This is a genomic window from Actinomadura rupiterrae (assembly GCF_024172125.1).
In the GTDB taxonomy this organism is placed as follows: Bacteria; Actinomycetota; Actinomycetes; order Streptosporangiales; family Streptosporangiaceae; genus Spirillospora; species Spirillospora rupiterrae.
Genome location: NZ_JAMZEA010000004.1, coordinates 741,502 through 856,844, shown reverse-complemented (window position 1 = coordinate 856,844; position 115,343 = coordinate 741,502). Strand labels below are relative to the sequence as shown.

Annotated in this window: 94 protein-coding genes, 1 tRNA gene and 1 riboswitch (2 of these 96 only partly in view); of the genes, 46 read left to right on the top strand and 49 right to left on the bottom strand. The window is 72.3% G+C overall.

Features of this window, described 5'->3' with window-relative positions; genetic code table 11:
- Positions 1 to 751, bottom strand: the 5' portion of a protein-coding gene (locus FHU30_RS16880; protein WP_253876786.1) for a phosphatase PAP2 family protein. The gene continues 311 nt to the left of window position 1, outside the view; 751 of the gene's 1,062 nt are visible here — the first part of the coding sequence; it begins with the start codon at positions 749 to 751; its stop codon lies off the left edge, out of view.
- Between the two features lie 113 nt (positions 752 to 864).
- On the opposite strand from FHU30_RS16880, the gene FHU30_RS16875 reads away from it, so the two are divergent.
- Positions 865 to 1,896, top strand: a complete 1,032-nt coding sequence (locus FHU30_RS16875; protein ID WP_253876785.1) for a right-handed parallel beta-helix repeat-containing protein — start codon at positions 865 to 867, stop codon at positions 1,894 to 1,896.
- A 22-nt stretch (positions 1,897 to 1,918) separates the two neighbouring features.
- Here the strand turns inward: FHU30_RS16875 and FHU30_RS16870 are convergent, their stop codons facing one another.
- The 14 genes from FHU30_RS16870 to FHU30_RS16800 form a co-directional block, all read right to left on the bottom strand.
- A complete protein-coding gene (locus FHU30_RS16870; RefSeq protein ID WP_253876865.1) occupies positions 1,919 to 3,250 on the bottom strand; it encodes an O-antigen ligase family protein in 1,332 nt (443 codons plus the stop codon).
- Between the two features lie 1,142 nt (positions 3,251 to 4,392).
- Positions 4,393 to 5,121 carry a hypothetical protein gene (locus FHU30_RS16860; RefSeq protein ID WP_253876784.1) on the bottom strand — a complete coding sequence of 243 codons (729 nt, stop codon included), beginning with the start codon at positions 5,119 to 5,121 and terminating at the stop codon, positions 4,393 to 4,395.
- Positions 5,122 to 5,131: 10 nt separating this feature from the next.
- The gene (locus FHU30_RS16855) at positions 5,132 to 6,595 is read right to left on the bottom strand and encodes a collagen-like domain-containing protein (RefSeq protein ID WP_253876783.1); all 1,464 of its coding nucleotides are present in this window, start codon (positions 6,593 to 6,595) and stop codon (positions 5,132 to 5,134) included.
- Positions 6,596 to 6,755: 160 nt separating this feature from the next.
- Positions 6,756 to 7,643 (bottom strand): glycosyltransferase family 2 protein, encoded by an 888-nt coding sequence (locus tag FHU30_RS16850; protein WP_253876782.1) that lies wholly within the window; start codon positions 7,641 to 7,643, stop codon positions 6,756 to 6,758.
- A gap of 5 nt (positions 7,644 to 7,648) precedes the next feature.
- Complete coding sequence (locus tag FHU30_RS16845; protein ID WP_253876781.1) at positions 7,649 to 9,160, bottom strand: oligosaccharide flippase family protein; 1,512 nt, start codon at positions 9,158 to 9,160, stop codon at positions 7,649 to 7,651.
- Positions 9,157 to 10,137, bottom strand: coding sequence for a hypothetical protein (locus FHU30_RS16840; protein WP_253876780.1), 981 nt, complete (start codon positions 10,135 to 10,137; stop codon positions 9,157 to 9,159). Before FHU30_RS16840 ends, FHU30_RS16845 begins: the two co-directional genes overlap by 4 nt.
- Entirely contained in the window at positions 10,134 to 11,405 is a 1,272-nt protein-coding gene (locus tag FHU30_RS16835; protein WP_253876778.1) for a DUF4910 domain-containing protein, read from the bottom strand. The genes FHU30_RS16840 and FHU30_RS16835 overlap by 4 nt, the downstream gene beginning before the upstream one ends.
- A 38-nt stretch (positions 11,406 to 11,443) precedes the next feature.
- A complete protein-coding gene (locus tag FHU30_RS16830) occupies positions 11,444 to 12,460 on the bottom strand; it encodes an NAD-dependent epimerase/dehydratase family protein (RefSeq protein WP_253876777.1) in 1,017 nt (338 codons plus the stop codon).
- A gap of 9 nt (positions 12,461 to 12,469) precedes the next feature.
- Entirely contained in the window at positions 12,470 to 13,111 is a 642-nt protein-coding gene (locus tag FHU30_RS16825; protein ID WP_253876775.1) for a PIG-L deacetylase family protein, read from the bottom strand.
- Between the two features lie 213 nt (positions 13,112 to 13,324).
- On the bottom strand, positions 13,325 to 14,098 hold the full coding sequence (locus tag FHU30_RS16820; RefSeq protein ID WP_253876773.1) for a glycosyltransferase family protein: 774 nt from the start codon (positions 14,096 to 14,098) through the stop codon (positions 13,325 to 13,327).
- The gene (locus FHU30_RS16815; RefSeq protein WP_253876771.1) at positions 14,095 to 15,441 is read right to left on the bottom strand and encodes a class I SAM-dependent methyltransferase; all 1,347 of its coding nucleotides are present in this window, start codon (positions 15,439 to 15,441) and stop codon (positions 14,095 to 14,097) included. The genes FHU30_RS16820 and FHU30_RS16815 overlap by 4 nt, the downstream gene beginning before the upstream one ends.
- Positions 15,442 to 15,703: 262 nt before the next feature.
- Positions 15,704 to 17,965: a heavy metal translocating P-type ATPase gene (locus FHU30_RS16810; RefSeq protein ID WP_253876769.1), complete on the bottom strand. Its 2,262-nt coding sequence runs from the start codon at positions 17,963 to 17,965 to the stop codon at positions 15,704 to 15,706.
- A gap of 63 nt (positions 17,966 to 18,028) precedes the next feature.
- Positions 18,029 to 19,036: a DUF8832 domain-containing protein gene (locus FHU30_RS16805; RefSeq protein WP_253876767.1), complete on the bottom strand. Its 1,008-nt coding sequence runs from the start codon at positions 19,034 to 19,036 to the stop codon at positions 18,029 to 18,031.
- A gap of 119 nt (positions 19,037 to 19,155) precedes the next feature.
- Entirely contained in the window at positions 19,156 to 19,359 is a 204-nt protein-coding gene (locus FHU30_RS16800) for a heavy-metal-associated domain-containing protein (RefSeq protein ID WP_253876766.1), read from the bottom strand.
- Between the two features lie 392 nt (positions 19,360 to 19,751).
- On the opposite strand from FHU30_RS16800, the gene FHU30_RS16795 reads away from it, so the two are divergent.
- Positions 19,752 to 20,615 (top strand): Fpg/Nei family DNA glycosylase, encoded by an 864-nt coding sequence (locus FHU30_RS16795; RefSeq protein WP_253876764.1) that lies wholly within the window; start codon positions 19,752 to 19,754, stop codon positions 20,613 to 20,615.
- Positions 20,616 to 20,935: 320 nt separating this feature from the next.
- Here the strand turns inward: FHU30_RS16795 and FHU30_RS16790 are convergent, their stop codons facing one another.
- Entirely contained in the window at positions 20,936 to 21,382 is a 447-nt protein-coding gene (locus FHU30_RS16790) for an SSI family serine proteinase inhibitor (RefSeq protein ID WP_253876762.1), read from the bottom strand.
- A 184-nt stretch (positions 21,383 to 21,566) separates the two neighbouring features.
- On the opposite strand from FHU30_RS16790, the gene FHU30_RS16785 reads away from it, so the two are divergent.
- The 4 genes from FHU30_RS16785 to FHU30_RS16770 all read left to right on the top strand — a co-directional run bounded on the left by FHU30_RS16785 (position 21,567) and on the right by FHU30_RS16770 (position 28,166).
- The gene (locus FHU30_RS16785) at positions 21,567 to 21,902 is read left to right on the top strand and encodes a rhodanese-like domain-containing protein (protein WP_253876760.1); all 336 of its coding nucleotides are present in this window, start codon (positions 21,567 to 21,569) and stop codon (positions 21,900 to 21,902) included.
- Positions 21,903 to 21,963: 61 nt separating this feature from the next.
- A riboswitch (TPP riboswitch) is annotated at positions 21,964 to 22,079 on the top strand.
- A complete protein-coding gene (locus FHU30_RS16780; RefSeq protein ID WP_253876759.1) occupies positions 22,069 to 23,430 on the top strand; it encodes a purine-cytosine permease family protein in 1,362 nt (453 codons plus the stop codon). (Overlaps the previous riboswitch by 11 nt.)
- A 569-nt stretch (positions 23,431 to 23,999) precedes the next feature.
- Positions 24,000 to 25,898, top strand: a complete 1,899-nt coding sequence (locus tag FHU30_RS16775) for a sensor histidine kinase (RefSeq protein ID WP_253876757.1) — start codon at positions 24,000 to 24,002, stop codon at positions 25,896 to 25,898.
- 1,743 nt (positions 25,899 to 27,641) lie between these two features.
- Entirely contained in the window at positions 27,642 to 28,166 is a 525-nt protein-coding gene (locus FHU30_RS16770; RefSeq protein WP_253876755.1) for an ATP-binding protein, read from the top strand.
- A 178-nt stretch (positions 28,167 to 28,344) separates the two neighbouring features.
- On the opposite strand, the gene FHU30_RS16765 is transcribed toward FHU30_RS16770, so the two are convergent.
- A complete protein-coding gene (locus tag FHU30_RS16765; protein ID WP_253876753.1) occupies positions 28,345 to 29,556 on the bottom strand; it encodes an arginine deiminase in 1,212 nt (403 codons plus the stop codon).
- A 362-nt stretch (positions 29,557 to 29,918) separates the two neighbouring features.
- Here FHU30_RS16765 and tuf point away from each other — a divergent pair, with 362 nt between their 5' ends.
- Positions 29,919 to 31,103, top strand: coding sequence for an elongation factor Tu (gene tuf / locus FHU30_RS16760; protein ID WP_253876751.1), 1,185 nt, complete (start codon positions 29,919 to 29,921; stop codon positions 31,101 to 31,103).
- A gap of 128 nt (positions 31,104 to 31,231) precedes the next feature.
- Here the strand turns inward: tuf and FHU30_RS16755 are convergent, their stop codons facing one another.
- Together FHU30_RS16755 and FHU30_RS16750 are read right to left on the bottom strand one after the other, a co-directional pair.
- Positions 31,232 to 32,077 carry a hypothetical protein gene (locus FHU30_RS16755; RefSeq protein WP_253876749.1) on the bottom strand — a complete coding sequence of 282 codons (846 nt, stop codon included), beginning with the start codon at positions 32,075 to 32,077 and terminating at the stop codon, positions 31,232 to 31,234.
- A 397-nt stretch (positions 32,078 to 32,474) separates the two neighbouring features.
- A complete protein-coding gene (locus FHU30_RS16750) occupies positions 32,475 to 33,134 on the bottom strand; it encodes an RNA polymerase sigma factor (protein ID WP_301323143.1) in 660 nt (219 codons plus the stop codon).
- Positions 33,135 to 33,302: 168 nt separating this feature from the next.
- On the opposite strand from FHU30_RS16750, the gene FHU30_RS16745 reads away from it, so the two are divergent.
- From FHU30_RS16745 to FHU30_RS16735, 3 genes are all read left to right on the top strand, one after another.
- The gene (locus tag FHU30_RS16745) at positions 33,303 to 34,124 is read left to right on the top strand and encodes a hypothetical protein (protein ID WP_253876745.1); all 822 of its coding nucleotides are present in this window, start codon (positions 33,303 to 33,305) and stop codon (positions 34,122 to 34,124) included.
- 236 nt (positions 34,125 to 34,360) lie between these two features.
- Positions 34,361 to 36,544, top strand: a complete 2,184-nt coding sequence (locus FHU30_RS16740; protein WP_253876743.1) for a bifunctional polysaccharide deacetylase/glycosyltransferase family 2 protein — start codon at positions 34,361 to 34,363, stop codon at positions 36,542 to 36,544.
- Positions 36,545 to 36,831: 287 nt separating this feature from the next.
- Positions 36,832 to 37,746: an endonuclease/exonuclease/phosphatase family protein gene (locus tag FHU30_RS16735; protein WP_253876741.1), complete on the top strand. Its 915-nt coding sequence runs from the start codon at positions 36,832 to 36,834 to the stop codon at positions 37,744 to 37,746.
- A gap of 58 nt (positions 37,747 to 37,804) precedes the next feature.
- Here FHU30_RS16735 and FHU30_RS16730 read toward each other — a convergent pair whose 3' ends face one another.
- The 3 genes from FHU30_RS16730 to FHU30_RS16720 all read right to left on the bottom strand — a co-directional run bounded on the left by FHU30_RS16730 (position 37,805) and on the right by FHU30_RS16720 (position 40,889).
- Complete coding sequence (locus FHU30_RS16730; protein WP_253876739.1) at positions 37,805 to 39,346, bottom strand: long-chain-fatty-acid--CoA ligase; 1,542 nt, start codon at positions 39,344 to 39,346, stop codon at positions 37,805 to 37,807.
- 143 nt (positions 39,347 to 39,489) lie between these two features.
- Entirely contained in the window at positions 39,490 to 39,660 is a 171-nt protein-coding gene (locus FHU30_RS16725) for a hypothetical protein (RefSeq protein ID WP_253876738.1), read from the bottom strand.
- Positions 39,661 to 39,827: 167 nt separating this feature from the next.
- Complete coding sequence (locus FHU30_RS16720) at positions 39,828 to 40,889, bottom strand: hypothetical protein (RefSeq protein WP_253876737.1); 1,062 nt, start codon at positions 40,887 to 40,889, stop codon at positions 39,828 to 39,830.
- Between the two features lie 175 nt (positions 40,890 to 41,064).
- Between FHU30_RS16720 and FHU30_RS16715 the strand changes: the two genes are divergently transcribed.
- The 3 genes from FHU30_RS16715 to FHU30_RS16705 all read left to right on the top strand — a co-directional run bounded on the left by FHU30_RS16715 (position 41,065) and on the right by FHU30_RS16705 (position 44,700).
- Positions 41,065 to 41,907: a response regulator transcription factor gene (locus FHU30_RS16715; protein ID WP_443612889.1), complete on the top strand. Its 843-nt coding sequence runs from the start codon at positions 41,065 to 41,067 to the stop codon at positions 41,905 to 41,907.
- On the top strand, positions 41,907 to 43,043 hold the full coding sequence (locus FHU30_RS16710) for a sensor histidine kinase (RefSeq protein ID WP_253876736.1): 1,137 nt from the start codon (positions 41,907 to 41,909) through the stop codon (positions 43,041 to 43,043). The genes FHU30_RS16715 and FHU30_RS16710 overlap by 1 nt, the downstream gene beginning before the upstream one ends.
- Before the next feature lie 193 nt (positions 43,044 to 43,236).
- Positions 43,237 to 44,700 carry an FG-GAP-like repeat-containing protein gene (locus tag FHU30_RS16705; protein ID WP_253876735.1) on the top strand — a complete coding sequence of 488 codons (1,464 nt, stop codon included), beginning with the start codon at positions 43,237 to 43,239 and terminating at the stop codon, positions 44,698 to 44,700.
- A 235-nt stretch (positions 44,701 to 44,935) separates the two neighbouring features.
- Here FHU30_RS16705 and FHU30_RS16700 read toward each other — a convergent pair whose 3' ends face one another.
- Both FHU30_RS16700 and FHU30_RS16695 read right to left on the bottom strand, forming a co-directional pair.
- Positions 44,936 to 45,574: an FMN-binding negative transcriptional regulator gene (locus FHU30_RS16700; RefSeq protein ID WP_253876734.1), complete on the bottom strand. Its 639-nt coding sequence runs from the start codon at positions 45,572 to 45,574 to the stop codon at positions 44,936 to 44,938.
- Positions 45,575 to 45,648: 74 nt separating this feature from the next.
- Positions 45,649 to 46,020: a hypothetical protein gene (locus FHU30_RS16695; protein WP_253876733.1), complete on the bottom strand. Its 372-nt coding sequence runs from the start codon at positions 46,018 to 46,020 to the stop codon at positions 45,649 to 45,651.
- Between the two features lie 268 nt (positions 46,021 to 46,288).
- Between FHU30_RS16695 and FHU30_RS16690 the strand changes: the two genes are divergently transcribed.
- The 3 genes from FHU30_RS16690 to mptB all read left to right on the top strand — a co-directional run bounded on the left by FHU30_RS16690 (position 46,289) and on the right by mptB (position 49,074).
- Positions 46,289 to 46,624, top strand: coding sequence for an STAS domain-containing protein (locus FHU30_RS16690; RefSeq protein WP_253876732.1), 336 nt, complete (start codon positions 46,289 to 46,291; stop codon positions 46,622 to 46,624).
- A gap of 120 nt (positions 46,625 to 46,744) precedes the next feature.
- The gene (locus FHU30_RS16685; RefSeq protein WP_253876731.1) at positions 46,745 to 47,479 is read left to right on the top strand and encodes a glycosyltransferase family 2 protein; all 735 of its coding nucleotides are present in this window, start codon (positions 46,745 to 46,747) and stop codon (positions 47,477 to 47,479) included.
- Positions 47,476 to 49,074 carry a polyprenol phosphomannose-dependent alpha 1,6 mannosyltransferase MptB gene (gene mptB, locus FHU30_RS16680; protein WP_253876730.1) on the top strand — a complete coding sequence of 533 codons (1,599 nt, stop codon included), beginning with the start codon at positions 47,476 to 47,478 and terminating at the stop codon, positions 49,072 to 49,074. Before FHU30_RS16685 ends, mptB begins: the two co-directional genes overlap by 4 nt.
- Here mptB and FHU30_RS16675 read toward each other — a convergent pair.
- A complete protein-coding gene (locus FHU30_RS16675; RefSeq protein WP_253876728.1) occupies positions 48,962 to 51,421 on the bottom strand; it encodes a DUF2339 domain-containing protein in 2,460 nt (819 codons plus the stop codon). The two genes, mptB and FHU30_RS16675, sit on opposite strands and share 113 nt — an antisense overlap.
- A gap of 40 nt (positions 51,422 to 51,461) precedes the next feature.
- On the opposite strand from FHU30_RS16675, the gene FHU30_RS16670 reads away from it, so the two are divergent.
- The 5 genes from FHU30_RS16670 to FHU30_RS16650 all read left to right on the top strand — a co-directional run bounded on the left by FHU30_RS16670 (position 51,462) and on the right by FHU30_RS16650 (position 58,451).
- Entirely contained in the window at positions 51,462 to 53,030 is a 1,569-nt protein-coding gene (locus FHU30_RS16670; protein ID WP_253876726.1) for a glycosyltransferase 87 family protein, read from the top strand.
- Positions 53,030 to 53,515, top strand: coding sequence for a DUF4446 family protein (locus FHU30_RS16665; RefSeq protein ID WP_253876863.1), 486 nt, complete (start codon positions 53,030 to 53,032; stop codon positions 53,513 to 53,515). Before FHU30_RS16670 ends, FHU30_RS16665 begins: the two co-directional genes overlap by 1 nt.
- A 100-nt stretch (positions 53,516 to 53,615) precedes the next feature.
- Complete coding sequence (gene pheA / locus FHU30_RS16660; RefSeq protein WP_253876725.1) at positions 53,616 to 54,551, top strand: prephenate dehydratase; 936 nt, start codon at positions 53,616 to 53,618, stop codon at positions 54,549 to 54,551.
- A gap of 134 nt (positions 54,552 to 54,685) precedes the next feature.
- Positions 54,686 to 56,347 (top strand): hypothetical protein, encoded by a 1,662-nt coding sequence (locus FHU30_RS16655; protein ID WP_253876724.1) that lies wholly within the window; start codon positions 54,686 to 54,688, stop codon positions 56,345 to 56,347.
- A gap of 163 nt (positions 56,348 to 56,510) precedes the next feature.
- Entirely contained in the window at positions 56,511 to 58,451 is a 1,941-nt protein-coding gene (locus FHU30_RS16650; protein ID WP_253876723.1) for a carboxypeptidase-like regulatory domain-containing protein, read from the top strand.
- Here the strand turns inward: FHU30_RS16650 and FHU30_RS16645 are convergent.
- Positions 58,433 to 59,695: an FUSC family protein gene (locus tag FHU30_RS16645; RefSeq protein ID WP_253876721.1), complete on the bottom strand. Its 1,263-nt coding sequence runs from the start codon at positions 59,693 to 59,695 to the stop codon at positions 58,433 to 58,435. The genes FHU30_RS16650 and FHU30_RS16645 overlap by 19 nt on opposite strands.
- 148 nt (positions 59,696 to 59,843) lie before the next feature.
- Between FHU30_RS16645 and FHU30_RS16640 the strand changes: the two genes are divergently transcribed.
- From FHU30_RS16640 to serS, 6 genes are all read left to right on the top strand, one after another.
- Positions 59,844 to 61,421 (top strand): carboxypeptidase-like regulatory domain-containing protein, encoded by a 1,578-nt coding sequence (locus FHU30_RS16640; RefSeq protein WP_253876719.1) that lies wholly within the window; start codon positions 59,844 to 59,846, stop codon positions 61,419 to 61,421.
- A gap of 72 nt (positions 61,422 to 61,493) precedes the next feature.
- Positions 61,494 to 62,393 (top strand): RNA polymerase subunit sigma-70, encoded by a 900-nt coding sequence (locus tag FHU30_RS16635; protein WP_253876717.1) that lies wholly within the window; start codon positions 61,494 to 61,496, stop codon positions 62,391 to 62,393.
- A gap of 63 nt (positions 62,394 to 62,456) precedes the next feature.
- A complete protein-coding gene (locus FHU30_RS16630; protein ID WP_253876715.1) occupies positions 62,457 to 63,011 on the top strand; it encodes a dihydrofolate reductase family protein in 555 nt (184 codons plus the stop codon).
- Positions 63,012 to 63,052: 41 nt separating this feature from the next.
- Positions 63,053 to 63,853, top strand: a complete 801-nt coding sequence (locus FHU30_RS16625; protein ID WP_253876714.1) for a class I SAM-dependent methyltransferase — start codon at positions 63,053 to 63,055, stop codon at positions 63,851 to 63,853.
- An 81-nt stretch (positions 63,854 to 63,934) separates the two neighbouring features.
- On the top strand, positions 63,935 to 65,884 hold the full coding sequence (locus tag FHU30_RS16620; protein WP_253876713.1) for a carboxypeptidase-like regulatory domain-containing protein: 1,950 nt from the start codon (positions 63,935 to 63,937) through the stop codon (positions 65,882 to 65,884).
- A 117-nt stretch (positions 65,885 to 66,001) separates the two neighbouring features.
- Positions 66,002 to 67,261, top strand: a complete 1,260-nt coding sequence (gene serS, locus FHU30_RS16615) for a serine--tRNA ligase (RefSeq protein ID WP_253876712.1) — start codon at positions 66,002 to 66,004, stop codon at positions 67,259 to 67,261.
- Positions 67,262 to 67,309: 48 nt separating this feature from the next.
- On the opposite strand, the gene FHU30_RS16610 is transcribed toward serS, so the two are convergent.
- A complete protein-coding gene (locus tag FHU30_RS16610) occupies positions 67,310 to 68,221 on the bottom strand; it encodes a tyrosine-protein phosphatase (protein ID WP_253876711.1) in 912 nt (303 codons plus the stop codon).
- A gap of 206 nt (positions 68,222 to 68,427) precedes the next feature.
- On the opposite strand from FHU30_RS16610, the gene FHU30_RS16605 reads away from it, so the two are divergent.
- Positions 68,428 to 69,237, top strand: a complete 810-nt coding sequence (locus tag FHU30_RS16605; protein WP_253876710.1) for a Cof-type HAD-IIB family hydrolase — start codon at positions 68,428 to 68,430, stop codon at positions 69,235 to 69,237.
- A gap of 89 nt (positions 69,238 to 69,326) precedes the next feature.
- Here FHU30_RS16605 and FHU30_RS16600 read toward each other — a convergent pair whose 3' ends face one another.
- The gene (locus tag FHU30_RS16600; protein ID WP_253876709.1) at positions 69,327 to 69,857 is read right to left on the bottom strand and encodes a bacterial proteasome activator family protein; all 531 of its coding nucleotides are present in this window, start codon (positions 69,855 to 69,857) and stop codon (positions 69,327 to 69,329) included.
- Position 69,858: 1 nt separating this feature from the next.
- A complete protein-coding gene (locus FHU30_RS16595; RefSeq protein ID WP_253876708.1) occupies positions 69,859 to 70,830 on the bottom strand; it encodes an NAD(P)H-quinone oxidoreductase in 972 nt (323 codons plus the stop codon).
- Between the two features lie 170 nt (positions 70,831 to 71,000).
- Between FHU30_RS16595 and FHU30_RS47090 the strand changes: the two genes are divergently transcribed.
- Together FHU30_RS47090 and FHU30_RS16585 are read left to right on the top strand one after the other, a co-directional pair.
- Positions 71,001 to 73,364, top strand: a complete 2,364-nt coding sequence (locus FHU30_RS47090) for a MinD/ParA family ATP-binding protein (RefSeq protein WP_308211312.1) — start codon at positions 71,001 to 71,003, stop codon at positions 73,362 to 73,364.
- 64 nt (positions 73,365 to 73,428) lie between these two features.
- Complete coding sequence (locus FHU30_RS16585; RefSeq protein ID WP_253876707.1) at positions 73,429 to 73,803, top strand: signal peptidase I; 375 nt, start codon at positions 73,429 to 73,431, stop codon at positions 73,801 to 73,803.
- Between the two features lie 82 nt (positions 73,804 to 73,885).
- On the opposite strand, the gene FHU30_RS16580 is transcribed toward FHU30_RS16585, so the two are convergent.
- Positions 73,886 to 74,536 carry a hypothetical protein gene (locus tag FHU30_RS16580; protein ID WP_253876706.1) on the bottom strand — a complete coding sequence of 217 codons (651 nt, stop codon included), beginning with the start codon at positions 74,534 to 74,536 and terminating at the stop codon, positions 73,886 to 73,888.
- Positions 74,537 to 74,647: 111 nt separating this feature from the next.
- A tRNA-Ser gene (locus tag FHU30_RS16575) sits at positions 74,648 to 74,737 on the bottom strand.
- A 75-nt stretch (positions 74,738 to 74,812) separates the two neighbouring features.
- Between FHU30_RS16575 and FHU30_RS16570 the strand changes: the two genes are divergently transcribed.
- Positions 74,813 to 75,682, top strand: coding sequence for an alanyl-tRNA editing protein (locus tag FHU30_RS16570; RefSeq protein ID WP_253876705.1), 870 nt, complete (start codon positions 74,813 to 74,815; stop codon positions 75,680 to 75,682).
- A gap of 33 nt (positions 75,683 to 75,715) precedes the next feature.
- Positions 75,716 to 75,898: a hypothetical protein gene (locus FHU30_RS16565; protein WP_253876704.1), complete on the top strand. Its 183-nt coding sequence runs from the start codon at positions 75,716 to 75,718 to the stop codon at positions 75,896 to 75,898.
- Positions 75,899 to 75,906: 8 nt separating this feature from the next.
- Here FHU30_RS16565 and FHU30_RS16560 read toward each other — a convergent pair whose 3' ends face one another.
- Complete coding sequence (locus tag FHU30_RS16560) at positions 75,907 to 76,752, bottom strand: M15 family metallopeptidase (protein ID WP_253876703.1); 846 nt, start codon at positions 76,750 to 76,752, stop codon at positions 75,907 to 75,909.
- Positions 76,753 to 76,904: 152 nt separating this feature from the next.
- Here FHU30_RS16560 and FHU30_RS16555 point away from each other — a divergent pair, with 152 nt between their 5' ends.
- Entirely contained in the window at positions 76,905 to 77,297 is a 393-nt protein-coding gene (locus FHU30_RS16555; protein WP_253876702.1) for a hypothetical protein, read from the top strand.
- Positions 77,298 to 77,337: 40 nt separating this feature from the next.
- Here FHU30_RS16555 and FHU30_RS16550 read toward each other — a convergent pair whose 3' ends face one another.
- Entirely contained in the window at positions 77,338 to 77,796 is a 459-nt protein-coding gene (locus tag FHU30_RS16550; protein ID WP_253876701.1) for a MarR family winged helix-turn-helix transcriptional regulator, read from the bottom strand.
- A gap of 137 nt (positions 77,797 to 77,933) precedes the next feature.
- Between FHU30_RS16550 and FHU30_RS16545 the strand changes: the two genes are divergently transcribed.
- Positions 77,934 to 78,944 carry a pirin family protein gene (locus FHU30_RS16545; RefSeq protein WP_253876700.1) on the top strand — a complete coding sequence of 337 codons (1,011 nt, stop codon included), beginning with the start codon at positions 77,934 to 77,936 and terminating at the stop codon, positions 78,942 to 78,944.
- A gap of 326 nt (positions 78,945 to 79,270) precedes the next feature.
- On the top strand, positions 79,271 to 80,455 hold the full coding sequence (locus tag FHU30_RS16540; protein WP_443612891.1) for a DUF8462 domain-containing protein: 1,185 nt from the start codon (positions 79,271 to 79,273) through the stop codon (positions 80,453 to 80,455).
- Between the two features lie 209 nt (positions 80,456 to 80,664).
- Here the strand turns inward: FHU30_RS16540 and FHU30_RS16535 are convergent, their stop codons facing one another.
- Entirely contained in the window at positions 80,665 to 81,579 is a 915-nt protein-coding gene (locus FHU30_RS16535) for a MauE/DoxX family redox-associated membrane protein (RefSeq protein ID WP_253876698.1), read from the bottom strand.
- Complete coding sequence (locus FHU30_RS16530; protein ID WP_253876696.1) at positions 81,573 to 83,030, bottom strand: hypothetical protein; 1,458 nt, start codon at positions 83,028 to 83,030, stop codon at positions 81,573 to 81,575. The genes FHU30_RS16535 and FHU30_RS16530 overlap by 7 nt, the downstream gene beginning before the upstream one ends.
- Positions 83,031 to 83,326: 296 nt before the next feature.
- On the opposite strand from FHU30_RS16530, the gene FHU30_RS16525 reads away from it, so the two are divergent.
- Positions 83,327 to 83,878 (top strand): SigE family RNA polymerase sigma factor, encoded by a 552-nt coding sequence (locus tag FHU30_RS16525; RefSeq protein ID WP_253876694.1) that lies wholly within the window; start codon positions 83,327 to 83,329, stop codon positions 83,876 to 83,878.
- Positions 83,879 to 84,057: 179 nt separating this feature from the next.
- Positions 84,058 to 85,680: a long-chain fatty acid--CoA ligase gene (locus FHU30_RS16520; protein ID WP_253876692.1), complete on the top strand. Its 1,623-nt coding sequence runs from the start codon at positions 84,058 to 84,060 to the stop codon at positions 85,678 to 85,680.
- 222 nt (positions 85,681 to 85,902) lie between these two features.
- Here FHU30_RS16520 and FHU30_RS16515 read toward each other — a convergent pair whose 3' ends face one another.
- Complete coding sequence (locus FHU30_RS16515) at positions 85,903 to 86,253, bottom strand: DUF4234 domain-containing protein (RefSeq protein WP_253876690.1); 351 nt, start codon at positions 86,251 to 86,253, stop codon at positions 85,903 to 85,905.
- 343 nt (positions 86,254 to 86,596) lie between these two features.
- On the opposite strand from FHU30_RS16515, the gene FHU30_RS46120 reads away from it, so the two are divergent.
- A complete protein-coding gene (locus tag FHU30_RS46120; protein ID WP_301323142.1) occupies positions 86,597 to 86,719 on the top strand; it encodes a hypothetical protein in 123 nt (40 codons plus the stop codon).
- Between the two features lie 121 nt (positions 86,720 to 86,840).
- Here FHU30_RS46120 and FHU30_RS16510 read toward each other — a convergent pair whose 3' ends face one another.
- Positions 86,841 to 87,767, bottom strand: coding sequence for a DUF1906 domain-containing protein (locus FHU30_RS16510; RefSeq protein ID WP_253876688.1), 927 nt, complete (start codon positions 87,765 to 87,767; stop codon positions 86,841 to 86,843).
- A 262-nt stretch (positions 87,768 to 88,029) separates the two neighbouring features.
- Here FHU30_RS16510 and FHU30_RS16505 point away from each other — a divergent pair, with 262 nt between their 5' ends.
- Positions 88,030 to 90,465 (top strand): sigma-70 family RNA polymerase sigma factor, encoded by a 2,436-nt coding sequence (locus FHU30_RS16505; RefSeq protein WP_253876686.1) that lies wholly within the window; start codon positions 88,030 to 88,032, stop codon positions 90,463 to 90,465.
- 175 nt (positions 90,466 to 90,640) lie between these two features.
- Here FHU30_RS16505 and FHU30_RS16500 read toward each other — a convergent pair whose 3' ends face one another.
- Positions 90,641 to 91,414: a MerR family transcriptional regulator gene (locus FHU30_RS16500; protein ID WP_253876684.1), complete on the bottom strand. Its 774-nt coding sequence runs from the start codon at positions 91,412 to 91,414 to the stop codon at positions 90,641 to 90,643.
- A gap of 85 nt (positions 91,415 to 91,499) precedes the next feature.
- On the opposite strand from FHU30_RS16500, the gene FHU30_RS16495 reads away from it, so the two are divergent.
- Positions 91,500 to 92,492, top strand: a complete 993-nt coding sequence (locus FHU30_RS16495) for an adenylate/guanylate cyclase domain-containing protein (protein ID WP_253876682.1) — start codon at positions 91,500 to 91,502, stop codon at positions 92,490 to 92,492.
- Positions 92,493 to 93,695: 1,203 nt separating this feature from the next.
- On the opposite strand, the gene FHU30_RS16490 is transcribed toward FHU30_RS16495, so the two are convergent.
- On the bottom strand, positions 93,696 to 94,220 hold the full coding sequence (locus FHU30_RS16490; RefSeq protein ID WP_253876680.1) for an Lrp/AsnC family transcriptional regulator: 525 nt from the start codon (positions 94,218 to 94,220) through the stop codon (positions 93,696 to 93,698).
- A gap of 149 nt (positions 94,221 to 94,369) precedes the next feature.
- Between FHU30_RS16490 and FHU30_RS16485 the strand changes: the two genes are divergently transcribed.
- Positions 94,370 to 98,149 (top strand): indolepyruvate ferredoxin oxidoreductase family protein, encoded by a 3,780-nt coding sequence (locus FHU30_RS16485; protein WP_253876678.1) that lies wholly within the window; start codon positions 94,370 to 94,372, stop codon positions 98,147 to 98,149.
- Positions 98,150 to 98,818: 669 nt separating this feature from the next.
- Positions 98,819 to 99,949 (top strand): acyl-CoA dehydrogenase family protein, encoded by a 1,131-nt coding sequence (locus tag FHU30_RS16480; RefSeq protein ID WP_253876676.1) that lies wholly within the window; start codon positions 98,819 to 98,821, stop codon positions 99,947 to 99,949.
- Positions 99,950 to 100,427: 478 nt separating this feature from the next.
- Here FHU30_RS16480 and FHU30_RS16475 read toward each other — a convergent pair whose 3' ends face one another.
- From FHU30_RS16475 to FHU30_RS16455, 5 genes are all read right to left on the bottom strand, one after another.
- Entirely contained in the window at positions 100,428 to 101,000 is a 573-nt protein-coding gene (locus tag FHU30_RS16475) for an isochorismatase family protein (RefSeq protein WP_253876673.1), read from the bottom strand.
- Positions 100,997 to 101,950, bottom strand: a complete 954-nt coding sequence (locus FHU30_RS16470) for a DMT family transporter (protein ID WP_253876671.1) — start codon at positions 101,948 to 101,950, stop codon at positions 100,997 to 100,999. Before FHU30_RS16470 ends, FHU30_RS16475 begins: the two co-directional genes overlap by 4 nt.
- Positions 101,919 to 102,812: an AraC family transcriptional regulator gene (locus tag FHU30_RS16465; protein WP_253876669.1), complete on the bottom strand. Its 894-nt coding sequence runs from the start codon at positions 102,810 to 102,812 to the stop codon at positions 101,919 to 101,921. The genes FHU30_RS16470 and FHU30_RS16465 overlap by 32 nt, the downstream gene beginning before the upstream one ends.
- A gap of 155 nt (positions 102,813 to 102,967) precedes the next feature.
- Positions 102,968 to 103,450, bottom strand: coding sequence for a DUF2076 domain-containing protein (locus FHU30_RS16460; RefSeq protein ID WP_253876667.1), 483 nt, complete (start codon positions 103,448 to 103,450; stop codon positions 102,968 to 102,970).
- A gap of 264 nt (positions 103,451 to 103,714) precedes the next feature.
- Positions 103,715 to 104,512: a helix-turn-helix domain-containing protein gene (locus tag FHU30_RS16455; RefSeq protein WP_253876665.1), complete on the bottom strand. Its 798-nt coding sequence runs from the start codon at positions 104,510 to 104,512 to the stop codon at positions 103,715 to 103,717.
- 149 nt (positions 104,513 to 104,661) lie between these two features.
- On the opposite strand from FHU30_RS16455, the gene FHU30_RS16450 reads away from it, so the two are divergent.
- Entirely contained in the window at positions 104,662 to 105,675 is a 1,014-nt protein-coding gene (locus FHU30_RS16450; protein WP_253876664.1) for a zinc-dependent alcohol dehydrogenase family protein, read from the top strand.
- Positions 105,676 to 105,702: 27 nt separating this feature from the next.
- Here FHU30_RS16450 and FHU30_RS16445 read toward each other — a convergent pair whose 3' ends face one another.
- Together FHU30_RS16445 and FHU30_RS16440 are read right to left on the bottom strand one after the other, a co-directional pair.
- Positions 105,703 to 107,643, bottom strand: a complete 1,941-nt coding sequence (locus tag FHU30_RS16445) for an FtsX-like permease family protein (protein ID WP_253876662.1) — start codon at positions 107,641 to 107,643, stop codon at positions 105,703 to 105,705.
- A gap of 368 nt (positions 107,644 to 108,011) precedes the next feature.
- A complete protein-coding gene (locus FHU30_RS16440) occupies positions 108,012 to 109,121 on the bottom strand; it encodes an ABC transporter ATP-binding protein (RefSeq protein WP_253876660.1) in 1,110 nt (369 codons plus the stop codon).
- 133 nt (positions 109,122 to 109,254) lie between these two features.
- Here FHU30_RS16440 and FHU30_RS16435 point away from each other — a divergent pair, with 133 nt between their 5' ends.
- The 3 genes from FHU30_RS16435 (at position 109,255) to FHU30_RS47085 (ending at position 112,796) form a co-directional block, all read left to right on the top strand.
- The gene (locus FHU30_RS16435) at positions 109,255 to 110,550 is read left to right on the top strand and encodes a sensor histidine kinase (RefSeq protein ID WP_253876658.1); all 1,296 of its coding nucleotides are present in this window, start codon (positions 109,255 to 109,257) and stop codon (positions 110,548 to 110,550) included.
- A complete protein-coding gene (locus tag FHU30_RS16430) occupies positions 110,550 to 111,158 on the top strand; it encodes a LuxR C-terminal-related transcriptional regulator (RefSeq protein WP_253876861.1) in 609 nt (202 codons plus the stop codon). The genes FHU30_RS16435 and FHU30_RS16430 overlap by 1 nt, the downstream gene beginning before the upstream one ends.
- A gap of 321 nt (positions 111,159 to 111,479) precedes the next feature.
- On the top strand, positions 111,480 to 112,796 hold the full coding sequence (locus FHU30_RS47085) for an NBR1-Ig-like domain-containing protein (RefSeq protein WP_253876656.1): 1,317 nt from the start codon (positions 111,480 to 111,482) through the stop codon (positions 112,794 to 112,796).
- Between the two features lie 193 nt (positions 112,797 to 112,989).
- On the opposite strand, the gene FHU30_RS16420 is transcribed toward FHU30_RS47085, so the two are convergent.
- From FHU30_RS16420 to FHU30_RS16410, 3 genes are all read right to left on the bottom strand, one after another.
- On the bottom strand, positions 112,990 to 113,937 hold the full coding sequence (locus tag FHU30_RS16420; protein ID WP_253876654.1) for a SpoIID/LytB domain-containing protein: 948 nt from the start codon (positions 113,935 to 113,937) through the stop codon (positions 112,990 to 112,992).
- Between the two features lie 34 nt (positions 113,938 to 113,971).
- Positions 113,972 to 114,859, bottom strand: coding sequence for a peptidase inhibitor family I36 protein (locus tag FHU30_RS16415; RefSeq protein ID WP_253876652.1), 888 nt, complete (start codon positions 114,857 to 114,859; stop codon positions 113,972 to 113,974).
- 66 nt (positions 114,860 to 114,925) lie between these two features.
- Positions 114,926 to 115,343 carry the 3' portion of a peptidoglycan-binding protein gene (locus tag FHU30_RS16410; RefSeq protein ID WP_253876650.1) on the bottom strand. 455 nt of this gene lie beyond the right edge of the window, so the window shows 418 of its 873 coding nt (coding positions 456-873); its start codon lies off the right edge, out of view; the stop codon is at positions 114,926 to 114,928.

Below are 115,343 nucleotides of genomic sequence, written 5' to 3'. Positions count from 1 at the left end.
GGTCGGGATCATCGGTCAAATTGAGCGCCGTGGTGGCCCTGTGACCTGCGAAAACGGCGACAGCGACGGCGGCCGTGACGAAAACTCCGAGAACGGCCCCAACGATCCGGCCCCCTTCGGCCGTTTGGGTGTGTGGGACGAGGAAGCCGCGGCGACGGAGGACGGCGATCGTGAGACAGACACCGATCATGACGATGAGGGCACTGCCGATGGTGTCGCTCGGGCGGTGCCAGCTCGCCGTCACCGTCGCCGCGCCGATGCCCGCCGAGCCGAGCAGCACCGGCAGCACCGTCCACGAGCGCAGCCGCACCGGCACGGCCAGCAGCAGCCCGCAGAGCACCGCCGTCGCGACCGCCGTGTGCCCGCTCGGGAACGACCGGTCCTCGCGCCGGAAGCCGTGGGCCAGCAGGATCGGCCGCGGCAGCACCGCCTGGAGCAGCTCGGTCGTGGTCACCGTCGCAAAGATCATCAGGACGGTCGCGACGGCGATCGCGCGGCCGCCCGCGCGGTGGCCGATCCATCCGACCAGGCCCGCCGCCAGGGCCAGCGACCAGATCGAGATGGTGTCCAGCGCCGTCACCAGGGGCGACGCGCGGCCCGGCCAGGCCGCCCGCAGCACCGCGTCCTCGAACCGCTGGCCCGGCACCGTCCACACCGCGAGCGCGTACACCGCGACGAGCAGCACACCGCACCCGGCCGCCACACCGACGGGCACCGCCCCCGCACGGCCTTCGCACCCCCGAGACGCCATGCACCCCAACGTAGCCAGGCCCGATGGGCACCTGTCCGCACCACCTGGCCACAATCAGCCGTCCCCGGGGGAACGGCCCCCTGCGGCCGCCACGTGTGCTCACAATGCGACCTATGACCGAGTCGTTCGGCAGGAGCCGGGCCCTGACGGTCGCGTCGGCGGGGCTGCTCGTCCTGAGCCTCGCCGCCTGCCAGGGCAAGGACAAGGCCGCGCCGCACCGCACGGGCGCGCCGTCCAGCACCGCACCCGGGACGCCTTCCGGGGCCACGCCGCCGAGCCCGACGGCGCTGCCCTCGAACGCCCCCACAGCCGACGCCACGGCCAAGCCCGCCGGGAACGGCCGCTGCCCGGCCTACCCGACCCCGGCCTGCACGGGAGCCCCGCACGCGCTGTCCGCGATGCGCGCGGTCAGGCTGAACGTCGACAACGACGCCCTGCTGGTCACCAAGCCCGGCACGGTCCTGGACGGCGTGCACGTCCCGGGCAACGTGGTGATCGCCGCCGACCGCGTGACCATCCGCAACAGCGTGATCGACGGCCGCGTCACCAACGACTACCAGGACGCGAACCACCCCTTCACGATCACCGACTCGACCGTCGGACGACCCGACCGCTGCGTCAGCGAGGATGCGGTCGGCACCGCCCGCTTCCGCGCGTCCGGCCTGCTTGTCCGCGGCTTCAGCCACGGCTTCAAGGTCTCCGGCGACACCGCGAGGGGCGGCGACGTCGAGATCACCGACTCCTACGTCAAGAACTGCTCCAACGGCGCCGACCACGCCGACGGCATCCAGGTCTGGGGCGTCCACGACGCGCGCCACCTGGTCGTCCGGCACAGCACCTTCGACCAGCGCGGCGTCTCCGACTTCACCGCCCCGCTGTTCCTCGCCGACAGCGCGGGCGGCACCATCAGCGACGTCACGGTCGAGGACAACCTCGTCGCCGGCGGCACCTACAGCATCCAGCTGAAGCACGTCGCGGGCCGCCTGGTCGTCCGCGACAACCGCATGGTCGACAGGACCTGGTCCTACGCCCCGGTCGAGTCCTGGTGCCACGCCATCCAGACCTGGACCGGCAACACCATCGTCACCATCGACCCCGCCTACAAGGTCACCAAGACCGTCCGCCCCCTCCCCTGCACCGAGTAGCGCGGGGGGGCGCGCCCACGGGTCAGTGGGGGCGGGCGGGGGTGACCTTGCCGCGGAGGACGCGGGCGGCTCGGCTGCGTCCGGCGCGGACGCGCCACGGGACGGCGGTCGGCGGCTCCTGCTCGCGGGTGATGCGGAGCAGCGCGCCCGCCGCGCCCACCATGAGGAAGGTGAGGCCGGTGATCGTGGCGAAGGAGAGCAGGTCGAAGGTGACCGCGCCGACCAGCGGCGCCGCGAGCGACGCGGTGACCGACAGCGCCAGGTCGCGGGTGTCCGGATCGGAGAACGCCTTGCCGCGGGCGCGCAGCGAGGAGTAGATCCCGCCGAGGAACAGCAGGACGAGCGCGGTCGTGCCGAGCACGCCGGTCTCGACCATCGACATGATGTACTGGTTGTCGAAGGCGTTGTAGACCGGGAAGTGCCAGGTCCCGTCGCCGCGCCCGAAGATCGGGTGCTTGGAGATCTCCATCGCGGCCTGCCCGTAGCGGTGCTGCCGCGCGGTGATGCTCGTGTCCGCCTGCGCGTTCGCGAACAGGTTGTAGATCGCCCGGACCAGCCCGCCCGCGATCATCAGCACGGCGAGCGAGCACGCCGCGACCACCACCAGCGCGCGCGTGCGCATCCGCGGCGGCCAGCCCGCGAGCAGCACCAGCCCGATCGCGAGCAGCGTCAGCACGCCCGACCGCGACACCGAGAACAGCATCCCCGAGAGGAGAAGCAGCGCCGACCCCCACCACGGCCACGACCGCGTCCCCGCCCGCCGAGCCCGCAGCGCATAGTGGATGGCCAGCGGCAGCACCATCGTGCAGACGATGCCGAACTCGATCGGATGGCCCGTCGTCGCAGCCACCCGCAGCTGCCCGCCGCGCGGGATGATCGTCGGGTTGTCGCCGCTGGTGTACCGCAGCACCGGCACGACCATGTACTTGGTCAGGTCGAACATGAACAGGTACTGCAACGCGCCCACGAACGCCGCGCCCGTCCCGCCCACGACGACCCACTTGAGCAGCATGTTCAGCCGGTCGAGCGTCCGCACCCCGTCGCACACCGCGAGCGTCGCCCCGGCGAACGCGACCGACAGCACGAGCGAGTGGTCGAGCAGGTTCCGCTCGTCCGCCGGCAGGTACCCGCTGTTCGCGCCGCCGTAGCAGGCGAACATCGCCGCCACGTAGAACGACGCGACCGTCCGCGCCGCCGTCCGCCCCTTGGCGACCCCCGAGTTGGTGACGAATTGCGCCGCCAGCCACGTCAGCCCCATGCCCAACGCCACCAGATCGGCAGGCGTGAGCGAGATCCCCGTCCCCTTGACCACGAGCCGCGCCGGAACGATCAAGGTCGCGAGCGCGAACAACACCCCCAACGTCGCCCCATCGGCCCCCGCCACAACAACCCCACGCCGCTGCCCAGCCCCCGTCCCCACCCCCTCCGAAGGCCCGACCTGCACCCCGCGCGCGCCGCCCCCACCAAGCCGGCCACTCCCTACCCCGCCCCCACGCCGTCCCGCCTGCGCCCCGCCAACCACCTGCCGCCCAGCCCCCACTCGCCCTGCACCAACCCGCCCTTCAGGCTCCTTCCGCCGCCCCGCCCCCATCTGCTGAGCAGCATCCCCACGCACCCGCCGCACAACGTCCGAGCGCCGCCCCACACCCTTCCGCTCCACCACCCCGCCAGGCCGCCCCGCACCCGAACCCTCCGCAGCGCCGCCACGCTGCCGTCCGCTACCACGCCCCGCAGCACCATCACGCAGCCCCGCATCAACCCGCCCGGCAACACCCCCACCCCGACCCGAGCCACTCGCGACACCGCCGCGCATCTCGGCACTCATGCGCCCCGCGATGCCGTTGCGCTGCTCCCCACTCGTCGTCCTTGCGGCATCGTCGCGCTGTCCCGCATCAACTCGCCTCACACCCCCACCCGGACCCGCGCCCGCGCCACTCGCGACACCGCCACGCATCTCCGCGCCCGTGCGCCCCGGAGCGCCCTCGCGCTGCTCCGCGCCCGTCGTCCCCGTGGCATCGTCGCGTTGTTCCGCATCAACCCGCCGCGCACCGCCTCCACCCCGACTCGCGTCCGCGCCACGCGCGACGCCACGACGCAGCTCGGCACTCGTGCGCCCCGGAGTGCCGTCGCGCTGCTCCGCGCCCGTCGTCACTGCGGCAGGGTCGCGTTGTTCCGCGTCACCCCGCCTCGCACCGCCCCCGCCCGGACCCGCCTCCGCGCCATTCGCGCCGCCGCGACGCAGCTCGGCACTCGTGCGCCCCGGAGTGCCCTCGCGCGGCTCCGCGCCCGTGCGCCTCGGAGTGCCGTCGCGCTGCTCTGCGCCTGTCGTCCTCGTGGCATCGGCGCGCTGCTCTGCGCCTGTCGTCCCTGTGGCATTGGCGCGCTGTTCCGCGCCTGGGGGTTCTGTTGGCTTGGGGGCTGAGGGGTGCTCAGGGGGGAGGGGGACGGGTCCTTTGGGGGGAGTGTCCGGGGTGGGGGTGGGGTCGGTGGGCACGGTCAGTGCCCTCCGGCCGGCTCGGGTTCGGGGGCGGGACGGCGGCGTGGGGTGGGCGGCTCGTCCTCGATGGCCTCGCGGCGGCGACGGCGGTGCTGGGCGTAGCTCTCGCCGCCGTAGGCGAGGGTGAGGGTGACGATGACGGAGAAGGCCATGAAGGCCACGGCCGCGCGCTTCTTGCCCTTGCGCTGGACGACCGGGGTCGTCGGCGGGACGGCGGTGCTGAGCGTGATGAAGGTGGCCGGCGGAGCGCCCAGGGCGTGCTGCCGCTCGTCCAGGACGCGCTTGGCCTCCTGGACGAGCCTGGCGTTGGTGGAGAACGCGATGGACTGCGACGTGCTGTCCACCTGGATGTAGATGAACGGACGGCCGTTGTCGAGCAGCTCGGGATTGGTGCTGCCGTTGCCGACCTGGACCTGCGTGGACCCGCCCGGCGACGCGCCGATGCGCTGCCCGATCTCCGGCGAGCCCAGGATCTGGATGAGGATCGCGGCGGTCTCGCTCAGCCCCCGGTCGTAGATCAGCAGCGGGTTCCGGTTGGGTTGCTTGCGCTGGTCGACGGTGATGTCGCCGCCGTTCTTCGGGCTGGACAGGACGAGCACCGACGTCGAGACCCAGTGGGACGGCGTCAGCTCGAACACCGCGCCCGCCATCGCGAGCGACAGGACGAACGCGGGGACGGTCAGGTACCAGCGCCGGAACAGCACCAGCAGCGTGCTCCAGAAATCCATCGGGCCGCGCTCACCTCACCCGGGGAGCGGGCGCGTCCTCGGTCTCCTCGCCCGCCTCGCGCTCGCGTGCCGCCGCGGCGTCCACCCCGATGATCTCGAACGCCGCCGTCCCCTGCCGCCCGCTCTCGCCCCGCGCCCCCTGCTGCCCAGCGCCCGCACCCACCTCGCCCGGCGCGCCGTACTCGCCGTGCAGGCCGTTCTCACCTCGCGCGCCGCGCTCGCCCCGCGCCTCCTTCTCGCCGCGTGCGCCGGACTCGCCCCGCGCACCCTTGTCGCTGCGGGCACCGTTTTCGCCCCGCGCACCGTGCTCGCCCCGTGCCCCCTTCTCGCCTCGCGCGTCGCGCTCGCCGCGTGCGCTGTGCTCGTCGCGGGGGGTGTGGGTTCCGTGTAGGCCGTTCTCGTGCTGCGGGGTGTGGTCTCTGCGCGGGCCGAGATCGTCGCGTTCGGCGTGCTCGGCTCGGGGGGCGTGATTGCTGCGTGAGTTGGTCTCGCCGCGTGCGGGGTGGGCTTCGCGTGGGTTGTGGTCGCTGCCGGGGGTGGGGTTGGTGCGCGGGTTGCGGTCGGGTTCGGAAGTTGTGGGGGTTGGGTGGTCGTGGACGGTTTCGGTGGGGTCGGCGTCCAGGGGGAGGCCGTAGTCCTTGGGTTTGTGGCCGTTCTGGGGTGGGGTGCCGTTGCGGGGCGCGGCTTCTGGTTCGTTCTCCCAGATGGACGCGTCGTACGGGCGGGGTGACGGGGCGGGGCGGGCCGGCAGGAGGACGGCGGGACGCAAGGGCGCCGCGTCCCGGACCGAGCCGTAGTAGAAGTCGTACGGGGTTTCGGCGGCGGCTTCGCGGAGGGTGCGGCGGCGGGCGCCGAGGTAGGCGACGCCGAAACCGGCGCAGACGATGAAGCCGAAGGCGGCGCCGGAGAACTCCCACTTCTTGGTCATCTGGGCGGTGGGGGCGGAGGCGGGGACGACCTCGGTGAGCATCAGGTAGGTCTGCTTGGGCGCGCCCAGGGTGCGCTGCCGGTTGACGAGGTCGTCGCGCAGGTACTGCTCGGCGTTGCGGACGATGCCCTCGACCGAGCCCTCGCGCGTGCTGGTGACCTGGACGAAGATGAACGGGCCGGTCTGGCTCGCGGTCATCACCTTGCCGTTGCTGGTGCCGTCGTTGATCACGACCTTGGCCGGGCTCCCCTTGCCCGCGCCCATCCTGCCGAGGGCCTGGTCGGTCCCGGCGGCCTGGATGAGGATGGCGGCGGTCGTCTTCAGGCCGTCGTTGAACTGGAGCAGCGGGTTGGTGGTCCAGCCGGGGCGGTTCGGGTCCTCCAGGCCGCCCGCGGACGGCGTGGTGAGCACGAGCAGGCTGGACGAGACGTAGGTGACCGGCGTCAGCACGAACACCAGCGCGGCGACGCCGAGTCCGAGCACGACGACGGGCGGCCCGATGAGCCTGTTCCGGGCGATGCCCAGGATCGTCTTCCAGAAACCCATGTGTGCCCCCGGTGAGGCCCTCGCGCGGACGAGGGCGTTCAACGTCGTCGCGTTGCCGCGTCCCGGTAATTGATGCCGCTGTCATCGTGCATCCGGGTAGTACTGTTTTCATCGGTCCAAGGTCCCCCATGGCCACTATCGGCCGGTGGAAAACCCCAGATCATCGCGTATCGCGTCCGGTCGCGAGGCGGGCCAGCTTCCGGGCCCGGTGCTCGGCGACCCGGCGCTCCCGCCGCGCCCAGGTCGCGCGGACGGCGGCGCGGGCGCGGCGGCGCTGCTCGTCGGTGAGTTCGGGAGTGTTCGCGGGGTCGTCCACCCACCGGTAGATCTCCAGGCATTCGAGCGTCGTCGCGCAGTGCGCCTGCCAGGAGGGGACGCCCAGCCGCCGCGCGAGGACACCGGGTTTCTCGGTCTTCCAGTTCCGGTGCGCGAGGACCTCGTCGACGTGTCCCCAGGGTCCGGCGAGGGCGAGTTTCGTGGCCATCACCTCGTCCTCGCGCAGCATGTTCCGGCGCGGGAGCGACACCAGCACGTCCCGCCGGAACAGGCCGTAGAGCGGGTCGATGAGCAGGTGGCTGGAGTTCAGCAGGCGCAGCATCGCCTTGAACCGGACGAGCGGGTCGTCCGAGCCGAGGCCCTGGTCGGTGAACGGCGCGGTGCTGATGACGCCGTCGTCGCCCGTGTAGGACGTCTGGGACGTGACGAGCACGAGCCGCCCGTCCTTCCCGAACACCTCCAGCGACCGGGACACCAGCCGCGGCTCCAGCATGTCGTCGTCGCTGACCCAGCGGAAGTACTCCCCCGACGCCAGGCGGCTCGCGCTCATGAAGTTCGGCAGGATGCCGATGTTGTCCGGATGCCGGTGGTAGCGGACGCGGGAGTCGCGTTCGGCGAGCGCCCGGCACCGCTCGCCGGTGTCGTCGTCTGACGCGTTGTCGCAGATCAGGAACTCCAGGTCCGGATGGTCCTGGCCGAGCACCGACCGGGCGACCCGGTCGATCCGCTCCCCGGCGTTCCGCACGGGCAGCGCGATGGTCACCAGCGGCATGACGATCAGCCCTCCTTGGTTGTGGCGGGGATCGGGAGGCGGTGCGCGACCCGCAGGAACGCGTCCTTCGGGACGACCAGGAGCAGGTACACCAGGATGCCGACGCCGCCCGCGACCACGAGCCGCGCCAAGGCGACCGGCCCGACGGCGGCCGTGACCGCGTGGTCGAGGCCGAGCACGACGGCGGCGGTGAGCGCGGCGGCCCCGGCCGGGCGGGCGAGCGCGGGCAGCGCCGGGGCCAGCCGGACGCCCGCGCGGTGCAGCGCGAGCAGCGCGAGCGGCAGCGCGACGGCCGCGCCGACCAGCGCGTGCGCGATGCCGACGCCGCGGATCCCGTCCGCCCGGACGCCCGCGAGCAGCGCCGGGACGAGCACGACGACCCACGCGAGGTTCAGCCACATCGTCGCGCGGGTGCGTCCGGCGGCGGTCAGCACGTCGAAGGTCAGCGACGTGATCATCCGGACCGCCATCAGGATCGCCAGGTAGCCCAGCACGACCGCGCCGGGCGTCCAGCGCGCGCCGTACAGCAGCTCCAGCAGCGGCGTGGCGAGCGTCGCGAGCAGCACCGCGGCCGGGAACACGAACGCCAGCAGCAGCGGCAGGCTGCGGCGGACGCCGTCGGAGAGCGAGTCGGGGTCGTCCCGCTCGGCCAGCCGCGAGAACGCGGCCGTGGACACGTACCGGATCGCCTGCCCGATCAGCGTCGGCACCCAGCTCGACACGTTGAAGGCGATCATGTAGTAGCCGATCGCGACCGTCCCGAGGACGTGCCCGACGATCACGTAGTCCGCGTTGAGCAGCACCGACTCGATGCCGAGGGACGCGGCGAGCGGCAGCCCGAAGCGCAGCAGCCGGCGCGCGACCGCCCGGTCGAACCCGAACTCGACCGGGACGTCCGCCCACACCAGGATGAGCGCCCCCGCGACGACGGACGCGACGACCTGTCCCCACACGAAGCTGTAAGGGCCGAAGTCCGCCAGCGCCAGCGCTATGGCGACGGGTGCCTGGCACACCAGTCCCACGACGTTGGCCTTGACGATCGTGTCCTGCCTGAACGCACGCATGAGCGAACCGCTGCGAACGGCCGTGATGCCGTCCACGACCACCACGACGCACAGCAACCGGATCGGCCCTGTAGCGGCATCGCTGTGCGCGAGGTGCGCGTAGTACGGAGCCGCGAACCAGCACGCCACATAGACGAGCGCACTGGAAACGAACGCCAGCACCGCCGCCGTAGGCGCCATCTCTTCGAGCTTCCCGCGCCATTGCACGACGGCCGCGATGATGCCCGCGTCGTTCACATGGATCAGGAACGCCCATGCGGCTAGGGCGATGGCGAAAACCCCGAAGTCCTGGGGGGCCAGCAACCGCGCGAGCACGAGGTTGAGGGCGAACGAACCGGCTTTGGTGCCGACCGTCCCGAGCAGGCTCCAGCTGAGCCCCCGCCGAGTCTTCGCTCCCAGCGACGGACCCTCTGCCTCCGCGCTTGCCGCGACTGGGCTGGTGTCGTCGGTCAAGGGGCGTCCTGGACGCGCTCTAGCCAGATCTCCCGCCAGAAGGGGACGAACTCGCGCGGGCAGTTGAAGTTGTAGGCGCCCTCGCAGACCAGCCCCTCCAGGATGATGCAGGGGGTCTTCATGGTGAGGAGGCGTCCGGTGCGCTCGTCCAGGACCTTCTCCACCCGCGCGCGCACGCGAGCGGTCTTGCCGCAGTGCCGGGCCATCTCGTTCTCGAAGCCCATGCCCCGGTTCAGCAGGTCTTTGTTGAGCGTCTTGATGATTTCGGCACGCGGCTTGATGCGGACGAGTTCGCCCGGTTTCAAATCAAGCGTCTCTACAGGAGTGCGGCCGTCGAGCGCGCCTTCGAACAGTGCCCAGCGGAGACCCTTGTTGATGAGCAGTGGCTTGGGAAGGCGCTCGCGCGTGACGTCCTGGTAGCGGTTGTAGCCGCCGATGAGGAACGCCCTAACGGACTCGCCGACACTGTTGTTGCCGGTACGGACGTCGTCCACGAACTGGCCGACGTTCTTCACGCCTACACGCTCAGGGGCGGCGCGCAGCAGTTCGGTGGCCTGGCACGAGTAGCGGACCTCGCCGTCCGCCTCGGGCTCCTTGCGCGTGTTGACCTCCAGCAGAGGCAGCAGCTTCCGGACGCCCTCGTCGTCCTCCGCGGCGGCTTCGGTCCCAGCGGAGGCCGGTTTGAGCCAGGCGTCCTTCCAGTACAGCGAGCAGGCCGTCTGGCAGCCGCCGTGGGACGACCCGTCGCAGCGCGCGCCCGTGAGGTGGACGGCGCGCTCCATCCGCCGCATGCCCGAGCGGCTGATGGTGTCGCAGAGCTTGTGCGCGACCTTGTGGACGGTCATCCGGCGCCCGCAGTACGCCAGCATCTCCGGCATGAACGGCAGGCCGTCCAGCTCGCCCCGCTCGTCGAGGGTCGCGAGGATCTCCTCCGCGCTCCGCACCTCGACGAGGTCGCCGGCCTTCAGCTCGGTCATGGTTGCAACTCCTTGAGGAGTCCGGCGTCGCGCAGGGCGTCGGCGGCGTCGGCGACGGTGGCGAACGGCAGGTCGGATCGGCCGGCGATGTCGAGGAGGCCGTGCTGCCCGTCGGACAGGTTCAGCACCCACAGCATCGCCATCTGGGTCTGCTTGGTGTCGCTGCGCCCGCCAAGGGACGCATACAGCCCGCGGCGTCCCAGCTGGGGTTCGCCATAGGGGCTGAGGTTCACGTACGTCCGGTCCCGTTCGAGCACCTGGACGGTCTGCCAGAGCGTTTCGAGCGTGTCGCTCATGGCGGTGGGGGAGACGAACGAGGGATTGTCCCCGGACGTGTGGTACTCGGGATACCCGGCGTAGGGCGTCCGCGTAAGCGAACCGACCGGAAGGTTGAATCCGGGGGAGCAGTACTGGCGCTCGTCGTACCCGTAGGGGGAGAAGTCGAGAATCGTATGCGGACGGTCTCGGAGCACATGCTCGAAGGCCCGGTCTATAGGTGCGTCTCCGCGACGGCTCCGCTTGTAGTGGATCTGGCCTTCGTCTCCTGCGCACGCGAGGGTCAGCCCATGAGCGACGGAATCCACGCGTGAACGGTTACGCGCCAGCCAGGTAATAGTGCCGATCGTCCCCGGCGCGAAGATGAACCGGAAGGTGTGACGCGGCTCCCGCAACCGCTGCGCCAAGGCAACAGCCACCGCGATCCCGGCCAGGTTGTCGTTCGCCAGGGACGGGTGGCAGACGTGGCAGGAAACCAGCACTTCCCTATCGCTGGCACCCGGAATCACAGCCTCGCCATACGTGAGGTGACCGTCCGCCAAGGTGGAGTCGATGAAGACCTCGAACGGCCCGTCGCCCATGGACAAGCGAGTGTTCTCGCTCAGGCAGAAGCCCCACGTCTCGGCGTAGTAGCTCGTCCTGTAGGGAACCAAGGACGGCTGGTCGGGCAGCGTATGCAGATGCGGAGCGAGTTCGTCCATCGTCATCGTCGCGTGCACAGGGGTGCTGTATCCGACGACGTGCAGGTTCAGCGCCTGGAAATCGACGACGCGCTCCCCGGTCGCGACGTCCTTGATGTAGGCGTCGCGGATGTTCCATTCCCGGGGGATCTCCCAGTCGAGCACGGCCGTCCCGGTCGGGACCTCGTGCGCGCGCAGGGACGGCAGGTACTCCCCCACGACGTCCAGCGTTTGCCGGACGCCGTCCCCCGTGATGCTCCGGCAGAGCGGATACAGCCGCTCCACCAGAGCATGCATCTCGTCCGCGGTCATAGGCGGACCGTCCGGTGTCATAGGCGGACTGTCCGGTGTCATGGGCGGAAGTTCTCGTCCAGGGTTCCCGCCTCACGGCGGTCGGCGAGCCGGGCCAGGCGCGTGAAGCGGCGGTCGAACGCCTCCTGCGTCAGCCCGTACTTCCGGTAGGCGTCGGCCAGTTCCGTAGCGCCGTCCGCGATGGACCACTCGCAGTCGAAGCCGGGAAGCGCCTCTCGTATGCGCGCGAAGTCCACACGGTAGGAACGCGGATCGCCGCCGGTCTCCCCTGTGATGACGAGTTCAGCGTCCGGTACCGCTTCTTTCACGCGCTCCGCGATCTGCGCGACCTGGAGGTTGTTCCGCTCGGTGCCCACGTTGAAGGCCTTCGCGTGGACGGCCTCGCGCGGCGCGTCCAGTACAGCGGCGAACGCGGCCGCGATATCGCGCGCGTGCACGAGGGGACGCCAAGGAGTGCCGTCCGACAGCACCTTCACCACACCGGACAGCAACGCGTGCCCAACGAGGTTGTTCAGCACGATGTCGGCGCGCAGCCGCGGCGAGAACCCGAACGCCGTCGCGTTGCGAAGCGAGACGGGGGAGAAGTCGTCGTCGGCGAGCGCGAAGATGTCGTCCTCGACCCGCACCTTGGACTCGGCATAGGGCGTGACGGGACGCAGCGGCGCGTCTTCGTCCACCAGCTCCTCGCCGCTCGCCCCGTACACCGAGCACGTCGAGGCGTAGAGGAACCGCCGCACCCCGGCCTCCCGGGCGAGCCGGGCCAGCCGGGACGCGGCGTGGTGGTTGATGTCGTAGGTGATCTCGGGGCGCAGCGAACCGAGCGGGTCGTTCGACAGCGCCGCCAGGTGCACCACCGCGTCGAACCCGGCGAGCGCGGCGGCGTCGACGTCCCGCAGGTCGACGGCCAGGGTGTCCGGATCGTCCGGGGACGGCCCGAGCACGCAGTCGGCGAACAGCCCGGAGTCGAGGCCGGTGACCTCGTGTCCGGCCGCGCTCAGCACGGGCGCCATGACCGTGCCGAGATACCCCTGGTGGCCGGTGAGCAGGACGCGCACGGCTTCTCCTCAGAATCGGATGGTGAGTTTGCTGGTGTGGAAGCCCTCGGCGTAGCGGTCGCCCGCCTGCACCCCGCGCACGCGCGCGAGGCCGCGGAACGTCTCCTCGTCGAACCACGTGCGGTCGTGCTGGGACGGGTAGCAGCGGTGCAGCAGCTCGATCTTCTCGGTGAGCACGGGCTCGCCCAGCGGCACGAACACCTCGGGCTGCGTCAGGTCCGACTCCCACTTGAGGATCTCGTAGCCGAGCGTCATGTGGTCGCGGAAGACGGTCGGGACGAGCTTGGCGAGGCCGCGGTGGTCCTGGTGCGCGTCGGTGGCGTTCGGGGCGAGGATCAGGTCCGGCTCGCAGCCGCGCCGCACCTCCTCCAGCGCCTCCTTCGTGCGCTCCCAGTAGGCGGGCAGCCGCCCGTCCGGCATGTCCAGGACGGCCACCTCCAGCCGCGCCTTCGGGCAGAAGGCGTCGAGGGCCTCCCGCTCCTCGGCCTCGCGGACCGTCCCGGCGCCCGACAGGATCAGCGCCCGCACACGCAGCCCGGGGTTGGCCCGGCAGAGCTGCAGCAGCGTGCCGCCGGCGCCGATGGGCACGTCGTCGCAGTGCGCGCCGAGCAGCAGGATCTCCGAGCAGTGCCCTGGCGTCAGTCGAATCATCGTCTCCTCGTCCTGGTCACCGCCGCCGCCCCCCGGCCGCGGCCGCGTCGATCCGGCCGCGCCCCGCCCCGGGCCCGTCCGGCACCTGCGGCTCCCCGCGCCTCGGCCGAGGCGCGGGGACCGCTGTCACTCCGGAGTTCTCCGGAGACGCTCCGCATTCTGCCGTCAACGCAAGCATCAATGGGGAAGAGCGGGCGATCCGGGCATGTCCGATCACCGCTCCCAGACCGCCCAGGGCCGGTCGCCGCGCAGGTACGCCTCGTCCAGCGCGATGCGCTCCTTCACGGTGTCGGTCGGACGCCAGTAGCCGCGGTACGGGTAGGTGAGCAGCCCGCCGGTCTTCGCCAGGGCCGCGCAGCCGTCCGCGACCAGGTCGCCGCCCTCGGGGATGTGGTCGAAGATCTCCTGGCGCAGCACGAAGTAGCCGCCGTTGATCCACACCGGCATCTCGGTGACCGGGGTGATCCCGGACGCGCGGCCGTCCGCGCCGAGCTCGATGCAGTGGAACGAGTCGGTCGGCGGCACCACCATCATCGACGCGGCGGCGTCCGACCCGGCGAACCGGTCGATCATGTCCGGCAGCGGCGCGTCGGTGAGCACGTCCGCGTAGTTGGCGAGGAACATCTCGTCCCCGTCCAGGTACTTGCGGACGCGCCGGAGCCGCTCGCCGATCGGCGACTCGGCCCCGGTGTCCACGAACGTGATCTGCCAGTCGGAGATGTCGGTGGACAGCATCTCGACCCGCCCGGCGCGCAGCCGGAAGTCGTTGGAGTGCGTCTCGGTGTACTGGACGAAGAAGTCCTTGATGTGGTGCGGCGCATGGCCGAGGCACAGGATGAACTCGGTGTGCCCGAAGTGCGCGTAGTAGCGCATCACGTGCCACAGCAGCGGACGCGGCCCGACGAGCTGCATCGGCTTCGGGACGTCGCCGGGCGTGCCCATGCGCATCCGCATCCCGAGCCCGCCGCAGAACAGCACCACCTTCATGACCGGCCCTCCACCGACGAGCTGCCAACCACGGACGAGCTGCCGACCACCGACGAGCTGCCGACCACCGACGTGCTGCCGACCACCGACGTGCTGCCGTCCACCGATGAGCTGCCTTCCACTACGTCCAGTTCGGGGATCGGGAAGACGAGCCGTCCACCCCAGTCGTGCACGTAGGCGAGCTGCTCGGACAGCTCGTCCCGCAGGTTCCACGGCAGGACGAGCACGTAGTCGGGACGGTCCTCAGCGATCCGCTCCGGCGGGAGGATCGGAATCCGCGTTCCCGGCGTGAACCGACCGTGCTTGTAGGGATTCCGGTCGACCGTGTAGGCGAGCAGGTCGGAACGGATGCCGCAGTGGTTCAGCAGCGTGTTTCCCTTGCCGGGAGCGCCGTATCCGACGACGGTCTTACCGTCCTCGGCCGCGGCTATAAGGAACTTGAGCAGATCGCGGCGGACCTTGGCGACGCGCTGGGCGAAGGCCGTGTAGCCCTCGTCGCTGTGTAGCCCCTGTTCGCGTTCCTTCTGCAGCAGCTCGTGCACGCGCGGTCCAGGCTCTCCCTGCGGACGGGCCCACAGGCGGATCGAGCCACCGTGCGTAGGCAGCAGCTCGACGTCCACCAGCGTCAGGCCGCCGCTAGCCAGCGCGCGCTGCGCGGACGCGACCGTGTAGTACTGGAAGTGCTCGTGGTAAATCGTGTCGTACTGGCCCAGCTCCATGAGCGTCGCGAGGTACTGGATCTCGATCGACACCCAGCCGTCGTCCGCGACGAGCGCGCGCAGGCCCCTGGTGAAACCGACGATGTCCGGGATGTGGGCGTAAACGTTGTTCGCCGCGACGAGATCGGCGGGCCCGTGCTCGTCCCTGACCTGTTGCCCGGTCTCCGGAGTCAGGAACCGGGTCAGCGTCGGGACGCCCTTCTCCCGCGCCGCCTCGCTCACATTCGCGGACGGTTCGATTCCCAGGCAGCGGATGCCCTTTTCCACCACGTGCCGGAGCAGGTACCCGTCGTTGCTCGCGACCTCCACCACGAACTCCGGCGCGACGCGCTCGACCGCCGCGTCCACGTACGCCTTCGCGTGCCGCACCCACGAGTCGGAGTAGGACGAGAAGTAGGCGTACTCGGTGAACGTCTCCTCCGGCGTGATCAGCGGCGGGAGCTGCGCCAGCCGGCACTCCCGGCACACCCGCAGGTGAAGGGGATAGGTCATCTCCGGCGCGTCCAGCCGGTCCGCGGTCAGGAACAGCTCGCACGGCGGGGTGGCCCCGAGGTCGACGACGCTCGCCAGGTCCTTGGCGCCGCAGAGGCGGCACTCGGCCACACCGATGCTCGGATCGTTCAAAGCCACCCCCGCTGCGCCGCGTCCCCCCTCGGAACCGGCGCCTCGTCCCCGCTGAACGCCCCCAGCATGACCAGCGATCTTTCGTTCTCCACGGGTATGACCACAAGCGGCCACAGATAGTGACCACTGCCAAAAAAGGGCGTCTACGCGCAGTTCGAGTGACTATCCGGAATTGCTCTGAACGGCGGAAAGGAGGCCCGGCCCCGAAGGGCCGGACCTCCTCGTGCGCGCCCGATGCGGAACGCTCCCGGAGTGCTCGGCGTCAGGCGTCGCCGTTGAGCGGGCGGAACCGGCGGAGCCGGAGGCTGTTGCTCACCACGAAGACCGACGAGAAGGCCATCGCGCCGCCCGCGATCATCGGGTTGAGCAGGCCGGTCGCCGCGAGCGGCAGCGCCGCCACGTTGTAGGCGAAGGCCCAGAACAGGTTCCCCTTGATCGTCCCGAGCGTCCGGCGGGACAGCCGGATCGCGTCGGCCGCCGACCGCAGGTCGCCGCGGACCAGGGTCAGGTCGGACGCCTCGATCGCCGCGTCCGTCCCGGTGCCCATCGCCAGGCCCAGGTCGGCCTGGGCGAGCGCGGCGGCGTCGTTCACGCCGTCCCCGACCATCGCGACCGTCCGGCCCTCGGCCTGCAGCCGCTTCACCACGTCCACCTTGTCGGCCGGCAGCACCTCGGCGATCACCTCGTCGATGCCGACCTGGTCCGCGACGGTCCGGGCGACGGCCTCGCTGTCGCCGGTCAGCAGCACCGGACGCAGGCCCAGCGCGCGCAGCTGGGAGATCGCCTCGGCGGACGTCGGCTTGATCTGGTCCGCGACGGTCAGCACCGCGCGGGCCCTGCCGTCCCAGCCGACCGCCACGGCCGTCTCGCCGCGCTCGGCCGCCTCGGCCATCGCCTGCTCCAGCACCGGGGTGAGGTGCTGCTCCCACTCGGCGAGCAGCTTCGGCCGGCCGACGAGCACGCCGTGCCCGTCCACCACGCCCTGGACGCCCAGCCCCTCGATGTTGCCGAAGTCGTGCACCTGCGGCAGCTCGCCGACCCGGTCGGCCGCGCCCTTGGCGATCGCCTGGGCGATCGGGTGCTCGGAGGCGTGCTCCAGCGCGCCGGCGAGGCGCAGCACCTCGTCCTCGTCCGCGCCGTCCGCGCCGTCCGCGACGACCTTGACGAGCGCCATCCGCCCGCTGGTCACGGTGCCCGTCTTGTCCAGGACGACCGTGTCGACCCGGCGGGTGGACTCCAGCACTTCCGGACCCTTGATCAGGATGCCGAGCTGGGCGCCCCGGCCCGTCCCGACCAGCAGCGCGGTCGGGGTCGCGAGGCCCAGCGCGCAGGGGCAGGCGATGATCAGGACGGCCACCGCGGCGGTGAACGCGGCCGCGACCCCGTCGCCGGTGCCGAGCCAGAACCCGAGCGTCGCCACGGCCAGCGCGATCACGATCGGCACGAACACCCCGGAGATCCGGTCCGCGAGGCGCTGCACCTTGGCCTTGCCGGTCTGCGCGTCCTCGACCAGCTTCGCCATCTGCGCGAGCTGGGTGTCGGAGCCGACCCGCGTCGCCCGGACGAGCAGCCGCCCGCCCGCGTTCACCGTCGCGCCGACCACCGCGTCGCCCGGACCGACCTCCACCGGCACCGACTCGCCGGTCAGCAGCGACGCGTCCACGGCGGAGGTGCCCTCGTCGACCACGCCGTCCGTCGCGATCTTCTCACTCGGCCGGACGACGAACACGTCGCCCACGCTCAGCTGGTCGATCGGGATGCGCTGCTCGGCGCCGTTGCGGACGACCGCGACGTCCTTGGCGCCCAGTTCCAGCAGGGTGCGCAGGGCGGCCCCGGCGCGCCGCTTGGACCGCGCCTCGAAGTACCGTCCGGCCAGGATGAAGGCGACGACGCCGGCCGCGGCCTCCAGGTAGATGTTGGACGACCCGTCCGACCGGGTCATCGAGAACTCGAAGCCGTGCTTCATGCCCGGTTCGCCAGCGTTCCCGAGGAACAGCGCCCACAGCGACCAGCCGAACGCGGCGAGCGTGCCCAGGCTGACCAGCGTGTCCATGGTCGCCGCGCCGTGCCGCAGGTTCGTCCAGGCGGCGCGGTGGAACGGCCAGCCCGCATAGACGACGACGGGCGCGGCCAGCATCAGCGACATCCACTGCCAGTTCGTGAACTGGAACGCCGGGACCATCGCGAGAGCGATCACCGGGACCGACAGCACCAGAGCCGTGATCAACCGCTGCCGGAGCGGCTTCAGCTCGTCTTGGGGCTCCGGCTCCGCACCGTTCTCCGCGCTCTTCGGCGGCGCCGGGAGTTCGGCGGTATAGCCGGTCTTCACCACGGTGGCGATCAGGTCATCAGGGGTCACCCCCTCGGGGAACTGAACCGTCGCCTTCTCGGTCGCGTAGTTGACCGTGGCGGTGACGCCTTCCATCCGGTTCAGCTTCTTCTCGATGCGGGCGGCGCAGGAAGCGCAGGTCATCCCGCCGATCGCCAGCTCGATGTGGCCTGTGGGAGGTGCTTGCGCGGCCATCGCTGCTCCTTTCGCGGTTCCGGCGCGCCTGCTGCGCGTCTTCGAGTTCGTGGGTGGTGGGGGCTACTTGGCGACGGCGGTGAACTCGGCCGTGTGGACGGTCCCCGCGTGCTGGAAGTCGAGGTAGAGGCGGTAGGTGCCCGCGCTGGGGACGTCCGCGTCGAAGGTGATGTCCGGGCCGGGCTTGGTCTTGCCGTCGCCGGGCTCGCCCTCCGGGTGGACGTGCAGGTAGGCGAGGTCCCCGGCGCGCAGCGCGACCAGGTGGCCGTACGCCTCAAGGTACGGGTCCAGGTCGACGACCTGCTGGCCGCCCTTGCTGACCGTCAGGGTGAGGGGGCTGGGCTTGCCGGGCTTGAGCTCGCCCTTGAGGGTGACCTCGTAGCCGTCCACCTTCGCGACCTGCTCCGGCTGCGGGACGGCCTTGGGCTGGAAGTTCCCCGGGGCGAAGACGTCCGTGCCGAGCGTGAGGCCGTTCGCCGCACCCTCGGGCTTGATGTCGGTGAAGACCCGGTACGTCCCTGCCTCGGCCAGCGTGATCGGGACGGACCAGACGCCGCCGCCGACCGCGGTCGGGTGCACGTGCTGGAAGCCCGACAGGTCGCGTCGCGCCAGGATCAGGTGCACCTCCTTGCCGTGCTGCGGCGTGTATCGGGTGACGGGCTTGCCGTCCGGGCCGGTCACGCTGAACCGGAAGTCGGTCTTCGTGCCCGGGGTGATCGTGGTGGTCTGCGGGACGAGCGTGTAGCCGTCCGCGGAGACCTGGAGCCCCCCGGGGGTACCGCCGGGAGCGGCGCCGTGCCCCGCGTGCGCTCCGCCCTCACCTGCGCCGTGTCCGCCGGTGCTGCCGTGTCCGCCGGTGGTGCCGTGTCCGCCGGTGGTGCCGTGTCCGCCGTGTCCGCCGTGTCCGCCGTGTCCGCCGTTCATGTCCATTCCTCCGTCCGAGCCGTTCATGTGGTGTGCGCTGTCCGCCTTGGCGCCCACGGATCCGGTCGCCGTGCCGATCCCCAGCGCGCCGCCGAACACGGCCGCCAGGCCCAGCACGTACGCGCCGACTCTCGTCGTGGTCCTCATCGCCGTCCGTCCTTCCGGCCCGTCCCGGCGGGTGTCCGGTGCCGCGGCGCGCCGCCTTCGCGACCGCTGCTTGCGGCGCGGCCTTCGCGGGCGCGCCGCGGCACCGTTCCCGCCGGGGTTCAGGCGACCTCGTATCCGGCCTCGTCGATGGCGGCGCGGAAGGCGGCGTCGTCCAGCGCCGTGTCGCTGGTGACGGTCACCTTGCCGCTGGCCAGCTCCACCTGGACGTCGGTGACGCCGTCGATCGAGCCGACCTCCTGCTTGACCGAGCCGACGCAGTGGCCGCAGGTCATTCCGGTGACGGTGTAGGTGGCGGTGCTCATGTCCCTGACTCCTCGGTGCTCGGTCCTGGCTGGTACCCCTGGGGGGTATCTCGTGGCCCTCATGCTGCCACAGCGTCTCGTGGGCTGCAACCCCTACCCCCTAGGGGTTATTGCGAGACTCGGGTCACATTGCGAAGAACGGGATGGTTCGCTCCCCGTCCCGCAGGCCCGGCGCGGGCGCCCATGACCGAACTTTGGACGGTCCGTGGCGGAGGGTTATCCACATGCCCTCTCCCGGCGCGGCGGCGCGGAGGCCCGACGGGTTGGGGGTATTTGCCAAGGTATATCCGGCGCGGAGGTCCCGTGGCCGTGCCGTGCCCCCGTCGTGCACAGGGTTTTCCACAGGTTTCCACAGCGCTGTGGAAAGGTGCCGGGCTCGGATAATCTGAAGCATGCCCGAGCTTCCCGAGGTCGAGTCGCTCGCCGCGTTCCTCCGGGAGCACGCGGTGGGCCGTGTCGTCGCCCGCGTCGATGTTCTCGCCATCTCCGCGCTCAAGACCTACGACCCGCCGGTCACGTCCCTCGGCGGCCTCACGGTCACCGGCGTCGCGCGGTACGGCAAGTTCCTCGACATCGACGTCGACGGCCTGCACCTGGTCGTCCACCTGGCCCGCGCCGGGTGGCTGCGCTGGCGCGACGAGGTGCCGGTCAGGCCCGTCCGCCCGGGTGGCAAGAACCCGCTGGCCCTGCGCGTCCACCTGGACGACGGGTCCGGCTTCGACCTCACCGAGGTCGGCACCAAGAAGGGCCTGGCCGTCTACGTCGTGCGCGATCCGTCCGACGTCGAGGGCGTCGCCGCGCTCGGCCCCGACCCGCTGTCCCCGTCCTTCACCGCGGAGACGCTCGCCGGCATCGTCCGCGGCAAGCGCACCCAGATCAAGGGCCTGCTGCGCGACCAGAAGATCGTCGCGGGCATCGGCAACGCCTACTCCGACGAGGTGCTGCACGCGGCGAAGATGTCCCCGTTCAAGATCGCGAGCAGCCTGACCGACGAGGAGGTCCAGACCCTCTACGACGCCATGGTCACCACGCTCCGCGACGCGATGGCCCGCTCCGAGGGCCTCGCCGCGCAGGACCTCAAGGCCGAGAAGAAGACCGGCCTCCGCGTGCACGGCCGCACCGGCGAGAAATGCCCCGTCTGCGGCGACACCATTCGCGAGGTCTCCTTCGCCGACTCCTCGCTCCAGTACTGCCCCACCTGCCAGACCAACGGCAAACCCCTCGCCGACCGCCGCCTCTCCCGCCTGCTCAAGTAGGTCCGAGGCCCGCTTTGTGTGGCGGACTCATCATTGGAGGAGTCCGCCACACCAAGCGGGCGGCTGTGGGGGCTGGTGTCATGGCGCCCAGTGCGTGCTGGGCGGCATACGGGCGCGGCGGTGGGGAGGCGCGCCCCCGGGCTAGGCGGGCAGGGGTTCGGTCGGGTGCGCTGGGCAGGGCGGCCTGGCCGGTCGGGTCACCGGCGCGGGCGGACGGTCTGGTCAGGCGGGCCCGCGGCTGGACGGGGCCCGTCCGTTAGCGGGCGGCCAGGCGAATCCGGCCGTCCGTCATATGTGCGACGGGGGAGCGGAGGGTCTGGTCAGCGGGCGGGCGGGACGTTGCCGAAGAGCGGCGCGATCTTGTTCCAGCGGGCGAGCTGGCAGCCGTCCACCCGGGTGAACCTGGTGTCGATGGCCTGGCCGTGCCAGGTGCCCTTGACCGTGGCGACCTCCGGGCCGCCGTAGATCTTGGTGCACATCATGTCCGCCGGGACGGGCTTGAAGGCGTCCGGGGCCTTGGCCAGGGCCGCGCAGGCCTGGGCCGCCTTCGGGTGGTCGCCGCCGGCCGGGTCGCAGGTCAGCGTCCAGCTCTTCGCCGGCGACTGGGCCGACGCCTGGACGCTGACGGTGAGGTGGTTCGCGGGGGGCGTGCTGGGCACGACCGAGTCCTTCGGCGGGGTTCCCGACGACCCCGACTTGGCGTGCTCGGAGCCGCAGGCGGCGGCCGAGAACGCCAGGGCCAGGGCGGCCGGCGTGGAAAGGAGCATCCGATACCGCATAGAGGATTCGACGTGGCGGCGGCCCGGACGGTTCCATCCCGTCCGCGCGGCGTTGTGTGAGACTGCTGCGGTGGGCGGTTTGCGGAAGGCCTGGAGCATGATGGGATTCGTGTCCGATCTGTAGGGCTTCAAGCGACCTCGCCGGAAGGCGGGGCTTTTCTGGGAGGTTCGGATGTACTTCGGGGACGACGTCCCTGCCGTTGACGCCGCCGACGTGCCGGAGGGCGCGTACCTGCTGGACGTCCGCGAGCAGTACGAGTGGGACGCCGGGCACGCGCCGGACGCGGTGCACATCCCGATGGGCGAGCTGAGCGACCGCGCCGCCGAGGTCCCCCGCGACCGGGAGATCCTCGTCATCTGCCGGTCCGGGATGAGGTCCGCGCAGGTCACGGTAGCGCTCAACCAGGCGGGCTGGACCGCGAAGAACGTGGACGGCGGGATGAAGCGCTGGGCGGAGGCGGGTCGTCCCATGGACGGCCACACCGACACGCCGCCGCACGTCGCCTGACGCGGGCACTTCTGGGGCGTTCCGCACCCTGGAACGTTCGATGTACGATTTGCCGGTCTTAATGGAACACCGCGGGAGCTCGGGCGCACCGGGCTGAGAGGGCGGCAACCTCCGCGCCGCCGACCGCATGAACCTGTCCGGGTAATGCCGGCGTAGGGAGCGTGCAGTGTCCGCTGTGCAGCAGGAGTCCGTCGGCGCCCCGCGCGACGAGGCCCCGTACACCCTCGACCAGCCCGCGCCGAAGGTCCTCGGCTTCTGGGACCAGTCGGCCTTCTGGGCCAACCTCGGCGTCAGCCTCCTCGCGTTCTCCGGCGCGTACACCGTCCTCGCCCCCACCGCGGACGGCAAGCCGACCATCTCGATCACCGCCGGCATCACCGCGATGATCGTCGGAACGCTGATCGGCGGCCTGATGCTGGGCCTGGCCGCCGTCCCCGGCGCGCGCACCGGCCAGCCCGCGATGGTCCTGCTCCGCGGCCTGTTCGGGGCGCGCCCGTCCTACCTGCCGACCGTGCTGAACGTCGCGCAGCTGATCGGCTGGGGCACCTTCGAGCTGATCACCATCGCGGGCGCGGCCCGCGCGCTGTACGACGGCGTCCCGCGCTGGGCCTACGTCGTCGCCGCCGGCGTGATCACGACCGTCCTGACGATCTGGCCGCTCGGCTCCGTCCGGATGCTGCGCCGCTACGTGACGATCGCGGTCTGCCTCGCGCTCGTCTACTTCTACGTCCAGCTCCTGCGCGAGCCCCTGCCCGACCTGAACAAGGGGTCCTGGGACGGCTTCTGGCTCGGCGCGGACGCCGCGCTCGCCGTGTCGATCTCCTGGGTCCCGGTCGCCGCCGACTACACCCGGCATTCCCGGACGCAGCGCGCCGCCTTCGGGGCCGCCGCCGTCGGCTACTCGATCACGCAGATCATCGCCTACGTCCTCGGCCTGTTCGCGCTGGCCCTCGTCGCGGGCGACTCGTCCCGGATCTACGACCCGTTCCTGCACGTCACCCTGGGCGCGCTGATCTTCGCGATCTTCGTCCTGCGGGAGGCCGACCAGTCGTTCGCGAACGTCTACTCCACGGCCGTGTCGATCCAGAACCTCGTCCCGCGCGTCGACCGCCGCATCCTGTCGGTCTCCCTGGGCGTCCTCATCACCGTCCTGGCCCTGGCGCTGGACATCAACGACTACGCGAGCTTCCTGTCACTGATCGGCTCCGTTTTCGTCCCCATGCTGGGCGTCCTCGCCGCCGACTTCTTCCTCGGCAGCGGCCGCCGCGGCTGGAACACCACCCGCACCGCCCCCGCCCGCTGGAACATGATCGTCGCCTGGCTGCTCGGCATCGCCGTCTACCAGCTCATCAACCCCGGCACGGTCGCCCACTGGACCGACCTCTGGCAGCACCTCCAGAAGACCCTCCACTTCACCCCCGCCACCTGGATGAGCGCCTCCCTCTTCTCCTTCCTGGCCGCCGCGGCCGCCACCCTCCTCCTCAACCCCCTCACCCGCCGCCGCCCCACCCCCACCGACAGCAACTAGCACCTACCGGCCCCAGCCGCCCCCGCCCCGCCTCTTCGAGGCACCCCACTCCCGGCTCCCGAGCCGCTGTCAGAGCACGCAACTACTCCACGCCAACCAGCGCCGGCGCATTTCAGTGCGAGCGCGTATCAGCGCAGGCGCGTACTAGCGCGGGCACGTCTCAGCGCGGCCACGTCTCAGCGCGAGCGCGTCTCAGCGCGGGCGCGTCTCAGCGCGGGCGCGTCTCAGCGCGGGCGCGTCTCAGCGCAGGCACGTACCAGCGCAGGCACGTACCAGCGCAGGCACGTACCAGCGAGGGCACGTACAGCGAGGGCACGTACCAGTGCGGGCGCGTACTGGCCCGGGCGCGCGCATGTGCCGCTTGACCTGGGGATTTGGAGAGTTATCCACAGGTTGGAGGATGGCTTTGATTGGCGAGCGGGGTGGCGGAGACTTGGGGTGTGCGCGGGGCTTGGGAGTGGTTCGTGAGAGGTGGGGCGAAGAGTTTTCGGTGGGACGGGGTGGTGCGGTGAGACCTTTCAGGGGCGGTTGCCCGGCAGGAGGAGGTGATGCGATGGCAGCATGAGGGCGTGCGACTCCACGTTCACGATCCGATCGCGCGCGCCGTCATCGAGAGCGCCGCCGATGCGATCGTCGCCGTGGACCACCGGCACCGGGTGACGGTGTGGAATCCGGCGGCCGAGCGGATGTTCGGCTGGACGGCGGCCGAGATGATGGGACGGGTGCCGCCGATCGTGCCGGACGAGCTGACCGCCGAGCACAACGCGGTGCAGGAGCGGCTGCTCACGCGCCGGGCCGGCGAGGGCGACGGCGGCCGGATCTCGATCGCCACGCGGCGGTTCTGCCGGAACGGCAGGCTGATCGACGTCCGGATCGACACGAGCCTGCTCCGGGACGCGGCGGGCGCGCCCCTGGGCTGGGTCGGGGTCTACCACCCGGTCGAGGAGGACGAGGTCGCGCAGCACCACATGGCCGAGCGGGCCCGGCTCGTCCGGCGCCTGAACGACATCGTCGCCGACCTGAACGCTGAGCTCGACCTCGCCGTGGTGCTCGACCGGATCACCGCGGCGCTGATCGAGCTGACCGGGGCGGACGCCGCCGGGTTCGTCCGGATCGAGGGCGAGCGGCTGCGGCTGGTCAGCCTGACCGGGCTGCCCGAACGGATGCGCGGCGCGACCGCCGACCTGCGTTCCAGCCTGGTCGGGGAGCTGCTGCGGACGGGCAAGACGGTCAAGCTGGCCGGGGGCGAGCGGCGGCTCGGCGACCTGATCTGGTCCGAGCTGCCCGGTCTGCACACGATCACGCTGGGCCTGTCGTTCCTGCAGAACCGGCCGTACGGGGCGCTGTACGCGCTGTTCTCGGGACGGCGTCCCGGACATACCGAGCTGGAGCTGCTGGAGCTCCTCGCCGGGCACGCCGGGGTCGCGGTCGGCAACGCCGTCGCGTTCGCCGAGGCCGTCCGGCAGCGCGCGCACGAGCGCGCCGTGATCGACGCCAGCGCGGACGGCATCGCCGTGCTCGACCGGGACGGCCTGGTCTGCCAGTGGAATCCGGCCGCGACGCGGCTCACCGGCGTCCCGACCGAGCTGGTCCTCGGCGGCCCGCTGCCGTTCGACGCGCCCGCGCCGGGCAGCATCCGCACGCTGCGCCTGCCGTCCGGGGTGTGGCTGGAGGTACTCGCCGCTGAGGTCGCCGAGACCGGCGAGCTGGTCGTCGACTTCCGCGACGTGTCCGAGGCGAAGGCGCTGGAGGAGGCGAAGGACCTGTTCCTCGCCACCACCAGCCACGAGCTGCGCACCCCGATCACGGTCGTGCGCGGCTTCGCCAGCACGCTCGTCAACCGGTGGGACGAGCTCCCCGACGCCGACCGCCGCGCCGCCGTCGCCACCATCGCCGACCGCGCCGAATCCCTGGCCAAGCTGGTCGAGCACCTGCTCCTCGGCTCCCGCGCGGGCGCGGACGAGCTGGCCGTCACCATCGACGCGTTCGACCTGTCCCACGTGATCTCGGGCGTCGTCGCCGGCTTCCGCTCCCTGTCCCCGCTGCACCGCGTGGAGCTGGAGATCGACCCGAACCTGCCGTCCTGCCAGGGGGACGCCATGGCCACCGACATCGTCATGGGCCAGCTCCTGGAGAACGCCTTCAAGTACTCCCCGGACGGCGGTGTCGTCCGCGTCCGCTGCTATGCCGAAGGTTCCGACCTCGTCGTGACCATCACGGACGAGGGCATCGGCATCGCCCCCGGCGACCACGAGCGCATCTTCGAGCGCTTCGTCCAGGGTGAGGCCGGCGACCGCCGCCGCTTCGGAGGCATCGGCCTCGGCCTCTACATCGTCAAACGCCTCACCGAAGCCCAGTCCGGCACCATCACCGCCCTCCCCGCCGCCCAGGGCCCCGGCACCTGCATGCGCCTGACCCTCCACCAGGCCCCCGACCAGCCCCACCCCTCCCCCCACCGCCAAGATTGACCCAGTCGATCGAGACTGCCCCCCGTCCGGCCGCCCGAGACTGCGCCACGCCACGCCCAGCCGACCGAGCCCGTCCCGCCTCCCGTCGGCCGAGCGTGATCCACGTCCACCCTGCCAAGCCCACCCCGCGCCCGGCCGTCCGAGCCCACCCCGCGTCCGGCCGTCCGAGCCCGCCCCACGTCCGGTCGGCTGAGGCCGCCCCGCGCCCGGTCGTCCGAGCCCGCCCCACGTCCGGTCGGCTGAGGCCGCCCCGCGCCCGGTCGTCCGAGCCCACCCCGCGTCCGGGTGGCCGCGACCGTCGCGCGCCCGGTCGGCTGAGGCCGCCCCGCGCCCGGCCGTCCGAGCCCGCCCCGCGTCCGGCTGGCCGCGACCATCCCGCGTCCGGGTGGCCGATACCGTCGCGCGTCCGGCCGTCCGAGCCCGCCCGGCGTCCGGGTGGCCGATACCGTCGCGCGTCCGGCCGTCCGAGCCCGCCCCGCGCCCGGGTGGCCGAGGCCATCCCGCCTCCGGTCGGCCGATACCGTCGCGCGTCTGGCCGGCCGAGACTGACCCGCGTCCGGCCGCCCGAGACCGTCGCGCCTCCGGTCGGCCGAGACCATCTCACCTCCGGCCGTCCGAGACTGCGCCACGCCACGCCCAGCCGACCGAGCCCGTCCCACCTCCGGTCGGCCGAGGCCGACTCGCGTCCACCCTGCCGAGCCCGCCCCGCGCCCGGCCGTCCGAGCCCGCCCCGCGCCCGGGCGGCTGAGGCCGACTCGCGCCCGGTCGTCCGAGCCCGACCCGCGTCCGCCCGCCCGAGGCCATTCCGCCTCCGGTCGGCCGATACCGTCGCGCGCCCGGCCGTCCGATACCGTCGCGCGCCCGGCCGTCCGAGACCGTCGCGCGCCCGGTCGGCTGACACCGACCCGCGTCCGGCCGTCCTACGCCGTCGCGCGTTCGGTTGGCTGAGGCCGGGCCGGGTTCGGCCCGCCGAGGCTGGCGGACGGGCGGCTGAGACTGACGGCCGGCGGGACTGACCTCGTTCAGTCGGCTTCCACGGTTTCGGCGAGGCTCGCCATTTGACTCCGAAGGCGCCAGCGCTCACCTCGTGGGCGCGAACGTCCATCCCAGGGGTGCAAACGTTCGCTCCGGAGGTGCGGACGTTGGGGGAAGCGTTCAGGGCGATGTGCTCTTGCGGTGATCGGTTGGGGAGGGAGCGCCGGGTCGGGTGGTGGGTGAGGGCAGCACGTGCCTGGATGCCCGGGTTGTCCCCGAGTGGTGGTGTCCGGTTTGGGGGCTGGTGGGGGGCGGCGCACTTGGGGTCGGGGTTGGGGGGTGTGTCGGGGTTGGGGTGGTGTGGGGCGCGGCGGGGAATCGGGGGTGGGTGGCACGGGGCGGGGGGTTGGGGCGTCGGAGTGGTGGTGGGACTTGGGAGTCGTGGTGTCGGGTTGGTGGTGATCTTGGGGTTTGTGACCGGATCGGGACATGGACTTGACTGGAGGGCGAGGGGGTGGGGGCGGAAAAGTGTGTGTTGGCGTGGTGTGACGGACGAAACGTGCGCGTGAGGAGTAAAGCCGCCGGGGGCTGGATAGATCCATGATGGCGATTCATGAGCGGGGGGTGAGGATGCGTGAAGCCGGTGAGGGGTTGCACGCGGGTTTTCGGCCCCGGTTTCGGGGAGCGTCATATTGGGCATTTCGGTCGTAACGGAATGACGGGGGTCATCCGAGCACGGGGAACCCGGGGGAGGTGAGGGCGTCGAGCGTGGTACTGCTGCCACACGCGCCGTCCAGCGTCGCGGTCGCGCGCAGGCGCCTTGGCTCGGAGTTGACGGCTTCGGGGGTCGACTCATCGGTCATCGACGACGCGAGCGTCATCGTCAGCGAGCTGATCAGCAACGCGCTGCGGCACGCGCGCCCGCTGCCCTCGGGGCAGGTCCGGGTCACCTGGACGCGCCGCGGCGACCTCATCGAGATCTCGGTGAGCGACGGCGGCGCCACCACCGAGCCCCGGCGCGGGCCGGGCACGCTGTCCTCCCTGGGGGGACGCGGCCTCGGGATCGTCGAGACGCTCGCCGAGGGCTGGGGCGTCCGCCGCGAGGACGGGGCGACCACGGTGTGGGCCCGCCTCTACGCGCCGCGTTTCAGCATCGAGCCGCGGATGGCGGCGGGCGCGCTGCCCGATCTCAAGGAGATCGCCGACCTGCCCGACCCCTTCGCCGCGCCCGACGCGGACGGCCCCGGCGGCGTCCGCCACGAGACGTCGACAAGTCGGGCATACCCCGGCTAGTCGGACGGGCACCGCACCTTGTAGGGTCCTCTTCAAGCTCGGGCGCTGTCGTGCCCCCGTCGACACCGCCCGAGCTGTCCACGTCCGGCCCCCGGGTTCTCCCGGGGGCCGTTCTGCTGCCCGCCCGTGCCGCGTTCTGCCTGGTCAACGCCTCAAGGGTGGGTGGCGGAAAGCGGGGTCAGGCCATCGGCGGCGGGACCCGGAGGATGGGGCAGGACATGCAGCGCGGCCCGCCGCGGCCGGTGCCCAGCTCGCTTCCTGTGATGCGGATCACCTCGATGCCCGCCGCCTCAAGCTGGGCGTTGGTCTCGACGTTGCGCTCGTAGGCGACGCAGACGCGCGGGGCCAGGGCGAGCGTGTTGTTGCCGTCGTCCCACTGCTCGCGCTCGGCGGTCACCGGGTCGAGGCCGGTGTCGATCACCTTGAGCCGGTCCAGGCCCATGGCCTCGGCGGCGGCGTCCAGGAAGAGGCGCGGGCCGGAGACGCGCAGGTCGCCGTTCGAGGCGGTGACCGTGAACGCCTCCAGCGAGTAGGCGACCGGCGGGAACATGACCACGGTGTCGACGTCCACCATCGTGCAGACGGTGTCCAGGTGCATCGTGGCACGTTCCTGGGCGATCGGGACGGCCAGGACGGTGTGCGCCAGACCGGCGTCGAAGACCTGGCGGGCCAGCCGCTCGACACCCGCCGGGGTCGTCCGCTCGCCGGTGCCCACGGCGACGACACCGGGGCTGAGCAGCATGATGTCGCCGCCCTCGACGTGCTCCACGGACGGGTCGTACACCGGCTCGACGCCCGCGAAGCGCGGGTGGTGCCGGTAGATCAGGCTGGTGAGCGCGGACTCGTTGCGGCGGGCGGGCATCGCGAAGCTCGTCAGCGCCACCCGGTCGCCGATCCACGCGCTGGAGTCGCGGGTGAACAGCAGGCCCGGGAGCGGGTCGATGATGAAGTCCAGCTCGTCCATGAGCCGGTAGACCAGGCCGTGCGCGGACTTCAGCTCCTCGTGCGCGAGGCCCGCCACGAGGGTATGGGCCAGGTCCTCCGGGTGGAGGTCGCGCAGGTGGCTCTCGACGACGCGGCGGAGCTGGTCGCCCCAGCGCTTGTCGTCGATCACCCGCGCGATCGCCTCGTCCCGCGCCTCCTCGAACTCCAGGGCGTCCTGGAGCAGCTCGGAGAGGTACAGCACCTCGACGCCGCGGTCCCGCAGGGCCTGGGCGAACGCGTCGTGCTCGTCCTGCGCCCGGCCCACCCACGGGATCGCGTCGAACAGCAGCTTGGCGCTGTTGCGCGGCGTCAGCCTCTTGAGCTCGGCCCCCGGACGGTGCAGCAGGACGGTCTGCAGCCGTCCGACCTCGCTGGTGACCCGGTGCCTGTTCGTCGTCTGCGTCACCTTTCGCAGTCTATGCGTGCTTGATCGAACGTCCCGGCCGCGGTCCTCCCAGAGCCCCGAACCCCGCCCGGAACGGGCTTTCGCGGCGCCCCGGAGGGACCGGAAAAAGCAATCGATATCCGGCGGGCGGGTGCGTACGCTCGGGGGCATGATCCTGGCGGCCGACACCTCGAAGCTCGCGGACCTCGGTCCGCTGAGCTCGGTGTCGGCCGTCCTCCCCCTCGACGGCGGCGTCCGAGGCTGACCCCTCTCCGTGCCACCCCGGAGAACCAGCGGAGAGGGGTGGTCACCACGAACGCGCACGCGCCGAGGCGCGCGTGGCGCGCGGTTCTCACCACGACGAGTGAGAACGGAAGAAGATCATGGCCAAGGAGCTCTACGAGCGCGCCAAGCCGCACCTCAACATCGGCACGATGGGGCACGTCGACCACGGGAAGACGACCCTCACCGCGGCGATCACCAAGGTGCTCGCGCAGCGCGGGCTGGCGTCCGCCGTCCCCTTCGAGGGCATCGACCGAGCCCCCGAGGAGCGGGACCGCGGGATCACCATCAACATCGCGCACGTCCAGTACGAGACCGCGACCAGGCACTACGCCCACGTCGACATGCCCGGCCACGCCGACTACGTGAGGAACATGATCACCGGCGCGGCGCAGATCGACGGGGCCGTGCTGGTGGTGTCGGCGCTGGACGGGGCGATGCCGCAGACGCGCGAGCACATCGTGCTGGCGCGGCAGGTGGGCGTGCGGTACATCGTGGTCGCGCTGAACAAGGCGGACGCGGTGGAGGACGCCGAGCTGCTCGACCTGGTGGAGCTGGAGATCCGCGACCTGCTGTCGGAGTACGGGTTCCCCGGCGACGAGGTTCCGGTCGTCCGGGTGTCGGGGTTGCGGGCGCTGGACGGCGACCCGTACTGGACGGCCAGAATCGGCGACCTGCTCGACGCGGTCGACGCGTACGTGCCGGTGCCCGAGCGGGTGCTCGACCGGCCGTTCCTGCTGCCGGTGGAGAACGTGCTGACGATCACCGGGCGCGGCACGGTCGTCACCGGCGTGGTCGCGCAGGGCGCGCTGCGGCTCGGGGACGCGGTGGAGGTCGTCGGCTTCGGCGACACCTTCGGGACGGTCGCGACCGGCCTGGAGACCTTCGGCCGCACGATGGACCGGGCCGAGGCCGGGGACAACGCGGCGGTGCTGCTGCGCGGCGTCCGCCGGGACCAGATCCGGCGCGGGCAGGTCGTCGCCGCGCCCGGCTCGATCCGGCCGCACGGCCGGTTCCGGGCGCAGGTGCGGGTGCTGACGGCCGCCGAGGGCGGACGGAGCGGACCGTTCTTCCACGGCTACCGGCCGCAGTTCCACTTCCGCACCACCGACGTGGTCGGCGGCGTGGACCTCGGCGCCGAGGGCGCGATGGCCCTGCCGGGCGACTCGGTCGAGATGACCGTGGAGCTGGGCCGTCCGGTCGCGATGGCCGAGGGGCTCGGCTTCGCGATCCGCGAGGGCGGCCGGACGGTCGGCGCGGGCATCGTCACGGGCCTGCTCGACTGAACGCCGCGGGCCCGCCGTCCTTCAGGGACGGCGGGCCTCCGCCGGCGCCTCGTCCAAGGGCGGCAGGGCGCGGTTACGGGGTTCTTGCTGGGACGAATCCCCGGGCGCGGCGCAGTGGCGCGTTGTGTTCAGCGGGTTTTGGCGGGGGTGTTGCCCTTGGTGTTATCGGTGCCGGGGCTGGGCTGCTGGTCCTTCCCGCCACCGCCACCGCCATTGCCGCCGCCGCCTTTCTTGCCGCCGCCCTTTCCGTTGCCGCCGCCGTTTCCATTGCCCTCGCCTCCGCCGTTTCCGGGTGGCGTGGAATGACCGCCCTTGGGTGGCTGGCCGTGCGGGTTGCCCCCGTTTCCGTTGCCATTCCCCTCGCCATCCTTCCCCTTTTCGGACTTTCCAGGGGAGGGTGAAACGGAACCGGGAACGGTGGGCCGGTGGCTTCCGGACGGGTTGGACGGGCTGCTACCGGACGACTCCTCCGTCCCGCCGTGGTGCCGCGAGAGCGTCGGACGCGGCGACGGGTTCGGGTGGCTCGGGGCCTGGCCGGGCAGGTTCCCGGTACTCGCGGCGAGCGCGACGCCGCCGAGCGACGCGGCGGCGAGCGCGATGAGGGCGGCCTTGACCGTGAGCAGCCGCTTCAGGCCGCGTCCGCCGGTACGGCGGTGCCGGTGCGCGGGCAGGACCTGCGTCGGCAGCGGCTCGGGCGCGGTGGCGCGGACGGGCGCGGTGGCGCGGACGGGCGCGGTGGCGCGGACGGGCGCGGTCGCCCCGGCCGGAGCGGCCGCGGCCGAGCGGAACGCCGCGAGAGCCGCGTCCTCGCCGGTCAGCTCGTCCGGACGTCCCGGAGCGGCGGCCGCCGCGAGAAGCCCGGCCAGCGGGTCCGCGGCGTCCCGTCCGGTGGGCGCGGCGCCGGCGGACAGGGCGTCGAGGAGGCGTTCCGCCGCTTCCGGGGTGAGGTCTTCGTCGGGGTGCCGCTCGTTCATCGGCTCTCCTCGGACATGGAGGAGGGGGCGTCCGGTCCGGAACGGAACGCGGCCTCCATGCACATGCTTCTGTTGTACCCGACGATCACCGTCATGCGACGCTTGTAGACGTGCGGTACAGCGTGAATTCGTGGCTGCGCTGGAAATCCTCCGCACGGCCCGGAAATGCCGTGCGAGCGAGGGCGCGGGGCGCTTTCGGAAAGGCCGGGCGCGGCAACGGGACCGCGGGCAGCCTGCCGGAGCGCCGGACGGCCGTCCAGGGGCCGCCCGGCCCGGAGGACGCGCCGCACGCGACCGCGGTGCGGGTCGGTGGGACCGTGTGTCAGGTTCCTCAGCCTGGACACCCCCTTTCGGTGAGCGGGTCGCGGATCCCCGTCCGTGCTGGTCGGGGACGGGTTCAACTATCTCTTTCAGCGCCGCGCGGGGCGGCGCTGTCACGCGGAGCGCCATGGCCGGGACCGTCCGGCAGGGTGGCGGAGCCGTTCTCGCGGGGCCGCGCGAGCTGGTCGGCCAGCTTGCGGAGCCCCCGGTAGGCCGCGGTGCGGACCGCGCCGGGCTTCTTGCCGAGCACCTTCGCGGCGGCGGGCGCCGACAGCCCGAGGACGACCCGGAGCATCACCGCCTCACCCTGGTCCGCCGGGAGCCCGGAGATCATCGCGAGCGCCCGCCCGGTGGCGAGGCCGTCCATCGCCTGGACGGCGGTGTCCCCCTCGGCGGGCATGGTGATCAGCTCGTCCACCGGAAGGTCGGCCACCGGACGCCGGGACCGGGCGCGCAGGTGGTCGAGGGCCCGGTGCCGGGCGACGGTCGCGGCCCAGCCGCGGAACCCGTCGATCCCGCCCTCGAACCCGTGCAGATCCCGGGCGATCTGGAGCCACGCCTCGGACGTCACGTCCTCGGCGTCCTCGTTCACCAGGACCCGGACGTACCGCAGCAGCCGGGGCTGCACATCCCGGTAGAGCAGGCGAAACGCGGCCTCGTCGCCCGCCCTGGCCGCCGCCACGGCGCGGTCGAGCGGGCCGTCGTCGGTCTCCGCCGCTTCGTTCACGCCCGCCATTCTGCAATCAGTTGGGCGGTGGGTGTGACACATGCGAACCGTTCGGCGCTGAACCCCTTGAGACCGCGACGCCCCCGGCGCCGCCCCCGTCACGCCGGACGCGGTCCTTGCGGGGTCACCGGTTCCCCGGCCGGTGACCCCGCCACATCTGAAAACACGACGGAGCCCATGGACAGCGAGACGACCTTCCGCGCCGACCCGGCCGCGCCGCACCACCGCGCGCCCACGGGTCCCCCGGCCGCGCCCGGCGAGGCCTCGCACCGGGGCCGCTCCCCGCGCGCCGCCGGCGACACGCTGGTGCACTCGTCCCCCGCCGGCGCGCCGCTCGGCCGCGAGAACGCGCCGCTCGGCGAGTTCGCCTCCACCGCCACGTCCGTACTCGCGGACGGCTCGGGCGCGACGTCGGTGATCCCGGACGGCTCGGGCGCCGGGTCCTTCGGGCGGACCGAGATCCTCACCTCGGACGCACCCGGAAACGCCTCGCCCGCCCTGGACGCGCCCGCCATGCCGGAAATCGCGGAACCCGCGCCGGTGTTCGTCGACCTCTCCGGGCGGCGCCGCCGTCTCGGCCGCCGCATCGGGATGGTGTGCGGCGGGTTCCTCATCGCGTTCCTCGTGGCCATGGTCATCGGCGTGGCGACCGGCGCCAGCGTCCCCGGGACGCCTTGGACGGTCGTCCCGGGCGCGCAGCACCACCACAAGAAGACCAAGGCCCCCAGCCCCCTTCCCAAGCAGGCCCCGCATGGCCAGAACCGGCCGGACGGCCGGACCCCGGGCTCGGTGCCGTCCGGATCGTCCCCCGCAGGACGGTCCGGCGGCGGTGGCCGCGGGGGCGGCGGCCACGGCACCTCGCCGTCCACCACCCCGAAGCCCTCGGCTTCCGCGCCGACCTCGTCCGCGTCGCCCAGCCCGACGGCGACCCGGACCCGCCCCGGCAATGGCAAGCCGACGCCCCCCGGACAGACCCGCCGCCCGAAGGCGACGGGCTGACCGTGGAGCCTCCCGAACCCCCGCCGTCGCCCGCCGACGCGCAAGGTCGCACCGACGACAGGGCAGGTCGTCGGCGCACCTCCGCCAGCGCGCGCGGGCGACGGCGGGCCTATCCCGCCGACAACCCCCACCCCACTGGACGGCCCGACAACGCCTCTCTCGATGCCCGGAAGAAGCGCGGGCGCGGGGGGTCGGCTGCGGACAAGGCGCGGGAGCCGCGCGGCCACTGGGTGCTGATGGCGCTGGGCAGCCTCGCGCTGATCACGCTGCTGCTGCTGGACGGGTTCGCGAACGGCGCGGTCGGCGAGTCGCCCAAGCACGAACCGAAGCACGAGCCCGCGCCCGCGCCGTCCCAAGTGATGGACGGCGGGCCGGTGCTGAACCTGGCCGGCGGCACCCCGCACAGCCTGCGGACGCCACCGAAGACGATCGCGCTGACCTTCGACGACGGACCGGACCCCAAGTGGACGCCGCGCCTGCTGGACGTCCTGAAGCGGCACGACGCGCACGCGACGTTCTTCTCGATCGGGGCGCACATCGCGCAGCACCCGGAGATCGCCAAGCGGATGATCGCCGAGGGCAACGAGATCGGTTCGCACACCTACACGCACGTGGACATGGCGTCCGCGCCCGCGTGGCGCAACCGGCTCGAACTGGACCTGACGCAGCGCGCGCTCGCCGGCGCGGCCGGGGTGCACACGCGGCTGATCCGCATGCCCTACTCGTCCGTCCCGGACGGGCTGACCGCGCCGGAGTGGCGCGCCGCCCAGCAGGCCGGGCGCGAGGGCTACCTGGTCGTCCTCACTGACCGGGACACCGAGGACTGGCAGAAGCCGGGCGTCGACAAGATCGTCCAGGCCGCGACGGCGTCGGAGAAGGACGGCCACGGCGCGATCGTGATGCTGCACGACGCGGGCGGCGACCGCACCGAGACGGTCGCGGCCGTCGAGCAGGTGATCGTCAGGCTCCAGGCGCGCGGGTACCGGTTCACCACGGTCTCCGCGGCGATGGGCCTGCCGAAAGCGGACGTGCCCGCGACCGGGACCGAGAAGGCGATCGGCTGGACGCTGGTCTCCGCGCAGCGCTCGGCCGCCGCGCTCACCGGCTGGATGCAGCTGCTGTTCGTGATCGCCGGAGTGGCGGCCGCGGTGCGGCTGGCCGTCCTGCTGGTGTTCGCGCACGTGCACCGGCAGCGGGCGCGCCGGTTCCGCCCGCCGCGGTCCCTCCAGCCGGCGTCCGGACCGCCGGATCCCGCCGCCGCGCTGTCGGCGCTCGGCGCGCCGTCCGGGGCGGACGCCCCGCCGTCGGTGTCGGTGATCGTCCCCGCCTACAACGAGGAGGCCGGGATCGCGGCGACCGTCCGGTCCCTGCTGAACACCGACTACCCGGGCCCGCTCGAAGTGATCGTCGTGGACGACGGGTCCACCGACGCGACCGCGGAGATCGTCGCGCGGCTCGCGCTGCCCGGCGTCCGGCTGATGCGCAAGCCCAACGGCGGCAAGCCGGGCGCGCTCAACGTCGGGATCGCGGCCTCGGTCGGCGAGATCCTGGTGCTGGTGGACGGCGACACCGTGTTCCAGCGGGACACGATCCGGCACATCGTCGCGCCGCTCGCCGCCGATCCCGAGGTCGGCGCGGTCAGCGGCAACACCAAGGTGGCCAACCGGGGCGGGCTGCTCGGCCGGTGGCAGCACCTGGAGTACGTGATCGGGTTCAACCTCGACCGCCGGATGTTCGACGTCGCGCGCTGCATGCCGACCATCCCCGGCGCGATCGGCGCGTTCCGCCGACGGACGCTGGTGTCGGTCGGCGGCGTCCCCACCGACACGCTCGCCGAGGACACCGACCTCACGATGGCGATCTGCCGCGCCGGCTGGCGCGTAGTGTACGCCGAGCACGCGCTCGCCTGGACGGAGGTCCCGGACTCGCTGCGGCAGCTCTGGCGGCAGCGCTACCGCTGGTGCTACGGGACGCTCCAGGCGATGTGGAAGCACCGGCGCTCCCTGGTCGAGCGCGGGACGTTCGGCCGCCGCTGCCTGCTCTACCTGACCGCCTTCCAGGTCGTCCTGCCGCTGTTCGCGCCCGCCGTGGACCTGTTCGCGGTGTTCGGCCTGTTCTTCATGGACCCGGTCGCGCCGATCACCATGTGGGCGCTGTTCGCGGGCGCGCAGGTCGCGGCCGGCGGCTACGCGCTCTGGCTGGACGGCGAGAGGCTGCGCCCGCTGTGGACGATGCCGCTCCAGCAGGTCGTCTACCGCCAGCTCCTCTACCTGGTCGTCGTCCAGTCGGTGGTGACGGCGGTGCTCGGGACCCGGCTGCGCTGGCACACCATCCGCCGCACGGGGACCTTCGCGGACGGCGGCCCCGGCCACGACTCCGACCTCGGTCCCGGCTCCCCGGCCGGGATCGCGGCTCCCTGATGCCGGCCCGGAGGAGAGCGGGGCCACCGGCCGGCGGCGCCCGCGAGCGGCCCAGCGCCGCCGCGGACCCAGGGGAGGGCGGGGGGACGCCGTCCGGAGCTGCGGCGTCCCCCCGCCACCGCACCCCCGCGTGACGGCTCGCGCGCGGCCGGAGATTTGCGAGAAGTGCGGTAAAGCGTCGTAAAGGACGTAGGTTGTCGGAGATGGTCGGCCCGTTCCGCTGGCGAGGTCGATCTTGATGTGGTGGGATTCCCCCAAGCCCCCGCTGAACCCCCTGATGGAGTACTGTGCGAGCCCCCCGCGCCCTGATTCCCCTGGTCGCCGTCTGCGGCGCCGGTGTCGTGGTCGCCCTGGCAGGTGCCGGAGCGGCGATCGAGAAGAGCCCGGCCCTAGGGTCGACCGACGCCGGCAAGACGCAGCCCCTCACCGCCGCGGGCCCCCTCGCGGTCAACGTCGTGACCTGGGACGTCTGCGGTGACGCCGAGCCCGGCTGCCCCCTCGGCTCCGACTCCGCCGGCCTCGTCCGCCGGATCGACCGCCAGCTCGGTACCACGACCGTCGCCGGCAAGGCCGTCCAGGCGGATGCGCTGCTGCTGCAGCGGGTCTGCTCCGAGCAGGTCAGGTCGCTGAAGGGCCTCGGCCGGCTGAAGTCGTGGAGCTGGATCTTCACCCCGCAGCCCGCCGCCGACGACCGCTCGCCCCGCGCCTGCGTGAACGGCCAGGGCAAGCTCGGCCTCGCCGTCGCCACCCGCAAGCCGATCACCGACGTCCGGCACGCGAACCTGCCGTCCCAGCCCGGTCACGGCCGCGTCGCCGTCTGCGGAACGGTCCAGGCCTGGTCGGCGCGCGTCTGCACCGCGCAGCTCAGCTCGTCCGACCCCGGCGACGACCCCGACGGCGCCTGGCGCGCCAAGCAGGCCCAGACCCTCCTCGGCCTCGCCGACGCCGACCGCGTGATCATCGGCGGCGACTTCACCGACAAGCCCCGCGCCAAGTCCCTGGACGCCTTCTACAGCGTCTATACCGAGTGCGGCGGCGACCGCACCGGCGCCCCCACCAGCCAGGACGCCTCCGGCAAGGCCACCGACAAGACCGACTACCTCTTCGCCTCCCACTCCGCCACCCTCACCTGCACCGTCCCCCCCACCCCCGTCCGCTCCTCGAACCACCGCCCCATAACCGCCACCATCCACTTCACGTAGAGCCCTCTGCGCGGACGAGTCCGTTCGGGCTCGTGCGCGCGTGTGGGCTGCGGTTGGGTTAGTGGACGGAGCGGGATTGGCCTTCCCAGTAGGGGGCTCGGAGGTCGCGTTTGAGGATTTTGCCGGTGGGGTTGCGGGGGATGGCGTCGCGGAACTCGACCGAGGTGGGGCACTTGAAGTGCGCCAGGCGGGCGCGGCAGAAGTCGACCAGGTCGGACGGGGAGACCTCGCCGGACGCGACGACCAGGGCCTTCGGGGTCTCGCCCCACTTGGGGTCGGGGACGCCGATGACCGCGCAGTCGGTCACCTTCGGGTGGTGCATCAGGACGTTCTCGACCTCGGCGGGGTAGATGTTCTCCCCGCCCGAGATGATCATGTCCTTCACCCGGTCGTGGATGTAGAGGTAGCCGTCCTCGTCCAGGTAGCCCGCGTCGCCGGTGCGGAAGAAGCCGTCCGGGAGGAGCGCGGCGGACGTGGCGTCCGGCAGGTCCCAGTAGCCGAGCATGTTCTGCGGGGTCCGGCAGAGGATCTCGCCGACCTGCCCGGGGGGCAGCTCCTCCAGCGTCGCGGGGTCGGCGATGCGCAGCTCGCAGGCCGGGTAGGGGATGCCCGCGCTGCGCAGCCGCCCGCTGCCCGGTTCGTGGTCGGCGGACGGCAGGTAGGTGATCGCGCCGGTCGTCTCGGTCAGGCCGTACACCTGCATGAACTCGGTGCCGGGCAGCATCTCCATCGCGCCGCGCAGGACGTCCTCGCTGATCGGGGACGCGCCGTACAGCAGCAACCGCAGGCTGCTCATGTCGCATTCGGCGACCTCCGGGACGAGCCGGAAGAACCGCAGCAGCGCCGGGACGAGGAAGATGTGCGTGACCTTGTGCCGCTCTATCGCGCGCGCGATGAGGAGCGGGTCCGGTTCGCGCCCGATGACCCCGGTCAGGCCGTCGTAGACGGTGCAGACCGTGAGGACGGTGCCCGCCACGTGGTACTGCGGCATCGCGACCATCAGGACGGTCGAGTCGTCCAGGCCCCAGAGCTCCTGGGTGAGCGGTAGCGCGGTGATGAAGTTCTCGTGGGTGAGCAGCACGCCCTTGGGGAGACCCGTCGTACCGGACGAGTAGAGCTGCACGAACACGTCCGATGGGCGCGCCTCGTGCGCGGGCGATGCATCCGGCGCGGACGCGAGCCATTCCTCGTAGTCGGGCCCGATCACCAGGGTTTTGGAGGTGTGCTCTAGTCGGCCCTCCAGCGCGTCCAGCATGGAGACGAACTCGGGACCGACGAGGAAGACTCGTGCGCGCGCGTTACCGACGATGAAGGCGACCTCGTCCGGCGCGAGACGGTAGTTCACCGGGACGAGGACGGCCCCGATCCGTGCCGCGCCGAACATCAGCTCGGCGAACTCGACCGAGTTCTTGTCGAGGACCGCGATCCGGTCGCCCGGTCCGACACCGGACGCCGCGAGCGCCGCCGCCGCCCGGTCGGCGCGCTGGTCGAACTCCCGGTAGGTGACCGCGCGCCCGTCCGCCGGATCGCCCGCGTGGAAGGCGACCTTGTCCGGATGTTCGTGCGCTCGTTCGCGGAGTATCCCGGTCAACACCGGCATGGACGCGCTCCTCTCGCCGACGGCCCGCCCGCGCTCGCCCACCGCGCGGTGGTGAGGGCATCATCGGGCCATCGGCGTGGCGGGGACAAGCGGTCCGGCGAAGCGTCCGGTAAGGGAAGAGCGTCCGGTAAGGGGAAGAGGACTCAGCGGCGTCGCGAGCTCTTGGAGACGAGCGTCACCACGAGCGCGATGACCACCGCGAAGAAGCCGATGATGAAGAAGAACTTCAGCATCGACAGGACCCAGCCGACCACGGAGAAGGCCAGCCACAGCGCGAGAATGACACCAACGATTGTCAGGATTGTCCGACCCATGCCCACAATCTAGGCCGGGACGCGTGCGCCGTCATCACTCTGGAGGACGACCCGGACCCCTACCGGTCCCCGAGCCCGACCCTGAGACTTCAGGGTGATCCTCCCTGAGCACGCACGAGGCGGGCCCGCACGCACGGTGCGGGCCCGCCTCGTCCTTGCTCTGCCGGCTACTCCTTGGTGCCCTGGTCCATGGACGAGTCGGGGAGCTGGAGCGGCTGGTCGAGCTGCGTCTTCGGCGAGGCCGCCGGGTCGGGCTTCGCGTCCGCGTTCGCGTTGCCTCCGAGGGCGGAGCGGTCCGCGTCCAGCATCGTGTGCTGGGCGGGCGCGTCCTGCGACGAACCAGGCCCGGCCTGCGGCGCGCCCGGAGCCGCCGGAGGCGCGGCAGGCGCCGACTGAGGAGGAGCGGCGGGAGGCGCGGGCTGCGCGTACGGGCCGGACGGGGACTGCTGCTGAGGCGGGTAACCGGGAGCCGCGCCGAACGGCTGACCGCCAGGCTGCCCGCCGTACTGCGCCCCAGGCTGACCGCCGGGCTGTCCTCCAGGCTGGCCCGCGCCGAGAACGCCAGGCTGACCGGGAGCGCCGGGCTGGCCAGGGGCGGGGGGATAGGGCTGCTGGCCGCCGTAGACAGGCGGGCCGCTGGGAGGCGGCGGCTGCGGCGCGCCCCACTGAGGGCCGCCAGGGCCAGGGACAGGGCCACCGGCGGGCGCGGGCCCGGCGGTCTTGGCGCGCGACATCCCCAGCAGGGTGCCGCCCCCGGCCACCAGCAGCGCCAGCACCGGAGTGATCAGCTCCTTGGCGTCCATGTGCTCGAACGCGCCGGAGATGATGTCGGAGACGTGGTCGCCCGCGTAGTAGACGAGGCTGCCCAGCAGCCATCCCACGCGCAGCGCGATGAACGCGGCGACGGCCGAGACGACCGGGATCGCCGGGTTCGGGGAGCGGACGGCCAGCAGCGGCAGCGCGACGATCAGCGCCACCACCACGAGCTGGAGGTAGAGGAAGTTCTCCGACAGCAGGAAGCCGGGATGGCCGTCCCCGCCGATGACCTGCCGCAGCGAGCGGCTGGCCAGGTAGCCGGTGATCGTGGTGAAGACGGTCGCCACCGCGCCGCCCACCATGATCAGCAGGATCGCGGGCAGCACCCGGGACGACCCGGCGGGACGGCCCGGACGCGGCGGCTGCGGCGGGAACGGGGACGCTGGGGGTACGGCGGAGGGCGGCTGGTGCATTTGACCATTAAATCCACCATCGCTCCCTGGTGCAGCCCGTCCGCCCCGATTTCGTGCCCGAAAGCGGTCCGCGATCGCCCGGTTCCGCCGCATTTTCCGGCGTTCTCTGACGCGAAGTTCTTACGGAGTGATGACGTGGCGGTGCGGTGTCCCGCCCGGGACATACCGTGGTCGTGTGAGTTCACCGACGCGCCCCTCCCCGTCCGGCGGACGTCCGGCCCCCGCCGCGCCGGAGGTCACCGGACGCGTTCTCGTCGTGGACGACGACCCCACCGTCGCGGAGGTCGTCGCCCGCTACCTGGTCCGCGACGGCCACGACGTCGAGTGCGTGGCCGACGGCGTCCAGGCGTTGAAGCGCGCCCGCGAGAACCCGCCCGACCTGGTCGTCCTCGACCTGATGCTGCCCGGCATGGACGGTCTGGAGGTCTGCCGCAGGCTCCGCGAGACGACCGCCGTCCCGGTCGTGATGCTCACCGCGCTCGGCGCGGAGGCCGACCGCCTCGTGGGCCTGTCGATGGGCGCGGACGACTACGTCACCAAGCCGTTCAGCCCGCGCGAGCTGGCCTTGCGCGTCCGGTCCGTCCTGCGGCGGGCGCGCGGCGCGGTCGTGCCCACCGCGCAGGGCACTCCGCTGCGCGACGGCGACCTCGAACTCGACCCGCACGCCCACACCGCCACCCTCGCCGGGGCGCCGCTCACCCTCACCGCCCGCGAGTTCGACCTGCTCGCCTTCCTGCTGCGCAACCCCGGCCGCGCCTTCACCCGCGAGCAGCTGCTCGAACGCGTCTGGGGCTGGTCGTTCGGCGACTCGGCGACGGTGACCGTCCACGTGCGGCGGCTCCGCGAGAAGCTCGAACCCGACCCGGCCGCGCCCCGCCGCCTGGTCACCGTCTGGGGCATCGGCTACCGCTACGACCCCAGAACCGCCGACGCAGGCACCGGCGGCGACCTCCGATCCGCCGGTCGCGCAGGCGATCCGGTGGTGGGCTCCGGGGCGGACGAGGCGGGACGGCGTTGATGATCCCCCTTGCAGATCTCGTCTGGGTCGCCTGGTACTCGGCGCTCGCGGCGGTGGTGGTCGCCGGGGCCGGGCTGCTGGCGCTGCATCTGCTGCGCGGACGGTCGGTGGCGACGCAGCTGGTCGTGGTCGGGGTGGCGACCGTCCTGGCGACGGTGTCCGGGATCGTGGTGATCTCGCTGATGATGCTGCTCAACGAGCATGACCTGACCGTCGTGATGTGGGTGGTGACGGCGGCCGGGCTGGTCGCGCTGGCGGTGTCGGTGCTGCTCGGCAGGCGGCTCGTCGCGGCGAACCGGGTGCTCGTGGAGGCCGTCCGCGCCGACTCGTTCGAGCCGCCGCCGGTGCGGCTGCCGGCGGAGCTGGCCGAGCTGTCCCGCGAGCTGGAGGCGGCGCGCGCCCGGCTCGCGGCGGCGCACGAGCGGGAGCAGGCGCTGGAGGCGAGCCGCCGCGAGCTGGTCGCCTGGGTCAGCCACGACCTGCGCACCCCGCTCGCCGGGCTGCGCGCGATGGCCGAGGCGCTGGAGGACGAGGTCGTCGACGACCCCGAGACCGTCCACCGCTACCACGGCCGCATGCGCGTCGAGGTGGAGCGGCTGTCGGAGATGGTGGACGACCTGTTCGAGCTGTCCCGCATCCACGCGGGCGCGCTGCGGCTTTCGCGCGAGCGGGTGGGGCTCGCCGACCTGGTGGCCGAGGCCGTCGCGGGCGCGGAACCGCTCGCGAGCGCCAAGGGCGTCCGCCTGCACGGCGAGGTCTACCTCGGTGGACCGATCCAGGTGGACGCCTCGGAGCTGGGCCGCGCGCTGCGCAACCTCGTCGTGAACGCGATCCGGCACACTCCGGGCGACGGCACGATCGAGATCTCCGCCGAGCTGGTCGAGGGCGAGGCGAAGGTCACCGTCGCCGACGCCTGCGGCGGCATCCCCGCCGAAGACCTCCCGCGCGTCTTCGACGTGGCGTTCCGCGGCGAGACCGCGCGCACTCCGGGCGGCGGCGCGGGGCTCGGCCTGGCCATCGCGCGCGGCATCGTCGAGGCGCATTCCGGACGGATCGGCGTCACCAACGCGGGCCCCGGCTGCCGCTTCGAGGTGAGCCTCCCCGCCGGCATGCCCGCGCTCGGGACGGGGGTGTGACCAGCGACTCACGGTGATCTGGATCATCGACTCGGCGGCGCCCTCGCTCCGGTCGACGCGCTGACCAGGGCATTCACGCCCTTCTGTGGACTGCGTCACGCTCCATAAGGCTTCACTTACCAGGAGTAGTGTCCCTTCCCGTCGTTATTGGACGCGACGTTGGATAGTCGTCGCGGGACGGGGAGGTCTCGGCGTGCGCACTCGCGGCTCGGCACTGCTGGCGGTGGCGATGGTCGGAGCGTCCGGACTGGCGGCCGTGGCGCTGGCGGGCCCCGCCGAGGCGCAGGCCAGGCGGGCGCAGCCCTTCGACTTCAACGGGGACGGACGCTGCGACGTCGCCCTCGGCAGCCCGGACGGGACGGTCGGCGGCAAGCGGTCCGCCGGATTCGTCACGATCGTGAGCGGTGCGAAGGGCGGCCCGAACGCGTCCCGGCGCGTCGTCCTCAGCCAGGACGCCAAGGGCGTCCCCGGCGCGGCCCGGCCGGGTGACCGGTTCGGCGCGTCCCTCGCGTCCGCCGACTTCGACCGGGACGGGTACGCCGATCTCGCCGTCGGCGCGCCCGGAGACGACGCCCGCGCCGGCAGCGTCACGATCTTCTGGGGCTCCCGCTCGGGCCTGACCGGACGCGCGACCCTGCGCACCGAGGCGCGCCGCGCCCCCGGCCACCGCTTCGGCGAGTCCCTCGCCACCGGCGACATCGAGGGCGACGGCAACCCGGAGCTCTTCGTGACCGTCCCCGGCACGAGCACGTTCACCTGGCTCTACTTCACCCCGCGAACCCGCACCACCACCGCGACCGCAGCCCCGAGCACGTCCGCACAAGGCGCGAGCGCGGTCGGGAGCACCTCCGCGCAAGGCGCGGCGGACGTGGACCGCTCCTGGGTGGCGTCCGGCGACATCAACGGGGACGGGCGCGGCGATGTCGTCTATGCCTGGTTCGACGGCGATGACCCCACGGTCGAGCACCGGCGCGGCTTCACGGTCTTCAACGGCACCGCGCGCGGCGGCTTCACCCGCGGGACGACCGTCTACACGACCGTCCACGCGCTGGCCGTGGCCGACTTCAACGGCGACCGCCGGGCCGACATCGCCGTGGGCGACATGGACGACCGGCCGTCCGCAGGCGGCCGCGTCAGCGTCTTCACCAGCGGTTTCCTCGGCCTCGACCGGCCGTACTCCATCGCGCGCCCCGGCGGTGGGACGGCCGAGGACGACTTCGGCGCGTCCCTCGCGTCCGGGGACGTGAACGGCGACGGCCGCGCCGACCTCGCCGTGGGCGCACCCAAAACCGACATCGGCCGCACCTTCGACGCGGGCACGGCATACGTCCTGTTCGGCACGCCGTCCGGACTCAGCGCGCGCGGCGCGCGCCACGTCACCCTCGACTCGCCCGGCGTCCCCGGCACCGCCCGCGGCTACGACTACCTCGGCGCGGAGGTCGCGCTCCTCGACGCCAACGGCGACGGACGCGCCGACCTCATCGCCGGAGCCCCCGGCTTCGACCGCGACAACGGCGCCGCCCTCTACATCCCGGCCGCCGCGGCTCGCGCCTCCGGCACGTCCGGCCTGGCGACCAGCGGCGCGATCGGCCTCACCGCCCGCCCCCTGGGCGTCCAGGGCCGCGGCGCCGAACTGGGCACCACGCTAGGCCACTGACCAGCACATCCATCCCCGCCGACCGAGCAGCGTGCGAGCCCCGGAGCCGAGGCGGTGGGCTAGGGCCTGTTCGAAGTGGCCTCGGCCACGCGCGCGAACGCGTGACCAACCCGGCGGAGCGAAGCCGAAGGCGAGCGAAGCCGGGTTGATCGCGAAGCGATGCCGCGTTCGCCCAGGCACGGTCACGGAGCGAGCCGCTAGGCGAGCGCAGTGGGCCGTGACTTTGAGGCACAGGTTAGTCGTCGAGGTGGCGGCGGCGCAGGTGGTCGAGGGCGCGGGCGTCGGCCGGGGTGCCGCGCTCGGTCAGGCGGTCGGCGATGCGGTGCAGGATCTCCGGCTTCTTGTTCCCGGCGTACTTGAACTTGGCGCGGACGTCGGTGACGGTCAGCTCCAGGCCGCGGATGCCGGGGAGCTGGCGCCGGTCGAAGGGGTCGTCCGCCGCCACGGGCTCCCGCACCGAGCCGGACGGCTCGAAGCGGGCGAGCTGCGCGGTCAGGATCGCGGCCTTCTCCTCCGGGTCGTCCACGATGCGGACGTCGCAGGTGAGCTGCACGGTCGCGTAGTAGGACGTCGGGATGGCGCGTTCCGGCGCGACGTCCTCGGGGCGGCCCCACTCGGCGGGCGCGTAGACGTAGTCGTCGATCACCGTGAGGACGGCGCGCGGGTGCTCCTCCAGCGGCTCCCACACGGGGTTCGGGCGGGCCAGATGCAGCCGGACGGTCTTGTCGCCGTCCCACAGGAAGTGCGTCGGGACGACCACCGGCACGTCCCGGTCGCGGCCGCCCGCGATCAGCTGGCCGAAGTCGCGGCCGCCCGCGAGGAAGGCCCGCCACTCGTCGTCGCCGGTCGGCGCGTCCCAAGGATGAACCAGCATCCGCCCATTTTACGGTTCGGCACTTCCGCGACCGTGCGGTGCCGAACGCTGCGAACCCCGTGACCGCGCGGGCTTTACGGTTCGACGGTCTCCTCGATCGCGCGGAAGGTGGGGCAGGGCCAGCGCCACATGCAGGCGCGGCAGCGCTGGATCGGGCTGGTCGGGTCGCTGGTGATGCCGCCCGCGTCCTGCGGGCGGTGCAGGTCGACCAGGCGCAGCGACAGCTCGGTGAACATCATCACCTCGTCGCGCGCGCCCGCCAGGAAGGTCAGGTCCTCGCGGGCCAGCCGGGTGCGGATCGGCACGAAGCCGGAGCGGTTCACCAGCCGGCCGAGGTACTGGGTGGACGACCGCCAGGAGTTGGACTTCTCCGACCGCGTCCGGATCGCCTCGATGCGCTCGCGCAGCCTGAGCTCGCGGGGATCAGCGCCCTGCTCGGACCTCATCGGTGGCACACCCCCTCCGCACGGCCACCGTCCTACGGTCCCCCATGCGGGGCCGCCGCGCAGGGTGAACGGCGCAGATCCACGGTCCGGACACGGCCAAGAGAGGCAAGATCAACGGTTTCCGGGACGACCAGCCGGACATAACACCCCGCTGTCGGCCCGCGACGCGCCGCGACGCGCCGGTGCGGCGCGCCTGACACGCCCACGCGACACGGGGAGATGGCGGACTCGCTGGATAGCGGGCCGTCCGCCGGGTAATGTGCCCGACGTGGAGCTCAATGTCTCGACCGCATCTCAGGGAGGTCACGCCGTCGTCACGGCGACCGGCGAACTGGACCTGTACACCGCGCCCCGGTTGCAGGCCGCGCTCGCGGGCCTGCTGCGCGACCAGGCCGACCGCATCTCCGTCGACCTGAGCGGCGTGGAATTCTGCGACTCGACCGGCATGAACGTCCTGCTCTCCGCGATGAAGCGGCTCAAGGAGCAGGGCGGCGCGCTGGAACTGGCCGCACCACGCCCCGCCGTGAGGCGCATCCTGCAGGTCACCGGGCTCGACACGGTGTTCACCGTGGTGGACGCCGTGCCCGCCCTCGACACTCTCTGACGGTCACCGCGACCTGTCCGACCCGGCCGGGCGGTGCTCACAGCGCCGTCCGGCCCCGCGCTGGCGCGCACCCGGCCGAGGTCCGGCGCGGGGCGGGCGGCGGCCACTACGATCGGGCGCATGCAGGACGTAGCGGTGATCATCCCCGCGAAGGACGAGGCCGACCGGATCGGTGACACGGTCAGGGCCGCGCTCGGGCTGCCCGGCGCGGACCTGGTGGTCGTCGTGGACGACGGGTCGTCCGACGGCACCGGGCGGGTCGCCGAGCAGGCGGGCGCGCGGGTCGTCCGGCACAGCCGCAACCGGGGCAAGGGCGCGGCGATGGAGTCCGGCGCGGAGGCCGTCCGGCTGCTGGACGAGGGCCGCGACCGCCCCCGCCACCTGCTGTTCCTGGACGCCGACCTCGCCGCGACGGCCGCCGAGGCCGCGCCGCTGGTCGAGCCCGTCCGCGCGGGCGAGGCGGACATGACGATCGCGGTGTTCTCGACCACGGTGAAGCTCGGCGGGCACGGTTTCGTCGTCCGGCTGTCGCGGGACGGCATCCGCCGCGCGACCGGGTGGACGGCGACGCAGCCGCTGAACGGCCAGCGCTGCCTGACCCGCGCCGCGTTCGAGGCGGCGCGCCCGCTCGCCGCCGGGTTCGGCGTGGAGACCGCGCTCACCATCGACCTGCTGCGCAAGGGCTTCCGGGTGACCGAGGTGGAGGTGCCGCTCGCGCACCGCGCCACCGGCACCGACTGGCACGCGCAGGTGCACCGCGCCCGGCAGTTCCGCGACGTGGCCCGGGCGCTCGCCGTGCGGGAGCCCGCCGTCGCGTCCCGGCTGGACCGGCTGCGCGCCTTCCGCCGCCCGTGACCCCGGCCGACCAGCACTCCCCGCCCCGCCGCATCGCCCCGCCCGCGCCCAGCGAGGACGCCGGACGCGCCGCCGGGGCCTGGGGGCTGGTCGGGATCGGGACCTCGCTGGCGTGCTTCCTGCTCGTCGCGCTGCTCGGGCCGTCGGTCTTCTCCCCGGCGCTGGCCGGACGCCCAGGTCAGCCGCCGTTCTCGCTGACCGCGCACCCGTCGCCGTACCTGGTGATCGCGCTCGTCGCGGCGGGCACGCTGGCCGGCGCCGGAGGGCTCCTCGGCTGCCTCACCGCCGCGCGCCGCGGCTGGCGCGTCCGGGCGTTGCCGCTGGTGGCGGCGGGGATGCTCGTCGCGGCGGCGTTCGCGTTCATGCCGCCCGCCGGCTCGGCCGACCACCTGAACTACGCGTCCTACGGGCGGATGGCGGCGACCGGCCACGATCCGTACACGACGACCGCAGCGGACGTTCCGCACGACCCGGTCATCGGCGCGGCCGAGGAGTGGCGGACCACGCCGTCCGTCTACGGGCCGGTCGCGACGGCCGGCCAGGCCCTCGCGTCCTGGATCGGCGGGGATTCGGTGCGCCTCACCGTCTTCGTCCTGTCCCTAGAGAACCTGGCGGCGTTCGGCCTGACCGGCCTGATCCTCTACCGGACGGCCCGCACCGACGCCGGACGCCTGAGATCCGCGCTCATGTGGACGTGCAACCCGCTGACGCTCTTCCACCTGGTCGGCGGCGGGCACAACGACGTCCTCGCGGTCGCGCCGATGATCGCCGGACTCGTCCTGTGCACCGGCGGCACCAGGCGGCGGCTCGGAGACGCGGCGCGGATGCTGCTCGGCGGCGTGCTGATCGGCATCGGGACGGCGATCAAGCTGCCCGCCGCGCTCGTCGCCGGCGGACCGGCCTGGACGCTGCTCCGCCGCGTCCGCACCGACAGCGACGCCCGCCGGAGCCTCCTCGCGCTGGTCGGCGGCGCGGCGGTGACCGTCGCGGCCGCGTACGCCCTCGGCGGCCCGCACGCGCTGGACCAGGTCAACCGCGCCAGCCGCATGATCTCGCTGGCCACGCCCTGGCACCTGGTCGCCCTGCTGCACCTGCCCGGCCTCCGGACGATCGTGAAGATCGGCTGGGTGCTGCTCGGCGCCGTCCTGGTCTGGGGCTTCGCCCGCGCCCTACCCCTCCCGGACGACACCCCGGAACCTCACCCGGACGACACCCCGGAACCCCGCCGTGACGACACCCCGGAGGCGCGGGTGGTCGCGGCGGCGCTCGTGCTCGGGTGGCTGCTCGCCGCGCCCTACGAGCTGCCCTGGTACGACGCGTTCGGATGGGCCGTCCTCGCGCTGCTGCCCTGGTCGCGGTTCGACTACCTGCTGCTCGCGCACACCACGGCGCTCTCGCTCGCCTACCTGCCCGCGCGCGGCCCGGAGCCCGCCGGGCTGCCGGACGATCTGCACTGGCTGATCAGCGTCGTCCGGTCCGGGGCTATCCCTGCGCTTTTGACGGCTTTGCTGGCGTGGGCTCTGTGGACGGCTCGCCGGCGGCGTCCGGGCGGTCCTGGTCGTCCAGCGCGAGGGAGCGCGCCGCCGCCGCGATGAACAGCGGGACGGTCAGCACGAGCACCACCATCAGGATGATCACGCCCGAGTCGTTCGCCAGCGTGCCGATCACCCCGACGGTCAGCGCGCAGACCAGCGCGGGCCGCATGGTCTCCGCCCGCGCGTAGGTCGAGGTCAGCGCCGTCGTCCACCGGAACCGCGAGGGCCGGGCGAGGACGAGGTACAGCAGCACGATTCCGGCCGCGACCAGCAGCGTGACCGGCCAGAACGCCAGGCTTCCGAGCATCGAGTCGAGCTTGCGGGAGACGACCGACCAGGCGTGGCCGCCGACCAGGTCGTTCCAGAACTTGCCCATATGCGTCGGATGCGAGCTGCGCGAGTTCAGGAAGGACAGCAGCAGCACCGCCGCCGCGCCCGCCACGCAGAACAGGCCGAGCTTCACCAGCGACACGCGCCGTCCGGACACCATCAGGCCGAGCAGCGCGAACGTCGGGACGAACGCGAGCACGCCGCCGAAGTCGGCGCCCCACATCGGCCCGCCGTCCAGCGCGATCGCGGCGAGCCCGACGACGGCCACGACCGCGACGGCCCACCAGCGGTGCCCGCGCCGCAGCGGGAACCCGGCGAGCCAGGCCGCCGACAGCACCATGGCCGCCGCGAACAGCGCGAACGCCTGGTTGCCGAACCCGTAGAAACGGCCCGCGACGACGGCGGTGTAGCCGAGGAACGAGTTCATCTGGAGGTGCGAGCCGGTCATCACGTCCAGGCCCAGCGTCGCCGCCGTGATGCCCGCGACGATCAGGACGGGCAGGACGACCGTCCGCCGCCAGGGCCCGGCGAGCACCACCGCCGCCATCGCCACGCTGATCGCCAGCACGGTCGCGACCAGGACCGGCGTCGTGTGCGGCGCCTTCCACCACGGGAACACCCCGGCCAGGAACGACGCCCCGGGCACGGACGCGCCGACCAGCGCGACCGCGCGCGTCCCGGCGAGGATGCGCCGCCGCGTGGACGGCCCGCGCCAGCGCCGCCGCAGCGCCAGCCCCGCGATCACGTAAACGACGAGCTGCACGCCCGCGAGCGTGGACAGGAACCCGCCCTGGACGCGCCGGATCGCCTGCCCGGCGACCTCCTCGTCCGTCAGGATCTCGACCTTCCGGGCGGTCTTGTCACCGGTCGGGCGCGTCCGGAACGGGGAGCCGACCGCGTCCGACGGCTCGGTCAGCCGCACGGCCTGCATCATCGTGGACGTGACGTCGGTCAGCGTGACCAGCGCCTTCTGCCGCGTCGCGTCCGAGTACAGGTAGGACGAGCCGGAGAAGCCGGGCCCGGTGGCGAGCGCCACGCGCAGGTGCGGCTTCGGCCCGTTGTCGGACATTCCGGCCAGCAGGACGGTCGTGCCCGCCGGGACGCCCGCGAGGACCTGCGCCACCCGCCGGTCGGCCGCGGACGCGGCGCGCGCCCGGTCGGCGGGCTTCACCGGGACCTGCACGCCCTTCGCGTCCACCCCCGCGGTGAGGTAGGCGCGGAACACGTCGTCGATCTCCACGGCCGTCAGCGGGCAGCGCGACCAGTCGGCCTGCGTCGCGCGGTCGGTTCCGGCCACGTAGTGGTCGACGCGTCCGGACCGGTCGGCGAGGCCGTAGACCGCGCCGGGGCCGATCGCCGTCGTGCAGAGCCCGTTCCGGTGCGCGGTCTCGCCGAGCAGCCCCGGCTTGGCGTGGTAGGACGAGTCGGAATTGTCCTTGACTATCCTGGGCCAGCCGGGAGCCAGCGCGCCGCCCTGCGCCGGGGCGGGCGACCCGGCCGGGACCGGGGCGCCCGGCAGCACCGGGTTGGACGGCAGGACGCAGTCCGCGTCCTTCAGCCGCGACCGCTGGCCGGCGGAGACCGTCAGCCATCCGTCGGTGGGGCAGGTGTACGGCTGGGTCGTCCGGACCGTCATCGCCCCGGCGCCGCCCTGACCCGCGAGTTTCCACAGCGTGGGGGTGCGGGAGGCGGTGATGTCGGTCCACATCAGGCCGTCCACGCCGACGAGCACGACGCGTCCGGTCGGCGCGTCGTGCCCGGGAACGGACGGAACGTCCCGCCCAGGGGCGGCCTGTCCGGAGGCGGCCTGTCCGGGGGCGGTCTGTTCAGAGGTGGTCTGTGCAGGGGCGTCGTGTCCGGGAGCGGACGGGGCGCGCAGGGCGAGGGCGCCGCGGCCGGCGGTGTCCGAACCGGCGTTCGAGCCCGCGTTCGAGGCCGCGCTCGGGCCCTGGCCCGGCGCGGCGGCCTGCGCGGACGGCGCCGGGAGGCCGAGCAGGAGGCCGGTGGCGGCGAGAACCAGCAGGACAGCGGCCAAGGCCGGACGCGGTGTGGGGAGTCTCGCCCCCGGTAGCCCCATGTCGTCCAGGGTAGTGGCACCGTTAGGACAGGATGTGAACATGCGAGGAGCCACAGGGACGGGCGACGTCGCGCCGGAGCGGCGCGCGTCCGGCTCGAACGGGGGTGCGGCGGTGGGGGCGACTGCCGTGAACGAGGCCGCCGCGTCCGGCGATGACCGCGCGCGCCGCCGGGACCGCGCCGGGACGACTCCGCGTGCCGGAACCGCGGGGACCGAGCCACGTGGCGGAGGCCACGGCGGCACGTCCGTCCCGTCCACCGGGTGGCGGCCCCGCGACGGCGCGGACTGGCTGATCCTCGCCGCCGGCATCCTGGTCGCCGTGGCGGCGATCACACCGATCGTCGTCCGCTGGCTCGGCAACCCGCCCGACCAGCGCCTGGTCGACCTGGAGGTCTACCGGGAGGGCGGCCGCGCCGTGCTGCGGCAGGCCAAGCTTTACGACGTCCTCACCCAGCCGCCGCAGCTGCTGCCGTTCACCTACCCGCCGTTCCCGGCGCTGCTCGCCGTCCCGTTCACGCTGATGTCCTGGACCGCCGCGCAGTGGACCTGGACGGCCCTGGAGTACCTCGCGCTGATCGTGATCGTCCGGTACGCGTTCCGCGACCTGATCGCGCGGACGGGCCGCTGGGCGCCGCTGACCTTCGGCGTCCTGTTCGGGGCCTGCGCCTGGCTGACCCCGGCGTTCGACCAGATCCGGTTCGGGCAGGTCGGGTTCTTCCTGATGGCGCTCTGCCTCGCCGACACGATGGCCCGCACCGCCTACTGGCCGCGCGGCGTGCTGGTCGGCATCGCGATCGCGGTGAAGCTCGTCCCGGGCGTCTTCCTGATCTACTTCCTGCTCACCGGACGCCGCCAGGCCGCCGCGAACTCCCTGCTCACCGCGGCCGCCGCGTCGCTGTTCACGTTCGCCTGGCTGCCCTCGGACTCGGTCGACTACTGGTTCGGCGCGCTGCTCCAGGGCGGCGACCGCACCGGCGCGGTGAACGGCACGACCAACCAGGCACTGAACGGCTGGGTGTCCCGGATCACACCGGAGGGCCCGCTCCGGACGGCGCTGTGGGGCGTGCTGGTGATCGTCGTCGCGTACGCGGGCTTCCGGCTGGCCCGCCGCGCCACGCTCGCCGCCGACCGGCGCGCGCTGCCCGCCCTGCCGCCCGACCCGTCCCGGCGCTGGGGCACCGACCGGATGCTCGCGGCCGACCCCGCCGCCGGGGACGCCGCCCGCAGCCTGCTGCTCGCCGGCGTCGCCGTCACCGGCCTGCTCTCGGTGCTGCTGTCGCCGGTCGGCTGGATCCACCACCTGGTCTGGATCATCGCCGTCGTGGGCGCCTTGGTGGGAGATGGGCGGAACACGCGAAGGTGTCTGGTCGCGGCCGGCGTCTGGCTCTACTACCTGTTCCCCGTGCCCTGGTGGGGGACCCACCTGACCGGCCCGCAACATCCGCTCATTTCCCAGTTCTTCGGGCAGCTCATCCGCGATCTGTTCGGGTTCGGGGCCGTCGCGCTGATGTTCGTCCTCGGGATCTGGCTGGTGAACCGGCTGACCGCGGTTCCCGATCATGAGGATCCCTCTCGTCCCCTGGACGGTGTCGGTACGCTCACTCCGTGATGCTTGTCGCCCTGGCCATAGCCGGACTCGTCGCCGGCGTGGCCGGACTGTCGGTCGCCGTGGTGGCCCACAACCGGGTCAACCAGGTGGTCGAGGAGTGCGCCGAGGTGCTGCGCCGCCGGCTCCAGGTGGCCGGCCCGGGCTCGGTCGACGCCCAGGCGCTGCGCGACCTGGCGATCGTGCACTACGACGCGCTCAAGGAGATGTCCGGCCACCGCTCCTTCTCGCTCGCCCTGATCAACGCCGTCGGGGACGGGGTGGTGATCAGCTCCATCATCGGCCGCACCGAGACCCGCACCTACGCCAAGGTCGTCCGCGACGGCCACCCCACCGAGCCGCTGTCGCCCGAGGAGAACCAGGCCCTGCGCGCCGCCCGCCTCGGCAAGGGCCCCATCGTCTCCATGGACGACCCGCTCCCCGACTTCGGCGCCGCCGCCCGCCCGCCGCGCCCGCGCCTCAGCGAGCCGTCCAGCGCCACCGACTGACCCGCGAGGTGTCCAAGTGAGCCGCACCACGCGTCCCGCGCACCCCAGCCCGACCACGTAAACTCCTGGGACCGGACACTCGCACTCGGGGGGACGCACCGTGCCTGATCCGCGCCGCTGGGCCTACCTGGGACCGCAGGGCACCTTCACCGAGGCCGCGCTGCGCGCCTTCCCGGCCGCCGCCGGCGCCGAGCACGTCCCCTTCGCGACCGTCCCCGCCGCCCTCGACGCGCTGCGCTCCGGCGAGGTGGACGGCGCGGTCGTCGCCCTGGAGAACTCCGTCGAGGGCTCCGTCCCGACCACCCTGGACGAGCTGGCCACCGGCGACCCCGTCCAGATCGTCGGCGAGATCCACCTGCCGGTCTCGTTCGCCCTGCTCGTCCGCCCCGGTACGGCCCTCGCGGACGTCAAGACCGTCGCGTCCCACCCGCACGCGCAGCCGCAGTGCCGCCGCTGGCTCGCCGCGAACGTCCCGGACGCCGAGTGGCGCGCCGCCACGTCCAACGCCGAGGCCGCCCAGCACGTCGCCGACGGCCACTACGACGCCGCCCTCGCCGGCTCCTTCGCCGCCGCCCGCTACGGTCTGGACGTCCTCGCCGAGGACATCCACGACGTCGCCGACGCCGTCACCCGCTTCGTCGCGCTCCGCCGCCCCTGCTCCCCGCCGCCTCCGAGCGGCATGGACCGCACCAGCGCCGTCGCCTTCCTCGGCGAGGACCACCCCGGCGCCCTGCTGGAGATCCTCACCGAGTTCTCCGTCCGCGGCATCAACCTCTCCCTCATCCAGTCCCGCCCCACCGGCCGCGGCCTCGGCTCCTACCTCTTCTGGATGGACTTCGAAGGCCACGTCTTCGAGTCCCGCGTCGGCGAGGCCCTCATGGGCCTGCGCCGCATCTGCGCCGACGTCCGCTTCCTCGGCTCCTACACCCGCGCCGACGCCGTCCGCCCCGACATCCGCCGCGGCACCCACGACCACGACTTCACCGAAGCCGCCGCCTGGCTAGCCACCATCCGCTGCGGCGCCACCGAGCGCTGACCCCCGCGCACGGCACCCCGCGCTCGCACGGAAGACGGCGAGCACATGGACATCGGCTGATCTTCGTTGAGGGGTAAACCGGCCGGGGACGCGCGGCGTCCTCTCCATGCTTCCTGTAGATCATGGAGATCGGCGTGCGCAGGTTCCTCAGCCTTCTCTGCGCCGCACTCGCGGCGCTGACCCTCCTCGCAGCACCGCCCGCGTACGCGGGCGGCCCCCCGACCATCCGGCCGCCGAACTGGCAGCCCCGGAACGTCGGCGACACGATCGATGCCGAGGCGGACATCTCCTGGCCGGGTCCGCTGCCGAGGTCGATCAACGCCCGGCTCTGGATGTCCGGCAGCGGCGAGACCATCGCGGACGTCGAGCTGGCGCCCTCCAGGATCGGGAACCTGTACTGGCAGGGGCCGCAGCCGGTCAGGCTGCCGCGCAGCGGGCAGGTGATGGTCGACTACCGGATCGTCGACGCGGACGGCAGCTCGCGGACCCAGACGAACCCCTATGTCCGGGTCTACCGGCACGTCCGGTTCAGCGAGCTGGCACACACGCCTGAACCCGCCGACCCCCAGCACCGGCAGGTCACCATCACCAGCAGGGTGCTCGGTGTCGGGGAGGACGGCTCGACCGCCCCGCTGACCGGAACCACCGTCGGACTCTTCCTTCGCGGCGTGGACGAGACCAAGCCGATCGCGACGGCGACCACGGACGCCGACGGAAGGGTGTCGTTCACGGCCGAGGGCGCGGACCCGGACGGGGGCGGCTGGTGGCCCGACCGCGACTTCTACCTCGGCGTCAGCACCGATGACTACTGGGACACATCGGAACTGATCACGGTTCACTACGTGCGTCCGAAGTCGCGGATCACCCTGGACGCGCCGACCTTTCCCCAGCCTGTGCGCTCTGGGACGGTGGTCACGCTCACCGGGCGGTTGGAGTTCCAGGCGGCGAACGGGAACTGGACGCCGGGGAGCGGACCGGTCACGCTCACCGAATGCGACCATAAGGCTTTCTGCGCCAACACTGTGGCATCCGCCAACGCACGCGACGGCCGGTTCAGCCTCGGCGTGACTGCGCAAGCCACCCAGGGCGGCTACGAGGCCCGGTTCAGCGGAACCGTGGAAATCGGGCCGTCGTACTCCGAAGAGCTCCCCTTGGACGTGCGTTATGTCACGGCCTTCCGGGGCGTGTCCGTGTCCCCGAGGCCCGTGGTCGCCGGGAAGAACGCCGTCATCTCCGCGCAGTGGGCGTGTGTGGGATCTGCGTCCTGCGACACCCGCCGTGATGGCCTCATCTCCCAGCCGCTCGTCCTGGAGGCCCGTACCGGCGCGACCTGGCGGGTCATCGCCACCGGATCCACCTCCCCTGACCGCGTGGCGCTCACCGCTCCGGCGGCGCGGGGCGCGGTGTGGAGGCTGCGGGCCCTCGCCGCGCCCGGCTACCTGGCCGCCGTCGGTCCCGAGATCAAGGTGGACGCGCGGTACGTGAGCGGGTTCGACCATGTGAGCCTGCCTTCCAAGGTGAAGAAGAGGCATGCTCTACGGGTCGGCGGACGGCTCATGCGCCAGGTGGGCAAGACGTGGAAGCCCGTCACGGGCGCAACCGTCCAGGTCTGCTTCCGTCAGGCGGGTGCGAAGGGGACGACGTTCTGCCACAGCGCCCGCACCGATCGGTACGGGCGGTTCGTCCGGACCGAGTATCCGCAGCGCAGCGGTTCCTGGTGGTTCGCGTACGCCGGGACGGAGGCGAACGGCGATTTCTCGGCGAAGACCGCTGAGAAGTACGTGCGAGTTTCGTGACGCAGCTGCTGCGCATGCGGGCAGTCGCACCTACCTGGGCGCGTGGAGTACGAGCGACTACGTCGACGTGCGCTAGGGAGAAAACGGGCGTGCGGGGGTAAACCGGGGTTGACTCCCGGACGTCTTCTCCTTGCTTCACTCACGTGATCACGGAGAACCTTCCTTGCGCAGATCTCTCGCGGCCCTCGTGTCGCTGTTCACACTTCTGGCGTTGCTGCCCCTCGCCTCGCCTGCGTCGGCGGCGTCCGCACCGGTCGTGATCGACGCGTCGATCACGACCGGGACGAACGGCAAGGCCAATCCCCAGGTCATCCTGCAGTCGTTCGCGCCGGGGACCACGGTCGACTTCAAGCTCCGCCTCAAGGGGAGCGACGAGCCGTACGCGACCTTCCCGAACGTTCCGCTGGGGTGGGCGGTCATCGGACGCGGGGCCGTCTGGCAGCCCAAGACGGCCGTGGACCCCAAGCCGGGACGGACCTACCTGGACATCCGGATCAGCGACCCCTCCGGTTCGCACACCGATCTGTCGCAGGTCACGTTCACCGACTCGGCGCCCGCGCGGTTCGTCCTCGGAGTCGGCGGCGGCGGACCCGACCGGGTGACCAAGCCCTTCGGGGCCCAGGCCGAGGTCACACACACCGGCGGTGTCAGCAAGATCGTCGCGCGGCTGTACCGGGCCGGGACGGACGAGCAGGTCGGGGAGGACGTCACGCCCACGGTCCGGCAGGTCTTCAGCCTGCCCGGAGGCGTCACCCGCACGGACTATATGACCGGCCCGGTCTTCGATCCGCCGTCGCCCGGCGAGTACGAGGTCGCCTTCACGGCCTGGGACGACCAGGGCGACAGCCTCACCCGGCGGACGTCGACCTACGACAAGCGGCTGGAGCAGCGGCTGGTGGACGTCCACATGACGCCCGACGCGATCGACTACGACCACCCGGAGCTGACCATCGGCGGACGGGTGACCGACGCCGCGGGCGCGCCGCTCGCCGGTGTCCAGGTGAGCCTCGACTCTCCCGCGGCGACGACCACGACGGCCGAGGACGGCTCCTTCGCGCTGCGGGTGAAGCCGGTCGGGTCGGGAGCCACTCTCTCCGCCTCTGACCACGGCGACTACGGCTCTGCCTGGACCGGGCTCACCTTCCCGATCCGCACCCAGGCGACCCGCGTCTCGATCACTCCGGTCCCGAGCGCGTCCCGGGTCGGTGACAAGATCAGCCTTTCTGGACTGCTGGAGCGGCAGACCGCGGGCGGCGGCTGGGTGCCTTTCGCGGGACGGCAGGTCAAGATCTCGTTCACCGACGACGGGACGGGGCAGACCGTCCCGCTCGGCGCGGCGACGACCGGCTCGGACGGCCGGTACTCGTGGCCCGCGACGGTCACCGGTTCGGGCACCTGGCGGGTCGACTCCGACGGCGACACCTACGTCCAGAGCAGCATGGCGGGGGAGCACCGCCGCTCGGCGTTCTGGACCCGGGTCGTCAACGTCTCCGCCCGTCCGAATCCCGTCGCGGTCGGCGGCAAGGTCACGGTGAGCGGCCAGATCCTCCGGAACGGCGCGTCCGGGACCCGGGCCCAGGCGGGCAACGTGCCGGTGACCCTGACGTTCAGCCCGGACGGCAAGCGCATGTTCGACATGGGCAGCGGCCGGACGGACGCGGCGGGACGCTTCTCGCTCTCCGGCACCGCCAAGGCGGACGGCGAGTGGTGGGTGTACTACGCGGGCGGCGCGGGGACGGGTGGCACCTCGGACGAGGCGGTCTCCACCCCGCGCATCTTCGTGGACACCCGGTACAAGACGGCGATCTCGTCGTTCAATGCTTCCCCGGAGCCGGTGAAGAAGGGCCGGACGCTGACGGTGCGGGGGCGGATCACCAAGTTCACCGGGAGCTGGCAGCCCGGGGCCGGGGCCGCGTTGAAGATCTACTTCAAGGCCAGGGGAGCGTCCTCGTGGAAGGTCATGGGGACGGCCACGGCCGATCGGAACGGGTGGTTCGGTAAGGGGTTCACGGCCTCGGTGGACGGGACGTGGGCGGCTGCTTACGCGGGTAGCTCGACCTACCTCGGGGTCTGGAGTGCCGGGGACTACGTGGACGTTCGCTGATCATCGTCCTCGCGGCCGGGGAAGGCGGTGGCGGTTTCGCGCGCCGCTTCCCCGGCCGACTTGCGGACGCCTCGGCTGGTGCGGCGGATGATGTTCGCCGGACGGTCCGGGAGGTGGCGGGCGGCGAGGTCGCGGCTGCGCCAGCGGCGGCGGGCGCGCTCGCGGTGCTCGGGGTGCAGGTAGTTGATCAGGCGGTCGATGTGCATGAGCATCTCGCCGTACAGGGTGCGCTGGCGGATCCCGGTGGCGCGCTCGGAAAGCATCTCCGCGAGGGCGTGCCGGTCCTCGCTGGCGGACTCGACCAGCTCGTCCAGGCGGCGTTCGAGGTGGCGGGGGTCGGCGTCGCGGGACAGGTCGGCGACGGCGAGCTCGGTGTAGGCGTGGACGCCGTCCGCGAGCTCGTCCATGACCTCGGCGAGCCGGGCGCGGACGACCGGGTCGGCGAGGATGTGGTCGTCCTCGCCCTCGGCGCGGACGCTGTCGACGATCGCGCGGGTCAGCGTGCGCAGGGACAGGTCGAAGTGCTCCAGCATCTCCACGCCGTCCCGGAGCGCGACGCCGGCGTCGATCAGGGTGAGGGCGCGCGGGTTCAGCCGGACGCTCTCCTCGGCCTGGCCTACGGCCTCGTCGGTCTGGGTGATCTCCTTGAGCATCCGGCCGGACTCGGCGAGCCAGTGCTCGGCGTCGTCCACACCCGGTTCGCCGCGCAGGTCGTCGGCGATGCGGTCGACCATCTCGGCGAGCCGCCGGCCGACGTCCGCGACGGCTTCGCGGCCCGCGCCGACCCGGACGGGCGGCCAGGCGAGCCCGGCGATGAGCCCGACCGCGGCGCCGACCAGGGTCTCCGCGACCCGGTCCCAGGCGGCGAACTCGTTGCTCGCGCCCACCCCGAAGATCAGCATCGCGCTGATCGGGACCTCCAGGGCCTGGTCGCCGAGCCGCAGCCCGAACCCGATCGCCAGCCCCGCGAAGATCGCCAGCCCGAGGCTCCACCAGGAGAACCCCAGCCAGTCCCCGAGCGCCACGGCCGTCAGGACGCCGAACGCCACCGACAGCACCCGCTGCCAGACCGACCGCAGCGTGCTCAGCGCCGACACCTGGACGACCAGCAGCGCCGTCAGCGGCGCCAGCAGCGGCAGCGGCGCCCCGTGCGGCTGCCACCAGCGCGCCAGCACGTACGCCAGGACCGCGATCACCGTCAGCCTCAGGGCGTCCAGCACGCTCACCTTGGCCCGGCGACTCACCCGGAACCTCACCCTTCACACTGAAGCCGCCACAGCTCACATTCCGGCCCGCCTGCGGGCAAAGTCTTCGTCACCCGGCAAGGTAAACCGACCCTAACCTCGGCGCGTCCTCTCCCTGTCCCGTCTTAACGATCATGGAGTTGGTCCGTTGCGTCGTCCTGTCGCGGTCCTCACCGTCGCCCTGAGCCTCATGGCTGCGCCGCTCGCCGTCCCCGCCCACGCCGACGACACGGTGACCGTCGTCGCGGACCGGCCGCAGCAGTTCGTCTACGCGGACGGCGGGCTCTGGGTGTCCGCCCGCGTGGACGGGACGGCGGACGTCCGGTCCCTGCTCGTCCGGTTCCTGCGCGCCGGGACGGACGAGGCCGTGGCCTCGTACCCCATGGACAGGCAGCCGTCCGGCCTGTGGCGCAGCCACCTGAAGGCCATGCCGCCCGCCGGCTGGATGGACGCCGAGTTCGTCGTCACGGGCGCCGCCGGGCACGAGACGTCGCAGAAGATCGCGAACTACGCGCACGTTCTGCGGCACACGATGCTGGCCGGGCTTCCCGTCTCTCCGGTTGTGGTCTGGAAGGGGCAGAAGGACGTCCGGATCTCGGGCACGGCCTACGAGCGCGTCGCGAGCGGCGGCGGCCTGCTGGTGAGCGGTGCGCGCGTCGTCCTCGAACAGGGGACGAAGCAGGTGGCGGAGGCAACGACCAGCGGTGACGGGCGGTTCGCGTTCACGGTCCCCGCGCCTGGCCGCGACGGGTCGTCCTACACGGTCGACTTCCCGAGCCAGGGCGACTTCCAGGCGTACACGAGAAGCGTTTCCCTCCAGCTTGAGCGGCATGCCGCGCGGATCAGGCTGGACCGTCCGGTGGTCGCGCAGCCCGTCGCGTCCGGCACGCGGGTCAAGGTTTCGGGCAGTTTCGAGGTCCAGTCGGCGGCGGGCGCGTGGGTGCCCGGCGGTTACGGCCAGAAGGTCAGGCTCGACGGCGTTCTGGTCGACGTCAGCGAGGGACGTTTCAGCGGAACCGCCGTCCTCAGCGCCAGAACACCGTTGTCCGCGTACTTCAGCGGCGATGACGACTACCTGCCGGCATCGGCCCAGCTCAACTTGGACGTTCGCGACCGGACGAGCCTGCGCGCGGGCAACACTCCCGAGCGCATCGTGGCGCGAGGCGGGCGCGTTGCGCTGGAAGGCTTCCTCGAGCGCGGAGTCGACGGCCTTTCCGGGCAGCGTGTCGATCTGGAGTTCTCGGCGGACGGGAAGCGCTGGGCCTCCATTGGGCACGGGACGACCGGGCAGTACGGATATGTCAAGGTGAGTGCCGTGGCGGCGAAGGACGGCCGGTGGCGGCTGCGCTTCCCTGGCGAGAAGAACAGCCTGTTCCCGGCGGTCGGACCGTTCCGCTACGTGGACGTCCGGAACCCGGTCAAGGTCGAGTCGTTCAACGCGTCGCCGGAGCCCGTCCGCAAGGGGAAGGCGATCACCGTGCGCGGGCGGGTCCTGCACCAGGTCGGCGGGAAGTGGAAGCCGGTGGGGCGCTCGACGCAGATGGAGGTCGTCTTCCGCTCCGCGAAGCCGGGCGGGCAGACCGCGTTCGCCTTCGGCGTCGGACGCGACGGATGGTTCACCCTCAAGGTCCCCGCCCGCGCTGACGGAACGTGGTTCGCCCACATCCCCGGCAACCGCGATGACGTGGAGTTCTGGTCGGCGGGCGACTACGTGGACGTGCGCTGACACGAGGCGGGCAGGTGAACAGGAAGCCGTCCCCGTGAGGCGCGGACGGCTGTACCGCCTAGGCTGTCGGGCGTGGACCACGGGGATCGGTTCGAGGAGATCGTCGCGCCCTACCGGGACGAGCTGTTCGCGCACTGCTACCGGATGCTCGGCGGCGTGCACGATGCCGAGGACGCCTTGCAGGACGCGTTCGTCGGGGCCTGGAAGGGCCTGGACGGGTTCGAGGAGCGCTCCTCGCTGTACCGGATCGCGACGAACGCCTGCCTGAAGGTCATCCGGGAGCGGCCGCGGCGGCTGCTCTCGGCCGACCTGTTCCCGGCCCTCGACTCCCCGGACGATCTGGGCGAGCCGGTCGAGGCCGCCTGGATCGAGCCGCTGCCCGACCCGGCCGAGGGCGTCGTCCGGCGGGAGGGCGTGGAGCTGGCGTTCGTCGCGGCGCTCCAGCACCTGCCCGGGACGCAGCGGGCCGTCCTGATCCTGCGCGAGGTGCTCGGTTTCTCCGCCGCCGAGGCCGCGGAGATCCTCGGCACCAGCGTGCCGAGCGTGAACAGCGCGCTGCAGCGGGCGCGCGGCACGCTGGAGAAGCGGACGCCGATCCCGGTCGGCGGCGGCGACGACCGGGCCGAACGCGAGCTGGTCGGCCTGTTCATGAGCGCCTGGGAGCGGGCCGACGTCCCCGCGCTGCTCGGCCTGCTGGCCGAGGACGCGCGGTTCACGATGCCGCCGCTGCCCGCCTGGTTCGACGGCCGGGACGGCGTCGAGCGGTTCCTGCGCGAGCGGATCTTCCAGATGTCCTGGCGGCTCGTCCCGACCCGCGCCAACGCGCAGCCCGCGTTCGCCGCCTACGTGGACGGACGCCTCGCCGGGCTCAACGTCCTGACCGTCCGGGACGGCTGGATCGCCGAGGTCACCTCGTTCCTCGACCCGCGCATGTTCGAGGCTTTCGGGATTTCCGAGAATTTTCCCGGCTGACCGATGAGTGCGCGCCGTTCGCCGACTCCTAGGGGGTAGGAACGCGAACGAAGGAGAACGGCAATGCGCAAGGTCATCCTGTACGTGAACGTCACCGCCGACGGTTTCCTGTCCGGCCCGCAGGGCGAGCTGGACTGGATGCTCCCGGACGAGGAGATGAACCAGCGGCTCAGCGACGAGCTGCGCGGACGCGTGGACACGATCCTCCTCGGACGCAACGTGTACCAGGCGTTCGAGCAGGTCTTCCGCGCCCAGGCCGCCGACGCGGCGAGCCCTCCCGGGCTGGTCGACTTCGCGACCTGGATGATCGAGAAGCCGAAGGTGGTGTTCTCCCGCTCCGGCGTCGAGGTCAGCGACGTGTCCCGGGTCGCGGACGGCGACCTCGCCGAGGAGGTCGCGAAGCTGCGCGCCGAGCCCGGCGGCGACCTGGTGCTGTTCGGCGGGGTCGAGACCGTCCAGCAGTTCGTCCGGCTGGGGCTGGTGGACGAGTACTGGATCAAGCACTACCCGGTCGCGCTCGGCGCGGGCCGCCCGCTGTTCACCGAGCGGACGGACCTGACCCTCACCGACGCGGCGCCCTACCCGTCCGGAATCGTCGTCCTGCGCTACACCCCTTGATCAGCCGTACCGCGCGCCGAACCGTGATCTACGGTGGACGCGTGGACTTCGACACCTACGAGCGGGACCTCTGGGACGGACGGGCCGACGCCTACCAGCGAGGATTCGCCAGGATGACCGCCGGCTCCGTCGGCCCCCTCCTGGACGCGGCGGGCGTCGGCCCCGGCACCCGCGTCCTGGACGTCGGCACCGGCCCCGGCATCGTGTCCGCCGAGGCCGTCCGGCGCGGCGCGTCCGTCACGGCCGTGGACGCCGAGCCGACCATGGCCGCGACCGCCCGCGCGAACGTGCCCGGCCTGGACGTCCGCGAGGCGGTCCTGCCCCACCTCCCGCTCCCGGACGCCGCGTTCGACGCGGTCGTCGGCAACTTCGTGATCAACCACGTCAGCGACCCGGACGCCGCCGTCCGCGCGTTCGCGCGCGTCCTGCGCCCGGGCGGGAAACTGGCCCTGACCTGCTGGGAGATGCCGCCGTCCGGCGCACTCTCCCTGGTGACCGAGGCCCTGGAGGAGGCCGGTGTCCCGTTCCCGGACGACATCCCGACCTCCCCGTTCATGGACCTCGGCAAGCGCGGCCCCTTCGCCGCCCTGCTCCGCGACGCCGGCTTCCCCGACGCCTCCGACGCCGAACTCCGCTGGACCCACCACGTCGACCCCGAAGACTGGTGGACGACCGGCGCCCTCGCCCGCGTGGGCACCAACGGCGTCATCGTCTCCCGCCAGGACGCCCCGACCGTCGCCAAGATCAAGACCGCCTACGACCGCCTCGCCACCCGCTACGCCACCCCCGACGGCCTCCTGGCCCTCCCCGCCAACGCCCTCATAGCCACAGGAACCCGCTGAAAATCACCTTCATCACGAGTAAACCGGCGTTAACCATCGCGCGTCCTCTCCATGCTTTGGAAGACCCATGGAGTTGACCCCTTGCGCAAACCCCTCGCGGCGCTGCTGTCGCTGCTCATCACCCTGTCCGTCCTCCCCGTCGCCTCCGCTTCGGCCGAGCCCGCTGAGGGGCCCGCCCTGCGCGAGCTGTACAGCGCGCCGGTGTCGAGCGACGGGCGCACATCGCTGGACGCCGTCGTCGAGTCGGAAGCCGGAGCCGCCAAGGCGGTCATGCGGCTGCGATCGGAGGGACAGGACGAGCCGTACCTGACCTTCGAGGACCTGACCCTGTCGGGAGGCACCCGCCAGTACGGCACGTGGCGGGCCTCGCCGGTCCAGCTCCGCCAGGGCCGCACCTACGTGGACGTCGAGCTCACCGATGTGTCGGGTGCCAGGACGAGCATCCCTTCGGCCGGTTTCGTGGACTTCCCGGTCACGCGGTTCGAGCTCAGCCAGCCCGTCTCGCCCGCCGATGGGACCGCCAAAGCGTTCGGCGCGAAGGTGAACGTCCTGCACACGATCGGTGTCAGCCGTGTCACCGCCCAGCTCTACAAGTACCTGAGCAACGAGAAGGTCGGCGGCGAGGTCGCCATGTCGGCGGACAAGACGACCGACATGGGCGGCGGGTACACCAGCACCCACTTCGTTTCGGCGGACAACGCCTTCGACCCGGCGCCCGGTTATTACGAGTACGTCGTGACGGCGCGGGACGACAAGGGCGACGCGGTCTCCCGGCGAAGCCTGAAGATCCACCGGGGCATCGCCACCAGCCTGACCGATCTCAAGGCGACGCCCGACTGGTTCGACGCCGACCACCAGCGGCCCACGGTGACGATCACGGGCAGGCTCGTCGACGCGGACGGCCATCCGCGCGCCGGCCACAAGATCACTGCTGAGGGCACGGACGCGTCCACCACGACCGCCGAGGACGGCACGTTCTCCATCGAGACGACCACCGACACGGGCCGGATCGACGTGACCGCCGCCACCTCCGGCGACTACCTGACGACGACCGCCCAGGTCCGGCTGACCGCGCGGGACATCGCGACGCGGGTCTCGGCGCGCGCGAGCGTCACGAACGCCCGCATCGGCGACCCGGTCACCGTCTCCGGGACGCTGGAGCGCCAGACGGCCACGGGTTGGGCGCCGCTCGCCGGGCAGAAGGTCAGGCTCATCTTCCAGGGGATGGGCGGTGCGTGCACGCAGCCGTGGGCGTACCCGGTCACGGACGAGCAGGGCCGCTACAGCCTGACCAGCACCGTCGGATGCGAAGGCGACTGGCAGGTGGACTTCGAAGGCGCCCGCTTCTACTCCCCGTCCGGCAACCGCGTCCGCGTCCATGCCGCTTACGGGACGGCGGTCACGGACGTTAAGGCGAGTCCGTCGCCCGCGCCGTTCGGCGGCAGGTTCTCCCTCACCGGACGGGTCGCTCGGGTGAACGTGCCGGTCGGCCTGGCGCAGGTGAGCGGCGGTGACGTTCATCTCTGGTTCTCGCGGGACGGCAAGAAGTGGTCGTCCGTCTCCACCGCGAAGACGGGACGGGACGGGCGCTTCACCTTCACGCCGAACGCGTCGTACGACGGCTACTGGCGCGTCGACTACGCCGGGACGTACGCGAACATGCCTTCCTACAACCCGGACAGGCCGTCCAGCAGTCGGCCGGTGTTCGTGGACGTGCGGTACCGGACGGCGATCTCGTCGTTCAACGCTTCGCCCGAGCCGGTGACGAGGGGGCGGACGCTGACCGTCAAGGGGAAGATCACCAAGTTCACCGGGACGTGGCGGCCCGGGGCCGGGGCGGCCGTGGTGATCTACTTCCAGGCGAAGGGGTCCAAGACCTGGAAGGCCGTCGCGACCGTGAAGGCCGACCGGAACGGATGGTTCGCCAAGGGGTTCAAGGCGTCCGCCGACGGGACGTGGATGGCGTCCTATGCCGGTAGCGCCGCCTACCTGGGCAGCAAGAGCGCGGGCGACTACGTGGACGTCCGCTGACCGGAGCCGCTGATCCCCTGGCCGGAACGCGCGGTCAGGGGATCGCGCTTGTCCGGGCGGAGCGAAACGGGGATATCGGCGCGCGCCGGAAGCCGGTCGGCCGGTAGCCTCGGGGTTGTGATTGACCTGCGAGCTCTTCGAGAGGATCCCGAGCGGTTGCGCGCGTCCCAGCGCGCCCGCGGCGAGGATGTGGCCGTCGTCGACACCGTGCTCGACCTGGACGAGCGGCGGCGTTCCGCCCAGTCCTCGTTCGAGCGGCTGCGGGCGGAGCAGAAGAGTTTCGGCAAGTCGGTCTCCAAGGCGCAGGGCGACGAGCGGCAGGCGCTGCTCGCCCGCGCGAAGGAGCTGGCCCAGCAGGTCAAGGACGCCGAGGGCGAGGCCACCCGGCTGAACGACGAGCTGAACGACGTCCTGCGGACCGTCCCGAACGTGGTCGAGGACGGTGCTCCGGCCGGCGGCGAGGACGACTACGTCGTGCTGGAGCACATCGGCGAGGTGCCGTCCTTCGACTTCGAGCCCAAGGACCACCTGGAGCTCGGCGAGTCGCTCGGCGCGATCGACATGGAGCGCGGCGCGAAGGTGTCGGGCGCGCGGTTCTACTACCTGACCGGGGTCGGCGCGCGGCTCCAGTACGCGATGCTCAACCTCGCCATGGAGCAGGCCGTCGAGAACGGCTTCGTCCCCATGTACCCGCCGGTGCTGGTGAAGCCGGAGGCGATGGAGGGCACCGGCTTCCTGGGCGCGCACGCCGCCGAGGTGTACCGGCTCCCCGAAGAGGACCTCTACCTTGTCGGGACGTCCGAGGTGCCGCTGGCCGCCTACCACATGAACGAGATCGTGGACGCGCTGCCGCGGCGGTACGCGGCCTGGTCGTCCTGCTTCCGGCGCGAGGCGGGCTCCTACGGCAAGGACACCCGCGGCATCATCCGGGTGCACCAGTTCGACAAGATCGAGATGTTCTCCTACTGCGACCCGGCGGACGCGCACGAGGAGCACCTGCGCCTGCTGAACTGGGAGAAGGAGATGCTCGCCAAGGTCGAGCTCCCGTACCGGGTGATCGACGTCGCGGCGGGCGACCTCGGCAGCAGCGCGGCCCGCAAGTACGACTGCGAGGCCTGGGTCCCGACCCAGAACCGGTACCGCGAGGTCACCTCGACGTCGAACTGCACCGAGTTCCAGGCGCGGCGGCTGTCGGTCCGGTTCCGCGACGGCGAGGGCAAGAGCCGTCCGGTCGCGACGCTGAACGGCACGCTCGCCACCACCCGCTGGATCGTCGCGATCCTGGAGAACCACCAGCAGGCGGACGGTTCGGTCCGCGTCCCCAAGGCCCTCCAGAAGTTCCTGGGCCTTGAGGTGCTGGAGCCCGTCAAGCGCTGACACGAATGAAGGCCCGTCCCCGGAAAGGGACGGGCCTTCACGCATTTTTCAGTGCAGCATGCGGGCGCGGAGCTTCGCGCGCGTGGCGGCGTCGATGCCGAGGCCCTTCGCCAGGAAGGCGTCGAAGGTGCCGAAGTCGCGCTTGATCTGGTCGAACGCGGCGTCCAGGTAGCCGGCCTCGACGCCGAGGAACGGCCGGACGAGCTCGGGGTCGATGCCGACCTGCTTGAGCTTGGCCAGCGTCGCGTCGTTCTGGGCGGCGAGCTCCCGGTTGGACCGCAGGTAGTCGGCGTAGACCTGGCGCTTGCCCACGCCGAGGGCGGTGAGCAGGATCGCGGTCATCGTGCCCGTCCGGTCCTTGCCCGCGGTGCAGTGGTAGAGGACGGGCCCGTTCCCCGCCGCGATCCGCTTCAGCGTCGCCGCGAACTGCGCCCGCGACGCCGGGTCGTGGACGAACCCCCGGTACGACAGCGCCATGAACCCCTCGGCCTTGTTCTTCGCGAGGAACGCCTTGATCACGTCCGGGCCGAGTTCCAGCAGGGATGTCGAGAACGGGTTGATATGCGCCGGGACGGCCGCGACACCGGCGGGCAGCCGGTCCGCGCCGTCCGACCGCACCTCGCCGTCCGAGCGGAAGTCCACGGCGGCCGACAGCCGCAGCCCGGCGAGGGCCTGCACCCCGGCGGGCGTGACCTTGCTCAGCGACGCGGACCGGTAGACCAGCCCATACCGGACGTGCCGTCCGCCCGCCCCGGCGTACCCGCCGACATCCCGCACGTTGACCGCGCCGTCCACCTTGACCACGTGGACGGACGCGGCGTGCGGCGCGGTCGGGGCGGCGTGCGGCGCGGTGGGGGCGGGCGCGGCGAGCGCGGTCGGGGCGAGCGCGGGAACCGGGGCGATCGTCACGCCGCCCGCGACAAGGGCGGCCGCGACCGGCCGGAGGACTCTGGGGGGCATGCGTGGCGACCTTCCAGGCGATCCGATGAACATGAAGAACTTTTCAGCCCCAACCCCATCCCTGGCAAGGCCCAAGTGACCGCTCGGTTGCCGGCGGGCGAAGCCCGGACGGAAGGGGGCAGGTCGGACCGCCGCCGGGGTCGCCTAAGCTCGGGGGAACCGCGGGTTCTGGATCACGCCGCGGACCGGGCACGGTGGAAGGTGACATGGCCGCGCGCACGCCCCGACTGATCGCGACCGACCTGGACGGCACGATCGTGCGGTCCGACGGGACGGTCTCGGCCCGCACGGTCGAGGCCCTCGGACGGGTCGAACGCGCCGGGGCCACGCTGGTGATGGTCACCGGCCGGCCGCCGCGCTGGATGCACGAGATCGCCGAGGCGGTCGGGCACCGCGGCGTCGCGATCTGCGCGAACGGGGCCGTCCGGTACGACCTGCACACCGAGGCGGTGCTCAAGGCCCGGTTGATCGAGCCCGAGGTGATCGCGAAGGTCGTGGAGCGGCTGCGCTCGGCAGAACCCGAGTTCCGGTTCGCCGTCGAGTACCCGGACGGGTTCGTGTTCGAGGCCCGCTACAACCTCGGCCGCTGGGACGCCGACGCGATCGGCGGGCGGCCCGTGGACGGCGAGGGCCTGATCTCGCGGCCGGGCACCAAGCTGCTCGCCTTCCACCCCGACCGGGAGCCGGACGGGCTCGCGCACCGGGCGATGGAGGCGGTCGGCGACCTGGTGACGGTCACGCACTCGTCCGGGCGCGGGCTGCTGGAGATGAGCGCGCACGGCGTCACCAAGGCGACCGCGCTGGCGGAGTTCGTGGACGACCTCGGGCTCCGCGCCGACCAGGTCGTCGCCTTCGGCGACATGCCGAACGACCTGCCCATGCTCACCTGGGCAGGCCGCTCGTTCGGCGTCGCCAACGCGCACCCGGACGTCCTCGCCGCCGTGACCGACACGACCGGCAGCAACGACGAGGACGGGGTCGCGCGCGTCCTGGAAGACCTCTTCCCGGACGCCTGACCTACGGACTCCCGGGCGCCTGACCCGCGGATTCCTGGTCGTCTGACCCGCGGATTCCCGGGCGTCCGGCCTACCGACTCCGGAAGGACCTACAGGTAGGGGCCGGACTGGCGGTGGTTCTCCTGCTCCTCGGCCGGCTGGACCATGCCCGCCGGGAGCGCGCGGCGCATCTGCTCCAGCTGGGCGCGGGCCGCCATCTGCTGCGCGAACAGCGTGGTCTGGATGCCGTGGAACAGGCCCTCCAGCCAGCCGACGAGCTGGGCCTGCCCGATCCGCAGCTCGCTCTCGCTGGGGATCTTGTCCTCGGTGAAGGGCAGCGACAGCCGCTCCAGCTCGGCGACCAGCTCGGGCGCCAGGCCGTCCTCCAACTCCTTGATGGACGACTTGTGGATCTCGCGGAGCCGGGCCCGGCTCGCCTCGTCCAGCGGCGCGGCCTTCACCTCGTCCAGCAGCTGCCGGATCATGCCGCCGATCCGCATCACCTTGGCGGGCTGCTCCACCATCTCGGCGACCGACTTCTCGTCCTTCTCGCCGCCCGAACCGCCCTCGATCGCGATCCCGTTCGGGCCGACCACCAGGACCTGCGGCTCCTCCGACTCCTTGCGCGAAGGCTCGCTCATCTCATCCACCTCGTTTTTCCAGGGTCAGCAGGATCTTGCCGACGTTCGCGCCGTCCTCCATCAGGCGGTGGGCGTGCGCGGCCTCGGCCATCGGGACGGTCCGGTCCACGATCGGACGAACCCTTCCCGATTCCAGCAGCGGCCACACGTGCGCGCGGACGGCGCGCACGATCTCGGCCTTCTCGTCCAACGGACGGGCGCGCAGCGAGGTTGCGTGCACCGCGCCGCGCTTGCGCAGCAGCTCGCCGAGGTCGAGCTCGGCGCGGGCGCCGCCCTGCAGCCCGATGACCACCAGCCGCCCGTTGACCGCGAGCGCGTGCACGTTGCGCGCCAGGTACTTGGCGCCCATGTTGTCCAGGATCACGTCGAACGGGCCGTGCTCGACGAAGTCGTCCTCGCGGTAGTTGATCACCTCGTCCGCGCCCAGCTCGCGGCAGCGCTCGGCCTTGGCCTCGCTGCCCACCGTGCACGCGACCGTGGCGCCGAGGGCGTGCGCGAGCTGGATCGCCATCGTCCCGATGCCGCTTCCGCCGCCGTGCACCAGGAACCGCTCGCCGGGACGCAGATCCGCGATCATGAAGACGTTGTTGTACACGGTGCAGGCGACCTCGGGCAGCCCGGCGGCCTCGACCATGCCGACGCCGCGCGGGACGGGCAGCAGCTGCCCGGCGGGCACCGCGACCTTCTCGGCGTAGCCGCCGCCCGCGAGCAGCGCGCACACCTCGTCGCCGACGTTCCAGCCCGTCACGCCCTCGCCCAGCGCGGAGATCCGGCCGGACATCTCCAGCCCCGGGTACTCGGACGCGCCGGGCGGCGGCGCGTAGAAGCCGAGCCGCTGCAGCACGTCCGCGCGGTTCACCGCGCTCGCCGCGACGTCGACCAGCACCTCGCCGGGACCGGGAGTGGGATCGGGCACCTCGTCCCACTGGAGCACGTCGGCGTCTCCAGGCTCACGAATCACGATGGCGTGCATGAAGTTCACGCTACCGGGCGGCGAACCGGCCGGAACGGCGCGCCGCCCGCCGGGAAAAGGCGAGCTACGACTGTGATATGCGGTGAGAAGCGTCGGTATCCTGCTCATGGTCGTTGCCGTCGTCCATGTCGGTAAAAGATCGTTTAATGGCAGCGCCGAGGGGAGTGACGGTGGCACGGAACGATCAAGACGGTCCCTCGCTGGAGGAGCGCCTCGCCTCCCTGGACGCGATGAGCGGTGATGCCGCCGACGGGGACCGTCCGCCGTCCGAGCCCGCCGACGCCGCGGCCAAGGACGACGCGTCCGGTGACAAGACCGCCGAGCCGCAGCCCGGCAGCGACACCTACCCGGCCCCCGGCCCCACCACTCCGGCGTCAGAGACGACCGGCCCCGCGCCCGGCCCCATCGGCCCCGCGCCCGGCCCCATCGGCCCTGCACCCGGGCCTATCGGTGCTGCGCCCGGGCCTATCGGTGGGCCGCAGCCGTCCGGGCCGGACGATGCGAACCCGTGGCTGACCCCGCCGCCTCCCCTGGACGGCCAGCCGCCTCAGCCCGCGCCCTACGGCGACCTGCCCGCGCCGCCGCCGTACGCGGCCGCGCCGCCGCCCTTCGCCGGCGGCCCCCAGCCTTACGAGGCGGGCTCCGTCCCGCCCGCGCCCTACCCCGGCGCGCCCGGCCCCGGCATGCCCGGACCGGACGGACAGGTCCCGCCGCCCTTCGGCGTCCCGGCCGTCCCGCCGCCGCCCTACACCCCGAACGACCAGGCGCCGGGCAACTGGGGACCGCCCCAGCCGGACGCCCCGTACCCGCCCGGCAACGGCGGGCCCGTCCCGCCGCCTCCCGGCCCTGACCAGTTCGGCGAGCCCGGCGGCTTCGCCCCCTACCCCGGCGCGCCGCAGCCCGGCGCGGACGGCCAGCCGCCGTTCCCGAACGGCCCCGGCTTCGCCACGGACGGCCGCCCCGCCCCGCCCCCAGGCGCCCTCGCCCCTGGCGAAGGCGGCTTCGGCCCGCCGCCGGACGGCTTCCAGCCCGGCCCGGACGGCGGCTTCGCCCCCGGCGGCCCGCCCGCTGGCCCCGAAGGCGGCTTCCAGCCCGGCGCCCCAGGCACCGCGCCCGACAGCAACTTCCAGCCTGGCCCGGACGGCGGTTTCGCACCCCCGCCCGGACCCGAAGGCGGTTTCGCGCCGGGCGCTCCCGGCGCTGGACCCGAGGGCGGCTTCCAGCCTGGTCCCGAGGGCGGTTTCGCGCCCGCGCCCGGCCCCGAGGGGGGCTTCGCGCCTGCACCGGGCCCTGACGGCGGGTTCGCCCCTGGCGGTCCGGGTGCCGGTCCGGAGGGCGGGTTTGCGCCTGCGCCGGGGTTCGGGCCTGGGCCTGATGGCGGGTTCGGGCCTGGTGCTTACGGGCCCGGCATGGGCCCGCAGGGGATTCCGATTCCGCCTGCCGGTGAGCAGGGCGGGCATCCCGGGATGGTCGTCCCGCCGCCTGGCGCGCAGGGCGCCCCTGCCCAGCCCGGCTACGCGCCGCAGCCCGGCCAGCCCGGATATCCGCAGCACCCCGGGCAGCCAGGTCAGCCCGGGTACCCGCCGCAGCCGCAGGGCACGGAGAGCCTGAGCTCCGAGAACCTGCTCGGCGAGCGGCGGATCGCGCCGTCCGGCGGGTGGCGGCGCGCGGTCTACAAGGCGACCGCGGGCAACGTCCACCCGGGCGAGTCGTCCTCCGAGCTGCGCCGCAAGGACCTGGTCGCGCGCGCCCGGACGATGGTCGCGGGCGGGCACCACCGCGTCGCGGTGATGTCGCTCAAGGGCGGTGTCGGCAAGACCACGACCACGACCGGGCTCGGCTCGATGCTGTCGTCGCTGCGCGGCGACCGGGTGATCGCGGTGGACGCCAACCCGGACCGCGGCACGCTGAGCGACAAGGTCCGGCTGGAGACCGCCGCGACGGTCCGCGACCTGCTGAACAACCGCGAGCGGGTGCACCGGTACGCCGACGTCCGCGCGTTCACCTCGCAGAACGAGGCGCGGCTGGAGATTCTCGCGTCCGACCGCGACCCGGCGGTCAGCGAGGCGTTCAGCGCCGAGGACTACTCGGCCGTCGCGGTCGTCCTGGAGCAGTACTACTCGGTCTGCATCACCGACTGCGGCACCGGCCTGCTGCACAGCGCGATGGCGGGCGTCCTCGCGCTCGCCGACCAGCTCGTCCTGGTCAGCTCGCCCTCGGTGGACGGCGCGCGCTCGGCGAGCGCCACGCTGGACTGGCTGGAGGCCCACGACCACGGGCACCTCGTCCGGAACGGCGTGGTCGTGCTGTCGATGGTCCGCAACCGCACCCGCAGCCAGGTCGACCTGGACAAGCTCCAGGCGCACTTCGAGTCGCGGTGCCGCGCGGTCGTCCGCGTCCCCTACGACGACCACCTGGAGGAGGGCGCCGAGCTGGAGCTGGAGGCGCTCGCCCCCGCCACCCGCGAGGCGTACCTGCAGCTCGCGGCCGTGGTCGGCGACGGCTTCGCCTGGCAGCGCCCCTCCGCCACCTGACGCCCGCCGCCCCCACGCAGAGCCCGGCGCCCGTGCTCATCGCCGGGCGCTAGAGTCGCTCGTCGTGGGGAACGGGGAAGACGGGATCTACGTCGGCCGCGCGCCGGTGGACGCGGCGGGCGACCGGGGCTGGCTGCTCGGGCACTTCAAGCCCGAGGGCGACATCCGGCACAGCGAGGCCGTCGAGATCAAGTGGGGCGTGCACCCTGCCGGGCAGCGCCGCGCGCAGTGGGCCGTCGGGGACGAGCGGACCGCCCTGCTCGTCCTGATCAGCGGGCGCTTCCGGCTGGAGTTCCCCGGACGGGACGTCGTGCTCGCCGAGCCCGGCGACTACGTGGTCTGGGACAAGGTCGACCATTCCTGGCAGGCCGAGGAGCCCTCGACGGTCCTGACCGTCCGCTGGCCGTCGATCCCCGGCTTCGCCGTCCCGCAGGAGTGATCCGGAGGCCGTTCACGGCCCGCGGGGCCACTCCTCGGCACGGCAGACCGCTTCCCCGGCTTCGGAGGCCGCTCGCCGGGGGCTACGTCTCGGCGCGGGAGACGACGTTCTGGCTCATCAGGACGCGGATCTCGCGGCCGTGCGAGGTCAGCACCTCGGTGTACGGGCTGTGCACGTCCATGACGTAGCCGACCACCGTGCTGCCGTCCTTCAGCCCCAGGCGCTCCTGCGGCACCCAGACCGTGTCGGTGAGCGCCCCGAGCGCGAACATGCCGAGCCAGACGGCGACGCCGAGGTGCCCGGACGCCTTCTCCAGGTAGGTCCGGGCCGGGCCGCTGCGCATCATGATCAGCACGAAGAGCGTGCTGACCGCCAGCACGACCAGCAGCGTCACCCAGTCCCGCAGGGTGATCAGCGCGGCCGCGAACACCCCGGTCAGGACGCCGAGCATGACCAGCTGGTGCGGCTGCCACTCGCGGTCCCGCACGTGCCGGATGTGGTGCAGGTAGGCGATCGGGAGCAGCACGGCGAGGATGACCGCGGTGACGGCCCCGGCGCCGAGGAACGTCCCGACGACCACGCCGATGACGTCGTCGAAGTTGACGCTGTCGGCGAGCGCGAACGCCACGTCCCAGTGGTAGTGCGCGATCGCGAGCAGGCGGAGCAGGAGGAACAGCAGCCCGCCGAGCGCCATGGCGTTGGCACCGCCGCTTCCCTTGCCCGAGTTCGTCACCGTTCGATGATTCCGGAGCGGGCTCAACCGGTCCGTCAACGCGGGGCAAAGCGTCGGGCGGAGAACGGTGGGAAAAGGAGAACCCCCGAGGAATTCGGGGGTCCGGATAAGCGGAGGCTGTGGGATTCGAACCCACGGAACCGGGAGTGCCGGCTCGACGGTTTTCAAGACCGTTGCCCTCGTCCACTAGGCGAAGCCTCCTGGGGCATCCCCACCTTAGCGTGCGGGGCGAGGGCGACGTCCGGGACGGACGGGGGCGATTGGTAACTTCGCAAGATGGGGGACATCAAGGAGTCGACCACGGTGACCTTCCCCGCAGGGGCGGTCACCGGGCGGTCGCGCGTGGTCGCCGCCCTGCCGGTGGACGGCGGCTGGGGGGTGGTCGTCGCGGAGACGCCGTTCCACCCGCTGGACACCGCCTGGCCCGACCAGCCCGGCGACACCGGCGTGCTGCGCTGGGACGAATTGGAGCTGCCGGTCGCCGACTGCGTCACCGGGGCGGTGCCGCTCGCCGGGGGCGCGCTGCTGACCGGGGAGGACGTCCCGGTCCGGCGCGGCGACCCCGACTGGGCCTGGCTGGTCGTCCACGTGCTGGAGCGCCGCGTCCCCGAGGACGAGGTGGTCGAGCTGGACGTCGAGCCGGTGCGGCGCCGGGCGCTGTCGGCCGGGCACACCGGCTGCCACCTGATGGCGCTCGCGCTGAACGGGGCGCTCGCGGACCGCTGGCGCAAGGACGCGCCCCGGACGGACGCGCTGGGCCGTCCCGACTTCGACCAGCTCGCGATCACCGGGTCCCGGATCGTGCCGAACGGCAGTGTCGACACCTACCGGATCGGCAAGTCGCTGCGGAAGCGCGGCTTCGTCGCCGAGGGACTCGCCGACGAGCTCGACGAAATCACGACCGCCGTGAACGGGCGGCTCGCGGAGTGGATCGCGGCGGACGCCGGGGTCCGGCTGGACGTCCCGTCCGAGGAGCTGACCGCGCGCCGCCTCTGGCGCTGTGACCTGCCCGAAGGCAAGGCGTCGCTGCCCTGCGGCGGCACCCATCTGCGGCGCACGGGACAGCTCGGAACGGCCCGCGTCCGGCTGGAGCTCTCCGACGCCGGGGACGAGCTGGTGGTGGAGACAAGAGTCGAAAGCGCATGAAACGCGCGGAAGGCATCCACTACCCTTCACCGCATGTCAGAGCAGATACCGAATGATCCGGCCGGTACGACGCACCAGTTCCAGAACTTCGTCGCGCAGGGGCAGCAGCAGCCGGCCAAGGCGGCGCCCGGCGGCAACGTCGGGCTGATCGTCGGGATCGTCGCCGTGGTGGCCGTGGTCGCCCTCCTGGCGGTCGTGCTCGCCACGATGATGTAGCGCGGGGCTTAACGGCCGCTTTCGGAGAAGTGCTGGTAGTCGCGGGTCCCGTTCCAGGAGCCGCCCCAGCCCCACCCGATCGAGGCGAACGCCTTGACCGTCGGGTCGCCCGCGTGGATCAGTCCCGGGTCGCGCCGGTCGCGGTCGCCGTACTTCACGCATTTCGGGTGGTCGATATGCCCGTCCGCCGTGACGTACGGGTTCTCGCAGGGGTTGATGTCGACCGCGAAGCCGTAGGCGTGCTGCGACCAGTGGCTGGCGCCGGTCGCGTTCCGGCAGTTGAAGGCCGAGGTGTTGTCGTCGTCGATGGAGTCGTAGTCGCTGCCCTTGTAGGCGTCCACCGGCACCATCTTGCGGATCGGGTACTTGTTCTCGAACAGCTTGCGGAACACCGACACCAGATCGCGCGCGGACGAGGCGTTCACGACGAGCTTGCCGTCCGGGTGGGGCTTGTTGTCCATGCCCCAGTAGTTCATCACGATCATCCGCAGCCCGGACGGCGCGACCGGGCAGCCCGAGCGCCACGAGCTCGGCAGGTCCTTGGCCTTCAGCCCGTTGATCTCCGCGTGGAACCGGTTGAGGTCCATAGAGGGCGAGCTTGTGGACGTGGGCGTGCCGACCGTCCCGTTCACGGTCGGCGGCGTCGCGGACGACGCGCTCGACTCGGGCTTGGAGGAGCCGTGTCCGCATCCGGTCGCGGCGGTCGCCGCGAGGGCGAGGGCGGTGGCGAGCGCGGTGGTCCGGCGGCCCGCGTCCGAGCGCGTCCGCCTCGTCCCGGACGGGGTTTCGGACGCGTCGGCGGCGCGGTCGCGGACGGCACGGATCCGGGAGCTGGGAGTCCGGTGGAGCGGCATTCCAGCAGGATGGCACGGTCGGCGGCCTTCGCGTGGGACCTTGGATTCGCTACCGTGCGGGGAGGGGCGCGCCCGCGCGCGAAGCCCGGCGCACGACCGGAACCCGGCGGACACGCCGTGGCCGCGGGCCCCCGCCGGTCCGAGGGGGAGCGATGACGCAACCTGGGGACGAACAGGCCCCCAGCCTGGAAGACGAGATCTTCTCGGTGGCGTCCTCGGTGGAGGCGCCGCCGTCCGACCAGCCGCGCCTGCACTGGGAGCGGCCGCCGCGGCTGCCCGTCCGGCGCGACCTGTGGGTCGGCCTGGCCGGCGCGCTGACGTTCACGTTCGTCGACCTGATGATGATGTACGCGCCGCTGATGGCGTCCCGGCGGCCGAGCACGCTGCCGCAGTTCGTCGCGCTGATCGTCGTCGCGTTCGGGCTCGGCTCGCTGCTGGCCTGGAAGGTCGGCGGCGGCTGGCGCCCGTTCGGCTTCGGCATGATGCTCGGCTGGGGGTTCCTGACCCTGGTCTCCGTCGGCTTCCTCACCGGCCTCGGCCTTTAGGGACCGTCGCGGAGCGGTTCGGGGGACGTGCCGGCGACGCTCAGCCGGCTTCGATGCGTTTGAGGACGGCGGAGAAGGCGCGTCCGATGGCCTCCAGGTCGGCGGGGTCGATGACGTCCACGAAGTAGTCCCGGACGGTCTCGACGTGGTCGCGGGCGGCGCGGTCGAGCGCGTCGAACCCGGCCTCGGTGAGGAAGGCGTAGACGCCGCGCTTGTCGTTCGGGCAGTTGTCCCGGCGGACCAGGCCCTTGGCCTCCAGCCGCGAGCAGGTGTGGGACAGCCTGCTGCGGGACTGGCTGGCGTTCTCGGCCAGCTCGGCCATCCGCAGCCTGCGCTCGGGCGCCTCGGACAGCCGGACGAGGATCTCGTACTCCGAGACCGACAGCCCGTGCTTGGTCTTGAGGTCGCGGTCCATGATCTCGGTGAGGCGGACGCTCCCGTCCACGAAGGCGCGCCAGTCGCGTTGCTGGGAGGCGCCGAGCCAGCGCGGTTCCGTCATGCGGCGAGTATACCCGCATGTTGAATCTTCAACTAAGTGCCGCTACAGTGGGCCCCGGACGGAATAGTTGAACCTTCAATCTTGTTCCGGCCGACAAGCCCCGGCGCCGGTCCGGGACGCGATCGAGAGGAGACGCCATGCCCGCCGTGCTGGCCGACCCGATGACCCTGCCCCGCCTGCCGCGCCTGGGCCGGGAGGGTACCGACTGGCGGCGCGTGGCCAAGGTCGTCACCGCCGAGAAGCACGTGGAGGGCGAGGGCTTCCAGGTCCGCCGCCCGTTCCCGACCGTGAGCCTGGCCATGGCCGACCCGTTCCTGCTCCTGGACCACATGGGCGCCGTCGAGTACGCGCCTGGCGAGGCGAAGGGCACCCCGTGGCACCCGCACCGGGGGTTCGAGACCGTCACCTACATCATCGACGGCGCGTTCCAGCACCAGGACACCACCGGTGGCGGCGGCCTGATCGCGGACGGCGCCACCCAGTGGATGACCGCGGGCGCGGGCATCCAGCACATCGAGCAGCCGCCGCCGGAGCTGGTCGCCAAGGGCGGGCTGTTCCACGGCGTCCAGCTGTGGGTGAACCTGCCGCGTGCCGAGAAGTGGACGAAGCCGCGCTACCAGGACATCCGCGCCAACGATGTGAAGCTGCTGTCGTCCGACGACGGCTCGTCCCTCGTGCGCGTGATCGCCGGGCAGGTCGGCGGGTTCGAGGGGCCGGGCATCACGCACACGCCCATCACCTACCTGCACGCGACGATCGCGCCGGGAGCGCGGCTCACGCTGCCGTGGCCGCGCGACTTCAACGCCATCGCCTACGTCCTGTCCGGACGCGGGACGGTCGGTGTCGAGGAGATCGGCCTGGACGAGGGGCAGCTCGCGGCGTTCGCCGGGTCGCACCACCAGGGCGAGACGGACGGCCTGATGCTGCAGGCGGCCGCCTCGCAGCCGACGGCCGGCCAGAACGGCTGGGAGGTGCTGATCCTCGGTGGCATGCCGCTGCGCGAGCCGGTCGCGCGCTACGGACCGTTCGTGATGAACACGCGCGACGAGATCGTCCAGGCTTTCGAGGACTTCCAGGCCGGACGGATGGGCACGATCCCGGCCGAGAAGCTCCCGCACCTCTCCGACCGCGACGAACCCCTCGCCTAGGACGAAAGGAAAGTCCGGACGGGCGGAAACGTGCTCCATGTCCGGGCAATGCACGCGAAACGGCCGCGCCTCGCCGAGGCGCGGCCGTTTCTTCGCGGGGTGGCGTGACGGACGCGGCGGGGATGCGCTACTGTGTTCGAACAGTTCGAACACAGGTTCGATCAAGCCTCGACCCGCTCCGTCCGGAGGTCCGCATGGTGGCTACGGTGGCCGCTCCCTCGCTCCCGCACTCGCGGGTGCGCCCGGGCGCGACACGCCGTAGGCCTTTCTACGGAAATCTACGGCCGCAGCTATATGGCCTCATAGAGTCCGAGACCGTGGATCCCGTGCGCAACCCCTACGCCCCGGGCGCGGGTCAGCGCCCGCCAGAGCTGGCCGGACGCGACCGCGAGCTGAAGCAGTTCGAGGTCGTCCTGGAGCGGGTGGCGCGAGGCCGCCCCGAGCGCAGCATGATCATCACGGGCCTGCGCGGTGTCGGCAAGACCGTGCTGCTCAACACCTTCCGCTCCATGGCCATGCAGCGGCTGTGGGGCACCGGAAAGATCGAGGCGCGGCCCGACCAGTCGATCCGCCGCCCGGTCGCGTCCGCGCTGCACATGGCCGTTCGCGAGCTCGCCCCGCGGCACCGCGCGCCCGACCGCATCGAGTCCTTCCTCGGTGTGCTGAAGGCGTTCGCGCAGGCCGGGCCCGAGGAGGACGCCAAGGGGAAGGCGCGCGTGCACCGCTGGCAGCCGGGCATCGACGTGCCCGCCTCACGCGGCCGCGCCGACTCCGGCGACCTGGAGATCGACCTCACCGAGCTGCTCGCCGACGCCGCGTCCGTCGCGACCGACGTCAGCGCCGGCATCGCCCTGTTCGTCGACGAGATGCAGGACATCCCGCCCGACGACGTGTCCGCGCTGTGCGCCGCCTGCCACGAGCTGTCGCAGAGCGGCGGGCCGCTGATCGTCGTCGGCGCGGGCCTGCCGCACCTGCCCGCCGTCCTGTCGGCGAGCAAGTCCTACTCCGAGCGGCTGTTCCGCTACACCCGCATCGACCGGCTCGACCGGGTCTCCGCCGACTTCGCGCTGCTCGCCCCGGCCGAGCGCGAGGACGTCACCTTCACCCAGGACGCGCTCGACGCCCTGTATGGCGCCGCCGACGGCTACCCCTACTTCGTCCAGGCGTACGCCAAGGTCGCCTGGGACGTCGCCCCCGACACCCCCATCACCGTCGACGACATCAAGGTCGCTGCGCCCGAGGCCGAGAGCGAGCTGGCCGTCGGCTTCTTCGGCAGCCGCTACGAGCGCGCGACCCCCGCCGAGCGCGACTACATGCGCGCCATGGCCGCCCTCGGCGACGACCCCGTCCCGACCGCCGCCGTCGCCGAGGAGCTGGGCCGCAAGCCGTCCAGCCTCTCGCCCGCCCGCGACGGCCTGATCAAGAAAGGACTGATCTACAGCGCCGAGCGCGGCCTGGTGGCCTTCACCGTCCCGCACTTCGGCAACTTCCTCCGTTCCCAACCCGCCTGACAGGCTGGTCAGGGTTCTCTACGGCTCTCTAGCGTCGCCGGTAGAAACCGGTAGACGGTGGCATCGTCCTGCGCCGCTACTCCTGTCTACCGCTCTCTAGCGCTGGCCCTAGATATTCGTAGAAAGCTGTGACGAGTGAAATATCGGGCTGCCTAGCGTCAGCGCTAGAGAGTCGTAGATTTGCCGATGGGGACGTCCCATCGCGTTCTCTACGGCCTTCTCGTGATGCCGCTAGAGAGCTGTAGAGAGTCCTCGCGTCCGGTGGCTGGGAGCAGCGCGTGCCTGACGTCCCGGTCCCTCGCGGCGGTCGAGACGGCGAAGACGATCTCCATGTCGGTGCCGTGCAGCCGCGCCGGATACACCAGGAAGCGGTGGCAGCCCTCCCGCCACACGTCCAGCGGAGCGGCGCTGACCAGCGCGTTCTCGAACTCCAGCCAGGTACTGCTGGCGTACAGCGTCGCGAAGGTCTCGCTGAGCGGGCTCGGTCGGCGCTCGCACGGGACGTCCCGCCGCGCGCGCAGCCCGAGCACGAGCGCCGACCGCGCGTCGCCCCGCGCGCGGTCGCGGACGCGCTGGCAGAGCAAGGCCAGCTCGGGGGAGAGCGACGCGAACAGCGCCAGCTCCAGCGCAAGTACGCCCACGACCCGTCCCGCCCCGAGCCGCAGCACCTCCACGCCCGCCCTGGACGCCCCGAGCGACACCACCGCCGCCGCGGTGAACAACACCGCGCGCAACACGCTGCGCCGCCCGACCCGCTTCGCGCTGAGCCCGCCGAAGCAGCCGCACCCCGCCTCCGGCCTGCGCGCCCGCAGTTCCAGCACGGCCCAGGTCGCCCCCGCGAACCCGACCGCCGCGACCACCCGCACCCACAGATGCGACGACAGCAGCAGCGCGAGCCCGACCACCCCCTCGACCAGCCCGAGGACGATCCCGGCCCGCCGGTTCCGCAGCAGGAGCAGCATCCGCGTCGGCCGCTGCGCGACCGGAACGCCGTGCACCCGCACTCCGTCATGCGCGTGCGGCGCGTCCGAGACCGGCTCCCGCACCGCCAGCTTCGCCAGGCACGCCGCCAGCAGGACCCCCGCCAGCATCAGCACCTGGACGTTCTGCACCACCGTCACCATGCCCGGCCCTCCCTGGTCTCCGCTGCCCACCGCACCGTCACGTTGAAGCACCCGGCGTCGAGATCCCCTCCCAGCGCCGCGAACGCCACCGGCCCGAGCTCGGCGATCCGGCCGCGCGGCGACGTCCCGCACTCCACGCACCGGTCGCAGAACCGCGCCGCGACGCACCCGCACTCGGCCACGACCGCCTCCGCGCCGCGTCCCGAGCAGTCGTTCACCATCTCCAGCCCGCTGCCCACCGACAGCAGCGGCAGGGGGACGCAGCCGGGGGGTGCCTCCGTACACCCCCCGGCCGCCCCCTCCCCGTCCACCGCCGGGTACGCGACCGCGTAACCCGGCGGACCTCCCCCCAGCTCTCCCCCCTGCCCGCCCCTCGCGCCCTGCCCGGACCGCGCGTCCCAACCCGCCCCCGAGCCCTGACCCGTCCACGCCTCCCGGCCCGAGCCCGAGCCTCGGCCCGTCCACCCGTCACGGCCCTGGCCTGAGCCTTGGCCTGCCCATGCGTCACGGTCCGGATTCGCGCCTTGGCCGCTCCAAGCGCCCGGGCCTGCTCCGGCGCCTTGGCCGGTCCACGCGTCCTGGCCGAGGTTCGGGCCTTGGCCCGTCCACGTGCCTTGGCCCGAGCTTGCGCCCTGGCCGGATTGCGGGTTGCGGGGGGCTGCGGGGGGTTGGCCTTTTCGTGGGCGGTGCCTGGTTAGGGAACCTTGGCCGGTCCAGGGGCCGTGGTCGATCAGCGGGCGTCCGCGGGTTGTTGCCGGGCCGCGCACTGCTTCTGGGGCTTGGCCTGGTTCTGGGGGGAAGGTCGTGTTGTCGGCCATGCCGGTGCTCTGGGGGGTGCCGGGCCAGCCGTACCAGGTGGCCGTGCCCTGCGTCTCGGCCGGGACGAGGGCGTCCGGCGCGGGGGAGGCGAGGTCGTCGGCCCGGTGGCCCGGCTGGGACGTGGCGGGCGCGACGGCGCGCGGACCGTCGGGGGAGCGGACGCACAGGACGTCCACCAGGTAGCCGGGTTCGAGCCGCGGGTGCCGCACCTGGACGAGCCGGAGCGACCGCGCGTCGAGGGCGACCCGGGCCCGGCCCCGGTGCGGGCCCAGATCCACCTCCAGCGCGTCCGGACGGGCGGACAGCAGGGTCCCGGTGACCCGTCCGATGTCGACCCAGACCCGGTCGGCGGCGAGGCCGCCCGCGTCCATCCGGACCAGCGCCTGCCGGCCGGGGCGCAGCGCGGCGGGGCCCCTGCGCCCGCCGTGCCACACCGCGGTGGTCGGGGTCATCGGCAGCCGGGCCTCCCCGGCGGCCGTGGCCAGCACCAGCACGTGCGGGCTCGCGTCCAGCACGGTCCCGGTCAGGACCCGCAGTGGAGGCGCGGGCGGGGCGGGCGGCGACGGCGGCCCTCCGCCCAGCACTGCCCGGCGGTACCGCCGCCGGGCGGACGGATCGCGCTGTGCGGGCATCGCTGTCCTCCGGCTGTCAGTCGGTGCAGTCAAGGTTCACGCCGCGTGGTCACTCTGTCGACGGATTTGTCGCCATAAGTCGCTGAGCGGAGTGGTTTTCCATTACTCGGGAGAATCATCCTCCACCGGGTTGACCCGAATATGCCTTATTAGTTGGACCGGAATTACGCGGCCCGTGCCATGGTCGAACCGGTCGGGATCTTCGACGGCGCCGCCGCGGCGCGCCCGTCCGGCCCCGGCCCGCGCCGGCGGACCCCCGGTGGCGCGCACCGCGCGGACCTTGACACGGTGGTGAAGTGACCAGCACGCGGCACGAGGAGTTCCGCGCGTACGTGGCGGCGCGCGGCCCCGTCATGCTGCGCGCCGCGATGCGGCTCACCGGCGACCGCGCCGAGGCCGAGGACCTGCTCCAGGCCGCGCTCGCCAAGACCTACCTCGCCTGGGACCGGATCCACGACCGCGACGCCGTCGACGGCTACGTCCGCCGCGCCATGGTCAACACGCAGATCTCCTGGTGGCGGCGGCGCAAGCTGGACGTCTACCCGACCGACGAGCTGCCCGACCTCCCGGTGGACGACCACACCCGGCGCAGCGAGATGCAGGACGCCCTCGGCCGCGCGCTCCGCCGCCTGCCCGCCCGGCAGCGCGCCGCCGTCGTCCTGCGCTACTACGAGGACATGCCCGAGACCGAGATCGCGGAGATCCTCGGCGTCAGTGTCGGGACCGTGAAGAGCACCGTCTCCCGGGCCATGGCCAAGCTCCGCGACGACGCGGGCCTGGAGGCCGACTTCCCGCAGCCGAACGTCCACGACTCCGACGGCCCCCACCAGGACGGCGAGGACCGCTGACCGCGCGAACCGATGACGGCGAGGGCCGGCGGCGGCGTGGACCGGGGACGGCGAGGACCGCTGACGGCGTGGAAGGGCTGGTAAGGAGCGTCTTCGAGTTGACTCCGGGGTGCTGACAAGCACCCCGGCCAGCGGACAGAATCCGGTTCACCATTGGTGCCGGACGAGGAGGCGCGCCCGTGTGGAGCACGATGCAGGACGTCCCGCTGACCATCACCTCGATCATGCGGTTCGGGACCGGGGTCTTCGGCGACCGCGAGGTGGTCACCTGGACGGCGGACGGCCCGCGCCGCCGCACCTACGCCGAGGTCGGCGAGCGCGCCGCCCGGCTCGCGAACGCGCTGCGCGCCCTCGGCGTGGACGGTGACCAGCGCGTCGGCACGTTCATGTGGAACAACGCCGAGCACCTGGAGGCGTACCTCGCGATCCCGTCCATGGGCGCGGTGCTGCACACGCTCAACATCCGGCTGTCCCCCGACCAGCTCGCCTACATCGCGGGCCACGCCGAGGACCGGGTCGTCCTGGTGGACGCGTCGCTCGTGCCGCTGCTGGCGCCCGTCCTGCCGGACATGAAGACCGTCCAGCACGTGGTCGTCGCCGGTGAGGCCGACACGACCCCGCTCGAAGGCGCGGGCAAGGAGCTGCACTCCTACGAGGACCTGCTCGCCGCCGCGTCCCCGGAGTTCGACTGGCCCGAGCTGGACGAACGCCAGGCCGCGGCCATGTGCTACACGAGCGGCACGACCGGGAATCCGAAGGGCGTCGCGTACTCGCACCGGTCGTCCTACCTGCACTCGATGTCCGCCGCGACGGGCAACGGGCTCGGCCTGAACGCCGCCGACCGCGTGCTGCCCGTCGTCCCGATGTTCCACGCGAACGCCTGGGGCCTGCCGTACGCTGCGCTGCTCGCCGGCGCGTCCCTGGTCATGCCGGACCGCTTCCTGCAGGCCGAACCGCTGATCCAGCTGATCGAGACCGAGCGTCCGACGATCGCCGGCGCCGTCCCGACGATCTGGTCGGACGTGCTGCGGCGGGTGAACGAGCACGGCGGGGACCTGTCGTCGCTGAGGCTCGTCCCGTGCGGGGGCTCGGCGGTCCCGGAGTCGCTGCTGCGCGGTTTCGACGCGCTCGGCGTCCGGATCGTCCAGGCATGGGGGATGACCGAAACCTCGCCCGTCGCGACGATGGCGCACCCGCCGATCGGGGTGACCGGGGACGACGCCGTCCGCTACCGGGTCAGCCAGGGCCGCGTCCTGGCCGGACTGGAGATCCGCATCGTCGGCGACGGCGACCGCGTCATGCCGAACGACGGCGCCGCGGTCGGCGAGGTCGAGATCCGCGGCCCGTGGATCACCGGCTCCTACGTCAAGGACGAGGACGCGGGCCGCTTCTACGACGGCTGGCTCCGCACCGGCGACGTCGGCACCCTTAGCGCCGACGGCTACCTGACCCTCACCGACCGCGCCAAGGACGTCATCAAGTCCGGCGGCGAGTGGATCTCGTCCGTCGAGCTGGAGAACCGCCTGATGGCCCATCCGGACGTCATCGAGGCCGCGGTCGTCGGCGTCCCCGACGACCGCTGGCAGGAGCGGCCGCTCGCCTCGGTCGTCCTGCGCGAGGGCGCCGCGACCACCGCCGGCCAGCTCCGCGACTTCCTCGCCGAGCACGTCCCGCACTGGCAGCTCCCGGAGCGCTGGACGTTCGTCCAGGAGGTCCCCAAGACCAGCGTCGGCAAGTTCGACAAGAAGGTCCTCCGCCGCCACTACGCCGACGGCGCCCTCGCAGTCGAACACCTCACCTGACAACCGCGCGGACGGGCCGGATCGCGCGGACGGCGGGACGCGCTGACGGGTCCGGGCGCGGACAGACCCGGACGCGCTGACGTGTCCAGGCGCGTGGACGGGCCTGGACCGCATGGACGGGCCTGGACGTGCGGACGTGTCCGGGCTCGCACACGGGCCTGGACGCGCGGACGGGCCGGGCGGGCAGGGGGTTCCTGGTCCGCGCGGCCCGTCCGGTGGGGATCAGCGCTGGGTGGCGATCTTGTTCAGCTCGTTCTGGTAGTAGAGCGGGCCGAAGCCGAAGATCAGCAGCAGGATGCCGACGCCCTGGCTGAAGCTGGGCTGGCGGCCGGCGCGGCGCTGCGCCTCGGCGAGGCCGGTGCCGAACTTGATCAGCACGATCAGCGGCCAGATGCCGAGGGTGATCCAGCCGAACAGCACCGAGCACAGGGCGCTGCCCGCGCTGGAGGCGCCGGACTCGGGGTAGGTCCGGTTCAGCTCGTCGTGGATCTTGTAGATCCAGACCAGACCGTAGATGCCGAGCGTGATGATCGGCAGGCCGAGCCAGACGGCCAGGATGTTGCGTTGCTTCATCGGTGCGGTTTCCTCCGGTGGAATCTCGGTGACCTGCGTTTTCGCGTGTGGAACGCGTGGCTGACAGGTGCATCGGAAGGGTCGGCGCGAACCGGGGATGATTCGCGGAGTCTGACACCCTTCCGTAGATCGTTGCGTCATGCTGGGGTTTTGCCGGAATCGATCGGAAAGTGGCTCAACGTTCCACTTCGCGGCCCGAGCCGGACCCCCAACGTTCCTCCGACGCAGCAAGATCGCGGACCGTTCCGTCGGCTCTCGGTAAAGCCGCGCGCTCCGTCTGCGGGCGGGCCGCCCGCCGCCACTAGGCTGGGCCGGCGTGACCGTTACAAGCGATCTTGATGGCGTGCCGCGCCCTGCCCCGTCCGCCTGCCCGATGTGCGGGACCCTCGTCCGCGACTCCGCGCCCGCCGGGGACGACCTGCTGGCCCTCAGACCCTGCGGCTGCGTGGTCGAGAATCCGCGCTAGGGCTCACCGCGCGCACGAGCCGCCCCACACATGGAGACGCCCCGCGTGCACGAAACTCGTGCACGCGGGGCGTTCGCTGCTTGCCGGGCCGGGCGGTTTCGGACGGTCGTCCGCGGGACGGTCAGGAGGCGTCCCAGGCCACGTTGACCTGGCCTTCGTCGGCTCGCTGGATGGACAGGCCGTCGGTGCTGACCGGGTCCTTGAAGTAGACGACGGCCTTGGACTTGGTGCTGTCCACGGTCACCTGCTGCACCGACCAGCCGTTCGCGTCGTGCACGGCGACGCGGAGCTGGGCGGGCGGGAGGTTCTGGAGGCCGTTGTCGCAGACGAAGCCGATCGCCTTCAGCGCGCCGCGCGGGAAGGAGACCGGCGTGACGGCGTTGGCGCCGTTGTTCAGCTGTCCGTAGGGCATGTCGTCCTCTTCGGTCGGAGGGGGCGGCGGGGGGATCGGCGGCGTCGGGTCGGACCCGACGCGCCACTGGCCGTAGTCGTCGTGGACGGCGCGGTCGTAGTCGAGGCCGACGCCGTTGATGACGTGGTCGTTGGAGTACTGCTGGAGCTGCGCGCGCTTGTCCCAGCGCCCGCCGGACCAGGCGTAGGTCTGCCAGCCCCAGTGGATCTTGCCGGCGTCGAACGCGCGCTTGATCGGGCCGTACCCGCCGTAGAGGCCGACGCGGGACCGGCCGAGGACGGCGGCCGCGCCGTCCAGGTAGGCGTTGATCGCGGTCTGCTGTCCCGATGTCGCGTCGAAGTCGACCGCGAAGTAGATCGGCCGGTCGGCGGGCATGCCGCAGGCGCGGGCCTGCTTGGCCGCGTCGGTCGCGTCGGCGATCCCGGCCGCGCGCCCGCCGAGCGCGCGGGAGGCCGTGCTCTCCCACACCACGACGAGGTACAGTCCCGCGCGGGACAGCTCGTCCGCCTCGGCGCGGGTCAGGTTCTTCCCGGACGTGTCATGCGAGAGGTAGCGGCAGGCGAACTTCACTCCGGCGCGTTTGAGCGCGCCGGGCCCGGGACGTCCCCAGGCGTAGTCGACGCCGAAGATGCTCACCACGGGTCCTTCCGTCCTGCGTCCCCGGCTGCGGGGCGATCAGAGGGCACTGTGCCATGTTCGCCGCCAGGCTTCAGGTGAAACGCCCGAGTAGCCGTGTTCGTGGGGTCCCGGCCCGGTTCCGGACGCGTAGGGATATCCCTGCGGGGTGATTTTTCAGGGGTTCGAATGGTGCTGAAAGGGTACGTGGGTGTATCCAGAGTGGGCCCTATTGTCCGGACGTCCCGTGGCGTGCGGGGCCCCGTTCGCTGCGGGAGCGCACATGCCCAGGTGGTCACCGCCCGACGTCGCGACCCGTCGGCTCCTCCGGAAGCTGAACGACGGCGACGCCGACGCGCTGGCCATGCTCTATGACCATTACGCTGAGCGACTGTTCGACTATGCGGTCGTGATGACGGCCGACATCCGGGTGGCGGACGACGTCGTCCACGACGCACTTGTGGACGCCTGGCGACGCGCCCCGCGCCTCCGCGACCACTCCAATCTGCGGATCTGGCTGTACGGCGCCGTTCGCCGACGCTGCCTCCAGCGGGGCCGTGCGCGCGAGCTGCACTGGCTGCCGAACCGCCCCTTCTGCTTCCCGGGCCAGCCCGCCTCCGACTACCCGGGCCAACCGGGGGGCGACGGTCCCGAGCCGCGTCCGAGCGTCGTGCTCCCGCCCACGTCCGAGCTTCGCTCCTTCCTCGATTCCGCCATGAACCGGCTGGATTCCAGCGAACGCGAACTGCTCGTGCTGACCGTCCGGCATGGACTGCACCCGTCCGAACTGGCCCTTCTATGGGGACTCTCCCGCCGCCGCGTCACCGCGCTCAACAGCGACGCCCGCAAGGAACTGGAGTCCGCCCTCCAGGACGCCCTGACCGTAACCGCGCAATCGTGCTCCACCTGGACGTCCCACACATCCGAGGAGCGCGCCGACACGCACACCCCGGACACATGGACATCGGAAGCACTACGCGAAACACGTGCCTCCGGCATAGAAACACCCAGGCCACGTGGCGATGCGCACACGTCGGACGCGCGGCGCGAAGCGCGCGGCTCCGGCATGGAAGCGCCCAAATCGCGTGACGATGCGCGCGCCTCGGATGCGTGGGCGTCGGACGCGCGCCGCGAAACGCGTGGCTCCGGCATGGAAGCGCCGAAGCCGCGTGACGATGTGCGCGCCTCGGAGGCGTGGGCGTCGGATGCGCGGCGCGAAACGCGTGGCTCTGACATGGAAGCGCCGAAGCCGCGTGACGATGTGCGCGCCTCGGATGCGTGGGCCTCGGACGTGCGCCGCGAAACGCGCCCCACCGGCATGGAAGCGCCCAGGCCGCGTGGCGATGCGCATGGTTCTGGTGGGCGGGCGTCCGAGGCGCGTGTTTCGGACGGCTGGGCATCGGATTCGCGCGCGGCGGCGGAATCGGCTGGTTCGGGCGAGCCGGCGCCGGAAGTCCGTCGCGGTTCGGGTGCTGAGGCGCCCGCGTCCCGCAGTGATGTGCGTTCGTCCGTCTTCGGCGGAACGCCGGAAGGCGCCGAAGTGCGCAAGGCGCGTGCGTCGGCCGTGCGGGAGACGGACGCGCAGGCGCCGGACGGGGGCCGCGAGTCGCGCATGTCCGGCATGCGGACGGTCGTCCCGAGCCGAGGCCGGACGCGGATCCGAGCGCGTTCCGTGCTGCGGCTCAACACTCCCCCGCGCCCCGGCGGCAGCGGACGCTCCGGAAGCGGTGGTGCTGGACGGCGTCCAGCCCAGGCAGGCGGACGGCGCGCAGCGACGCGTGCCCGGTTCAGGGCGGACGACGCGCCGGGCAACGGACGCGCCGAAACCCCGGGACCGCCCGCGGACATCCTGGACAGCGCGCTGAACGAGCACATCCGGAAGTGCGCGCCCTGCAAGGCGCGCGAGCAGTTGCGCGCGTGCAGCCTGCTGACGCTCGCGCCCGCGCCCGAGCCGTCCGAGGCGCTGCGGCGGCGCGTCCTGCACACGGCGACCGACCCTGAGCTGGCCGGATACCGCGCCGACATCGCTGCGCGCGGCGGTGCGCTGACCCCCGAGGGGCTGCCGACGCAGCCGGACGTCCCGTCCCCGTTCGCGCGGCGCTGGATGTTCGCGACGGGCGGGATGGGCGGCGCGCTGCTCACCGCGCTCGCCGTCATCGTGTTCATGGGGTCCCAGCTGGGCGTGCCGACGTTCGACTGGCCGTATACGCATCCGAACACGACCAGAACCCAGGCCGGGCCGCCGCACCACTCCGCGAAGGACGGCGGACCCGAAGGCCCCGGAGGAGACGGCGACAGCGGTCCCGTCCCGCCGTCTCCGCAGCTCGACGACCCGTCCAGGCCGCCGACGTCCGACCCGGGCAAGACCGGGAGGCCGCCGGTGAGCACGCCGCCGACGGTGCCCACCTCGCCGCCGGGTTCGCCGCGTCCGGGCACACTGCGCATTCTGACCACGAAGCTCGAACTTTACGGACGCACCTCGGGCACGATCCGGCTCAAGGCCGTGGACGGCCCGGTCACGTGGACCGGCGCGTCCTCCAGCACCCAGGTCACCCTCCAGGACCGTTCCGGCGGCCTCTCCCCGAACGGCTCCAGGGACCTCCTGGTCACGCTCCACACCGGCCTGATCAACCTGCCCGGCCGCGCCAAGCTCACCTTCACGACCCCCCACGGCCCCCCGCAGGAGGTCACCGTCGTCTGGGGAATCTCACTCCTCTGACCCCGCCTAGGGCGCTGCTCTTCTGACCGCGCCTAGGGCGCTGCTCTTCTGACCGCGCCCGGGGTGCAGCTCTTCGGACCCCGCCTGGGGTGCAGCTCCTCCAACCCCGCCACGCCCCAGCCCGCACGCAGTTCGCGCACGTCCGAGCCGCCCTCGCGACAGCCCGCCGGGAGATTCACTCCTCCGAGCCCGCCGGCACTCCCGCCATGTGGTCGCGGATCGTTTCCAGCTGCTCGCCGAGGGCCGCCTGCACGCGGGTCTCCATGGCGCGCGCGATGAACGGGTCGACGACCATCTTCACCAGCGGACGCATGCGCCGGACGACCTCGGCGACCTCCCCGAGCTCCTCGCCGGTCGGCACCGGGCCGTCCTCCAGGCGCCGGAAGACGTGCTCGTGGACGAGGTCGACGAAGCGTCCGGCGATGACGTCGCAGTCGTCCCGGATCTGCTGGGCGATGTCGAACACGGCGTCCAGCGGGATCCCGGCGGCGACCAGCTCCGCGCCGACGTGCAGCAGCCTCGGGGAGGGCACCCGGAAGTGGTCGCCGTCGGGCTCCACGAACCCCAGGCGGATGGCGCGGTCCAGGTCGTCCGCCACCTGGTCGTCATTACGGCCGGGCCCGAACGTGGCGATCAGCTCGTCCAGAGTGACCAGGCCGGGCAGCTCGTCCGACCACGGATCGGTGAGGACCTTCTCCAGGCCCAGCACGTCCCCGACGTCCCGGCCGGTCTCCCAGGCCGCCAGCAGGTCCTTGATGATCACGGACGAGTAGCCGCGCGCGAGCAGCTTGCCGATCAGCCGCAGCCGGGCCAGGTGGCTGTCGTCGTAGAACCCGACCCGCCCCTCCAGCCGCGGCGGGGGCAGCAGCCCCCGGTCCTGGTAGGCGCGGACGTTGCGGACGGTCGTCCCCGCCGCCCTCGCGAGCTCGTCGATCCGGTACCCGGACATGCTCCCCGCTTCCGCCGCTTGACCCCGCTCGATCTTACGCGCCACCCTTGGCTCATCGCCGGATGAGACATCGCGAGGTGCCGCAGTGGTCGATCCGCAGGTCGCGCAGGAGATCGAGGAGACCCTGCTCGCCGACCGCCTGAAATACACCCGGGCCCAGGTCGAGGAGCTGGCCGGGATGCCCCCCGAGAAGGCCCGCCGCATCTGGCAGACGCTCGGCTTCCCCGCCCCGGACGAGGACGAGGTCGCCTTCACCGAGAGCGACGTTCGCGCGCTCGTCGAGATCGAGCGCCTCGTCGCGGACGGCCTGGTCGACTCGGACGGCATGCTCCAGCTCGTCCGCGCCGTCGGCCAGACCATGGGCCGCCTCGCCAGCTGGGTCGTCGACGTGTGGCTCCCGAGCGCCGCGGCCGCCCTGCCCGAGGACGTCGAGCTCAGCCCGGAGACCGTGTCGGCCGTCCTCGGCCTCACCGAGGAGCTCCGTCCCCGCTTCGAATGGCTCCTCCTGCACGGCTGGCGCCGCCAGCTCGCCGCCGCCGGCCTCCGCGTGACCGCCGCCAGCGGCGACGCGTCCGGCGACCCCGCCATGGGCGTCGCCCGCCTCGCCGTCGGCTTCGCCGACATCGTCTCCTTCACGTCCCTCAGCCGCCGCATGGAGGGCTCCGCCCTCGCCGAGTTCGTCGAGCGCTTCGAGGCCGTCACCGCCGAAACCGTCGCCGACCTGGGCGGACGCATCGTCAAGACCCTCGGCGACGAAGCCTTCTTCGTCGCCCCCGACCCGCGAGCCGTCGCTGAGATCGGCATCAGCCTCGCCGAACGCCACAACACCGACCCGAACTTCCCCATCGTCCGCGTCGGCCTCGCCTACGGCGAAGTCGTCCTCCGCCTGGGCGACGTCTTCGGCACCCCCGTCAACCTCGCCGCCCGCCTCACCGCCGCCGCCCACCGAGGCACCATCCTCATCGACAGCGCCCTGGCCGCCGAACTCCCCCCCACCTACGAAACAACCCCCCTACGCCCCCGCCACCTCCAAGGCCTAGGCCGAACCCGCCCCCACCGCCTCCGCCCCCACCCCTAACCCCCAACACCCACGCTCCGCCCGACGCCACCCCCCGCACCCACGCTCGCCCCGCGCCCCATCCGCGCCCGTCCTGACAGCGCTCGCATCGCGCGTGCTGTCGGCCCGCCCCGGCCCCTGGCCGCCGCAACATGGCCGCATCACGCATCGAGCCGCCGCAGCCTCCGTCCCGACCCCTGCGCCCAACCCCCGCCCAGACCGCCCGCAGCCTCCGCGCCCACCACTTGCGCCCCGCCCCCACGCCGCGCGCCCTGCCCCCGCGCCGCGTGCCGTGCCCCCGCGCCGCGCGCCGTGCCCCCGCGCCGCGTGCCGTGCCCCCGCGCCGTGCCCCCGCGCCGCGCGCCGTGCCCCCGCGCCGCGCGCCGTGCCCCCGCGCCGCGCGCCCTGTCCCCGCACCGCGCCGCACCGCAGCTTTGACCCCACCTCGCGCGCCGCAATCCCCGCCCGGGCTGCGTGCACCGTGGCCACGGCCGAATCCACCCCGCCGCGTGCGCCCCTGCCCCCTGCCCCTGCACCAAGCTCCAGCCTGGGCCCTGACGCACCTGCGGCGCCCGCCGCTGCACCCCGCGCTTGGCCCGCGTCGCGCGCGGTGGCCTGAGCGAACCCGCCCACTGCGTCCACCCCGAACCCGCGCATTTACCTTCCGCCCGGCATCCCGTCCGGCACGCCCGTGGCACCCGCGCTTAGCACCTGCACTCGACATCTGCGCTTGGTCCTGCACCGCGCGCCATGGCCGCGCTGCGCTATGGCCCCGCACTGCGCGTGCGCTTGTCTCGCCCGACGCTGCCCGCCGCAGCAATGCCCGCATCGCGCGCGCCGAAGCGCCGAACCCACCCCACTGCCTCCATCCCATCCCCTGCGCCCAACTCCCGGTCCGGGGACGCCCCCGCGGCATCCGCGTCCAGTGCTTGCGCTCGGCCTCCACCGGGCTCGCCATGGCCGCGCACCGCAGCGTTGGCCCCGCATCGCGCGTGCAATCTCGGCCCCCGGGGCGCGTGTGCTTGGCCTCTGGCGAACTCCCCGCCTGCGTCCGCTCCGAAGTCCCGGCGCGTCGGCGGCATCTCCGTTTGGGAGTTGGGTTTGGGGCACGGTGCGCCGCAGGTCGGCGTGGGGTGCGGCGGGGGGCTTGGGCTGGGGGGCTTGGGTTGTGCTCGTTGTGGGTTTGGCGGCGGGGGCGGTGGGCTGTCTTGGCGGGGGGGGTGGTTAGGGGAGGGGGCGTTGGGGGGCGGGGCGGGGTTGCGGGGAGGTTCGGGTGGGGGTGGTGGGACGGGGTGGGGTGGTCGGGTCGGCGTCGGAGCGGGTCCAGACGTCGAGGATCATGAGGGTCTTGGTGCCGGTCACGTTGCCCGCGCGGCGGAGGGTGTCGATGACCTGCTGGAGGTGGCGCATGTCGCGGGCGCGGATGCTGACCAGGGCGTCGGGGTCGCCGGCGGTGGTGTAGATCGCCTGGACCTCGGGGGCGACGGTGGCGGTGCGGATGATCTCGCTGACCGGGGCGGACCCGGCGTAGCGCAGCTCGGTGAAGGCCTCGATGCCCCAGCCCAGCTTGGCGTAGTCGATCTGGGCGGTGAAGCCGGTGATCACGCCGAGCTCGCGCAGCCGGTCGACGCGGCGCTTCACGGCGGCGACGGAGAGGCCGACCCTCTCCGCCATCTCGGAGAAGGTGCGGCGGGCGTCCTGGCGGAGCAGGCGGAGCAGGGCGTGGTCGATGTCGTCCAGCTCGGTCATCGGTGGTCTCCTCACGCAAACTGCGGGGCGAAATGCCAGGTCCCAGTATAAATCTTTGCGTCTTTTGGGGCGTATGTCGGCAGTTACTTGCGTTCGTCCGTTTCGAGGTGGTGTGCTCCACGCCACAGGGCCGTGAACAAGGAGGTTCGATGGGCGTCCGGCTTGACGACAGGTACACCGCTCGCGAGGGGCGAGTACTGATCTCGGGCGTCCAGGCGCTGGTGCGGCTGACCCTGGAGCAGCGGTGGCTGGACGAGTCGCGCGGCATCGACACGCGCGCGTTCGTGTCCGGCTACCAGGGCTCGCCCCTCGGCGGCGTCGACCTGGAGATGGGCCGCGCCGCGAAGTTCCTGGACGAGGTCGGGGTGGTGTTCCAGGCGGGGCTCAACGAGGAGCTCGCCGCCACCGCCGTCGCCGGAACCCAGCTGCTCGGCCAGGTGCCGGGCCGCCGCCATGAGGGCGTGACCGGGTACTGGTACGGCAAGAACCCCGGCCTCGACCGGGCGGCGGACGCCATCCGGCACGCACAGCTCGCCGGGACCGCCGCCGTCGGGGGCGCGGTCGCGTGGATCGGGGACGACCCCGCCAGCAAGTCGTCCACGGTGCCGAGCTCGTGCGAGCCGATGGCGCAGAGCCTCGCCCTGCCGCTGCTCGCGCCCGGCACGGTCGCCGAGATCATCGAGTTCGGCCTGCACGCCGTCGCGCTGTCCCGCGCCAGCGGCCTCTGGGCCGGACTGAAGATCGTCGCGGACATCGCCGACGCGTCCGCCGTGGTGGACCTGGAGGAGATCCGCCGCAACATCCCCATGCCCGTCCGCGAGGACCGCAAGGTGCCGACCCTGGTCGGACCCGCCTCGCTGGACGCCGAACACGACATGCTCACCCGGCGCCTCGACATCGCCCGCGCCTACGCCCGCGAGGCTGGCCTCAACCGGATCACGTTCGGCGCGGAGAACACCGCGCTCGGCATTATCGCCTCCGGCACCCAGTACGCCGTCGTCCAGCGCGCCCTGACCGACCTGGGCCTGGACGAGGCGGCCATGAACGACCTCGGCCTCCGCCTCATCCGCCTGGGCATGCCCTTCCCGCTCGACGACGCCGAACTGGCGCGCATGACCGCCGACCTGGACGAGGTCCTCGTCGTCGAGGACAAGGTCCCGTTCCTCGAACAGCACCTCAAGGCCGTCCTCTACGACCACGCCAATGCCACCTCGGCACTCACCCGGACCAAGTCCGCCTCCGAAGCCGACACGGCGTCCCGCGCAGGGGCTGAGGCGGCGTCCGGCATCGAAGCCGACGCGGTCTCGGGTACCTGGGGCAACGTCGCGTCCGGCGCCGAGGCCGTCGTGGCGTCCGCTGCCGGGGCCGGTGCGGCGTCTGGTGTCGAAGCCGACGTGGTGTCCGGTGCCGACGTTGTGTCCGGTGTTGTGGCGGCGTCCGGCGCCGGAGCCGGTGCGGCCTCGGACTCGCGGGCGGACGTGGTGTCCGCGGTCGGTGAGGTGAAGGTGCCTCGGGTGATCGGGCGCCGCGGGGCGGACGGCAAGGAGCTGCTGCCCTCACGCGGGACCGTCGGGGCCGAGGACGTCGTGCGGGCGCTGGTCGCGCGGTTCGGCGCCGAGCGGCTGCCGAAGGCCGCGGCCGTGCTGCCGAAGGCCCGGAAGAAGGGGCGCCTGTCGCTGCCGGTCGTGGCGGCGCGCACGCCGTACTTCTGCTCGGGCTGCCCGCACAACGCTTCCACCAAGGCGTCGGACGACACGCTCGTCGGCGTCGGCATCGGCTGCCACGTGATGATCGCGCTGGACGGCGCGGGGCGCGGCAACCAGCTCGGCCTCACCCAGATGGGCGGCGAGGGCACCCAGTGGATCGGCCTCGCGCCGTTCACCGCGGACAACCACTTCGTCCAGAACCTCGGGGACGGCACGTTCCACCACTCGGGGTCGCTGGCGATCCGCGCCGCCGTCGCGGCCGGGGTCAAGATGACCTACAAGCTGCTGTACAACGACGCCGTCGCCATGACGGGCGGCCAGAAGGCCGAAGGCCGCCTGGACATCCCGACGCTCACCCGCTGGCTCGCGCTGGAAGGCGTCCGCCGCGTGGTGATCACGACGGACTCCCCGGCCGACTACCGGGGCGTTACGCTCGACCCGATCGCGCACGTCCGGCACCGGGACGACCTGCCCGACGTGGACGCCGAGCTGGCCGCGCTGGACGGCGTGACCGTGCTGATCCACGACGATCGCTGCGCCGCCGAGGAGCGCCGCCTGCGCAAGCGCGGCAAGCTCCCGACGCCCGCCGAGAAGGTGCTGATCAACGAGCGCGTGTGCGAGGGCTGCGGCGACTGCGGCGAGCAGTCCACCTGCCTCTCGGTGCAGCCGGTGGAGACCGAGTTCGGCCGCAAGACCCGCATTCACCAGGCGTCATGTAACACCGACCTTTCCTGTCTCAAGGGCGACTGCCCGTCCTTCCTGCTGGTCGAGCCGGGGACGCGCAAGCAGCGTCCGCTGCCCGCGCTGCCGGTCGCGCTGACCGAGCCGGTCCGCCGGTTCGGCGGCGCCGACGTCCTGCTCCGGATGCCCGGCATCGGCGGCACCGGCGTCGTGACCGTCTCGCAGATCCTGCAGATGGCGGCCCGGCTGGACGGCTCCTACGCCGCCGGCCTGGAGCAGACCGGACTGGCGCAGAAGGGCGGACCGGTCGTCAGCGACCTGCGCTTCTCCACCGCGCCGGTGCCCGGCGCGCTGCGCGCCACGCGAGGCACGGCCGACGTCCTGCTCGGCTTCGACCTGCTCGGCGCGGCCGCGGACAGCAACCTCGCCACCGCCGAGCCCGGCCGGACGGTCGCGGTCGTGAACACCGCGCTCGTCCCGACGGCGGCGATGGTCACCGGCCGCGTGGCGCTGCCCGGCTCCCCGGACGAGGCGCTCACCCGCGTCGAGTCGGCCACCCACCGCGCCGAGAACCTCTACCTGGACGCGCAGGGGCTCTCCGAGACCCTGTTCGGCGACCACATGCCCGCGAACATGGTCCTGGTCGGCGCCGCCTACCAGCACGGCTGCCTGCCGGTCTCCGCCGACGCGATCGAGGACGCGATCCGCCTCAACGGCGCGGCCGTCGACAAGAACCTGGCCGCGTTCCGCTGGGGACGGGCCGCCGCGCTGGACCCCAAGGCCGTCCAGGCGGCGGTCGAGCCCCCGGCGCGTCCGCTGATCCAGCTCACGCCGGTCGCCAAGGGCATCGTCGAGCAGGCGGCCCCCGCTGTGGGAGGGGCCGAGCTCGAAGAAGCCCTCAGCATTCGGGTCGCCGATCTGGTCGAGTTCCAGAACGAGAACTACGCGCGCAGCTACGCCGAGGACGTCCGGCACGTCACGGCGCTGGCCGCCGAGCGCGTCGGCGAGGACGCCGCCCTGCGCGTCGGTCTCGCTTACGCCACCTCCCTTCACAAGCTGATGGCCTACAAGGACGAATACGAGGTCGCCCGGCTGCACCTGGACCCCGTGGAGCGGGCCAAGCGCGAGGACGAGTTCGGTGCGGACGCCAAGGTCTCGGTCATGCTGCACCCGCCGGTGCTCCGAGCCCTCGGCATGAAGCGGAAGATCAAGCTGACCCGGACCGCCCCGGTCGCGTTCCGTGCCCTGCGCGCCGCGCGTGGCTTGCGCGGCACCGCCCTCGACGTGTTCGGCTACGCCGAGGTCCGCCGGATCGAGCGCGAGCTCGTCCAGGAGTACCGGGGCCTGATGCGGGACGCCCTCGCCCACCTCACCCCCGGCACCGTCCCCGCCGTGGTCGACCTCGCCCGGCTGCCCGAGACCGTCCGCGGCTACGAGGACATCAAGCTCGCCCGCGTCGCCGAGTACCGCGAGCGCGCCCACGCCGCGCTCGCCGACCTCGCCGCCGCCGGACGCGCCGACCGCCCGCACCAACTCGCCTGACCCGCCCAACGGCCGCACCCACCGCCCCCATCCCGCGGCCCTCGCCACCACGGGACGGACACCCCGGCCAGACCGGCTCGCCAGCCGTTCGCTGCCTGACCCGCCCCACGGATCAGGCAGCCGCAGGTCCGGCGATCCGGCCAGGCCGACCGATCGCCTCACCCTGCGGCCCGGGACGGACGACCCGGCCTTCAGCTCGCCCGCCCCATCCCGCGGCCCTCGCCACCACGGGACGGACGGACCGGGCAGATCCGCTCGCCGAGCCCTACCGCGGACCTCGTGGCCCCGGGACGGGCTCAACCGGACTCGCGCCGCCAGCCACGCGAGACCGGCCACGTCCGCCCGGCCGGGCGGGACCGGGCCCGCACGTCCGGTCTGGTCTGACCGGCTGGGCGGGACTTGGCCTGCACGTCCGGTCTGGTTTGGCCGGGTCTGCGGGCCGGGCGGGTGAGACTGGTCAGGCTGGGTTGCCTGGCCGGTCTTGGCGAGTTCCGCCATCGCGGGATGGGGGCGGCCGTCTGGGCTGGCTTGCTTGATCTGTGACGGCTGGGCTCCGATCCGCGACCTCCATCGTCGGGGGCGGTGGCCTGGAGTGGAAGCTGGGCCTCGAACTGTGGATAACTTCGAGGCAAGGCGGGTTTTGCTAGTGGTGCCCTTGGAGGAAGACCGATGACCGTCGAACGTCTACTGCCGAGCGAAGAAGCGCGCGATCTCATCGCTTTGACGCGGGAGCTTGCCGACAAAGAGCTTCTGACCCGCGTGAGCGAGCACGAGCGCGCTGAGACCTATCCCGAGGGGCTCTTCGCGATCCTCGGGGAGGCTGGGCTGCTCGGCCTGCCCTACCCGGAGGAGTTCGGCGGCGGTGGCCAGCCTTACGAGGTGTACCTGCAGGTCATCGAGGAGCTGTCGGCGCGCTGGGCGGCCGTGGCAGTCGCCACCAGCGTCCACACGCTCGCGAGTTTCCCGCTGTTCACGTTCGGGACGCCCGAGCAGAAGGAGCGCTGGCTTCCGGAAATGCTCGGCGGCGGCACGATCGGCGGTTACAGCCTGTCCGAGCCGCATGCGGGGTCCGACGCGTCCGCCCTGACCTGCAAGGCCGAGCGGACGGACGGCGGCTACCGGATCACCGGCACCAAGTCGTGGATCACGCACGGCGGCCGCGCCGACTTCTACTCGCTGTTCGCCCGCACCGGCGACTCGATCTCCTGCTTCCTCGCGCCGGGCCAGGTCGAGGGCCTCACTTTCGGACGTCCCGAAGAGAAGATGGGACTGCATGCCGTCCCCACGACCACGGCGCACTGGGACGGCGCGCTTCTGGACGCCGAACGCCTCATCGGCGCCGAGGGCGATGGCCTCCGCATCGCCTTCAGCGCCCTCGATTCCGGACGTCTCGGCATCGCCTCCTGCGCCGTCGGTCTGGCCCAGGCGGCCCTGGACCATGCCGTTGCGTACGCCAAGGAACGCACCACTTTCGGTCGCCGCATTATCGACCACCAGGGCCTCGGCTTCCTGCTCGCCGACATGGCCGCCGCCGTGACGTCCGCCCGCGCGACCTACCTCGATGCCGCCCGTCGCCGCGATCTGGGCCTGCCCTACTCGCGCGAGGCGTCGGTGGCCAAGCTGACCGCCACGGATGCCGCCATGAAGGTCACCACGGACGCCGTGCAGGTCCTGGGCGGCAACGGCTACACGCGCGACTTCCCGGTGGAACGCTTCATGCGCGAGGCCAAGATCATGCAGATCTTCGAGGGTACCAACCAGATCCAGCGCCTCGTCATCGCCCGCTCCCTGGCCAAGTAGCCCGAAAGGCAGAAACGCGCCTCCGCTCCCAGCGGAGTGGAGGCGCGTTTGCCTTCCAAGGCGAGCAAACGCCGTCCGGAAGGTGCATGCGGCGTGAGAGTGCCTGGCACCGTGCGGGAAGCGCGGGCCGCGTGATCGTGCCTGCACGCCCGTGGAAGCTTGTGCGGGATGTGGGTCCCTGCGCGCGCGTATGGAAGCTTGTGGGGGATGTGGGTGCCTGCGCGCGCGTATGGAAGCTTGTGGGGGATGTGGGTGCCTGCGCGCGCGTATGGAAGCTTGTGCGAGATGTCGGTGCCTGCGCGCGTGTGGAAAGTTGTGCTGCGTGAGGGTGCCCGCATGTGGGTCGGAAGTTCGTGCAGCGTCGGGAAGTAGCCGGCGCGCTCGGTCGCATGCGCGTTGAGCGCCTTCGGGTGCGGGCGGCGTGGCGAGGGGCATGTTTTTGTGGCGTCGGGGTGGGGCTGAAGTGGCGGATGGAGGGTCAGGCTCCGCGCAGGATTTGCAGGAGGGCGGTGCCGCGGGGGGTGGTGAAGTTCTCGACCAGCCCGGAGATGACGGTCGCGGTGGTCGTTACGGTGATGCCCGACTGCTGGAGTCTGCGCAGGGTGGTCTCGTGGCCGAACTGGGTCATGCTGCCGCAGGCGTCGGCGACGAAGTGCACCTGGAAGCCGTCCGCGGCCGCGTGCAAGGCGGGCCAGACGCCGCAGACCTCCGAGCCGACGCCGGCGGTGATGATCGTGGTGCGGTCGGCGGCCTTGAGGGCGGCCGCCACGGACGGGTGGTCGAGGGCGTCGACGGTTCCGGGGCGTTCCGTCCGGTCGGCGTGGGCCTGCGGGACGGCCTGGGCGAGGCCGGGGAGCAGCGGCCCGTTGTCCTTCTCGATGCTGCTGGTCAGGACGATCGGCATCCCGACTTCGCGGGCAGCCTTGGCGAGCGCGACGGCGTTGCGGCGGACGGTTTCGGCGGACGGGTACTGCACTCGCTCGACGATGCCGACCTGGTGGTCGACGAGCAGCAGCAGGGCGGTGTCGGCGTCGTAGCGCTGGAACGTCATGTCGGTGCGTACCTTTCTGTTGGCTGGTGGTCGGTCGTCTGTTCTGTGCTCCGCGATGTCCCCGGACGGGGCGATGTCCCCGGACGTTGCGTTCGTCCGGTCAGGTAGGCGCCGGCGAGGACGAGGGCGCAGCCGGGAATCGCGGCCAGCGGGACGTGCTCGTGGACGGTCAGCGCGCCGAGGACGAGCGCGACGGCAGGGACGAGGTAGACCGCCACGGAGGCGCGGGCGGATCCGACGCGTCCGGCAAGCGTGGTGAAGGCGACGAACGCGACCGCCGTGCTGAGCACCGCCAGCGCGCCGACTGCCAGTACGCCGGACGGCGTCACGTCAGCCGGAGGCCCGGCGACGATGCCCGCGGGCAGTTGGAGAACCAAGGAGACGAGCAGCGCTCGCCAGATGACCGGGAGCGCGCCGTACTGCTGCTGCAGCGGCCCGGCGAGCGTGAACGCGACGCCGTAGAGGACGGTCGCGGCGAGCACGAGCGCCACCCCGACCCAGGACGCCGCAGAGCCGGACGCCGACGGCCAGGTCATCACCGCGACGCCGAGGAATCCGATCAGCAGGCTGCCGACCAGGCGCGCACCGGGCAGCCGGCGGCCGGCGATCGTGGTGAAGACCGCCGTCCACAGCGGTGCGGTGGCGTTCAGCATGCCCGCCATGGACGAGCTGACCCGCTGCTCGGCCAGCGGGAAGAGCATGAACGGGACGGCCATCCAGACCAGGCCGAGCAGGGCCACGCGCGGCCAGGCCCGCCACGGCAGGCTCCGCCGCGCCGCCGGGACGAGGGCCAGCGTCGCGACCGCCAGTCCGGATCGTCCGAGCGCCACCCAGACGATCGGCAGCCTCTCCGCGCCTAGCTTGATGAACAGGAAGGATGAGCCCCACAGCGCCGCGACCGAGGCGAACAACATCCAGTCACGGGCTTGGAACGGACCGCTGGTTTCCACCTGCCAAGGATCCGGCGAGGAGCACGCCGGAGTCTTGAACGGATGTGCGGTATGTCCCCGGAGTGATGCCGACGATCCGGCGGAACCACCGCGTCATATGCGGCTGGTCGGTGAATCCGACCGCGGCGGCCACCTCGTCCAACCGGTTCCCGCAGGCGAGCAGCTCGCGCGCTCGCTTGACGCGGTACTGGGCCAACCATTCCGAAGGCGCCATGCCCGTCCCGCTCCGGAACGCGCGAATCAGCTGGTACCGGGACAAGCCCAGTTCCTCCGCCAGGGCGGTAAGTGACGGCGGGCTACACAACTGCCCCGACAGGCGCTCGATCACCGCTTCGGTAGTACGGGCCGCCGCACGGGACGAGGGGACATGCTCCTGCCCGTCCGGCTGTGTCGCGTGGCGCCGGATCAGCAGCCGAAGCGCCATCTCTAGGCGAGTCTCCGCTTCCAGCGTTTCGCACCCGGCCGATAGGGCGGCATAGAGAAACGCGAGCAACTCGGCCAGGCGCGCATCGTCCAGGACGGCGTCAGTGAACCGCGGTAGGCGCGACCCGAACAACTCCACCGGCGCGTACATCACCCGGTACGAATAGCCCGCCACGACCGTGGGGTCAGCCGGACGTCCCGTATGCGGAACCCCCGGCTCCAGCACCAGCACGCTGCCCGGGCCCGCCGCATGCTCGGCGCCCCGGTAACGGCACCGCTGCAAGCCACGCGTGGGGACGCTCACGACGAACTCATCGTGCGTATGCGGGGCGAACTCGTGCCTAGTGAAACGGGCGTCGAGCAGGTCGAGGCGGACGCCGTTCACCTGTCGCAGCCGGGTCCAGTCCGCCTGCTCCGGCACTCGCGCCCGTGCGCTCACAAACCCGTCCATACCCGTCGCCACGACCGGGAAGCCACCGAGAAGGCGGGGGCCGTGCCGTCCTGTCCGGAAGGACGGCACGGGGCCGGTGACGGGTGGGTCACCGGTGACGTTGGATCACCAGGCGACGAGTGGGTCACCAGGCGACGGGTGGGTCACCAGTTGTTGTCGTCGGAGTCGTCCGAGATGTAGTCGTTGTCGCTGAAATCGTTGTAGTCGTTGTTGGTCACGTACTCGTTGTTGGTCTCGTAGATGACCTGCTTCGGCTCGTCGTCGTCCAGCATCTCGTTGATGAGCGCGCCGCCGACGAGGCCCGCCGCGCCCGCCGCCGCGACGCCGCCCCAGCCGGGACCGCGGCGGTGGTGGCGGTCGTAGTCGCCGTCGTAGCCTCCGTGCGGGTATCCGGCGGCCGGGTATCCGGGCTGGACGGGGTAGCCCGCCTGCGGGTAGCCGGCCTGGGGGTAGCCGGGTTGCGGGGCCGGGTAGCCGGGCTGGCCGGTGGCCATCTGCTGCTGGTAGGTGGCCCAGCGCTGCGCGCAGGCCGGGCACGCGGTGACGTTGCGCGCCGCGCCCCACTGCGGCGTCCACAGGATGTTCTGCGTCCCCGGACCATGCGCCGCATCAAAGAAACATGTCATCGAACACTCCCAAGACTTGGAGGGACAAGCCCGTGTGGGCAACGCCTGGCGCGATTCGCCGGTTCCCCACCATGCCGATGATGCCTGGTCCGTGTTTAGCGTTCTGCAAACACGCAGGTGAAGCTCGCCTGTGACGCCTGTGACGCCTGTGTCCCTAGGAGCACGTTGGACGTGTGGTGCACCAGGACGTGGTGCGTTGGGACGTGCCCAGCGCGGGTGTTCCGGAAGCGATGTGGCGTGCCGCGCGAAGCCTGACGAGTTCGTTCAGCGGGAATGGCGTTGGGCTCGGAGGCGCAGGAGTTCGGCGCTTTCCTGGTCCGCTGGCAGGAACGCTTCCAGGTGGAGTTCGGCGAGCGTGATGTCGGTGGCGGTCGCGAACGACGTCAGCGTGGTGATCAGGCGGAGTTCCCCGTCCGAGGTCGCCAGCCGCATCGGCACGGAGAAGCCGAGGTGGTCGGGCCCGACGGCGGGTTCCGGGACGTAGGAGGCGAGTTCCTCGACGAATTCGTCAAGCCGCGCGTCCGGGCTGCGCCGCGAGAGGGCGCGGAGGTTCTCGATGACGTGCCGGCCCCACTCGTCCAGGTTGCGGACGCGGGGTGCCATGCCTTTCGGGTGGAGCATGAGCCGGATCATATTGACCGGCGGTTCGAGCAGTTCGGGCGACGCGTCCTCGGTGAAGACCTCGACGGCGTCATTGGCCCCGACGACGCGTCCGTAAGGCGCGACGACGAGCGCCGGATACGGCATGTGGCCGATCAGGATCTGCTCAAGCGCGGACCGGACCGGACGCAGCGACTCCTCGTCCAAGCCGGTCTCCTTGAACACCGGCGCGTAGCCGGCCGTGGTGAGCAGGTCGTTCCGCTCCCGAAGCGACAACCTGAGCGATTCGGCGAGGCGGATGACGATGGCGCGTCCGGGCCGCGAGCGGCCGCTTTCGATAAAGCTCAGATGCCGTTGGGTCGTGCCCGCCAGCAAGGCCAGCTCAAGCTGGCTGATCCGCCGGACGGAGCGCCAGTGCTTCAACTGCGGGCCGACGCCGGAACGTTCGATCGTGCTGCTCACGCCACAGTTGTACTCGCTTTCCGCGCGCCCGGCGATTCCCGCCAGGGAATTGTCCGGTGGCGCGGCACGAAGAACGATCGTCCGGCGATGGCCGAGCCGGACCCCGGCTGCCCCGGCCCGTACGCACGACACCGTTCGAGAGGCTAATCATGAAGAGCTACCACCTCGATCCCGGACACGGTCTGGACGGCCTGACGATTCGGGAGCACGACGTTCCGGAGCCCGGCCGCAGGCAGGTCGTGGTGAAAGTGCACGCGAACTCGCTCGGATTCCGCGACCTCATGGTGCTGGCGAACAAATACGTCCTGCCCATCACTCCCGGCGTGATTCCGGGCTGCGAGGGCGTGGGCGAGGTCGTCGCCGTCGGACCGGACGTCTCGCAGGTCAAGCCGGGTGACCGGGTCGCCGCGACCGTCTTCCCGCGCTGGCTGGACGGCCCGTTCCGGCGCGAGAACGCCGCCCAGCTCGGCACGATGATCGACGGGATGCTGACCGAATACGCCGTGCTGGACGAGGACGGCGTCGTCCCCATTCCGTCGCACTTGTCATACGAGGAGGCGGCCGCATTTCCGCTGGCGGCCGTAACGGCGTGGAACGCGCTGACCATCGGGAATCCGCTTCGTCCGGGCGCGTCCGTCCTGACGCTCGGTTCGGGTGCGGTGTCCCTGTTCGTCCTGCAGCTCGCGAAGCTGGCGGGCGCAAGGGTGATCATCACCACGTCCAGCGCCGCCAAGGCCGAGCGGCTCCGCGAGCTCGGCGCGGACGAGGTGATCGACTACCGCGAGACGCCCGCCTGGGACGAGGCCGTGCGCGACCTGACCGGCGGCGTCGGCGTCGACCGCGTCGTGGACCCGGCCGGACCGCTCGCGATGTCGCTGAAGTCGGTCGCGCCCACCGGCGAGATCGCGCTCGTCGGCAGCTGGCTGTCCGGCGAGGCGGGCGCCACGCCGGTCGCGCCTTCGGCGATCTTCATGGCGGGCTCCTCGATCCACCGCATCGCCACCGGCAGCCGCGCCCACTACCTCGACCTCAACCGCGCCGTCGAGGCCCACCGGCTCCGCCCGGTCATCGACCGCGTGTTCCCCTTCGAGAAGGTCGCGGACGCCTACGAGTACTGCACCTCGGGCGCCGGATTCGGCAAGATCATCATTACCCACGGCTGACGCCCGGCCGGACGGCCGGCCGTGCCGTCAGGCGGCCTGCAGGACGCCCGCGAGGACGACGGCCGCGGCACCCGCGGCCGTCAGGGCGCCGCTGACCAGCAGCAACGCGTACTCCTGGCAGACGAACCGGGCCGCTTGCAGGCGGGTCGTCCCGATCCGCCGGAGCAGTCCGAGTTCGCGGCGCCTGGCGGATATCGCCGTCGCGGCCGTGGCGATGGTGCCGATCGCTCCGTAGGCGGCGGCGATGCCGATCATCACCAGCATCCCGATGCGGGTCTGCGCGGCCTGGCGGTCGCTTACGGACGCCGTCCAACGAGACTTCGGGACGACCACAACATCCCGAGCCGCCAGGTGTGGGACGGAAGCGGAGGTCGAGCGGAGGTAAAGCCGGTTGGGACGAGCCCGTCCCGCCCGGTGCGCCCCAAGGACGACGCGGGGCCCGCCAGGTTCGGCGTCGAACAGGGCAACAACACGTAGGGACACCGGCGTTCCGTCCGCCAGCCAGAGCCGCATGGTCTCCCCGACGCGTTTGTGCCACGAACGGTCGACCGCTACGGACGCGTCGTTCAGACCGTCCAATGAGCCCTGCCGGACGCGCAACCCGAGCACCGCAGGGGAGTCGACGGCGATAGCGGAGAACGGCACCGGCGTCGGTGCTTCCAGATGGAACGGTGTCAGCGAAGGCTCCCGCGCGAGGACGCTCGTTTCGGTCACGGCGGTCGCCGCCACGCCCGGAACCGCCCGGACGCGCGCGACCGCCTCCGCCGACAGCCCAGGCGTCCCCGACGGAAGAACCACCAGGTCAGCGGGCGCGGCCTGGGCCCGCAGCCCCCGGTTCTCGACCGTCTGAACCACGTCCGTACTCCCCAGCACGGCCAGCGCGAGCCCCAAAGTGATCACCAGCGGGACGATCGTGCTCGCCGCCTGCCGCGGTCCCGTGCCGACCCGTTCCCGCGCGATCAGGGCACCGGGCCCTGCGCCGCGGGTGAGCGGCCAGGTCAGCGCTCTGACCAGCGGCGGGAGCAGCTGCGGAGCCAGCAGCGCCGCGCCGCCGACGATCAGCAGCGCGAGTTCGACGTCCGTCTTGGCGTCCAGAACGCTCGCGGGCGCCACGAGGGCCAGCGCCAGCAAGAACACCGTCCCGCAGCCGACCGCGCCCATTCCCGCCAAGCGTCGCGGCAGGCCAGACCTGGCGCGCTCGACGTCCGCCTCGCGCATCGCCTCCGCCGGACGGACGGCGGCCGCGCGAACCGAAGCGGCGAGAACGGCCAGCACCGCAACCAGAACCCCGGCCGCGAACGCGAAAGCGAGAGGCGCGACGCACGCCGCCGTCCGCGGGACGGTGAACCAGGCGGGCGCCATCTCATGCCTTGCCAGCCATCGCGCCAGCGACGGCCCGCCGATCAATCCGAGCGCGCATCCGGCCGCCGAGCCGATCACGCCGACCATCAGCGCCTCCAACCCGACCGCCCGGACGACCTGCATCGGCGTCGCCCCGAGTGTCCGCAGCAGCGCCAGCTCGCGGCGGCGGCGCGCGACCGAAAGCCCGAACGCGCTGGCCGTCACGTACAGCGAGATCGACGCCGACACCATCGCGGCGATGCCCAGGAAGGACGTCAGCGAGGTCAGATCCGCGCGGTCGCGCAGCGCGCCGGGATCGGCCAGAGCCCGATCACGCCCGGTCAGGATCCGGACGCCCGAAACTCCGGCGACCCGTCCGGCGGCGTCCTGGGCGGAACCCGCAGGAACCAGCGCATCCACGGACGGCGACAACCGCGCCGCCTCGGCATCCGCGAAGAAGACGGGCCGCTCGTCCGGCACCGCGTCCGAGGCGGCCCGCGCGAGCCCCACGACCGTGTACCGCGCCGCGCGCTCGCCGGTGTGCACCATCACCCGCTGCCCAGGCCGAGCCCCGCCGACCACGACGATCTCGTCCGGACGAACCGGAGCACGCCCAGCGACCAGCACATAAGGCGTGAATGCGGCCGAAGCCCACCCATGCCCGACCAACGCGGACGGCCCGCCGTCCACTTGCACGGGAAACGACCGGTCCAGCGCGGCCCCCGGGAACCGAGCCACCACAGAAGCCGGCAAATCAGGCTGCGAAGCGAAAGGCACAGCCGACGGCGTCCCGTACCGGTCCCGCAATCGCAGATTCGGATCGGCCTGAACGACCACCGGAACGGCCCCGAACCTCCGAGGCAACCGATGCGGATCACCCGACGCCGCCCCCAACACCAGCGCCATCGTCGCGATCACCGCAACCCCCAACGCCAACGCCGCAACCGGCCCCGCAAGCCCACCCCACCGAGCCCGCAACCCGCCCCCCACAACCCTCAACACCCCGCCTCCCCAACCACCGAACTCGCACGCCCCACATCCACGCGCACCGCACCAGCCTGCGCATCCGCGCGCACCGCATCCGCGCGCACCGTGTCCGCGCGCACCGTGTCCGCGCGCGCCGCACCGGCCTGTGCATCCGCGCGTGCCGTGTCCGCGCGCACCGCATCCGCACGCCCCACATCCACGCGCGCCGCACCGGCCTGTGCATCCGCGCGTGCCGTGTCCGTGCGTGTCGTGTCCGCGCGTGCCACATCTGGGCGTGCCACAGGCGCGGGGGCCGGCTGCGGTTGCGCTGCGGCCGCACGTGCTGCGCCTTCCTGCGCGTCCGCGTGTGCCGAGTCTGCGTTTGGCGAGCCAGCGTGTAGCGCTGTTGTGGCTGTGGGGGATTCGAGGGTGGTCAGGTGGGTTGCGATGGTTGGGGCGTCGGGGGGGACGAGGGTTCCGGAGACGCGGCCGTCTGCGAGGAAGACGACGCGGTCGGCGTGGGCGGCGGCGACCGGGTCGTGGGTGACCATGATGATCGTCTGTCCGTGCTCGTCGACGAGCGTCCGCAGGATGTCCAGGACCGTGCGGGACGAGGCGCTGTCCAGGGCGCCGGTCGGCTCGTCCGCGAACAGGACACGTGGCGCGGCGACCAGCGCGCGGGCGATCGCGACGCGCTGCTGCTGCCCGCCGGACAGTTCGGCGGGACGATGCCGTGCGCGATCCAGGAGGCCCACGGCGTCCAGCGCGGCCCGGACGGCCCGTGCGTTCGGACGGCGTCCCGCCAGCCGCAGTGGAAGCCCGACGTTCTGTTCGGCCGTCAGCGCGGGCAGCAGGTTGTAGGACTGGAAGACGAACCCGATCGTCTCTCGCCGCAGCCTGGTCAGCGCCGATTCGCGCAGCCGCGACAGGTCGGTCCCGGCGACCGTGACCGTCCCGGCCGTTGGACGCTCCAGACCGGCCGCGCATTGCAGCAGCGTCGACTTGCCCGAGCCCGACGCGCCCATCACGGCGGTGAACGAGCCTTCCCCGAAGCCTAGGGTGACCTTGTCCAGCGCGGTGACGGCGCCCGGGCCCGTCCCGAAGGTCCTGCTCACGGCGGTGAGCCGCACGATGTCCATGCCTCAAGCCAAGCGCCGCGGCCCGTGCCGGGGCGATCAGCCGGGCCTCTCTCTATGGGGTAGGGCAGGCCTCACCCCCAAGCCTCATCCGCGCCTTATCGGACGACCCGTAAACCGCTCCTATTCTGGGCGAATGGAGGCGATCACGGCCGTGCGGCGGCGCGGGTTCCTGGCGTCGGCGTGGCCGTGGCGGGGCCTGGCGTACCTGGTGACCAGCTCGGTTCCCGGGGCGCTCGTGCTCACCGTCGGCGCGGCGGTGCTGCTCGTCGGCGGGACGCTGGCGTCGGTGCTCGCCGGGTTGCCGATGCTGGCGGCGCTGGCGTTCGCGGGCATTCCGGTCGCCGCGTTCGAGCGATGGCGGCTGCGCCTCCTGGACGCCGAGCCGATCGCCGACCCGCATCGCACCCCGGACCGTCCGGGCGTCGGCGGCTGGCTCGCCACCCGCATCCGCGAGTCGGCGACCTGGCGCGAGCTGGGCTTCGCGCTGCTGCTCGCCGTCGTCCTGTGGCCGCTCGACCTGGCCGTCGCCGCGCTCGGCGTCGCCTTTCCGGTCGCGCTGCTGACCGCTTGGGTGCCGGTCCTTTCGGGCGGACGGCGCGGACTCTGGCCCGGATTCGCGATCCACACTCCCGGCCAGACCCTCGCGGCGATACCGGTCGGAATCGTCCTGCTGGCGGCCGGCGCCTACCTGGTCACGGGCATGGCGGTCGCCCGCGCCGCGCTCACCCGGCGGCTGCTGGCACCCCGTCCGGACGAGGCCGCCCGGCTGCTCGCCGAGGTCACCGGGTCCCGCGCGCGCCTGGTCAGCGCCTTCGAAGCCGAGCGCCGCCGCATCGAACGCGACCTGCACGACGGCGCGCAGCAGCGGCTCGTCGCGGTGGCGACCAGCCTCGGCCTGGCCCTTCTCGACCTGCCGCCCGGGCCCGCGACCGATCACGTCACGCACGCCCAGCAGCAGGCCCGCCAGGCCCTCACCGAGTTGCGCGAGCTGATCCACGGCATCCATCCGCAGGTTCTGACACAGCACGGGTTGCCCGCAGCCCTCCAGGACGCCGCGGCTCGCTCGCCCATACCGGTTGAGCTCACCTTGACCATCGAGGGACGACTTCCAGCCGCCATAGAGGTGACCGGCTACTTCGTCGTCTGCGAAGCGTTGGCCAACATCGCCCGGCACAGCGGCGCGGCGAGGGCCTGGATCACCGCCGAGCACCGCGCTGACCTCCTCCGCCTGGAGGTCGGCGATGATGGCGCGGGTGGCGCCGACCCCGGGAACGGCAGCGGCCTGACCGGATTGTCCGACCGGCTCGCCGTCGTCGGCGGCGCCCTCACCCTGTCCAGCCCGCCGGGCGGCCCGACCTTGCTGAACGTGGAGTTGCCGTGTCCGAAACCCGCTCCCTCCGGGTCGTCCTGGCCGAGGACGGCGCGCTGATGCGCGACGGCCTGACCGCCGTGCTCGCCCGTTTCGGCCACCGGGTCGTCCAGGCCGTGGCGGACGCGCCGTCCCTCGCGGACGCCGTCGAAGCGCACAAGCCGGACATCGTCGTCACCGACGTCCGGATGCCGCCGACGCAGACCGACGACGGCCTGCGCGCCGCGATCGCCCTGCGCGAGCGCGACCCCGACCTGCCCGTCCTCGTCGTCAGCCAGTACATCGAGGCCGCCTCGGCGGGCGAGCTGCTCGACTCCACCGCCGCCCGCGCGGTCGGCTACCTGCTGAAAGACCGCGTCATGGACGTCGCCGACTTCGCCGAGGCCGTCCGGACGGTCGCGGACGGCGGCACCGTCATCGACCCCGAAGTGGTCCGCCACCTGCTGAGCCGCCGGCGCGACCCGCTGGACCGGCTCACCCCGCGCGAACGCGAGGTGCTCGCGCTCATGGCGCAGGGCCGCTCCAATGCCGCCATCGCCCAGGACCTCACGGTCTCGGCGGCGGCCGTCGGCAAGCACATCAACAACATCCTCGCCAAGCTCGACCTGCCGCCGGACGCCGATGCGCACCGGCGCGTCCTGGCCGTCCTCACCTTCCTCCGCTCCTGACGCTCCTGACGCCCCCGGCCGCACCGAACGGACCGGACGGACCGGACGGACCGGACGGACCGCCGTGCGTCCGGCGGCCCGTCCGAAACTCGCGGCGATCGAGCGGACTCGTTTCGTGACACTCGGTTAGACGGCGAGACGCCTTCGGTGACGATGGCGTTCTGCTCGCATTCAGGAAATCGTCAGGAAGCTGGTGAGGTTAGCCACGGATTCCTGCTCGTTTACCGCTAAAACATGGAGAAAAGCGCAGCTCATGGGCGCTCACTTGCCGATATGTGTTTGAGCTTGAGAGAAGCGTGGGAGCGCTGTTAGCTTCACCCGGTGGACGACAAGCGTGCACGGGCGGAGGCGGTCGCGGACTTCGCGTCGGCTCTGCGGGAACTGCGAGCCTCGGTTGGCAACCCCTCATTTCGGGAGATGTCCGGCCGATCGGGCGCGATCTCACACACGACGCTGTACGAGGCCACGAAGGGCAACCGGCTCCCCAGCTGGGGGACGACCGCCGAGTTCGTGAAGGCGTGCGGCGCGGACCCGGACGACTACCGTGAGCGCTGGGAGAAGGCGAACCTCACGGTCAGGACCGCGGGCGCGGGAGGCCGACCGGAGACCCCGGCCGAGCCTCCGGCGGAGACCCCGGCCGCGAACCAGGCGGCCACTTCGGCAAGGCGGCCGGCGGGCGTTCCGGCAGGCCTTGGACCATCGACACAGGCGCTGGTCGGCGAGCCATCGGCCTCCGTGCCGCTCCCGCCCACCCCGCCGGACGAAGCGACGGCGACACCGGCAGCGGCAGCCGCCTCCACCCCGTCAGCACCACCACGAACGTCCGCCGATTCCGGCCCGTCCGACGCGCCCAGCACATCCGACCAGCCGTGGACCTCCGGCCCGTCCGGCCCGTCCGGGACATCCGGCACGCCCGGGACGTCCGGGCAGCCCAGGACGTCCGTCGGCACGCTTCCCGAGCCGATCGCCGAGCCGGCTTTCGCGCCCACGTATCCGCACGAGCCCGGCCAGCAGGTGATCGCGGTCGGCGTCCCGGTGGCCCTCCCCGCACCGGAACCGAAGGGACGGTTCAGGCGGCATCGCACGCTCATCGCGTTCGGGCTCGTCGGGGTCGCCACCGTAGGCACCTCGGTGGTGCTGAGCATCGTCTTCACCCAGCACCAATCCGCCTCGAACAACCATGCTCCGGTTCCGTCCGGCACGCCGTCGGCGGCGGCGGCCGGGGCCGCGTACGTGTGTCCGGTGCGTCCGCCGCACCCGCCGCTGGCCCCGCCCCTGCACAAGGGCGACGCGGCCACGTTCATCGCGGACATGACGTTAGCCGACTGCACCCATGTCGGACCCGGTCAGACGATCGCCAAGATATGGCGGCTCAAGAACGCCGGGACCGTGCCTTGGAAGGGCTATTCGCTGCAGCGGCTCGACGGTCCGCAGAAGGCGGACCAGTGCCGGACGAGGACCAGGGTCCCCATCAAGGACACCGGGCCCGGCCAGATGGTCGACATCCGGACCGACATCACGACGCCGAAGCAGGCCGGTTTCTGCTACGTCCGCTTCAAGATGCTGGACGCGTCCGGGAAGGTCGCCTTCCCAGGCAGCCGCCCGGTCAACTTCCAGGTCATCGTCAACGCGCCGTAGCGCGGCCGTAAACGCCGAAGTCCCCCGCCGATGGGAGCACGGCGGGGAACCACGGGCCGGGCCGGTTCCCGGGGGCTGGGCCTAGGCGTTCGCCCTTGCCTGCCCCCGGAAACCGTGGCCCGGTGCCCTGCTCCCTAAAGGAACCGCTCTCGAAAGAGCCGATCCCCAGGGAGCAGGGCTCACGCTCAGCCGACTACGAGCTGAGGGTGATCCGGCTGTAGTAGGCCTTCAGGATGCGCGTGTAGCTCCAGCCCGCGCGGGCCTTGTCGCGGGAGCCGTACTGCGACATCCAGTCGCCGTTGCGCCAGGCGCCGCACGCGGTCGAGGTGGAGCAGTACTGCGCCATGAAGATCGAGCCGCCGCGGTTCATCCGCACGCCCCACGTCGCGTCCACCGCGGCGTTCGTCGACGCCTTGGCGGAGCCCGGACGGTAGACCTGGCTCGACGTGCTGTCGTACACGTCGAAGCACTGGCCGCCGGAGGTCTTGCGGGTCGAGTGCATCGCCCACCACCAGGCGTAGCTCTTGACCGCCATCGCACCGGCGCGCAGCGACTGCTGCGGCCAGCTCGACACCCACTCGTTCGGCAGGACGTTCTTGACGTAGTACTTGAAGTTGACCCGCTCCACGCGGTGCGAGCCGGTCCGGTACACCAGGATCGTGGACGGGGCCTTGGTGTTGGTGCCGTCGGTCTTGCAGCCGCCGCCCGGGCCGCCGCCCGAACCCGGGTTGATCTTGTGCGAGGCGTTCTGGTTCTTCAGCCCGGCGTTCAGGTTGCCCTTCGCGCCCGCCTTGAAGTCCTGCGACCGGCCGCCGTAGTTCGAGTTGAAGTACACCCGGACGGTCTTGCCGGTGCGGTTCCACACCGACGCCGCGGAGTTCTTGACGCACTTGCCCTTGCCGGCGCCCGGGCCCTTGAAGTCGAAGCAGCCCGGCTGCTTCGTCCCGTAGTCGGCGACGGACGCGGTGAAGTCCGACACCGAGCCCTTCTCGCCACTGTTGAAGTAGAGGCAGAACTCGCCGTTGTCACACACGCCGTTGCGGCCGGCCGCCATGGCGGGGGACGCGGTGGCCACCACCGCGCTGCCGAGCGTCACCGCGGCAGCGGCGACGCCGAGCATCCGTGTAGTCCTGTTCGACACGGTCATCCTTCCTGAAGCTGGGTCGTCGCCGGGATCAGCGGTAGTTGTAGCCCTGGGACAGCCAGAACGAGATCGGGTTCGGGTTGTCCAGGCGGGGGTCGCCGACGCTCTTGGCGGCGAGCTTCTGGTAGCCGAGGCGCATCTCGACGTGGGTGTGCGCGGCGCCGGCGGTGGAGACGCCGTGCCAGGCCTCGTCGGCGATGATCTGGCCGCGGGAGACGTTCTGGCCCACGCGCAGCCCGGAGCGCGGCGCGGAGTGCAGGTAGATGACCGTCTTCTTCAGCGTCGCGTTGTAGATCGAGATCGTGGACAGGCCGGACCGGCCGTTGTAGCCGCGCGCGATGTAGATGACCTTGCCGCTGGTCAGCGCGTGCACGTCGGAGCCGATGCCGCGGGCGATGTCGGTGCCCTCGTGGCGTCCGGGCGTGGTGGTGTAGCCGTCGAACGGGCAGCTGATGTGGCCGCCGCCGGTCTTGTACAGCGCCCAGGACATGTTGACGCGGTTGGTCGGGCCGACCGCGTGCGAGGCGTTCTGGTTCTTCAGGCCGGAGTTCAGGTTGCCCTTGGTGCCGGCCTTGAAGTCCTGGTACTTGCCGCCGTAGTTGGAGTTGAAGTAGACTCGGACGGTCTTTCCGGTGCGGTTCCAGACGGAGGCGGCGGCGTTCTTCACGCACTTGCCCTTGCCGGCGCCCGCGCCCTTGAAGTCGTAGCAGCCGGGCTGCTTCGCGCCGTAGTCCGCGACGGACCCGGTGAAGTCCGAGACCGAGCCCTTCTGGCCGCTGTTGTAATAGAGGCAGAATTCGCCGTTGTCGCAAACTCCGTTGCGACCGGCCGCCATGGCGGGGGACGCGGTGGCGAGGACCGTCCCGCCGAGCGCCGCGACCGCCGTCGCAGCGGTGAGAACCTTGTTCAGGGTTCGCATGGGGGTTTTTCTTCTCCTTCTTCTAAGGCGGGGGCTTTGGGGGACCGGACGGTTAACGGACGGGGGTTAACGGGCCCGCAGGTATTCCTCCCAGGTGCGGATCGGGGTCACCTTGGGGCCGTCGTCCGGGTGCCGGTTGGCCAGACCGTTCTGGCCGAGGTAGTAGTCACCGATCTGGTGCTGCGCCTGGACGCTCAGGTCGGTGTCGTTGATCGCGGCGGCGTGGATGTGCCACGGCCAGTTGCCCATCTGCGGGCTCCGCACCCAGGCGGCGAACCCGACCCGGCGCAGCGCGCGGGCGACGGAGACGCGGGTGGCGGAGCTCATCCCCTTGACGTTGATGTCGACGACGCCGCCGCCGTCGTGGGTGCCGACGGACGTCGGGTCGCCGCCCGGGTTGTAGGAACCCTGGTCGAGCGTCAGCTTGCGGTGCAGGAGGCGCTGGGCCTCGTTCAGCATCTTCTGCGTACGGGTGTTGACCACG

Excerpts from the sequence above, each read along its gene's own strand:
- FHU30_RS16875 (WP_253876785.1), top strand. The coding sequence starts at position 865 with ATGACCGAGTCGTTCGGCAGGAGCCGGGCCCTGACGGTCGCGTCGGCG.
- FHU30_RS16860 (WP_253876784.1), bottom strand. The coding sequence starts at position 5,121 with ATGGATTTCTGGAGCACGCTGCTGGTGCTGTTCCGGCGCTGGTACCTG.
- FHU30_RS16855 (WP_253876783.1), bottom strand. The coding sequence starts at position 6,595 with ATGGGTTTCTGGAAGACGATCCTGGGCATCGCCCGGAACAGGCTCATC.
- FHU30_RS16850 (WP_253876782.1), bottom strand. The coding sequence starts at position 7,643 with ATGCCGCTGGTGACCATCGCGCTGCCCGTGCGGAACGCCGGGGAGCGG.
- FHU30_RS16840 (WP_253876780.1), bottom strand. The coding sequence starts at position 10,137 with ATGACCGAGCTGAAGGCCGGCGACCTCGTCGAGGTGCGGAGCGCGGAG.
- FHU30_RS16835 (WP_253876778.1), bottom strand. The coding sequence starts at position 11,405 with ATGACCGCGGACGAGATGCATGCTCTGGTGGAGCGGCTGTATCCGCTC.
- FHU30_RS16825 (WP_253876775.1), bottom strand. The coding sequence starts at position 13,111 with ATGATTCGACTGACGCCAGGGCACTGCTCGGAGATCCTGCTGCTCGGC.
- FHU30_RS16820 (WP_253876773.1), bottom strand. The coding sequence starts at position 14,098 with ATGAAGGTGGTGCTGTTCTGCGGCGGGCTCGGGATGCGGATGCGCATG.
- FHU30_RS16810 (WP_253876769.1), bottom strand. The coding sequence starts at position 17,965 with ATGGCCGCGCAAGCACCTCCCACAGGCCACATCGAGCTGGCGATCGGC.
- FHU30_RS16805 (WP_253876767.1), bottom strand. The coding sequence starts at position 19,036 with ATGAGGACCACGACGAGAGTCGGCGCGTACGTGCTGGGCCTGGCGGCC.
- FHU30_RS16800 (WP_253876766.1), bottom strand. The coding sequence starts at position 19,359 with ATGAGCACCGCCACCTACACCGTCACCGGAATGACCTGCGGCCACTGC.
- FHU30_RS16795 (WP_253876764.1), top strand. The coding sequence starts at position 19,752 with ATGCCCGAGCTTCCCGAGGTCGAGTCGCTCGCCGCGTTCCTCCGGGAG.
- FHU30_RS16790 (WP_253876762.1), bottom strand. The coding sequence starts at position 21,382 with ATGCTCCTTTCCACGCCGGCCGCCCTGGCCCTGGCGTTCTCGGCCGCC.
- FHU30_RS16785 (WP_253876760.1), top strand. The coding sequence starts at position 21,567 with ATGTACTTCGGGGACGACGTCCCTGCCGTTGACGCCGCCGACGTGCCG.
- tuf (WP_253876751.1), top strand. The coding sequence starts at position 29,919 with ATGGCCAAGGAGCTCTACGAGCGCGCCAAGCCGCACCTCAACATCGGC.
- FHU30_RS16755 (WP_253876749.1), bottom strand. The coding sequence starts at position 32,077 with ATGAACGAGCGGCACCCCGACGAAGACCTCACCCCGGAAGCGGCGGAA.
- FHU30_RS16750 (WP_301323143.1), bottom strand. The coding sequence starts at position 33,134 with ATGGCGGGCGTGAACGAAGCGGCGGAGACCGACGACGGCCCGCTCGAC.
- FHU30_RS16745 (WP_253876745.1), top strand. The coding sequence starts at position 33,303 with ATGGACAGCGAGACGACCTTCCGCGCCGACCCGGCCGCGCCGCACCAC.
- FHU30_RS16740 (WP_253876743.1), top strand. The coding sequence starts at position 34,361 with ATGGCGCTGGGCAGCCTCGCGCTGATCACGCTGCTGCTGCTGGACGGG.
- FHU30_RS16730 (WP_253876739.1), bottom strand. The coding sequence starts at position 39,346 with ATGCCGGTGTTGACCGGGATACTCCGCGAACGAGCGCACGAACATCCG.
- FHU30_RS16725 (WP_253876738.1), bottom strand. The coding sequence starts at position 39,660 with ATGGGTCGGACAATCCTGACAATCGTTGGTGTCATTCTCGCGCTGTGG.
- FHU30_RS16720 (WP_253876737.1), bottom strand. The coding sequence starts at position 40,889 with ATGCACCAGCCGCCCTCCGCCGTACCCCCAGCGTCCCCGTTCCCGCCG.
- FHU30_RS16710 (WP_253876736.1), top strand. The coding sequence starts at position 41,907 with ATGATCCCCCTTGCAGATCTCGTCTGGGTCGCCTGGTACTCGGCGCTC.
- FHU30_RS16700 (WP_253876734.1), bottom strand. The coding sequence starts at position 45,574 with ATGCTGGTTCATCCTTGGGACGCGCCGACCGGCGACGACGAGTGGCGG.
- FHU30_RS16695 (WP_253876733.1), bottom strand. The coding sequence starts at position 46,020 with ATGAGGTCCGAGCAGGGCGCTGATCCCCGCGAGCTCAGGCTGCGCGAG.
- FHU30_RS16685 (WP_253876731.1), top strand. The coding sequence starts at position 46,745 with ATGCAGGACGTAGCGGTGATCATCCCCGCGAAGGACGAGGCCGACCGG.
- FHU30_RS16675 (WP_253876728.1), bottom strand. The coding sequence starts at position 51,421 with ATGGGGCTACCGGGGGCGAGACTCCCCACACCGCGTCCGGCCTTGGCC.
- FHU30_RS16670 (WP_253876726.1), top strand. The coding sequence starts at position 51,462 with ATGCGAGGAGCCACAGGGACGGGCGACGTCGCGCCGGAGCGGCGCGCG.
- FHU30_RS16665 (WP_253876863.1), top strand. The coding sequence starts at position 53,030 with ATGCTTGTCGCCCTGGCCATAGCCGGACTCGTCGCCGGCGTGGCCGGA.
- FHU30_RS16630 (WP_253876715.1), top strand. The coding sequence starts at position 62,457 with ATGCGCAAGGTCATCCTGTACGTGAACGTCACCGCCGACGGTTTCCTG.
- FHU30_RS16610 (WP_253876711.1), bottom strand. The coding sequence starts at position 68,221 with ATGCCCCCCAGAGTCCTCCGGCCGGTCGCGGCCGCCCTTGTCGCGGGC.
- FHU30_RS16605 (WP_253876710.1), top strand. The coding sequence starts at position 68,428 with ATGGCCGCGCGCACGCCCCGACTGATCGCGACCGACCTGGACGGCACG.
- FHU30_RS16600 (WP_253876709.1), bottom strand. The coding sequence starts at position 69,857 with ATGAGCGAGCCTTCGCGCAAGGAGTCGGAGGAGCCGCAGGTCCTGGTG.
- FHU30_RS16595 (WP_253876708.1), bottom strand. The coding sequence starts at position 70,830 with ATGCACGCCATCGTGATTCGTGAGCCTGGAGACGCCGACGTGCTCCAG.
- FHU30_RS16570 (WP_253876705.1), top strand. The coding sequence starts at position 74,813 with ATGGGGGACATCAAGGAGTCGACCACGGTGACCTTCCCCGCAGGGGCG.
- FHU30_RS16565 (WP_253876704.1), top strand. The coding sequence starts at position 75,716 with ATGTCAGAGCAGATACCGAATGATCCGGCCGGTACGACGCACCAGTTC.
- FHU30_RS16560 (WP_253876703.1), bottom strand. The coding sequence starts at position 76,752 with ATGCCGCTCCACCGGACTCCCAGCTCCCGGATCCGTGCCGTCCGCGAC.
- FHU30_RS16555 (WP_253876702.1), top strand. The coding sequence starts at position 76,905 with ATGACGCAACCTGGGGACGAACAGGCCCCCAGCCTGGAAGACGAGATC.
- FHU30_RS16550 (WP_253876701.1), bottom strand. The coding sequence starts at position 77,796 with ATGACGGAACCGCGCTGGCTCGGCGCCTCCCAGCAACGCGACTGGCGC.
- FHU30_RS16545 (WP_253876700.1), top strand. The coding sequence starts at position 77,934 with ATGCCCGCCGTGCTGGCCGACCCGATGACCCTGCCCCGCCTGCCGCGC.
- FHU30_RS16535 (WP_253876698.1), bottom strand. The coding sequence starts at position 81,579 with ATGGTGACGGTGGTGCAGAACGTCCAGGTGCTGATGCTGGCGGGGGTC.
- FHU30_RS16530 (WP_253876696.1), bottom strand. The coding sequence starts at position 83,030 with ATGCCCGCACAGCGCGATCCGTCCGCCCGGCGGCGGTACCGCCGGGCA.
- FHU30_RS16515 (WP_253876690.1), bottom strand. The coding sequence starts at position 86,253 with ATGAAGCAACGCAACATCCTGGCCGTCTGGCTCGGCCTGCCGATCATC.
- FHU30_RS16505 (WP_253876686.1), top strand. The coding sequence starts at position 88,030 with ATGCCCAGGTGGTCACCGCCCGACGTCGCGACCCGTCGGCTCCTCCGG.
- FHU30_RS16500 (WP_253876684.1), bottom strand. The coding sequence starts at position 91,414 with ATGTCCGGGTACCGGATCGACGAGCTCGCGAGGGCGGCGGGGACGACC.
- FHU30_RS16490 (WP_253876680.1), bottom strand. The coding sequence starts at position 94,220 with ATGACCGAGCTGGACGACATCGACCACGCCCTGCTCCGCCTGCTCCGC.
- FHU30_RS16485 (WP_253876678.1), top strand. The coding sequence starts at position 94,370 with ATGGGCGTCCGGCTTGACGACAGGTACACCGCTCGCGAGGGGCGAGTA.
- FHU30_RS16480 (WP_253876676.1), top strand. The coding sequence starts at position 98,819 with ATGACCGTCGAACGTCTACTGCCGAGCGAAGAAGCGCGCGATCTCATC.
- FHU30_RS16475 (WP_253876673.1), bottom strand. The coding sequence starts at position 101,000 with ATGACGTTCCAGCGCTACGACGCCGACACCGCCCTGCTGCTGCTCGTC.
- FHU30_RS16460 (WP_253876667.1), bottom strand. The coding sequence starts at position 103,450 with ATGACATGTTTCTTTGATGCGGCGCATGGTCCGGGGACGCAGAACATC.
- FHU30_RS16450 (WP_253876664.1), top strand. The coding sequence starts at position 104,662 with ATGAAGAGCTACCACCTCGATCCCGGACACGGTCTGGACGGCCTGACG.
- FHU30_RS16440 (WP_253876660.1), bottom strand. The coding sequence starts at position 109,121 with ATGGACATCGTGCGGCTCACCGCCGTGAGCAGGACCTTCGGGACGGGC.
- FHU30_RS16435 (WP_253876658.1), top strand. The coding sequence starts at position 109,255 with ATGGAGGCGATCACGGCCGTGCGGCGGCGCGGGTTCCTGGCGTCGGCG.
- FHU30_RS16430 (WP_253876861.1), top strand. The coding sequence starts at position 110,550 with ATGCGCGACGGCCTGACCGCCGTGCTCGCCCGTTTCGGCCACCGGGTC.
- FHU30_RS16415 (WP_253876652.1), bottom strand. The coding sequence starts at position 114,859 with ATGCGAACCCTGAACAAGGTTCTCACCGCTGCGACGGCGGTCGCGGCG.